Below are 107,610 nucleotides of genomic sequence, written 5' to 3'. Positions count from 1 at the left end.
GTGGAAGCGCGCTGCCCGCAGCGGCTCGACGTACTTGCCCCACTGCCACCCGAAGTACTGGCACACGCTGTAGCCCACCGACAGCCCGGTCTCACAGGCCGCACCGAACGTCGCGGCGAAGAACCCGAGCAGTGCGACCGCGACGCCCAGCTTGCCGAGCCCGACCGCCACGGGGAGTACGGTCTGCGCGAGCGAGTCGGCCTGGACCGACATCGGCAGCAGCACCACCGTCGAGGTCGCCATGATCGACGCCGACAGCGCGGCGCCCAGCGGGAAGCCAAGCAGCACGTTGGCGCGCATCGTGCCGAGGTCCTTGGTCGACCACTTCTCCTCCACGCCGCCGGAGGAGAAGAAGAACACCTCGTACGGCGTCATCGTCGCGCCGAAGATCGCGACGGCGTAGAAGAGGTAGGTGGCCGCGCCCTCGGCGCGAGGCATCGTCGGCCCGCTCGCCTGCTGCCACAGCGAGCCCCAGTCGGGCGACAGCTGCCACAGGGCGACCGCGAAGACGATGAGCGCGAGGCCGTCGAGCCCGAACGCGTTCTCCAGGACGGCGAACTTGACCCGCCAGAACACCAGCCACAGCGCCGCCGCGACGACCGGGATCCACAGGTAGGGGTTGACGCTGGTCGCGAGCTGGAGGGCGAGCGCGACACCGCCGATCTCCGGCGCAGAACGTCAGCAGCGTCACGCCCGTCGACGCGATCAGGTTGACCAGTCCGACGCGCGGTCCGAACCGCTCACGCACCAGGTCGAACGTCGCGCGCCCGCTCACGGCGGCGACCCGGCCGCTCATCTCGGCGAAGACGCAGATCGAGACGGTGCCGAGCACGATCACCCACAGCAACGACATGCCGAACCGCGAGCCGACGACCGCCGAGGTGACGATGTCGCCGATGTCGACGAAGCCGCCGATCGCGGTCATCACCCCGAGAGCGAGGCCGAGGAACCGCTTCATCCGAGGTCGTCCTGGGTCTTGTGCAGCGCCGCCAGCGCCGCGGTCAGGTCCTTCAGGGCCTGGCGCAGAGCAGGCTCGTCGTCGCGGCGCGTGGCGATCCGCGCATCGGCGATCGCGTCCTCCGCGTCGCCGAGCTGACCGCCCACGAGGTCGCGCAGTGCGTCGTCGGAGGCGTGCGGCGGCTGCACCTTGCCGAAGCTGTCCTCGATGGGCCCCATCGCGTCCTCGGCGTCACTCAGCGCGGTGTCACTCACCGGGCCGGTCAGACGGCCGTGCAACGTCTGGCGTACGACGAGGACCGCGGTGCTCGTCTCGGAGATGCCCGACTCGACGGCTCCGCGGGCGTTCTGCCGGAAGGCACCGGAGTCCGGTGCGGGCGTCACGCACCCGCCCGTGAGCAGCACCGCCGTGAGGACGACGAGCCCGGCACGGCGACTCATCGCCGTCTCCGCAGCACGACGAACGCGAGCAGGCCGACGAGCGCGACCAGCTCCAGCCAGCCGATGGCCAGTGGCCACCCTTCGATCACGCGCACCTCCGGAGCCGACGGCGTACCTCTCGTGGCTGTCCGGTACCCGTGCGTTCCGCGGCCAAACCGCTTCAACGTGGCGCGCGCGGGTAGCCCCGTGGCGAGGAGGACACATGAGGAGTCACACCGACAGCCCGGGAGCGCAGCAGTGGGTGCCCGACCGTCCGACCCACGCTGGGCTTCGCCGGGCTGCGCAGCAGTGCCGGGGCTGTGACCTGTACGAGGACGCGACGCAGGCCGTGATGGGCGACGGTCCCGTACCCGCACCGGTCATGCTGATCGGCGAGCAGCCCGGCGACCAGGAGGACCGGCAGGGCCACCCCTTCGTGGGCCCCGCCGGCCGCCTGCTGGACGAGGCTCTCGAGCGCGCCGACATCGAGCCCGGGTCGGTCTACCGCACCAACGTGGTGAAGCACTTCCGGTTCACGATGCCGACGCCCGGCACACGTCGGCTGCACCGGTCGCCGGCCGGGTGGCAGGTGTCGGCGTGCCTGCCGTGGCTGCAGACCGAGATCGACCTGGTGCGCCCCGAGGCCGTCGTCGTGCTCGGTGCGACGGCGGGCAAGGCGGTCTACGGCAGCCGCTTCACCGTGGCGGCGGCGCGCGGCCGGACACTGGAGTGGCCCGACGAGCCGAGGGTCGCGTACCCGCCGGCCCGGGTGCACGTCACGGTCCATCCGTCGGCCGTCCTGCGCTCGCGCGACCGCGACGCGGACCTGCGCGCGTTCGTGGCCGACCTGGTCCGCGTCCGCGAGGGCCTGGGCCACGGTTGAGGGAGCGGCGCATGAACGCGCAGGCAGGGGGTAGCGCCTCCACGACATCCCCCAGGAGAGGAGACCCACGATGCCCGCCGAGAAGGAGATGCCCGCCACGATCCGTCGTTCGCCCGAGAAGGCGCAGCGGACCTGGTCGGAGGCACACGACTCAGCCGTCGAGGAGTACGGCGAGGGTGAGCGCGCGCACCGGACGGCGTTCGCAGCGCTCAAGCACGGCTTCGAGAAGGTCGGCGACCACTGGGAGGCCAAGAGCAGCAAGGGGCCGAGTGACCGTCAGGCGGCGAAGTCGGGTCGCGCGGCCCGCCAGGACGGTGAGACCGCCGAGGGCGTCGACGCCAACGCGTCCAGGGAGCACCTGTACGACGTCGCCAAGCGCCTCAAGGTCTCGGGCCGTTCGAGCATGACCAAGGACGAGCTGGTCGAGGCCATCCAGCGCGCGAACGACCAGGCGTCGCGCAAGGCACGCTCCTAACCGCCCGCGAGCAGCGCGATGAGCTCGCGCTCGACCCGGCGTCGTACGGCGGACGACATCGCGCCGGAGCGGTCGCAGGTCGGGCGGACGGTGCGGCCCTGGCGGTACGCCTCCAGCACCCGCGGGTCGACGTAGCTGTCGCGCGCGACCGCCTCGGTGTCGCCCAGGGAGTCCGCGGCGGCCCGGACCGCATCGCGGATCGCCGCGTCGGCCGCGTCGCTCTCGTCCGTCCTGACGCCGCTCCGGGCGAGGGACTGGGCGGCGGTCACGGTGGCCGCCCAGGTGCGCAGGTCCTTGACGGTGAACTCCGGCCCGACCAGGTGCTCGAACCGGGTCGACACCAGGTCCGCAGTCACGTCGTGCACGCCGTCGACCTCCCGGAACCGCATCAGGTGCTCGCCCGACCCGCCGGAACTTCTCGGCGTCGCGCTGCGCCCGCCAGCGTGGGTGGTAGATGTACTGCGTCCGGCCCGCGTCGTCGACGCCGGTCGCGAGCAGGTGGGCGTCCGGGTCGGCGCAGATCCACACGTCGCGCCATGCGGGCGGGATCGCGAGCTGCTCCAGACGTTGCCGAGCGGCCGCGTCGACCGGCGTACCCGACGGGTCGACGTAGGAGAACCCGCGTCCTCGTCGTCGTCGCGTCAGGCCGGGTTCGTCCGGACTGCTGTGCCGCATGCCGGTCATTCGTTGCGCCCCGCGAACGTCCGCAGCGCGCGACGCAGGTTGAGGGCGATGGCGAGGACGTGCTGTCGCTGCTCGCGCCCGTCGTCGCGGTCGGACTCGGCCCGGTCGACGAGGCGGGCGATGTCGGCCTCGATCGCCTCGGTCCGGCGCGAGCGCGGCCCGATGTAGTCGGGTTCGGCGAGCGCGCCGGCGGCCGCGCGTGCGGCCGCTGCGGCCAGGTCGGTGGTGGGGCTGCGCCGCAGGGCCGGGGTCTCGGCCCGGTCGAACTCCATGACCTCGATGCTCAGGTCCTCGACCAGCCAGGCCACGCGCTCCAGCGCCTCAGCGGCCGGGATCGTGCTGTCCTCGACGGGCTGCCAGCGCCTGCTCCGGGCGCGGGGGTTGCCCCGACGGGCTCGACGTGCCCGTTCGACGGTGTAGCGCAGACGCTCGCGCGGCGACGACAGGTCGCGCAGGATGTCGCGCCACTCGGCGAGGGTCGGGCTCTCGTGGCGCTCGAGGGCATCGGCGACGGCGACGAGCTGGCGTACGAGCGTGACCCGCAGGTCCTCCATCGCCCGGTCGACGTCGTACAACGCCAGAGGAGGGAAGACGACGTAGGTCACGACGAGGCCGATCGCGGCGCCGAGCGCGATCTGGCAGACGTACGACAGCACGAACCCGTCCGTGTCGCCGCCGCTGGCCGTGAGCACGAACAGCGCTGCGAGGGGCACCCACGAGCTCTGGTCGCCCAGCCGTGGGACGGCGCGCAGCAGGGTGCCCAGGCCGATCACCAGCGCGACCGTGACGGCGTTGGGCGTCGCCAGCAGCAGCGCGGGTACGGCGACGGCCGAGCCGAGGACGACCGCGGCGAGGGTACGCAGCGCCTCCTTGGTCGAGTCGCTGACCGTGAGGTACATGACGGTGAAGGCGCCCAGCGGCGCGTAGTACGCGTACTGACCGACGGGCGACGGCAGGTGGGAGCCGATCGCCCAGGCGATGCCCGACGCGAGAGCCGACTTCACGGCCAGGGCGAGCAGCGGGCGACGTACCGCTCGGCGCGCGGCCGACGGCAGCGCGGCGTACTGCGTCGTCAGGGCGTGGGTACCGGTCACTGCGCGCTCGTTACCCGAGAGCGGGCCCGCGCAAACGGACCAGGATCAGGAGTGGCTGCCGTCACCCGGCAGAGCGCGCGTCTCGACGAGCTGCTCGGCCACCTCGCGCAGCTTGATGTTGTGGTCCTGGGAGTAGCGGCGCAGGACGTCGAAGGCCTGGTCGCCGGTGAGCCCGTGCCGCTCCATCAGGATGCCCTGCGCCTGGCCGATCAGCTTGCGTGCGTCGAGCGCGGTCCGCAGCCCTTCCTGGGTCTGCGCCGACTCGATGGCGATCGCGGCGTGGCGGGTGAAGATGCTCGCGTAGGCGATGTCGTCGGACGTGATCGCGTGGGGTTCGCGCCAGAACAGGTTGAGCGAGCCGACCCGGCGTCCGTCCACGCCGGCGAGAGAGCTCGCGAGCGCGCCGTGGATGCCGAGCTCGACCGCGCGCGGTGCCCAGCGGGGCCACCGCGTCTCGCGGGACATGTCCGGCGTCACGAACGCGTCCTGGAACTCGGCGCTGTCATGGCAGGGGCCTTCGTCGAGCTCGACCTGCAGCGCGTCGGCACGCGCGACGATCGGGTCGCTCGGCGCCACCGTCTCCAGCCGACCGCCCTTGCGTACGAGCGTGACCCCGCCGTAGTCGGCGCCGAGCTCACGGCAGGCGAACGCCACGACCTGCTCGGCGGTGGTGACCGATGTCGGCGCCGCGTGCAGGTCTTCGGCGAGGTCCGCCACATCGTTGGCCTGGGCGTTGTCGGACATGACGGCCTCCTGTGCGGGTAGGGACGACTCACGACCGCGCCACGGAGGACGCGGCACCAGAGTGCCACGGAAGCGCTGACGCGGCTACGCCCGCTCGACGTCGTTGTGAACACTGCCCGCACCGGGTGGATCACGGCTGAGAAGTGTTGTGCGCCAACGGGATTCGTCTGACAGGGGCGAGCCGGTCCACCCTCTTCGACGTTCCACCCCTTGTGCCGGTGTCGGCTCTGTGCTCTCCTGATGAGAGCAACGCCAGCTCGAGCAGCGTGGTTGGCATGAGCCTGATCTCCGGATTGCGAGATGCCCATGCCTGCTCTCATGCGCACAGCCCTCGAACCCGACACTGATGCCGAGCGACTCCTCGCCGAGGCGGTCGCGGACGACGACCCGATCCGTGCCGCCCAGCTGCGCGAGCAGGTCGTCACCAGCCACCGCCGCGTCGCGATCAGCCTGGCCCGTCGTTTCGCCCATCGCGGCATCGAGCCGGAGGACCTGGAACAGGTTGCGCTCCTCGGGCTCGTCCTCGCCGCCCGGCGTTACCGTCCCGACCGGGGGCCGGGCTTCCTCGCGTACGCCGTGCCCACGATCACCGGTGAGATCAAACGTCACTTCCGCGACCACGGATGGGCCGTACGCCCACCGCGCGCCCTGCAGGAGACGCACCGTGACGTCCGGGTCGCCTGTGCCGAGCTGGAGCAGACACTGGGTCGCGAGCCCACGGTGGCCGAGATCTCCGAGGCGGTGGGCGAGGACCGCGCCGTGGTCCGCGACGCCCAGCGGGTCGACGGCCAGTACCGCTCGGTGTCGCTGGACCGCCCGCCGGGCCCGGCGACGACCGTGCCGCTCGGTGAGACCTTGGCCTCCGACCGCACCGAGCACGACCTCGCCGACGTCGAGGCCGTCGTGTCGCTGCGTCCCGCCCTGCGGAGCCTCAGCGACCGGGAGCGGACGCTGCTGCGGCTGCGCTTCGTGGACAACCTGACCCAGCGCGAGATCGGTCGACGGATCGGGGTGAGCCAGATGCAGGTCTCGCGGCTGCTCGGCGCGGTCCTGCGTCGGCTCCGACGCGAGATGGGCGACGACGGTGCTGCTGCGGTCGCTGGGTGAGCGGAGGTCGCCACCACGACGTCAGGCAGCGACCGGTCAGGACGCATTGCCGTGCGGTCGGTGCGCCTGGTGCGGGCCGGTGTCGTCGAGCGTGACGAAACCGCGGTCCATCCGGCGCACGTCTCCTCGGCCCGGCCGGAGGCTGAGCGCGATCATGCCGGCACCGAGCCCGAGGTGCAGCCAGCTGTCGGCGTCGTTGACCGGGACGATGTTGGCCGCGCTGTCGTGGTCGATGACCATCCCGTAGGCCCACAGCGCCAGGTAGATCGCACCGCCGCCCAGCAGGTAGGTACGTGCACCGGCAGCGCTGCGAGGCGCAGCGGCGTCATCGTCGTACGGTCCCTCGCATCTCGGGTAGCTCTGACCATGTCACTCATCTCCAGGTGTCGTGGTCGGCTGCGACCGGGTCGTCGCTGCCTCAGGTTGGCTGGGGTACCCGCGCCAGGAGCGGGCAAACCGCACGCGGCAGGCGCTGTCGGCGCCGCCGTGGTCGACGCCACCCGACCGTCCGCTCGTGTCGTTTCGGCTCTCGGGACGACGGGTAGGTGCGGTGCCTCATCCACAAGGAGGTGGCGTCATGTCAGACGCACTGGACGATGCCTGGAGCTCGGTGGCGGAGTTCGTCCCGAAGCTGGTGGCGTTCCTGGTCATCCTGATCATCGGGCTGATCATCGCGAAGATGATCGGAAAGGCCCTCGACAAGGTCCTCGAGCGTGTCGGGTTCGACCGGGCGGTCGAGCGCGGCGGCGTGAAGAAGGCACTGGAGAAGTCGCAGTACGACGCCAGTGACGTCGTCAGCAAGCTCGTCTACTACGCCCTCGCACTGTTCGTGCTGCAGATGGCGTTCGGGGTGTTCGGCCCCAATCCGATCAGTGAGCTGCTGACGAGCGTGATCGCGTTCATCCCCAAGCTGATCGTCGCGATCGTGATCGTGATCGTGGCCTCGGCGATCGCCGTCGCGGTCAAGGGGCTGATCCAGAACACCCTCGGCGGCCTGTCCTACGGGAGGGTGCTGGCCACCATCGCCAGCATCTTCATCCTCGGGCTCGGCGTCATCGCCGCCCTGGAGCAGATCGACGTCGCCACCGCGGTCACCACGCCGGTGCTGGTCGCGGTCCTGGCCACGCTGGCCGGTGTGCTCGTCGTCGGCGTCGGCGGTGGTCTCATCAAGCCGATGCAGAGCCGGTGGGAGTCCTACCTGTCGAGAGCTGAGCAGGAGGCGCCGCTGATCCGGCAGCAGGTCCAGGCCGCGCCGGGAGTGCGGCAGCAGGCCCAGCAGGCCATGTCGACCATGCGGCAGCAGGACGGTCCCGATCACGCCGCCCACGGGCCTGCGCGGCCCGACCAGCCGTACGACCAGGGCGCCCATCAGGTCCCCCAGCCCGGCCCCGGCCACTGGGAGCAGCCCGCCCCCGGGTCGCGGCGCACCGACGGAGGAGGTGGCACCCCATGAGCGTCACCCGGCGGGACGTCGAGCGCAGGCCTCGTAGCGCTCGCCGAGCCCGACCGTCCTGAGTCCGCGCGGGCCCTCGCCCGCGCCCGCGAACCCTCCGTCGTCGGCCCGTCTAGCGGCGGCGGAGGCTCGGGGCCCTGGCCGTGAATCTCTTCGGTGCTCAGCGCATCTCACGGCCAGGGCCCTCGACGGCTGAGCACAGCAGGGCCGCATCGTGTGCGTCCGCGGAACGCTCGCCACGGTCGATGCCAGGACCCGGCCACGGCGGCCTCTCAGCCGAGGGCGACGACCAGGTCGCGGACGACGGCCGGGTCGGCCAGCCGGTCGCCGTACGCCTCGCGGATCTGACCCATCCGGTAGCGGACGGTCTGCGGGTGCACGTGCAGGTCGGCGGCCACCGCGTCGCGGCGGCCCTGGTGCAGCAGCCACGACCGCAACGTCTCGGCCAGCCGCTCGGCGGTGGCCGGGGTGTGCTCGGCCAGCGGCGCCAGCGCCTGCGCGCGCAGGTCGGCGCGTGCGGCCGGGTCGCTGCGCACGATCAGGTCGGCCAGGTGCCGGTCGGTGTCGACCGGCGCGTCTGTGGCCAGCCCGGACTCCGAGGCGCGCAACGCCCTCGCGTACGACTCCGCCGCCTGAGTCCACGGCCGCGCCGGGCCGACGAGCGCGGGCCGGTCCTCCAGAGCCCGCAGCAGGTGGCGTCGCCCCGGGCCGCCGGCGTCGGGCACCAGGAGCACGGAGGAGCCGTCGACCGTCTCGTCGGCAGCGCGCAGGACGGCGCTGCCGATGCGACTGATCAGTGCGCTGAGCCGGTCCGACGGCAGCAGGACCGCGGTCAGGGTGCCGGCCGGGGTCCACTCGGCGCGCTCGGCCAGCGTCGTGAGCGTCTCCTCGTCGCGTCCGGCGAGCAGCGCGGTGACGAGCCGTTCGCGGCGGCGTTCGCGCAGTCGTCCCTCCGCGGCGAGCTCGTCGGCGTGCCCGGCGACGCTGGCGGCCGACAACCCGTCGATGTAGGCGAAGACAAGCTCGGCGAACCGCGCCAGGCTCGACGCGTCGAGGCCGCGTTCGACGGCGACGGCGGACAGGTCGCGCCAGGCCTCGCGCGCCCCGACCCGGTACGCCGCGAGGAGCGCGTCCATCGTCCGCCCGCTGCGCGCCTCGCCCTGGCCCAGGTCGTACGCACCGTCGAGGGCGGGTCGCACCGGCGTCGCCGGATCGCCCTTCCGGCCCCGCGGCGGCCAGGCGCAGGAACCCGCCGAGCGCGACGCGGACCGCCTGCTCGATCGTCTCGCCCATCTCGCCGGCCAGCGCCCCCGCATAGCTCGGGACGCCGTCGATGACGGCCGCCACGACGCGCTCACCGACCGCCGGCAGCTGCGCGCCCAGCGCATCGACGACAGCGGCGGGCAGGTCGAGACCCTGGGGTGTCGCCGCACTCGGAGTCGTCATGTTGTTCGCTCCGCACAAAGATGAGGGATGAGTTCACGTCGTCCGGGCAAGATCTTAGCCGTCTAGGCCATCAGGTTGGAGTCATGACCTCAGCCCCAGCCCGTACGACGGCCGCTGCGCCGCCCGCCGCGCCGGCCCCGTGGCGGCGTCGTGCGTTCGCCGTCGTCAAGGCGGCCACGACGCCGTTGCTGCCCGAGGACTACGTCGACCTGATCGACCCGCTGCGCTCGCGCACCCAGCTGCGTGGCCGCGTCGTCGCCGTCACGCCCGAGACCGCCGATGCCGTGACCGTCACGATCCGGCCCGGCCGCGGCTGGCGTGGTCACGTGCCCGGCCAGTACCTCCGGGTCGGGGTCGACGTCGACGGCGTACGCCTGTGGCGGGCGTACTCGATCACGTCGGGTCCGCGCACCGACGGCTGTGTCGAGATCACGGTCAAGGCGATCAGCGGCGGCGCCGTGAGCACCCACCTCGTGCGCTCGCTCCGCGTCGGCCAGGTCGTCCAGATGGAGCAGGCCGACGGCGAGTTCGTACTGCCTCCAACGCTTCCCGGCAAGATGCTGCTCGTCACGGGCGGCTCCGGGATCACGCCGGTCATGGGTATCCTGCGCCACACGGTCGACCGCCTCGATGACGTCGTCCTGCTGCACTCGGCGCCGCGACCCGAGGACGTGATCTTCGCCGACGAGCTGCGCGCGCTCGCCGCCGACGGCCGGATCTCGTTGCAGGAGAGGCACACCGACGTGCACGGCATGCTCGACACCGCCGAGCTCGACGCTCTCGTGCCCGACTGGCGCGAGCGTGAGACGTTCGCCTGCGGCCCGGCCGCCATGCTCGACGCACTCGAATCCCATTGGGCCGCAAGCGAACTCGCCGACCGACTCACCATCGAGCAGTTCCGCCCTGCGCTGGCCGCGACGGGTGAGGGCGGCACGGTGCACTTCACCGGACTCGACCGTGACGTCGACTGCTCCGGGTCGAGCCCCATCCTCGACGCTGGCGAGGAGGCCGGCGTCCTCATGCCGTCCGGCTGCCGCATGGGCATCTGCTTCGGCTGCGTGCTGCCCCTGCGCGAAGGATCCGTCCGCGACCTGCGTACCGGCGAGGTGACCACGGCCTCACCCGGTGACGGCGTCCTCGTCCAGACCTGCATCTCGGCGGCCGCCGGCCGCTGCGACATCGACCTCTAGCAATCCGCTGGTTGAGCCGGGTCGAGGCGCTAGCCGAGACCCGTGTCGAAACCAGGTGACACAAGGGAGAGTCTCCCCGGATCTCACCTGGTTTCGACTCGGTCCTCCGCTAGCGCTCCGGACCGGCTCAACCAGCGGGAACGACGAAAGGACGCACCATGACTGCTCTGCAGAAGAAGGACCACAACCCGATCGCGCACCTGACGCGCGAGGACATCGAGAGCCTCGGCCGCGAGCTCGACGCGGTCCGCGCCAGCGTGATCGAGACCCGCGGGGCCCGAGACACGGCGTACATCCGTCGTGTCATCAAGGTCCAGCGCGGCCTCGAGATCGCTTCTCGGGCAACGCTTCTCGCGTCGCGGTGGAAGCCGGCGTTCGTCGTCGGCACCGTCGGCCTGACCGTCTCGAAGGTGCTCGAGAACATGGAGATCGGCCACAACGTCATGCACGGCCAGTGGGACTGGATGCGTGACCCGAAGATCCACTCGACCACCTGGGAGTGGGACAACGCCTCGCCGGCCGACCTGTGGAAGCACAGCCACAACGAGCTGCACCACACCTACACCAACGTGCTCGGCCGCGACAACGACCTCGGCTACGGCATCATGCGCGTCGACGAGGACCAGAAGTGGGTGCCGTTCTACCTCGGCCAGCCTGCCTGGAACTTCATCAACGCCTGCTTCTTCGAGTACGGCATCGCGGCGTACGACCTCGAGCTCGGCAAGTACTTCGCCGGTCGCAAGGACAAGGCGGTCTTCAAGCGTGACGCGACCAAGGTGCTCAACAAGATCCGAGCCCAGGTCACGAAGGACTACGTCGTCCACCCGGGTCTGGCGCTGCTGACCGGCTCTGCCCGCCGCACCCTCGCGGCCAACTTCACGGCCAACCTCGCGCGCAACCTGTGGACGCACTCGGTCATCATGTGCGGCCACTTCCCCGAGGGCGTCGAGACGTTCACCAAGACGTCGATCGACGGTGAGACCCGCGGCGACTGGTACCTGCGCCAGATGATCGGCTCGGCCAACATCAGCGGCTCGAAGGCGATGCACATCGCGACGGGCAACCTGTCGTACCAGATCGAGCACCACTTGTTCCCCGACCTGCCGAGCAACCGCTACCAGGAGATCGCGCCCCAGGTACGCGACATCTGCGAGCGCTACGGCCTGCAGTACACCTCGGGCTCGCTGCCCCGGCAGGTCGCGTCGGCGTGGGGCAAGGTCATCCGCCTGTCGCTGCCCAACCACCTCGCCGCGAGGCTGCACCGGCCGCGCCGTCGTACGCCGGTCGCGCCCACCGCGCTGCCGTCACGGATCGTTGCGGTGGCCGACGGGCGCGCCGCCTGAGGCATGCCCGGCGGGTCGCGGGTGCGGCCGGTCACGTTCGGCGATCTCACGGGCAAGGTCACGATCCCGGACGACTTCGACGACTGGACCGAGCAGGACGAGCGGGACTGGTTCGGGTCGTGAGGCTCCTTCTCGACACCCACGTGCTGCTGTGGGTGCGTGTCGACTCACCGCACCTGCCGCGTCAGTTCCGAGACGCGATCGCAGCGCCCGACAACATCAAGCTCGTGTCAGCGATCTCGCTCGCGGAGCGCACGCCTAGCGTTGCGTGAGGTCAGGCGGCACGCAGAGAGACCAGGGCATTCTGCAAACCCGTCAGGGCGTCTGCGCTCGACGCGGCTCGCCAGTCGCGCTCCTTGCAGATGTCGAACAGCGAGACCGCCTCGACCGCCGGCAGCTGCGCGACGGTGGCCGCCATGTCGGTCCACCAGCGCCCCTTCGACTGACCGGCGGGGGCGGTGACCGCGTTGCAGGTGCTCGCCGGGTCGGCGCAACCGATCTCGCAGATCCACAGCGGCTTGTCCGGTGCGAGCGCCGTGAGCCGTGCGTACTGCGCGCTGTAGATGTCGGCGAAGCTGCGCCAGGTGAAGATGCCGCCGGTGCCCCAGTTGTACCCGTCCAGGCCGAGCACGTCGACGTACGCCGACCCCGGCCAGATGCGTTTGACCGGCGTCGTCCCGGCGTACGTGTCGGTCGTCGGGTTGAGCACCCAGCGCACGTTGGTGACGCCCTCGGCGCGGAAGACCCCGACGACGTGACGCCATGCGGCGACGAACGCGGCGTACCCGGTGGGGTAGCCGTCGGTGGGCGCGCTCGTGGGCTGGAACGGCTGCCAGTCCCCGTTCATCTCGGCCCAGGGGCGGAGCGCGACCGGGCTGCCGAAGGCGCGGACCGCGCGCGCGACCGACCGCAGGTAGCGGTCGCCCTTGCCTCGGGCCCAGTACCCGTACGAGCGCCAGTCGAGGTACCACGCGACGAGCAGCGTGCGGCCGGCCGCGAGCTGCTTCTCGAGAGGCCCGGGCCACACGTCGCCCTGCCCGCGGTAGATCGAGGCGATCCCCAGCGGCTGGTGCAGCCGGGTCGCGAGGGCGTCGAGCCGAGCGGGTGAGGCGTCCATGCCGTCGGTGTACGCGCCGAAGGTCACCGTCCGCGTGAACGCCGGCTCGACGGGCTCGGCAGGCGCGACGCGCGGTCGGTGCGGGCCGTGGCCGCCACGGTCCGCGGCGGCCGATCCCTGGGTGGCGAGCAGACCGAAGGCGCTGCCCATTCCGGCGGTGAGGACCGTACGACGGCGAGGGCGTCCGCTCATGTACTCAGAGTCGGGCGCAACCACCTCGCGTGTCCATGGTGGGGAGCCGTTACGGGTGAAGTCTTGACCGTGACTCTGCCGCGCTCCGCTGGTCGAAGCGAGCCCCGACGCCGCTGGCCGAGTAGGGGACCGCGGGTCGAGTAGGCGACCCGAACCGCTGGTCGAGTGGGCGACCCGAACCGCTGGTCGAGTAGGCGACCCGAACCGCTGGTCGAGTAGGCGAGCCCCCCGGGCGAGCCGTATCGAGACCTCCGTCGCCGCGGGGGTGGAGTCTCCCCGTGTGGCGCCGGGTCTCGATACGCCCTCCGCTGGCGCTCCGGGCTACTCGACCAGCGGGTAGGGCTACTCGACCGGCGGTGTCGGCGTGCCGCAGGGCGAGGCGGCACACCCTTCGTGAGGAACGTCAACACCGTTGCGCTCGACCGTCAACGACGTTGACGTTGTTCACACACCCCTCCTCGACCTGCGACACGAACCGCTGGTCGAGTAGGCCGCTGGTCGAGTAGGCGGCCGAACCGCTGGTCGAGTAGGCGAGCCCCCCCGGGCGAGCCGTATCGAGACCTCCGTAGCCGCGGGGGTGGAGTCTCCCGGCGTGGCACCGGGTCTCGATACGCCCTCCGCTAGCGCGACGCAGCTCGGCCAGCAAGACATGGCACGTCAACGCCGGGGACCTCACCAACCCGTTGATCGAGGCGTTTGTCGCCGAGTTCGTGACGCCGATCGAGCAGCGCACGCTCAGCCGCATCACGATGAGCCTGAGCCCGCAGGAGATCGACGAGTTCCGCGACCGGATGGGCGACCTGGTCGACGAGTTCCGGCAGCGGCCGCGTCACCCGGACGCCCGGCCGTGGGGTGTCTTCATCGCGATCCATCCCGGCCGTCGTACGCCGACCAGCGCCGATGGCGCGGCCGACGCCGACCGCTAGTCAGTACCTGCCCCGGACGGCGGGTTTCACGGGCACGCCGGTCGCGAAGGTGCCGTGAAACCGACCTGAAAGTGGTGCGCCCTAATTTCCTTCGCAGATCAATGCATCCCCGTCTGCCCGAAGGAGGCAACCATGACGGACACCCTCACCGCGACGACACCGTCGCCCACCCGAACCTACGGGTCGCTGCGCGCGGCCTGGATCCCACTGGCCGCGCTGTGCCTGGCGTTCTTCGTCGAGATGGTCGACAACACGCTGCTGTCGATCGCCCTGCCCACCATCGGTCGCGACCTCGGCAGCGGTACGACGTCGCTGCAGTGGGTGACCGGTGCGTACTCGTTGACGTTCGGCGGGCTGCTGCTGACCGCCGGCTCGGTCGCCGACCGGTTCGGACGACGGCGGGTGCTGCTGGTCGGACTCGCGATGCTGCGCAACGGCACCGTGCGCGGTGCCCTGATCGCGCAGGTCGCGACGTCGATCGCGATGGCTGCGGTGATGTTCGGGCTGATCCTGCACTTCCAGTACGCCTACGGCTGGAGCCCCGTCCGCGCCGGCCTCGCCAACTGCCGATGATCGCCACGATGCTGCTGGCGACGCCGCTGTCGGAGTGGCTGGGCAAGCAGTTCGGCCACCGCGTCGCGTGCCTCGTCGGCGCGGTCTGCCTCGCCGCCTCGCTGGTCGGGATGTCGTGGGGTGTGTCGCACGGCTACCTGGCGATCGCGGTCTCGATGGTCCTGATGACGATCGGTCTGCGTACGGTCATGACGATCTGCGCAGTGGCACTCGTCGACGCGATGCCCGCCAATCGCACCTCGATGGGCGCCGCGCTCAACGACACCGCCCAGGAGGTCGGGACGAGCGTCGGCACCGCCGTCGTCGGCACCTTGATCGCCGTCTTGGTGACCACGTCGCTCCCCGCCGGAGCGTGGAGCGATGCCCTCGTGTCGTCGTTCTTCCACGGTGAGCGCGTGACGTACGCCGTCCTCGCCGGGGTCGTCGGCGCGCTCGGCCTGCTCGGAGCCCGCTCGCTCACCGATTCGCACGACGTCGAGGAGGCCCACTGAGGGCGTGCCGCACCCCGCGCGGGGCCGCACCCCGCGCGGGGCCTCACCCCGCGTACAAGAACCAGGTTCTTGTGGTCAGCTCTCGAGGTCGGACTTGAGGCGGGCGAGCGTACGACGGATGTTGCCCGCCTGGAACTCGTGGAACCGTCGGCCGCCGGTCACCACCTTGTCGAAGCGGGCGGCGCGGGCGTCGGGCCACGAGGCGCGGTCGTCCTGCCACGTCTCGGTGACCTTCGTCCGACCGGGGCCGACCTCTTCGAAGGTGTACTCCCAGGTCGCGATGGGTGCCTTCAGCAGCGGGCGGACGACACCGATCTTGTGGACGCGGAACGCGAAACGCTCGCCCGGGTCGGCGGCGGTGACCGTGCACGAGGTCGACCACCGGGCCGGGCCGCGGCGGTTGCGTCCGACGAACTCGTCGCCGACCGACAGGGGGCCGCGTGCGTCGTCGCGGGTGCCGAGGTTCTCCGGGCTCCACCGACGCATGTTGCTGGGGTCGGCGATCTCGCGGTAGATCGCGGCCGGCTCGGCGGCGATCTCGATGCTGTCGGACACGCGCATGGGACGAGGCATCGTGCGAGCGTCGCACATCGTCGGAGTCCGTGCCGGGTCATCTCAGCGCGACGTCGCTGCGCGCGAGGGCGTGGTGGCTGGGATGGGTGTCAGGGCGGGCGTCGGGCTCTGGGGGTCGGACACCACTTCGGCGGGCAGTGTGCGCTGGTTCGCGTGGTGAGCCACGAACGCAGCTGGCCCACCACACGAACCACTGCACACTGCCCGAACACCCATCCATCGCTCGCGATCCGCCGCCGCGTTGTCCACAGCCCCGGCCGGAAACAGCCCGCGTCCACAGGCGAACTTCGCGAGATCGATTGTGCTGCAACGGCATTCGAGACTTGATCCATGACGCAGAACCCTCTGAGCACGATGCGCGGCTTCTCCCAGGCCGTCGATGCGGCGTACGCGCGTGCGGGCCTCGCGGACGACATCGCTCTCGCGGTCCGCGGCCACCGGCGTGAGCTCGGGCTGAGTCAACGGGCCCATGCAGAGCACCGAGGGTGCAGCCGTTCGCTCGTCGCGCGCGCCGAGGCAGGACGCTCCGAGGAGATGACCAAGAAGGAGGTGCCGGCCTGGACCTACCGGCGACCTCCTGAGCCTCGGGAGCCACACCCGCCCGGTCCGGATGCCACGCCACCTGGCGAATCTGCCGCACCTTCGGCTCCTGGCCAGGTCTGGCCAGATCGGCGTACCGTGCAGGAGTGAGGACCGTGAACATCTTTGACGCCAAGGCGTCGTTCAGCAGGCTCGTCGCCGCAGCCGAGGCCGGGGAGACGGTGCTCATCGCCCGCAACGGCAAGCCGGTCGCCCGGCTCGGGCCGATCGACCCGGTGTCGAGGCCGGTGACGTTCGGCGACCTGGGTGCGACGGTCACGATCTCGGACGACTTCGACACGTGGGACGAGCAGGACGAACGCGACTGGTACGGCCGGTGAGGCTGCTGCTCGACACTCACGTCCTGCTGTGGGTGCGCATCGACTCGCCCCAGCTGCCGGTCGCCTTCCGTGAAGCGATCGCCGACCCGGACAACATCAAGCTCGTCTCGTCGATCACGCTCGCAGAGGTTGCCGTCAAGCGCGCGGTCGGCAAGCTCCGAGCCCCGGACGACTTCGCCGCCGGGCTGGAGAGCATCGGCTTGGACCACCTCGCGTTCGACCACCGGCACGCGCGCACCCTCGACCGGCTGCCGCTGCTGCACCGCGACCCGTTCGACCGGATGCTGGTGGCTCAGGCGATCAGCGAGGACGTGCCCTTCCTGACCGTCGACCAGCACTGCCTCGCGTACGACGTCCGCACCCTGTGACATCGAGCCTCGACGTGGCAGGTCGCGGCCGGGAGCCGGCCTGAGTTTATGAACGGACCTGCGAGTCGGCTGCGATGTCGATGCGTACGACCTGGCCGCCCGACCGGGCACGGACCGGGCCGTCGAGCAGGGCGCAGTCGAACGCCGCGAGCCGCACGCCGTCGCCGAGCTCGACGGGGCCGAGCGCGCACACGAGGTCGGCGTCGAGCGTGTCGCCGGCTGCGAGGTGGACGACCTGCGCCGAGCCCGTCGTACGCCCCCGGCGGTTCATCAGGTTGAGCGCGAGGACGCGCCCGCCCACCGGCGTCCCCTCGACCGCCGCCTCGCCGTCGAAGCGCGCAGCGTCCCCGACGCGCAGCCGGTGCTCGGCGCCGGCGACGTCCAGCCGCAGCTCGTCGCCGTCGATCATCGTGAGCGTCCGGTCGACGCCCTCGAACGCCGAGAACCCAGCAGCCGCAACGATCTCGGCGATACTGACGCGCCAGTGGAACTCGCCCTCGCCGGGTGACGACGCGACCTCACGGGTCGTGCCGAGGCCGTTGCGCCAGGGAGCAGCCAGGAGTTCGTCGTACCGCAGCACCGTCGTCACGTCCACGATCGTGGCACGCCGTAGCGTGGGCGCCACCGAACCCGCGAGAGGGAGTGCGATGACCGAGTTCCGCCCGCCGTTGCCGCCGTTCACCGCCGAGACCGCTGCACAGAAGGTGCAGGCCGCCGAGGACGCCTGGAACACCTGCGATCCCGGCCGGGTGTCGCTGGCGTACACACGTGACTCGGTGTGGCGTAACCGCGACCAGTTCGTCACGGGCCGCGAGCAGATCGTCGACTTCCTCACGGCCAAGTGGGAGCGCGAGCTCGACTACGCGTTGCGCAAGAACCTGTGGTCGTACGGCGAGCACCGCATCGCGGTCCGGTTCCAGTACGAGTGCCGCGACGCGTCGGGGCAGTGGTGGCGCTCGTACGGCAACGAGCTCTGGGACTTCGCCGACAACGGGTTGATGAGCCGGCGCGAGGCCAGCATCAACGACGTCGCGATCGAGGAGTCCGAACGCCGCATCTTCGGTCCGCGCGGCGACGACGAGCGCGGCGTCGACCTGCCTCTGCGCTGACCGCTGCGCACGGTTGTGGTGCCCGCCGCGCGGTGCGACGCTGGGCGCACCGGCCCGATCAACCCAACCCCGAGCACCGCTGACGATCACATGCTGATCACGAACTCCGTTGCAGGGCAACCGTTTTCGCAGGTGAGCGCATGCTCAGCGTCGTGCCGGTACGAGCACGGCGGCGACCGCGGCCGAGGCGAGTGCCGCGAGAGCCGCCCACGCGTACGCCGGTGTGAAGTCCGAGGCGACCGGGTGTGCTGCGGTCAGAGCGACGGCCGCGACCGTCGACAGCGCCGCGACCCCGAACGCACCACCGAGCTCGTGCGCCGTACCCACGACGGCCGAGCGCAACCCACCGTCCGTGGGCCCGGCTGACGACAGGGCCGACCGGAACGCCGTCACGAACACAGCGCCGATGCCGACGGCGGCCACGGCGAGACCGACCACCAGGGCCAGGCGCGACCCGTCGACGACCGCGGCGAGCCCCTCGCCGGCGCCCGCCAGGAGCAGACCAGGTACGGCGACGACCCGTGGCGAGACACGGTCGAGCAGCCGCCCCGCCAGCTGAGCGCCGAGCCCGACGCCGACGGCCGGCGCGAGGAACTCCAGGCCGACCCGCAGGGGCCCGTCGCCGTACGCGCGCTGCAGGGTGAACGAGCCGACGAAGAAGTTGCCGACCATCAGCCCTGTCGCGACGATCATCAGGAAAGCGCCCGCGGCGACCGGCGGGTCGCGCAGGAGCGACAGGCGCAGCATGGGTTCGGGCGTGACCCGCTCGACCGCGGCGTACGCGAGCCAGAGCGCGATGCCGCCGACGACCGGGCCGAGCGCCCCGACCGATGTCCATCCGTCGTCGCCGGCCCGGACCACACCCAGCACCAGCAGGGCGGTGCCGAGGGTGAGCAGGGCCGTGCCGGGCAGGTCGGGTCGGGCGGCCGTGCCGGGCACGGCGCGCGTGAGGACGGGGAGCAGGGCGAGCACGGCCAGGCCGATCGGCACGTTGATCGCGAAGATCCACTCCCAGCCGAGGGCCGCGGTGACGATGCCGCCCGCCGAGACGCCGAGCGCGGTGCCGACCGCGCTGAGCGTGCCCCACACGGCGAGCGCCCGGCCGCGGGCACCAGAGGGCACCGACCCGAGGAGCACGGCGAGGGCTGCGGGTGAGACGAGTGCAGCAGCTGCGCCCTGGAGCGCCCGGCCGGTGAGCAGCACGGCCGGGCCGGCGGCGAGGGCGCACAGCAGCGAGGCGGCGACGAACAGAGCGAGACCCGCGGCGAGCACCCGGCGGGCGCCGAGCCGGTCGGCTGCCTTGCCGCCGGCGAGGGCGAGCCCGCCGAACAGCGTCGTGTAGAGGGTCATCACCCAGGTGACGGCTGACCGGTCGAGCCCGAGCTCGCTGCCGATGTCCGGGAGTGCGACGTTCACGACGGTCACGTCGAGCACGAGCATCAGCTGCGCGTTGGCGAGAGTGGCGACGACGTACGCCGGTCGCACTCGCCGGATCGGTGGTGCGTCGGTGGCGGTGTGGTCCACGGCTGGCCCCTTAGCTCGTACAGTGGTGTTCGGGTTAAGGGGAACGGTAGCATCGAACTCGTACATCACTGTTCGAGTTATCGGGGGGCGCGGATGACTGACACCCAGCAGACGCGGGCGCCGCGGGCGGATGCGCAGCGCAGCATCGCTGCGATCCTGAGCGCCGCCGAGATCTGCCTGACCCGCAACGCCGAGGCGTCCGTGGCCGAGATCGCCCGAGAGGCCGGCGTCGGTCGGGTCACGGTCTACGGCCACTTTCCGTCGCGCGCCGACCTGGTCGGCGCCGTGTTCGCGCAGGTCCTCGCCGACGCCGACGAGGCGCTCGCGACCGTCGACCTCGACGGCGAGCCGCTCGATGCGCTCCGCCGCCTGATCGGGGCGAGCTGGCAGGTGGTCCATCGGTTCCAGGCAGTGCTCGCGGCGGCCGAGCGCGAGCTGTCCGGCGAGCAGGTGCGCGAGCACCACGAGCGGCACCTCGCCCGGCTCACCGAGGTGCTCGACCGCGGGCGCAGCGCAGGCGTGGTCCGTGACGACCTGCCGACGACGTGGCTGGTCACGGTCGGCATGACGCTGATGCACGCAGCCGCCGCCGAGGTCGCGGCAGGCCGGCTGAGCGCGGACGACGCCGAGCGCGCTGTCGTCGCCACCGTGCTCAGCGCCCTCGGGTCGACTGCGGCGTAGCCGCTGCACGACCCGGCTGTGCAGCCGTGCGTCGTGCGACACTGCCGACATGAATGCCGACGAGGTGGGCGCGCGAATCGCCGGCGCGATCACCGCGCTGCGTGATGCCGGTGCGATGTTCGCCTACCTGCACGGCAGCCGCGCGACGCGCACCGCTCGGCCCGACTCCGACATCGACGTCGCGGCGTACTTCGGCTCCGGCGACCCGCCGCAGGCCTATGACCTGCTGCTGCCGTCGGGCATTGACCTCCTCGTGCTCGATCGCGCACCTCTTGAGCTCCGCGGTCGCATCGCCGCGCAGGGACGTCTGCTCTTCGACGACGCCGCTGACGAGCGTGTCCACTGGGAGGCGACCACTCGCAAGATCTACTTCGATGAGCTGCCGCGCATCACACGGGCACATCGCGAGTTCGTCGAAGCGGTGAGTCATGGTTGACCAGGTTCGGGTCCAGCGTCTGCTCCGGGGGCTGAGTGACGACATCGCCTTCCTTCGACGAGAGTCCGACGCGTCGCCATCACGCCGTGCGGACGAGGTCTGGTTGCGCGGCGTGAAGTACTCCTTCATCACGGCGATCGAAGCCGCCGTGGACGTGGCCCAGCACATCAGTGCGACGCGTGGCTGGGGCCCGCCGTCGGACAATGGCGACGCCATGCGCGTCCTGGGCCGGAACGGTGTGCTCGACATCGATCATGCCGACCACATGAGGCGCGCCGTCGGCTTCCGCAACGTCCTGGTGCACGACTACGTCGATGTCGACGACACCGTCGTGATCAGTCGCCTCGGCGACCTGTCCGACCTGTCCGAGTTCGTCTCAGCGATCGCGTCATATCTGACCACCTCTCGCGACGAGGTCTGACACCCTGGTCCGAGCCTCGTCGCTCCTGCGTCGAGCCGGCGCTAGGTCAGCCGCGGGCGGCGATCAGGTCGGCGACCGCCTGGGGCAGCGTTGGTGGCGCCCGGGCTGAACCAGCCGGGTTCGGGCCCGCTGGGCGGTGTGGGTCCGGCGGTCCGTGTGCAGTGGTCTGGTCTGCGTGACGGCCGCACCTACTGGCACGCAGACCACACCGCCGCACACTGCTCGTCGAACCCCTCCCGGCCACCGCTGGTCGAGCCGAGGCCGGCGGCGGATGGCTGGATCGCTGGGGTGCCGGTCAGTGCGACGCGGCGCGCGACCGGCGTACGGCTGCGACAGTGGGACGACCCCGACGTGAGGACGCGCGATGCAGACACTGATGGTCGACTTCATCATCTCGCTCGACGGCTACGGCGCGGCCACGGACTGGCCCGGGCTGTGGGGGCTGGGCGGCCCTGAGTACTTCGCCTTCCTCGGCGAGCAGGAGGAGCACACTGTGCTGCTCGGCGCGACGACCTACCGGCTGATGTCCGGGTTCGCCGCCGACGGGGCGGGCATGGCCGAGCTCGACGCGATGCGCAAGGTGGTGTTCTCCTCGACGCTGCAGGAGCCGTTGACCTGGGACAACACCGACCTCGTCGCGACCGACGCGGTCGAGCACGTCCGCGAGATGAAGCGCACCAGCGACCTGCCGGTGCGCACGCTCGGCAGCATCTCGCTGTGCCGCTCGCTGCTGACGGCCGGCCTCGTCGACCGGTTCAGGGTCGTGATCTTCCCGGTCATCACGGGCGCCAACGGATACGACCGGATCTTCGACGAGTACCCCGGCGTGCGCCTGGAGCTGCTCGACCACCGGGTGATGGACGGGCGGCTGCAGCTGCTCGAGTACGCCCCGACCGTCATGGACGCGCCGCCCGGCTCGGACGCACCGATGTCGTCCTGAGCGGACTACGCCGGGGCGACGCTCACGCCGAGCAGCGGCTCGTCGGGCTCGGGCGCCATCATCACGGCGGTGATCGGCACGGCCAGGGCGAGCATGCCGATGACGAACACGGGGAACAGGAACCCGAACGCCTCGGCGCCCATGGGCAGCGCGTGCGCGGGGTCGACGGCGGCGCTCACGCCCGCCATCGCGGTGTAGTGCATCGCGACGCAGCGGCCCCGATCACGAGCGCGGCCACGAACCGCGAGGCGACATGACGCAGCACAAGCCCGCACCACAGCACCGCGACCGAGACCACCACGGCGACGCCACCGGCGACAGCGGACAGCATCGGGTCGTGCTCGAGCATCCCCTGGATGTGCATGGCGTGCATGCCGACCAGGTGCATGGCCGCGATGCCGCCGCCCATCACCAGCGCGGCGAGCAGCAGCCGCCAGACCCGCAGCCGGTGCCCTGCGACGAGCAACGCCACGAACGTCGTGACGATCGCGATCGCGGCGGACGCGACGGTGAGGCCGACGTCGTACCGCATCGCGCTGCCCGGGACCGCCATGCCGAGCATGGCGACGAAGTGCATCATCCACACCGCGACCCCGCCGAGGGACACAGCGGCGAACGCCTGCCAGCGCCGGCGACGACCCGCCGACTCGGCCGAGGCGGCCTGGCGGGTGCAGGCGAGGCCGACGAGGGCACCGGCCACCGCGATCAGGAACGCCAGGACGGGGATGGTCGGCCCGAGCTGGAAGTGCTCGACGGAGCCGTCGCCGAGGTCGTACGCGGGGACGCCGGTCGTGACGAGAGTGAGGGGCGTGCTCATGCGGGGGTGGTCTCCACGGTGAAGGGGACGGACGGGTCCTGCAGCTGGTCGAGGGCGTGCTCGGCGACCCGGACCAGCGCGGTGGTCGCGGAGGCGCGGTCGCGGGCGTCGACCGTGATCACGGGGACGTGGTCGGCGATGCTGAGCGCAGCGGCGACGTCGGCGGCGGGGTAGCGCTGCCCGCCGTCGAACTCGTTGACCGCGACGACGAACGGCAGGCCCTTGGCCTCGAAGTAGTCGATCGCCGAGAACGCGTCGTCCAGGCGCGCGGTGTCGACGAGCACCAGCGCACCGATGGCGCCGCGCACCACGTCGTCCCACATGAACCAGAAGCGACGCTGACCGGGCGTCCCGAACAGGTACAGGACCAGGTCGTCGGCGAGCGTGATGCGCCCGAAGTCCATCGCGACCGTCGTCGTCCTCTTGGCCGAGCCCGCCGACAGCTCGTCGACGCCGGCGGACGCATTCGTCACCAGCGCCTCGGTGCGCAGCGGCACGATCTCGGAGACTGTCGCGACCAGCGTCGTCTTGCCGACGCCGAAGCCACCGGCGACGACGATCTTGGTCGACGCCGCGCTCGTCCGGCTAGATGATGGCTCGAAGCCCACTGAGGGTCCTTTCGATGAGTTCATGACGCTCGCCGATCGACGATCCGTCGCGCAGTGTCGCCTCGACGCGCACGTGACCGTCGCGGACGAGATCGCCGAGCAGCACGCGGACCACACCGAGCGGTGAGCCCACGACGGCCGCGACCTCCGCCACGGACGCGCCCTGCGCGCAGACCTCGACGATCCGGGTGACGAGCTGTTCGGGTGGCCAGCTGTGGTGGCGCGCTGAGGGCTCCAGCGTGAGCCGGGCCTCCAGCGGCAGGTCGATGACCGATCGGGTACGACCGGACGTCAGGGCGTAGGGGCGTACCTCGTCGACGACCGGGTCGTCCTCGTAGCCCTCCTCGCTCATGGTCAGTCCTGCTAGCTCTCGACGCGGGCGCCCGGCTGGACGACGGCCCCGACGCGGGTCGCGAGCGCGCCCATCTCGTAGCCGATCTGCCCGATGTCGGACTCGACCGCGGCCAGCACGGCCAGGTGAGAGCCGTTGCCGACGCTCATCAGCAGCAGGAACCCGATCTCCATCTCGACGACGGAGTGCAGCACGTTGCCGTAGTCGAACAGCTCGGCGGCGCCGGTCGCGAGGCTCACCAGCCCGGACGACACCGCGGCCATCTGCTCGGCGCGCGCCGGGGGCAGGCGCTCGCTGCTCGCGATGAGCAGGCCGTCGGCGGAGACGAGCACCGCGTGGGCGGCGCCGGGCACCTCCTGCACGAACGCGGTGACGAGCCAGTCGAGCTCGCCGTCCGCGGTGGTCTCGGTGCTCATCGGTCGTCCTTCCGTGCGGTGGTGTCCTCGGAGCGCACCTGCGCCCGGGCGTCGTCGATGCCCTGCTGCAGGCGGCTGATCCGGTCGCGTCGCGTGCCGGCCGTCCGTCGGGCCGCGCGCTCGCCCGTACGCCGCTCGGCGGGCTCTGCCGTACGCCGCTCGGCGGGCTCGGTGGTCGCCGTGTCGAACCGTCCCGGCCGCAGTGCGGCGCCGGGTCGGCGCCGCGGGAGGCCGGCGGCGGTGCGCTCGGGCTCGTCCGGGCGCGTCGGCGTCTCGGCCGCGACCTGCGTGGTGTCGGGCGCAGCGTCGGGTGTGCCGGCCGCGGGCGCTGAGGGCGCATCGGCGTCGGTCAGCCACGACGACTGGATGCTGCCGAAGATCGGCGTCTCAGCGGCCGGCGCATCGGGTGAAGCCGCGTCAGGGCGTGAGCGGCGTTGGGGCACATCGGGTTTCGTGCTGGGCGAGCCCGGACGCTGACGGGCAGCGCCGAAGAACGCCTGCGTGTTGACGGGGCGACGGATCGGGCCGGAGACGTTCACATCGCTGGGCACGTCGGGCGGAGTCGGAGCCTGCTTCCTGTCGACGGGTGCCTGCTCGCCATCGGTCGCGCCCACGGAAGCAGCATCCTCAGCCGGAGCCGGAGCCGGAGCCGGAGCCGGAGCCGGAGCCGGAGCGGCGGCTGCGTCGTCTGCAGGAGCGGCGTCCTCGCGCAGCATCGGTCGCAGGATCCGACGGGCCGGGCGCTGCGGGGCGTGGGCCTCCGGGCGCTGCACGGGCAGGTCGGTCTCCGTCGCGTCGGGGTCATCCGGCACGGCGGCGACTGCCGGCTCAGGTGCCGACCGCGGCTCGACGCCAGGGCGGGTGGCGCCCGGCCGGCGTACGGGCAGACCGCCGGTGTCGGCGACGCGCAGCTGCGGGGCCGCGGTCACCGCCTCGGTCTCGACCTCGGCCGGTGCCTCCTGCTGGTGTCGGCTCGTGAGCGCACCGGCGGGGAGGTGCACCGACGCCGTGATGCCGGGGTGGCCGTCGTGCGCACGCAGGCGCACCAGGAACCCATGCCGCTGCGCGAGCCGGCCGACCACGAACAGGCCCATCTGCTTGGCGGTCTCGGGCGAGACCTCGCCGCCGGCCTCCAGCGCCTTGTTGGCGTGGTCGAGGTCGGCCTCGACCATGCCGAGACCTGCGTCGACGACCTCGAGCACGACACCGCCGTCGACGGCGTGCCCGCCCTCGACGGTGACGGTGCGGCTCGGCGGGGAGTAGGCCAGGCCGTTGTCGATCAGCTCTCCGAGCAGGTGGATGAGGTCGGGTACGACGGCCGCGGGCACGGCGCGGTCGGGCACCTCACCGAGGGTCACCCGGCTGTAGTCGCGCACACCCGACTGGGCGGCACGGACGGTGTCGAGCAGGCTCAGGTCGCGCGAACCCGGCCGCCGCGACGTCGCACCGGCGAGCACGAGGAGGCTGTCGCCGTTGCGGCGCATCCGGGTGGCGAGGTGGTCGAGGCGGAACAGGCTCTCGAGGCGGTCGGAGTCCTCCTCGTCGCGCTCGAGCGACTGGATCAGTGACAGCTGCTGGTTGACCAGCGAGGTGCTGCGCCGCGACAGCGTCTGGAACATGTCGCCGACCTGCGTGCGCAGCCGGGCCTGCTCGGCGGCCAGACCGAGGGCGCGCTCGTGCATGTCGTCGACCGCGCGGGCGAGCTGGCCGGTCTCCTCGCTGGTGTGCACCGGCACCTGCTGCGGTGTCGGGGTCGGACGACCCTCGCGGATGCTCTCGACAGCCGCAGGCAGTCCCTCGTGCGCGATCTGGAGCACGCTCGTACGCACCCGGTGCATCGGCAGGATCACCCGGCGGGCGACCGCGAGCGTGAGGGCGAGCGAGATGAGCAGGGCGCCGACGATGATCGCCGAGTCGCGCAGCGCCGAGGTACGGGCCTCCTCGCTGCCCTCCTGGACGAACTTGCGGCTCTGCACATCGAGCATGTCCCCGGCCGCGACGTAGCCGCGCCGTGAGGTGTCGATGCTCGCCTGCCAGGTCTTCAGCGGTGTCGAGGTCGGCAGCTGGCGACGCTGCTGGTTGAGCGCACGCAGCGGCGCCGAGGCGTCGCCGAGCGAGGCGAGACCGGCGTCCTCGCGTCCGGCCTGGCCGGCCATGGCGCGGACGTTGTCGGCCGACGGCTGCGGCGCCTCGCCGAGCGCGATGTCCTGACCGGCGAGAGCGGCCTCGGCGCTCATCAGCCCGGCCATCCCTCGGCGCAGCGTGTTGTGCGGGTCGGGGACGTCGAGGCTGGCGACGAGTCGGATCAGGTCGTCGCTGATGCTGTCGACACGCTCCTGACGCTGGCCCGCGGACAGGTCGGCGCGGTCGGTGCGCAGGGCGGAGCCGGTGGCGATGACGTTCTCGAGCAGGCCCGACTGGGCCGTGGACAGCTCGGCCGTCGACATGGTCCGGCGCAGGTCGCGCTCGGCCTGGTCGAGGCCGGCGTCCGCGGAACGGGACCCGGCCGGTGACGAGGCGACCTCACCAGCGGCCGCGAGGTAACCGAGCATGGGACGCAGCAGCCCGACCTGCGTGGTCAGCCGGGTGTACTGGGCAGCGTCCTGCAGCAGCGAGGCGACACGGATGCCACCGAACACCGTCGCCAGCAGCACCGGCACCGCCAGGATGACGGCCATCTTGCGCAGGAGCGGCCACTCGTCGAGTCGGGTCCAGGAGTGACGTCGCGCCCGCCCGTCCTTGCGGGAGCCACGGCGCCCGGCGGGCTCGGGCGTCTCGGCTGCCGTCTCGGGTACGACGGCCTCGCCGGTGGCATCAGCCTGCGGCTCGGTGATCAGGTCGGTCATGCGACGTCCGCCGCGGTGCTGCGTGCCCCGGCCGGGCGGCCGTGAGCGCTGTGACGTCGTGCGTGCATGCGTGATCCCGTTCAGTCATCGGTGTCGCGCCGCGGGGTGCGCCGCCTCTGGGGACGATCGCACCAGATCCGAGCGGCGTGGTGTGGCAAAGAACCTGGACAGTATGAAGGCCGGGCGACCCAGCCGGTCGGGGGACGCTGTGTGACGCCCACCATTCGGGCGGTCCTGTGCTCGTCCGGCTCGTCACCCAACCGGGTCAGCACACCGGTCAGGAATCGAGAAGAAGCCGATCCCAGGACTGGCTAGCGTGCTCCGTACGCCGACCGACGACGTACCACGAACCTCACCAGGAGCCCCCAATGGCCAGCGAGAAGTCCACTGCCGCAACCGGATTCACCGACGCCGAGCGCGCCGCGATGAAGGAGCGCGCCGCCGAGCTCAAGGCCGCGAAGGGCGGCAACAAGAAGGCCGCCGAGGCGCAGGCGTGCCTGGACAAGATCGCCGAGATGCCCGATGCCGACCGTGTGATCGCCGAGCGCATCCACGCGATCGTCGCCGACAAGGCGCCCGACCTGCTCGCGAAGACCTGGTACGGCATGCCCGCGTACGCCCGCGACGGCAAGGTCGTCTGCTTCTTCCAGGCGGCGCAGAAGTTCGACGCCCGCTACGCGACGTTCGGGTTCAACGACGCCGCGCAGATCGACGACGGCGCGATGTGGCCGACGGCGTACGCGATCACCGAGCTCACCGACGGCGTCGTGGCCCGCATCGAAGCCCTCGTCGCGCGCGCCTGACCCGGCCGCTCCGCTGGTCGAGCGCAGCGATCCGCTGGTCGAGTAGGCGAGCGCCCCAGCGCGAGCCGTATCGGGACCGGGTGAGCCGCAGGGAGACTCTCGACCGCGGCCGAGGCGCTCGCCATCGTTCGCCCGGTGTTCGCCTGGACGACGACCGGGTGCACGCTGAGATCCCTAGGTTTCCTTTGTTTCGCAGAAGCAACGGAGGCCACCACCGATGGAGACGATCGCCGCGCGAGCACGCGGCATCACCACGTCGTTCGGCGACGTCATCGCCCTCGACGGCGTCGATCTCGACATCCCCGCAGGGCAGGTGCACGGTCTGGTCGGCCCCAACGGCGCCGGCAAGACGACGCTGCTCGGTCTGCTGCTCGGGCTGTCCGTGCCCGACGGCGGCACGCTCGAGGTCCTCGGTACGCCGGTCGAGCGGGTCCTCGGCGTCCCGGACGGTGCCAGCGGTTTCGTCGACGGCCCCAGGTTCTACCCGACGGCCCGTCCCGTGAAGGGGCAGGCCGTCGTACCCCGCAGGCTGCAGTCTCCCTCGCACGCACCGGGTCTCGATACAGACTCCGCTAGCGCTCCGTCATACTCGACCGGCGTATTCCCCGCTGGTCGAGTAGGCGAGCCGGATTCCCGCAGGTCGAGTAGGTGAGCCCCAGGGCGAGCCGTATCGAGACCAGGTGAGCTGCAGGGAGACTCTCCCTCGCGGGCACCGGGTCTGGAAACCACTGTGCACAGTCCGGTCACACACCCTCTGCTGCGGGAGCTCCGCCGACCCCGCTGGTCGCGTAGCCCCGACCCCGCTGGTCGCGCAGTCCCGAACCTGCTGGTCGAGTAGCCCGAGGCGCTGGCCGAGGGCGCGATCGAGACCAAGGCGGCGGTGACAGCTCACACGACCACCGGCTCCGGGTCTGAGATCCCTTCAGCAGCAAGGGTTTCGGGCGGGGCGAGCCATCGCCTCAGCAGCCCGAAACGAACCACCGTCGCGACGGCGTTGCCGCCCAGGAACGTCGCGGTCGCCAGCCACGGCCCGGCGTCGGGAGCGAGCCGTGCGAGCGCCCACAGCGAGCCCGCCGTCATCGACCAGCTCACGGCGAGCAGGACGAGCGACTGCAGGTGCAGGCGCATCGCACCGCTGCGGCCCTGCACCCCGAAGGTGAAGCGCCGGTTGACCGCAGTGTTGACGATCGTCGACAGCACGAGCGCCAGTGCGTTGGCCCACTGGTGACTGGTCCAGTGCGCGAACGTCACGAACAGTGCAGCACTCAGCAGCGTGCTCCCCACTCCGACGAGCGCGAAGCGGATGACGTGAGCGGACAGGCCGGACCGAGCCACGGTGTCAGCGGTGGTCACGGGCCACCCCCGCCGGAGGTCGGAGCAACCAGGCGCTGCTCGTGCCGTCGGGTGCGGTGAACCGGCGGTCGGCGTACGGCGAGAGCCACCGGTGCGGGAACGCGTTGTCGACGTACAGCCAGCGAACTCCCTTGTCCCACAACGCATCTCGACCGCCAGCGGTCGGCGTCCGGTAGAACCCGTCGTTGAGTCGTTGGAGCGCCGGGTCCCAGAACGGGTGCGTGAGCGACGTCCGCCCTTCAGGGGCGAGGCGGCTGATCGTCGGGGTGTACGCCCAGCCCTCCAGCAGGACCTGGCGCTCGGTGTAGGCGGCCACGAGGAAGCGACGGCTCTCGCAGGTGGGACGTCCTGGCGCTGCGCAGTGGCGGTTGGAGGCGACGACGTCGTGGCGTCCGGAGTGGTTGCGGATGTACCAGGCGGTCTCGACCTCGCCTGAGGTGACCGCACCGATGCTGCGAGCGGTCGCAGGCCCGCGTACCTCGAGCGGCTGAGTCAGCGACGAGGCCATCGCGGTGGTGCCGGAGAGGATCGCTGCGGCGGCGAGCACCCCTGCCGCGACCGTTCGTCGTACGCCGGTGCGGGCCAACGCGGCTCCCACCAGCGATCCAGCGATGAGAACCGTTGCGGCACAGGCGATCACGCGCAGTGCGTTGGGCATTCCGTTGCTACGCACGGGCTCGAGGACCGACGTCGGCAGGAAGTGCGCCGTGACTCCGGTCGCGACCGCGACGGCAGCCGCGATGACGCTCGTACGCCGACCGAGTCGCGTGACCAGCAGCACGACAGCGATGCCCGAGGCGACCGCTGCCAGGGGATAGGCGGAGATCATGAAGTAGTACTGGCTCTGACCGGGCTGGACGAAGACTGCCGGTGCGCAGCACCCGGCGACGACGGCGCCGAGCAGCAGCCAGACGACCGGGTCGCGTCGTCCCGCCTGCTCGCCGCGACGGGCGAGCAGGCCGAAGCCGAGCGCGGCGCGGGTCAGGCCGCCCAGGATCATCAGGCCGACCGACAGCGCCCGGCCCGGACCCGAGGTGATGCCGTCGAGCTGCTGCGACAGGAACGTGTGCGCGGCGGCGTCCTCGGGGTTGAGCGTGAGCGCTCCGGCGGAGCCGTTGAAGACGACCTTCAGGGTGAGCACCAGGGCTGCGGTCATGAGCGCGAGGTCGACCAGCAGCAGACGCGCCACCGGGCGCCGCTGCCACAGCATGACGACGGCCGCGAGCGCGGTGCCGGCGATGAGCAGGGGCACGGTGGAGCCCTTGGTCCCGGCCGACAGGACCGTGAGCACGGGCACCGAGACCGTCGTACCCACCGTGACGTGACCGCGCCAACGCACGGCGAGCACGGCAGCGGTCGCCATCAGCAGAGTTGCACTCAGGCCGAGGGTGAACGACTCCGGGTTGATCGGCAGAGCGGGCGACGGGATGTTCCACACGTTGAGCTGACCGCCGGCCATCGTGATCGCGGCTGCGGCCACGGCCGCCGCGGGTCGCTGCGACAGCCGCAGGGCGAGAGCAGCCGCTGCCATCGGGACGAGGAGCGGCATCACCACTGCGGTCACGCGCAGCGCGACCTGGTCGACCGGGACGCCGCTGACCGCGCAGATCTGCGCGATCCAGGCGTGCCCGAACCAGTGGTAGCCGAGGTCCTCACCGGCGACCATCGGCCAGCCGGACGGCCCGCGGCGCAGCAGCTCGCCGGCGAGGGCCATGTGGAAGTGCTGGTCGGGCTGGGGTGCGCCGACGGCAGCCCAGCGCAGCTGGTTACGGGTGACGAAGTTGATCAGCTGGGGCAGGGCCACGAGCGAGGTCGCAGCGGTGCCGGCGCCGAGCCACCAGGGCACGGGCGACCACCGCGCCTGCCGGACGCGCGCTCGCGTCGACGGCACGACCAGGACGAGCGCAGCCACTGCGAGCGGGAGAACGACCGCGGGCCAACGGTGTCCGATGTGCCCGCCGAACGCCTGCGCGGGCACGGCCAGGCCGACACCGAGCGCGAAGCCGAACACGACGTCCTCGAGGAGCCAGCCGTCGCGTGGTCGGACGAGCCGCCACAGGAGCGCGCCGGGCAGGACCTGCGTGACGGCGATCGCGAGGAGCGCCCGTGCGATCTGGCCGAGCGTGGTGCCCTCGGCCGAGGCGCAGGCGGCGCAGGCGACGAGCGCGGCCACGAGTGAGGCCGGGCCGATCAGCCGGGCACGACGTACGCCGGGAACGCGCGCGGCGGGCGCCGGCGTCGGGGCAGGAAGGACGACAGCAGTCATGGGACAGGTCCTGAAGGGTGCGGCGCTACGAAGGCAGCGGCGGTGGTGAGGGTCGTGCGAGCGGCGGGCGAAACCCGCTCACGTCAGGCCGGGACCGTGGAGCTCTCGAGCCGGGCGGCCTCGGGTGCGGGCTCGGGCTCGGGCTCGTGGCGTGGCGTGCTCGGCGCGGCCAGCAGCGAGTCGTACGCGACGTAGTACGTCGGGCGGGCCTGCTGCGTGGTGTAGATGCGGCCGACGTACTCGCCGAGGATGCCCAGGCACAGCAGCTGGATCGCGGCGAACCCGGCGACGATGACGACGGTCGAGGTCCAGCCGGAGATCGGGTTGCCGGCGAGCTTGCTGACGAGGGCGTACGCCGCGAGGACGGCCGCGACGAGGAAGCCGCCGATGCCGAACCACGTCGCCAGCCGCAGCGGTGCCTGGCTGAACCCGGTGACCGAGTCGAGGGTGAGCTTGAGCATCTTGGACAGCGGGTACTTGGAGTCGCCGGCCGCCCTGGCCTCACGCTTGTAGCCGACCTCGGCCTCGGGGAAGCCGAGCGTGGGGATGACCAGGCGCAGCACCCGGTGATGCTCGGGCAGCGCGTTGACGGCGTCGACCGTCGCGCGCGACATCAGCCGGAAGTCGCCGGCGTCCATGCGCAGGTCGTCACCGCCGATCATCCGCATGAGGCGGTAGAACCCGCGGGCCGTGGTGCGCTTGAACGCCGAGTCGGTGGACCGGTCGGTCCGGACGCCGTAGACCACGTCGACCAGCTCGCGGCGGCCGGTGGCGAGCATCTCGCCGACGACCTCGGGCGGGTCCTGCAGGTCGGCGTCGATGGTGACGACCCACTGGCCGCGCGCTGCGGTGAGGCCTGCGGAGATCGCGGCCTGGTGCCCCGAGTTGGCGCGCAGCCGCACGACCCGCAGCTGCGGCCAGTCGCGCAGGAACTTCTGCAGCAGGACCGGTGTGGCGTCGGCAGAGCCGTCGTCGACGGCGACGACCTCGTACGGGACGTCGAGGTCGTCCAGGACCGGCCGCAACCGGTCGACGAACAGCGGGAGGACCTCGTCCTCGTTGAACATGGGTACGACGACCGAAAGGTCAGGTGTGATCACGGTGGAACCCCCTGTGCACGACCGGTCTGAGGCCCCTGCCCTTCGCATCACAGTCGCGGCGCGATCATACGATGCGTCCGCGCGGTGCGCAGAACAACCAAGAATCCGCCGTACGACCCCGCCCCCGCCGGTCGAGTAGGCGAGCCAGACCCGCCGGTCGAGTAGGCGAGCCCCCAGGGCGAGCCGTATCGAGACCGCCGTACGCCGAGGGAGACTCAGACGGTCGTCGTACCGCCCGCCTCGTCGTGCCGGCGCCTGGCCTCCTCGATCTGGCTCATCAGCTCGGGGTCCTCCTCGGCGAGCGCCTTGTACTTCGGGCCGAGCGACCGGATCTGCTGGCCCTCGGCCATCAGCAGGCCGAAGATGCGCTCGCGCTCGCCGAGGTCGGTGGTGTAGCCGAGGTCGAGGTAGTCGCGAGCGTGCCGGCGGGCGTTGCTGATCGCGGTCTCGGCGCGGCCGCGCTTGCTGAACAGCGACGCGATGACCGTGATGGCGAGGACGCCGATGATGACCGCGAGCGAGAGGCCGGTGCTGATCTCGACGACCTTGACGTGCTCGCCGTCGTTGATGAACGGCAGGTTGTTCTCGTGCAGGGCGTGCAGGATCAGCTTGATGCCGATGAACCCGAGGATCGCGGCGAGACCGTACGACAGGTAGATGAGGCGCTCGAGCAGGCCCTCGATGACGAAGAACAGCTGACGCAGGCCGAGCAGCGAGAACGCCGTCGCCGTGAACACGATGAACGTGCTCTGCGTGAGGCCGAAGATCGCCGGGATCGAGTCGAGCGCGAACAGGATGTCGGTGCCGCCGATGGCGACCATCACCAGCAGCATCGGGGTGAGGACCCGCTTGCCGTCGATGTGGGTGAACATCTTGTCGCCGTCGTACTCCGGCGAGGTGTGGATGAACCGGCGCGCGAGACGCACCATGATGTTCTGCTTCTCATCGTCCTCATCGTGGTCGTCGCGCAGCATGTTGCCCGCGGTGAGCAGCAGGATGAGGCCGAAAAGGTAGAAGACCCAGGCGAACTGGTTGATCAGTGCGGCGCCGATGAAGATGAAGACCGTGCGTGCGACGAGCGCGAACGCGATCCCGAACAGCAGCACCTTCTGCTGGTCCTCGCGCGGCACCCGGAAGCTGCTCATGATGATCAGGAACACGAACAGGTTGTCGACCGAGAGGGCCTTCTCGGTGATGTACCCGGCGAAGTACTCACCGCCGTACGTCCCGCCCCCGAACACCAGCACGCCGATCCCGAACAGCACGGCGACGCCGACGTACGCCGCCGACCACAGCGACGCCTCCTTCAGCGTGGGTACGTGTGCCTTGCGGGTGTGGAAGAGGAAGTCGTACGCGAGCATCGCGAGGATGCCCAGGATCGTGAGGATCCACACGTAGAGGGGGACGTCCATGTTGGTCTCGCTTCATCGCAGGGGCAGGGCGTTGTGTGACATCGTCTCAGGTATGGCTTCAGACACCTTCACCCTGGCCGGGCACCCCGTTCGTCGCGTCGGCTACGGCGCCATGCAGCTGCCCGGCCCGGGAGTGTTCGGGCCGCCGCGCGACCACGACGAGGCGATCCGCGTCCTGCGCCGTGTCGTCGAGCTCGGCATCAACCACATCGACACCTCCCAGTTCTACGGCCCCGACGTCGCCAACCAGCTGATCCGCGAGGCCCTCCACCCGTACGCCGACGACCTGGTCATCGTGTCCAAGGTCGGTGGCCGTCGGGGCGAGGACGCCAGCTGGTTGCCCGCGCAGCACCCGCACGAGCTCAAGGCCGGCGTCCACGACAACCTGCGCACGCTCGGCATCGACCGTCTCCCCGTGGTCAACCTGCGCGTCATGGGTCCCGAGGGTGCCGAGTCCGACCACTCCGACCACGTCGACCCGGCGGCGTACGCCGACTTCGACGACCAGCTCGCCGCGATGCAGGAGCTCGTCGACGAGGGCTCGCTCGAGGCGTTCGGTGTCAGCAACACCACCACCGAGCAGTCGGCCAAGGCCATCGAGGCGGGTGCGGTGTGCGTGCAGAACGCGTACAACCTGCTGCACCGTGATGACGACGTGACGCTGGGGCTGTGCCAGGACAAGGGCGTCGCGTACGTGCCGTTCTTCCCGCTCGGCTCCGCGTTCCCCGGGATGCCCAAGGTCACCGAGAACGCCACCGTGCAGGCGGTCGCCGAGCGTCGTGGTGCCACGGCGTCGCAGATCGGCCTGGCCTGGCTGCTCGCGCGCGCCGACAACATCCTGCTGATCCCCGGTACGTCGTCGGTCGCCCACCTCGACGAGAACACCGGCGCCCGCGACGTCACCCTCGACGCCGACGACCTCGCCGAGCTCGACAACGCCTGACCCACCCGCTGGTCGAGTAGGCGAGCCCCACAGGGCGAGCCGTATCGAGACCACGGGGTCGACTGCACCTGGTCTCGATACGGGCTCGGCTAGCGCCTCGCCCTACTCGACCAGCGGACGGGGCGAGGGCCGTTTCGAAACCCGGTGCGGCACAGGGAGGCTCGGCCCTCGTCGTACCCGTCACGCCTCGTCGTCGTGATGCGGTACGACGAGCACGGACAGCCGGCTGTGATGGACGAGCGTGTCGGTCGCCGAGCCGCCCCACGAGCCGCGCAGCAACCGCCCGACCGCGGTCGCGACGGTGTGCGCGTGGGTGTGCTGACCGATCACGATCAACCACGCGTCGAGGTCGTGGGCCTCGCGGGTCAGCGCCTTCCACACCTCGCCGGTGGCGGAGGCGTACGACCACGCCCGGTCCGGGAGCCGGACCAGCTCGTGCACGTCGCGGGCCAGCTGCTCGGCGTGCCGTTGCCGCTCGGCGTCCCACTGAGAGGAGTCGGGGTCGACCGGCACGTCCTCGGCGTCGAGCACGTGCACCACGCGCAGGTGCACCTGCAGCCGCTCCGCGAGGTCGACCGCCTGCAGCAGCGCCCGCCGGCTGGTGACGTGGTCGTCGAACCCGACCACGATCGGACCGGTGAAAGGGAGAGGTTGTTCGCTCATGACGACCTGCCTTCGGCGTACCCCTCCAGCATCGCACCGAATCCCGTGGACAGCGCCGTCCTCCCTGTGAGGAAGCGTGAGATCGCCCTCTCGCTTCCTCACGGAGAACGCGCCGGCTCAACCCGCCTCGTCGACCGCCGCGCCGATCACCCGCGCCGCATCGGCGAACGACGCGGGGTCGGGGCCGGAGTAGTTGAGGCGCAGGTACGAGCCCGCCGGCTCTGCGGGGAACCACTCGTGACCGCCCGCGACCAGGACGCCACCGCGCTCGCACCGCTGCACCACCGCGTCCAGGTCGGTGCCGTCGGGCAGGCGGGCCCACAGGTTGAGGCCGCCCGGCGGCAGGTGCTCGACGTGCAGCCGGGGCGCGTGCTCGGCGAGACAGCGGTGCAGCAGGTCGCGACAATCACGCAGCTGGGTCCGCAGACCGCGCAGGTGCGTACGCCACGCGGGCTGGCTCACGACGTCGAGCGCAGCCGCCTGCAGCAGGCCGCTGACGTACATCGACGTGCTCACCTGGTCGCCGAGCAGTCGCTCACGAGCCGGGCCGCGCGCGATCACGGCGGCCACGCGGATGGCCGGCGACACGCTCTTGGTGAGCGACCGCAGGTGCACGACGTGACCGGCGTCGTCGTACGCCGCGAGGGGCCGGGCCGTCGTCGTGATGCCGAACTCGTGGGCCCAGTCGTCCTCGATCAGGAACGCGCCTGCATCACGGACGACCTGGAGGACCTCGTCGGCCCGATCGGGTGTCCACTGCGCGCCCGTCGGGTTGGCGTAGGTCGGCTGGGCGTAGAACACACGAGCACCCGTCTCGGCGAAAGCCCTTGCCAGCTGGTCGGATTCGGGCCCTGCTGGCCCGGACGGCACGGGTACGACGTCGAGCCCGGCGCGGCGCGCGGCGAGGATCGCGCCCCAGTAGGTCGGCGACTCCATCAGCACCGGTCGGTCCGTGCCGGCCAGCGCGCCGAAGATCGACCCGAGCGCGCTCTGGCTGCCGGGAACCACGACGACATCGCTCGGGTGCGGCGGGTTCACGCCCGCGGGCGCTGCCGAGCCGAGCTCGCGGGCGAACCACGACTGCAGCTCGGGCAGACCGGCGACCGGCGGACGCGTGAGCGCCGCGTCACTGCGGGCCGCTCGGGTGAGGGCGGCGCGGACGAGCCGCTCGGGCAGCAGCTCGCGGTCGGGGTACCCCGAGTGCAGCGGGATCGTGTCGTGCGACGCGCTGCGCATCGCCGACGCCACGGCGCCGGGGTGACGCGGTGTGCCGAGCGCAGCGGACTGCCAGCCGTAGTCGGCCGGGCGAGCGGTGCGTACGGCCCGCACGAACGTGCCCACGCCGGGGCGGCTCTCGACCAGCCCCAGCGCGGTGAGCTCACGGATCGCCTTCTGCACCGTCACCGGACTCGCGCCGTGATGGGACACGAGCGCACGGGTCGAGGGCAGCTGGCTGCCGGGTGCGGCGTCCGCGATCCAGTCACGCAGCGCGGACACGATGCGGCTGCTGCTACCGTCATTCATGAAAGACAACAGTAGCGCTACTGCCTCGATCGTCACTCCGGTATCGCCCGGATCCGGCCTCGCCTGGGGCGCTCTCGGCGTCGCCGCCTTCTCGTTGACCGTGCCGCTCACGCGCATCGCGGTCGGTGGGCTATCGCCCCTGTTCATCGGGTCGGCCCGCGCCGTCGTGGCGGCCGTGCTCGCAGCGCTGGCGCTCGCGATCACCAGACAGCACAGGCCGACTCGTCGGCAGTGGGTTCGGCTCGCGCTCGTCGGTGGCGGTGTCGTGATCGGATTCCCGATGCTCACCTCGTACGCGCTCACCTCGGCCCCCGCAGCGCACGGTGCCGTCGTGATCGGCCTGCTGCCTGCGGCAACCGCCGTCACGGCTGTGCTGCGCGGGCGCGAGCTTCCGCCGGTGGCGTTCTGGGTAGCAGCGGGTGCGGGAGCGGTCGTCGCGGTCGGGTTCGCCGGGGCGCAGGGCGGCGGGTTCGGCAGCCTCGGCTGGGCGGACCTGCTGCTGTTCGGCGCCGTCGTCGCGGCGGCGATCGGGTACGCCGAGGGTGGTCTGCTCGCGCGCGAGCTCGGCGCCTGGCAGACCGTCTCGTGGGCGCTGGTCCTCTGCGCGCCGGTGATGCTCGGGCTCGCGGCCGGCTCCGCGCTGTCTCACCCGCCGTCGGCGACCGCGACGCAGTGGGCGGCGTTCGCGTACCTCGCCGTCGTGAGCATGTACCTCGGGTTCTTCGCGTGGTACCGCGGGCTCGCGATCGGGCCGATCGCACAGGTCAGTCAGGTGCAGCTCGTGCAACCGGTGCTGTCCATCGGGTGGGCCGTGCTCCTGGTCGGCGAAAACCTCACTGCTGCAACGGTTCTCGGCGGTCTGGCCGTGATCGTGTGTGCTGCGGCGGCCGTGCGGGTGCGACTCGGGCGGCCGTCGTCACCCGAGGACGAGAGGGAGCCGGTCGGTGAGCGCGCCCAGCGTGGAGGCCTCGTCGGCAGTGGGCGTACGACGACCGGTGCCGAGCAGCAGGACGTCGGCGTCGGGCAGTGAGGCGGGGAACGGCTCGCCGACGATGCGTTCGAGCAGGGCTCGCGTCGCGGCCAGCCCCTCGTCGGACGGCCCGGCCTGGCCCGGCAGATGAGCGATGAGGTCGAGGTGGTGCAGCGTCCACTCCAGCACGTACGCCGACAGGTAGTCGCCCGTGGTCAGCACGAAGCCTTGGGTGCGTACGCGCGTGGCGGGATCGGCGAGCGTCGCGGCGCGGCCCGCGGCCGAGCCGACGTCGTCGAGGTGGAACGTCAGCAGCGACGGGTCCTCGTACGCCGCCGCGAGCCTCACGGTCAGCGCGGCCAGCGGGTCGTCGGCATCGACCGTGTCGGACACCGCCCAGTACGACGCGGCGTCGCGCGTGGGCGCCTCATCGGTCGGGGTGGCGAGCGTGATGAGCACGTCCTGCGCGTCGATCACCAGGTGGCAGACGAGGTCTCGGACGAGCCAGCCCGCGCATCCCGACGGCTGGGTGAATGCGTCGGCGGGCAGCGCGGCTACGGCCCTCCGGAGGTCGTCCCAGGTCTGCGTGAACAGGTCCATGGCTGCCAGGCTAGGCGTGGGCGGCGTGGGCCCGGGTGCGCACGATGTGAGGAGTCGTGAGGTGGTGCTCTCGCTTCGTCACAGGGTGCGGCAGGGGTGGGCTCCCACCCTGTGAGGAGTCGTGAGCTGGTGCTCTCGCTTCGTCACAGGGTGCGGCAGGGGTGGGAGCGACGTCAGCGGCGGCGGGCGACGGCGTACCCCTGCGGCTGGGGCCACTCCTCGCTCTGCGGGACCCGGCCGGCGAACTCGACCTCGAAGCCGGCCGCGTCGAGCCGGCCCGCGACCTCGTCGGCCGAGTGCCACCAGATGTCGAACTCGACGCCGAGGTTGACCGTTCTGCCCCCACGACGCTGCGAGTCGTCGCCCATCTTGTACGCCATCGCGAGGTGACCGCCCGGCTTGACCACCCGCGCGAGCTCACCGAACGCCACGGCTCGGTCGTCGGGCGTGAGATACATCAGCGAGTACCAGCCGAGCGCGCCCCCGAGGGAGGCGTCGGCGTACGGCAGCGCCCGCACGTCTCCCTGCTCGAACGTGAACCCGGGTTGGTCGCGCCGGGCGACCGTGATCATCTCGGGCGACAGATCGAGCCCGCGCGGCGAGAGGCCGTGCGCGGTGAGGAACGGCGCGAGTCTGCCTGTGCCGCAACCGATGTCGGCCACCTCGACTCCGAGCCCGGACTCGCGGACGAGCCGAGCGAACAGCCCGAGCACCGCCTGCTCGACCGGCATCTGCTCGAGCGCGCCGGCGAGCCGCTCGGCGTAGAACTCGGCCAGCACGTCGTGGGCGTCACTCAGCTCTTGGGTCCGCGCGTCCATGGCCGGTGACGCTAGAGCCACCCACCGACAGCGCGACCCGAACCCGCTGGTCGAGCAGGTCGAGTACGCGAGCCCCGACATCGCCGGTCGAGTAGGCGAGCCCCGACCTCGCCGGTCGAGTAGGCGAGCCCCCCAGGGCGAGCCGTATCGAGACCAGGTGACCGCGGCCCGTTGGTCTCGATACGGGCCTCCGCTAGCGCTCCGGCCCTACTCGACCAGCGGTTGTTCGGCGCTCCGGCCCTACTCGACCAGCGGTTGTGCGGGCTCCGCCTAGTCGACCAGCGGGCGTTGTCCGGAGCGCCGTGCGCCGACCTGGTTCGGTGCGGTGTGTGCACTGGTTCGCCTCATGCGCCGGCGCGACGACGTGGTTCACCACACGAACCAGTGCACAGCGTGCTCCGACCCCCCCCCTTGCCGCGCCGGACCTGACCCCGCCGCTGGTCGAGCCCAACCGCGCTGGTCGAGTAGGCGAGCCCCCCAGGGCGAGCCGTATCGAGACCAGGTGACCGCGGCCCGGTGGTCTCGATACGGGCCTCCGCTAGCGCTCCGGCCCTACTCGACCAGCGGTTGTACGGGCTCCGCCTACTCGACCAGCGGTTGTGCGGCTACGCCTGGTCGACCAACGCGGCGGCGGTGCGGGCGGCCTGCTCGACCTTGTCGCGGTACGCCGCCCACGTGGCCTCGTCGTACTCGGGCACGTTGGTGCTGTCCTCCTCCATGCCGGTACGCCCGTCGATGCCTTCGCGGAGCACGTCGACCTGGCCGGCGTGGCGGGCGACCTCGGCGACCATGTGGACGAGCACCTGCTGGAGCGTCACGTCGCCGCCGGAGCCCCACCACGGCACGTGCCCCGGCGCATCGAGCGGGAGTGCCTCGATCGTGGCGTCGGCGTGGGCGGTGACCCGCTCGTACAGGTCGAGGATGTCGGCGCGCGACTCCTCGGGCGTGGCCCACCAGTCGGCCTGTGGGTCATCGTCGTCGTCCCACCACGTCGGCTTGTCGGCGAACGGCCGCTCGAACGTGTCGCCGAAGTATCCCGCCTCACACATCGTCAGGTGCTTGACCATGCCGAGCAGGTTGGTTCCGGTCGGGGTGAGCGGTCGGCGTACGTCGTACTCGGACAGGCCGTCGACCTTCCAGCGGACGGCGTCGCGCGACTCGCGCAGGTACTGGTGCAGGGCGGCCTTGGGCTCGATCCGGGTCATGGCTCGACGCTCTCACCGCCGCGCGGCCACCACCACCGGATTACGGGCGATGCGATAGGACGGTGTCATGACGACGTTCACCGTGGCCGCGGTCTGCTTCCTCGACGCCGACCAGCGACTGCTCACCGTCCGTAAGCAGGGGACGCACATGTTCATGCTGCCCGGCGGCAAGCTCGAACCCGGTGAGTCAGCGGCCGCGGCCGCCGTGCGTGAGATCGGTGAGGAGGTCGGCATCGTGCTCACGGAGGCCGATCTCGAACCCGTCGGGGTGTGGGTCGCGGACGCGGCCAACGAGCCCGGCGCGACGATCCACTCGACGGTGTTCCGCGCGCCACTGACCGGTACGCCGGCCGCAGCCGGTGAGATCGCCGAGCTGCGGTGGGTGCAGCTGCCGGTCACCGACACGACCGGTCTGGCGCCGTTGCTGAGCGCGCACGTCCTGCCCGCCCTGACTCCCGCCTGACCCGGCCCGCACGAAAGGACACCCGATGCTCCTCGACGCCGAACCGTTCTCCGCCTCGGGCGGTCAGCACGGCGCGCTCGTGATCCACGGCTTCACCGGCTCGCCCCAGTCGATGAAGCCGCTGGCCACGGCGTTCGCCGACGCCGGCTTCACGGTCGAGCTGCCGCTGCTGCCCGGCCACGGCACGACCCCGCAGGACATGGCCGCCACTCGCTGGGCCGACTGGTCGGCGACGGTCGAGGCGGCGTACGCCGACCTGGACAAGCGCTGCGAGCGGGTCGTCGTCGCGGGTCTGTCGATGGGAGGGAGCCTCACGGCGTGGCTCGGCCAGCGGCATCCGGACATCGCGGCACTGATCGCGGTGAACCCGCTCATCGACCCGCACGCCCCGATCTGGCAGGCCCTCATCGACGCCGGGAAGGCCGCAGACGGCGACTTCCTCGAGGCCGTCGGCTCCGACATCGCGCTCGAAGGGGTGACCGAGTCGGCGTACGACGCGGTGCCGGTCGCGCCGCTGCTCGACCTCACGCGGCCGCTGGAGGAGATCGCCGACGCGCTGCCGCGGATCACCTCGCCGAGCCTGCTGTTCGTCAGTGCCCAGGACCACGTCGTCGACCCGTCGTCGGCACAGGCGTGGGCGGAGCGTACGAGCGGTGAGGTGGAGGTCGTCGAGCTGGCCGAGTCGTTCCACGTCGCGACGCTCGACCACGACCGTGAGCGCATCAACGCCGGCGCTGTCGAGTTCGCCCGCGCCCACCTCACGGAGGCGGGTCAGGCGGGGCGGCGCCATTCGTAGGGCGTCGTCTCGGACACTTTGACCAGGCCGGACTTCTCCAGGATGGGCCGCGAGAACTCGGTCGAGTCGCTGTTGATCAGCGTCTTGCCCATCGCGATCGCCGAGCGGGCGCGCGCGGCAGTCAGCACCCGGTAGATGCCCTTGCCGCGCCACTCGACGAGCGTGGCGCCGCCCCAGATGCCGGCGAACGTCGTACCGGGCACGGGTTCGAGACGGCCACAGCTCACGACCGCACCGTCGACCTCGGCGACCCACAGCTCCATGCCGTCGCGGCGGGCGAGGCGAGTCAGCAGGGCGGCCGCCATCTCCTCGGCGCGGTCGTCCTCGAACGCGATGTCGGCCATCCGGGACATGGCCAGCACGTCGGCCTCGGAGGTGACGGTGCGCAGTGAGACACCGTCGGGCAGCGGCAGGTCCTGGTCGAGCGCGGCGGCCTCGCCGATCATGATCGACTCCGGCTCGTCGGCGACGAACCCGTGCGCGGTGAGCGCGTCGACGAGACCGGGCGCATCGTCGTGGGCGCGGGTCTTCCACTCGACCCGAGTGATCTCGGGGTCGGCGCGGTAGTGGTCGAGCGCCTCGCCGACCCAGCGCGCGATCGTCGGCGCGTCGGCGCCCCCGAGGTCGGCGTACGTCACGAAGCCACGACCGCCGGCGAACCGCACCAGCCGCAACGGTCCGAGCCTGGTCACGTCGACCGCACTGGGCGTCTCGGCGTCGGTGCGGAGCTCGGCGTCGTACGCCGCGAGCAGGTCAGCAGGAGTCATCACCTGCGTCATCCAACCCGTACGCCGGCGCGGCGGCCAACGAATTCAGCTCGGCAGGTGGCCCATCACGCGGGTCACGCGGACGGCGATGACCACGCGCTCGGGGTTGACGCGCGGCTGGCGGAACCGCTCGGCGTACCTCGCCTCGGCGACCCGCACGGACTCGGCGTCGTCGAGGACGGTGGCGACGCCCTCGATCGTCGACCACCAGCGACCTTCGTACTGGCACAACGCGACGCGTACGCCGGCCGCACCGCCCGCGGCGACGTTGCGGACCTTGCGCGAGGTGCGGGAGGAGATGACGCGGACGAGGGGTTCGTCGGGGTCGAGGGTCGCCGCGACGGGGACGACGTGCGGGGTGCCGTCCGGTCGGGGCGTCGTGAGCGTCTGCAGGTGGCGCTCGGTCCAGAACGCCGTGACGGCCGGGTCGCGCAGGTCGAGGCGCTTGGAACTCATGGCCCCATGGTGGCCGACGAGGATCGTCCCGACTCCGCCGGTTGAGCCGGGCCGGAGCGCTAGCGGAGGCCTGTGTCGAAACCACGGTGACCGCGAGGGAGAGCCTCCTCCCTGTGCGTCACTCGGTTGGTTTCGATACGTCCCCTCGCAAGCTCGGTGACTACTCAACCCAAGTCGACACGGTCTCGCCCCAGGGGCTCGACCGGCTCAACCAAGCGACGCTCGTACCTTGACGGGTACGTACCCATATGGTTACGTAAGAACCATGGACGCCGTCTTCCACGCGCTCGCCGACGAGAGCCGCCGCACGATCCTGGACGCTCTCGCGACCGGCCCGCGTTCGGCGGGCCAGCTCGCCGACGCCCTGCCCATCGCCCGCCCTGGCGTCTCGCGCCACCTGCGCGTGCTGCGTGAGGCGGGCCTGGTCGAGGTCGAGCAGCAGGCCCAACGACGCATCTACTCGTTGCGGCCCGACGCGTTCGCCGACGCCGACGCGTGGCTCGCACGTCACCGCGAGCTGTGGAGCCAGCGCCTCGACGCGCTGCACACCGAGGTGGCGCGCGGCCGGCGTACGGCCCGAAAGACGAGCAGTACCAACACCACTGGGAGGACCACATGACCGACACCACGAAGACGCTCGGCACGATGCACACCTGGTCCGGCGTCGCCGGCGTCCGCCTCGAAGACACCTACGCCACCGACATCGACGACCTATGGGACGCCGTCACCGACCCCGAGCGGCTCGCCCGGTGGCTCGCGCACGTCGAGGGCGATCTGCAGCTGGGCGGCCGCTTCGACATCCGGTTCACCAGCGGCGCCGAGGGGCCGGGCCGGGTCGTCGTCTGTGAGCCGCCAAACCGGCTGGTGCTCGACATGGCGCCCGACGACGACAACGACCCCTCGGTGCTGGAGGCCACCCTGACCGCGGTCGACGGCGGCACCCGCCTGGTCGTCGAGGACCGTGGGCTGCCCGCCGACAAGCTGCCCAACTACGGCGGTGGCTGGCAGGTGCACCTCGAAGACCTGCGGCTCTACCTCGACGGTCGCCCGACCCACCCCGACTGGGGTGTCCGCGCGGACGAGCTGAAGCCGGCGTACCAGGCGATGCAGGTGCAGCAGTCATGACCGCGACGGTGGAGCCGGTGACGGCCGAGCGCGCCGCGCTGGAGCACTTCCTCGACGCCCAGCGCGCCGCCGTTGTCGACATCGTGGAGGGCCTCGACGAAGCGGGCCTGGCGCGTACGACGGTGCCGAGCGGGTGGACACCCGACAGTCTGCTGCGCCACCTGTCGGGTGCGGAGTACTACTGGTTCGGCGTCGTCATGGGCGTCGCGAGCAACGAGAAGGACGACGCGTTCACGGCGGCCGATCAGTACCGCGCGCAGGTGGCGGCATCGGTGCGCGCGATCCGCGACATGCCGCTCGACACCCCGACGAGCGGGCCGGTCGTCGACGGACTCGTCGACGAGGTGACCACGCTGCGCGGCGTCATCCTGCACATGATCGAGGAGACCGCCCGCCACGCCGGCCACCTCGACATCGCCCGTGAGCTGATCGACGGGCAGACCGGGCGCGGCCCGCGCTGACGGTGCGGTCAGACCGGTCGGGCGGCCAGGGTGAGCTCGACCATCGGCAGCCCCTCGACCGGGTGCTGCACCGCCTGCTCGATCACGCTCCGTAGCCGCGCCCACGCCCTCGGGTGCTCCTGCTGGTGGGCCGCCAACGCCTGCGCACTCTCCGCCTCGCCCATGAGTCTGGCCGTCGCGGGTCGGCGCCGCTGGCGGCCGATGCTGACGTGACACCGCGGGGTTGCACGAAGGTTGCGATACCACTGCGCGCGCTCGCCGAACCCGCTCACGATCACGACCACGTCGGGCGACGGTCGGCGTACGACCTCCAGGCACACGTAGCGCGGCTCGCCGGTCGTTCGGCCGACGTGCTCCAGCATGAGCATCCGCGACCCGAGCAACCAGCCGAAACCATTGCGGTACAACGTGATCGGCGCTCTGACCAGCGAGCGTGTCGTCAGTACCTTCGCCATGACCGACCCCACCACGTCCATGCGTTCGACAGTACGCCGTCTCGCAGTCCTTACGCGGGTCGTCGCGGTCCCAACCTGGGTGCCCTACGAGCGCACCGGCGGGAGACGAGCCCGCACCCGCTGGTCGAGTAGGCGAGCCCCACGGGGCGAGCCGTATCGAGACCCGGTGACCGCGGACGTGTCGTCGCCCGGGCACACCGTCACGCAGGTGACCACCACCGATCCGGCCGACGCCGCCACCGCCATGACCAGGATGGCTGCGGTCATCGACGCCCACGACTGGTACGGCCTGGCCGACCTGCTGCACGAGGACTTCACCGTCCGCTTCGTGCACACCGGCGAGACGTTCGACCGCGACGCCTGGGTGCAGCTCAACGCCGACTACCCCGGGTTCGAGCGGCTGACGCTGGAGGACTGCGTCGGCTCCGGTGACCGGGCCGTCGGGCGCTGCCACGTCACGGGCCGCGTGGACGGGGAGGCGCAGGAGTTCGAGGTCGCCTCCTTCGTCACGGTGAAGGACGGGCTCATCGTCGAGCTGACCGAGGTGTGGGCCGATGTCGACGCCACCCCACCGCCCGGCACCCGCCCGACAGCATGAACGTCGACCAGCAGCGCCAGGACTACGTCGCCGCCCTCGACTGGGTGAGCGGGCTGATCGCGGCGACGCGGCCCGATCAGCTCGGGCTGCCGACGCCGTGCGTCGAGTTCGATGTTCGTGCCCTCATCGGGCACCTGATCGGGACGGCCCTGCGCGGTCGAGGCACGGTGACCCGCGCCTACCTCCGAGGCACGCCCCACGTCGTCACGGACGTCGCCGACGCCGAGCTCGCCCCGACCTTCTCTGGTCTCGCTGCCGAGATCGCCCGGGCCGCAACGGATCTCAGGTCGGACGAGCTGGTGACGGCGGCGTGGGGAGAGTGCTCCGCGTACGACGCGTTGCGTGGTTTCACCGTCGAGACCGTCACCCACGGCTGGGACCTCGCCGTGGCCACCGGTCAGGACCCGACGGTCCTCGACGCCGTCGCGGCCAGGCTGCTGGCGTCGTCGACGGAGCTCGTCCCGACCCGGCTCCGCGGGGTGATGTACGACGACGCCGCGCCCACCGCGTCGTCGTCGGCGACCGAGCGGCTGGCGTACGCCCTCGGGCACCAGCGGGTCCGTGGGGAATGAGGAGACCGCGCCGCCCCGCCGCGGCCCCACGCGCCAGGCGATTCAGGCGAGCTCGGCGGCGACCCGATCACGGGAGCGGACCGCCCACGAGCTGGTCGTGATCAGCGCGAGGGCCAGGATGCCGAGGCCGCAGGCCAGCATGAGCGCCCACGCGCCGTGGCTCGACGCCGCGAGGCCGGTGCTCGTCGGGCCGTCGAGCCGTCCGAGCGTGACCGCCCCGAACACCGCGACCCCGAGCGAGGTCCCGACCTGACGGCTCGTCGACGCGACGGCCGACGCCACGCCGGCCTGAGCGCGCGGCATACCCGACACGGCGGTGTTGGTGATCGGGGCGTTGAGGGCACCGAAGCCGACACCGAACGCCACGTACGCGACGGCCAGCACGGCGTACGACGTGTCCGACCTCAGCGTCAGCAGGATCAGCGCCGAGACGGTCATGCCGGTGCCCGCGACGAGCACGGGCAGGCGCGGTCCGCGGGCGCCCACGACCCGCCCCGAGAGTGGCGAGCAGACGGCGGTCATGCCGGCCATCGGCAGCGTCATCAGCCCCGCCTCCAACGGCGAGAGGCCCCGGACGTCCTGCAGGTACAACGTGTTGAGGAACAGGAAACCGCCCATCGCGGCGAACCCGAGCACGGCCGTGACGACCGCACCGGAGAACGGCACACTGCGGAAGAACCGCGGGTCGAGCAGCGGCTCGGGCCGGCGCCGCTCGTACGCCACCAGCACCGCGAGCGCGAGGGCGGCGAGCACGAAGCAGCCGACGACGGCGGCCGACGTCCAGCCGAGGCCACGGCCCTCGATGATCGCGTACGTCAATGAGGCGAGCAGCACGATCACGGCGAGCTGGCCGACCGGGTCGAAGCGGCGGGCGCTCGCGGCCCGTGACTCGGGGACGAACCGCGCGGTGAGCAGCAGTGCCGTGAGCACGACGGGGATGTTGAGCCAGAAGATCGCCTGCCAGCTGATCGCGTCGACGAGCGCGCCACCGACGACGGGGCCGAGGGCGAGGGACAGGCCGACCGTGCCGCCCCACATGCCGATGGCCTTCGCGCGCTCGCGGGGGTCGTGGATCGTGTTGGTGATGATCGACATCGCGACCGGGTTGAGCATCGAGCCGCCCACGGCCTGCAGCATCCGCGCGCCGATCAGGAAGCCGATCGAGGGGGCGAGCGAGCAGAGCAGCGAGCCGAGCCCGAACAGCGTGAGCCCGATCCGGAACACGCGCCTGCGCCCGAACCGGTCGGCCATCGACCCGGCCAGCATGAGCAGGCTGGCGAGCACGAGCGTGTAGGCGTCGATGACCCACTGCAGCTGTGAGTACGACGCCGACAGGTCGGCCTGGATCGACGGCAGTGCCAGGTTGAGGCCGCTGGTGTCGATGCCGACGATGAACAGGCTCATGCAGCAGATCGCGACGACGGTCCAGCGTCCGCGTGAGTCGAGCTCGTGCGCGGCGACCGTGGGTGCCGAACGGGTGGTGATCACGACAGCCCACCCGCCTGACCGGCCTGCAGCTTGTCGAGCAGCCGTGCGAGCTCGCGGCGTTCGTCACGGGTGAGCACGTCCATGAGCGGCGGGGCGCCGTCCTCGAGCGAGCGCACGTCGTCCAGCCAGGCGAGGCCGGCAGCGGTCGCGGTGACGAGCTTGACCCGGCCGTCGTCGGGATGGGGCTCGCGGGTGGCGAGGCCGTGCTTGACCAGGTCGTTGACGATCACGGTCATCGCGGGCGCGTCGACGCCCATCGCCGCGGCGAGCTCGCGCTGGCTGCGCGGCTGCTGCTCGACGCGACGGAGCGCGCGGTAGCGGCTGTACGGGACGGGCAGCTTCTGCTCGAACCGCTCGGCGAAGTACCACTTGTGGTCCATGACGATGCCCATCATCGACAGCCACAGACCGACCGGAGTGGGTTTGGTTGTGTGCATGCAACTATTGTGATCACACAACTATATGAATGTCGAGCGCCTCCCTGATCTGGCCGAGTGCGCATGTCGCGCTAGTTGAGCGAGCTCCGAACTAGCGCGACATGCGCACTCGGCCCGGCAGGGGAGCGCGACATGCGCACTCGGCCCGGCGACTCAGCCGATGAAGATGCAGAACGGGTGGTCGGCCGGGTCGGCGAACACGTAGAGCGGCTCGTCCTCGTCGTCCGACCGGTCGTACAGCAGTCGTGCGCCGAGCTCGAGCGCCCGGTCGCGCTGCCGCGTCAGCGACGGGAGGTCCGGCGCCGTCATGTCGAGGTGGAGCATCTGACGCTGGCGGGTCCCGCCGTCGAAGCCGGGCTCCGGCGACCACACGGGCGGGTCGTAGTCGTCGACCTTCTGCAGCGCCATCCCACGCCCGCTCGACCCGTCCTCGTCACCGGCGGGGCGGATGACCAGCCAGTCCTCGTCGGGCGTCGGCTCGACGTCGCCGGCGCGGTAGGTGTAGCCGAGCAGTGCGCAGTAGAAGTCGCCGAGCACTCTCGGGTCGGGGCAGTCGAGCACGACCTGCCGGACGAACGGGTGGTCGCTCATACCTCGACCGTACGCCGGTCCGCGCGCCTCGTGCGGACGCGCGGACCGGCGTACGGGTGACTCACTCAGTCGAGCACCGCGAGGTCGAGGTCGCGCAGCCGGTCGGCGTCCCCGATCACGTCGATGCGCGCGATCAGATCGCCGTCGAACGCGAACGCCAGCGCCACGAACAGCCGACCCTGCGGTGCCATCACCAGCCCGACGGCCCCGGCGACGAGCGCCGGCCCGGTGAATCGCGCCCGCCCGGACGACGCCATCGCCCCGCGCGCGACGGGTTCGGCGCCGCGGATCACCACGGCGCGGCCGGTCGGGAGGGCGGCAGCGTCGGCGTACAGCTCGACGTCGGGATGCAGCAGCCGTACGAGTGCCTCGAAGTCACCGTCCCGCGTCGCCGCGAGGTAGGCGTCGACGACCCGTCGTTGGCGGGCGACGTCGGGCTCGCGTACCGCACTCGCACCGCCGCGGACGCGACGCCGGGCGCGCGACGCCAGCTGGCGGGCTGCGGTCGGCGTCCGCCCGACCAGCGGTGCGATCTCGTCGAACGGCACCCCGAACGTGTCGTGCAGCACGAACGCGAGCCGCTCCGGGGGCGTGAGCGTGTCGAGCACGACGAGCAGGGCCAGTCCGACCGAGTCGGCCATGACGGCCTCCTGCTCGGGCGTCTGCTCGGCGACGGGCTCGGGTGCGCGCTCGTACGACGTCTCGCGCCGTCGGTCGCGTGAGCGCAGCATGTTGAGGCTCACCCGCGCCACGATCGTGGTCAGCCAGCCGGCCACGTTGTCGACGTCGTCGGCGTCGGCCCGGCTGACCCGCAGCCACGCGTCCTGCACAGCGTCGTCCGCCTCGGCCATCGAACCGAGCATCCGATAGGCCACGGCCCGCAGCCGTGGTCGGTGCTGCTCGAACTGCGTGGCGAGCCAGTCGGTCTCGTTCATCGCGGTCACATCCCCGTGTCGGTCGGTGTCACCCGGATGACCCCGCGGCGCCCGGCGATGTGACCGGGCCGCACACCCTGACCGAAGGAGACCGTCATGACCGCACCGATCCTGCTCACCGGAGGCACCGGCACGCTCGGGAGCCTCGTCCTGCCGCGACTGCGTGCCCACGGGTACGACGTCCGCGTCCTCTCGCGACGGCCGCGCGATCCGCAGGACGGCGTCGAGTACGTCACGGGCGACCTCTCCACGGGCGAGGGTGTCGAGGCCGCGGTCGACGGCCTCGAGACCATCGTGCACCTCGCGGGGACCGCCAAGGGTGATGACGTGAAGGCGCGCAACCTCGTACGTGCCGCCTTGCGCGTCGGGCGACCGCACCTGGCGTACATCTCGGTCGTCGGTGCCGACCGGGTGCCGGTCGAGAGCTTCATAGACCGTGGGGCGTTCGGCTACTTCAAGGCCAAGCGCGATGCCGAGCTCATCATCGCTGAGTCGGGCCTGCCGTGGTCGACCCTGCGCGCGACGCAGTTCCACCAGTCGATGATCGCGATGTTCGACGCCATGACGAAAATGCCTGTGGTTCCGACGTTCTCGGGCGTCCAGTTCCAGCCGGTCGATGCATCGGAGGTGGCCGACCGACTGGTCGAGGTCGCCCTCGGCGAGCCGGCCGGACTCGTACCCGAGGTGGCCGGCCCGCAGGCGTACCCCATGAAGCAGCTACTTCGCGCGTACCTGAGCGCGAAGGGCAAGCACCGCCTCACGATGCCGATCCGCCTGCCCGGCAAGGCCTTTCGAGCCCACCGGGCAGGCGCCAACCTCAACCTGGAGCGCGCTGTCGGCGTACGCACCTGGGAGCGGGCGTTGGCCGACCCCCGGTGAAGGGAGCGAACATCGTCGCGTGGGGCGGGTGTCGCAGCGGCGTACGGCCGTTCGTGGAGGTGGCGTGAGACCGACAACGGGTCGGTCGCCTGACATCGGAGACCACGATGAGCTCGTTCACCGCAACCCAGACCGCCGCGACGCCCGTGACCGGCGTCCGTACCTCCTACCGCGCCCTCGTCGGCGCCGGCCTCGCCGCCACCGTGACGGCAGCGCTTGCCACCACGCTCGTCGCCGCTGCGGGGAGCGCAGCGGGCATCAGCCTGGACGTCGCCGGCGAGCCGATCCCGGTGCCCGGTTTCGGCGTGATGACCGCGATCTTCTCGGTCGTCGGGATCCTGATCGCGGTGGCGTTCGCGCGCTTCGCGTTCCGGTCACGGACGGCGTTCGTGCGGACGACGGTCGCGCTCACCGCCCTGTCGTTCGGCCCCGACCTCGCTGCTGACGCCGGGTCGGCCACGAAGGCGCTGCTGATGACGACGCACGTCGTCGCGGCCGCGATCGTGATCCCGGCCATCGCCCGCCGCCTCACCGACTGATCTCCGTCACCTCCAGACCAGTTGACGGTGTGTCACACCGCGACGTGCAGCGCGCGGTGTGACACACCGCTGCGCTGGTGAGAACGACGGCCGACGCGACCCCGTCCGTTGACGGGGCCCCCGACATCCGGTGGGGTCACCGTCAATGCGCAGGGTGCGGTACGCCGCCCGCCCGCGTACGCCGATCCGCCCGCCTCAGAGGTCGACCTGGCCGCGGCCCTTCTTGATCTCGCCGCGTCGCTTCTTGGCCGAGATCCGACGCTCCTTCGACCCACGCGTCGGCCGGGTCGGCCGTCGCTTCGGCGCCGGCGGTGCGGTCGCCTCGCGCAGCAGCTGGGCCAGGCGCTCGCGGGCGGCCCGCCTGTTGGCGAGCTGGCTGCGGTACTCGCTCGCCGCGATCGTCAGCTCACCGTCGACGAGTCGGTGGGCGAGCCGGCCGAGCACCCGCTCACGCAACGCGTCGGGGAGAGCCGACGACCGGCGTACGTCGAAGGTCAGCTCCACCCGCGAGTCGGCTGTGTTGACGCCCTGGCCTCCCGGGCCCGAGCTGCGCGAGAAACGTTCGCGCAGCTCACCGGCCGGGATCACCAGCCGGTCGTTCACCACGAGGTCGTCCGCCACGCTCGCAGTATGGCGCCGTGCCGGCCGGGCCGCGACGGACTTCCCGGCCGGCACGATGTGAGGAACCGGGAGCCGGAGCGCACGGTTCCTCACATCGAGCGCGAGCGGCTGCCGAGCTCACGCGGTCCACGCCACCGCGCCGCGTGCGGTGTACGCCGACCGCAGCAGTCGGGTGAGCACGTCACTCGCGACGGCGCCGTGGAAGCCGCTCGCCACCTCGGTGACCTGCACCTGACCGGCCGCGACCTCCGCCTCGCCGAGCACCGCCATCACGGCATCCCGTCGCTGCCGGCTCGCGCGGATGCGAGCGCCCAGCGAGCCGTCGTGCTCGACCCGGACGCGCAGGCCCGCGGCACGCAGGTCGTCAGCCACCCGGCGCGCCGCGTCGTCCTGGTCCGGTCCGACGGGCATCACGCACACCTGGGTCGGCGCGAGCCACAGCGGCAACCGGCCGTCGTACCGCTCGAGCAACGAGGCGACGACGCGTTCCATCGAGCCGACGGTGCCGCGGTGGATCATGACGACACGCTGCTGCGAGCCGTCGGCCGCCGCGTAGGTCAGGTCGAACGCCTCGGGCTGGTTGAAGTCGAGCTGGACGGTGGCGATGGTCTCGTCGTGGCCGCGTCCGTCGCGCACCTGCAGGTCGAGCTTGGGTCCGTAGAACGCGGCTTCCCCTTGTGCCTCAACGACTTCCGGTACGCCGACCGCGGCGACCGCCTCGCGCAGCGCCTGCTCGGCGGCGGCCCACTGCGCCGGTTCGCCGAGGTAGGCGGGGCTGTCGTCGCGACGGGACAGCCGCACGTAGTCGATGCGCATCCCGAGCACCTCCTGGGCGTGCAGCGCCGACTGCAGCGCTCGTCGCGCCTCGTCCGCGACCTGGTCAGGGCGGCAGAACACGTGGGTGTCGTCGAGGTTGATCTGGCGCACACGACTGAGCCCGGACAGCACGCCCGACCGCTCGGCGCGGAACATCGGTGCCAGCTCGTGATACCTGATCGGCAGCTCTCTGTACGAGTGCTGCTGGGCGGCGTAGGTCAGCGCGTGGTGTGGGCAGTTGGCCGGCCGCAGCACGAGCTCCTCGTCATCCGATCCGCCGCCACTGAGCGGCATGGTCGGGAACATGTCGTCGGCGAACTTCGCCCAGTGGCCGGAGCGCTCGTACAGCGCACGTTTGGCCAGGACGGGCGAGTAGACCTCCTGGCAGCCGTCGGCGCGGGCGATGTCGGCGGCGAGGCGTTCGAGCTCGGACCGGATCACGGCGCCGTCGGGCAGCCAGAGCGGCAGACCGCTGCCGACGAGCGGGTCGGTCGCGAATACGTGCAGGTCCTGGTTGAGCTCACGATGGTCGCGGCCGGGCGGCGCGTCGTACGAAAGTGCTTGCGGTTGCTGGTGATTCATCGGTTCTCCTGTGCGATCGTGCCGTGGAGCGATGCGCGGGAGCAACAGCAAAGCCCCGGAGCGTCGCTCCGAGGCTGGTGTGCGGGTGAGTGCAGCAGGTCAGCGCCGGAGTGGATCCGGCGTCGTCGTCAGCTGCTGCAGGTGCATGTCGTTGAGCGTACGCCGCTGCGCGCCTCGACGCGACCTCATGCGTCGTCCGAGAGCGGAGACGCAGCCGGTGAGGGCGAGGTGCGCGTGCCCGGCGAGCCCACGTACGAGGACGCCGCCCGCACCTTCACGGCCGGCACGCGTCCGAGCCGGATCGTGTGTGTCGAGGCCAGCAGCGGCACTCCCACGGCGACGACCAGGCCGATCGCCGTCCACACCATCACGTGGGCTCCGGCGAGCGACGAGTCCAGCGGTGCCGTCATGCCGAGCACGACGCAGCCGGCGACGAGCGCCTGGGTGCGTCGGCGCACGAGCCACAGCGACGCCGCGAAGGGCACGAACCACAAGGCGTACCAGGGGTGCACGACCGGGCTCAGGACGAAGGCGGCCAGCGTGACGAGCCCGGTGGTGCGTACCGCGGAGCCGCCGTGACCGGTCGGTGCGGTGAGAGCGAGCCAACCGGCGGCTCCGAGCGCGAGCAGTGACCCGAGTGCGCGGGTCGCGGGGAGTACGACCGCGCCGGCGTCGTGGGCCCCGAGCCCGACCAGCAGCGAGCCGAGGCCGCTGCCGAGCATCGTCGGCGCCGACAGCGGTGTGTGCACGACACCCGGCACCGAGAGGGCGTGCAGCCAGCCGATACCCAGTCCGGGCAGCACACCCGTCGCGAGCAGAGTGCCGACGCTGACGGCACCCACCGCCGCGAGTCGGCCGAGACGTTGAGCGAGCGTGGCGCCGGCGCGCAGCGACACGAGCGCGATGCCGATGCAGACGAGTCCGCCGGGCAGCTTCACCGAGGCGGCGAGGCCGGCCAGGCCGGCAGCGACCAGCCACGACTCGGGGCGTTCGCGGTCGAGAGCGACCGCGAGCGCTGCGACCGCCAACCCCACCATCAGCAGGTCGTTGTGCAGGCCGCCGACGCCGTGCGCGAGCACCAGCGGGCTCGAGATGGCGAGCGCCGAGGCGAGTGCCGGGTCGTGGCCCGCCGCGCGCGCCAGGCGTGGCACGGCCCACGCGAGCAGCAGCAGCCCGGCGACCGCGCACAGGCGGTGCAGCACCACGAGCAGCCACGGGTCGCGGGTCACGCTCGCGAACCACGACCCGAGCACGAGCGGCAACGGACCGTACGGCGACGGCGTGTCCATCCACATCGGGTCGACGCGCTCGACCAGGGCGCCGCCGAGCACCCGGGGTCCGTGGTCGTACGGCGACACGTCGCGTCGCACCATCTCGCCGAGCGCTGCGTACGACCACCCGTCGCGGCTGAACAGGGGCGGTGCGATGAGCAGGGGACAGGCCCACCAGGTGGTGGCCCGGCGCACCTCGTCCAGCCGGGTGTGCAGGTCACGGCCGGTCGACCCTGTTCGACGCAGCAGGTCCAGCCAGGCCCAGGTGAGCAGGCCGAGCCCGACGACGGTCACGCAGAGGCCGAGCATGCGGCCCGGCATCGACTCGCCGACCTCGACCCACGGCGCGAACACCGTGCGTGCGATCGACGTGGGCAGAGCGGTCGTGATGAGACCACCGACGACGACGAGGGTGGCGCCGACGACTCCGCGTGCGATCACGCGGCTGAACGTACGGCGCCTCGCCTGCGCGACACCGGATCCGCCGTGAACCGCGTGTGAACATCGCTGGATCGGTGTGGGGCATCGCCGGCTGACCGCTTGACCTCACTGCGCCGCGACCGTCGAATCCGGCGGTCGGCAGGGGGTTCGGAGATGAGTGTGCACTGGTTCGTGTGGTGAGCCACCGCGCCCGTGGCTCACCTGGCGAACCAGTGCACACTGCCCGCCGAACCTCATCTCACCTCGATGCTCGCCTCGGCCCGGCGCATACTCCTGTCATGTCAGGGGAGGCTTCGGAGCCGAAGACGTTCCGCAACCGCGGCTACGCCTGGATCTGCACAGCGTTCGCCGGGCTCATCGTCGGTGCGTGTCTGATCGGACTCATGACGCCTGGGCCAGAAGGCACCGGCGACGACGCGTATCTGGGCTGGCTCACGGTGGCTGCCGGAGTGGCCTTCATCGTCCGTTCCTGGCAGGTCCGCGTGGTGATCGACGGCGAGCGGGTAGTTCGCCACGGCTGGTTCATCCGTCGGTCATACCCCCGCCGGCGCGTTGACCGTGTGGAGTCGGTTCGGTACGCCGGCTTCTGGACACGCGGCGGCGCTGAGGTCGGCTGGGCCGACATGCTGTGTCTGACCATCGATGGTCGACCCACGGCAGCTCGCGAGGTCGTGGGTCGCGGCGTGACGGTCGAGCGGATCGCCGGCGAGATGTCCGTTGCGCTCGGACTCGTACCCGCCCACCTCGACCCGGTGACCGGCCAGGCACGCAAGCCACGTCACCGTGCCGCCGACGGCGGCTGAGTTTGCGCCTAGGGTCGGCGTATGGCTGACACAGCGCGGGTTGCGGTGTACATCGACTTCGACAACATGGTGATCTCGCGGTACGACGACGTGCACGGCTCCGGCCGCTGGCGGCGCGACGACGCACGCAAGCACACTCCGTCGGTCGGCTCGGGCGACGAGGTCGCGCGCAAGCTCGCCGAGGCCGAGGTCGACCTCGGCGCGATCATCGACTACGCGTCGTCGTTCGGGACGGTGGCGCTGACGCGGGCGTACGCCGACTGGTCGGTGCCCGCCAACGCCGCGTACAGGCGTCAGCTCACCGACCGTGCCGTCGACCTCGTCCAGCTGTTCGCGACCTCGGGCACCAAGAACGGCGGAGACATCCGGCTGTCGATCGACGCCATCGACGACCTGTTCCAGCACGCCGACATCACCCACGTGGTCGTGGTCGGCGGCGACTCCGACTACATCGCGCTCGCGCAGAGGTGCAAGCGGATGGGCCGCTACGTCATCGGCATCGGCGTCGCGGGCTCCACCAGTCGGGCGCTCGTCGCCGCGTGTGACGACTTCAGCATCTACAGCGACCTGCTGCCAGGAGTCGAGTACGACACCGACGCCGACCCGGTCGCCGACACGCCGCGCGAGCCCGACACCGACGACAAGGACGACGCGAGGGCTACCACGAAGGCGGCGTCCAAGAAGACCGCTCAGAGCCGAAAACCCAACAAGGGCAAGGCTGCTCAGGCCTCCACGTTGCTGCGACGAGCCATCCAGGTCGGCCTCGAGAAGGGCGACGACGGCTGGCAGCACTCCTCGAGCATCAAGAGTCAGATGCAGCGGCTCGACTCGACGTTCAAGGAGAAGTCGCTCGGCTTCAGCTCGTTCCGGGCGTTCGTCGAGGACCACGGCGACATGGTCGAGACGCGTCTGCTCGACAACGGCCAGATGGAGGTCCGCCTGCGCTGACCCTCGCTCAGGCGGGAGGCGCGTACGGCGCGAGCCTCAGCACCTTGTCGTTGGTGCCGTTGGACGTGGTTGCGTAGAGCGCGCCGCCAGGGCCTGACTGCACGGTGCGGATGCGCCCGAAAGTGTTGTCCAGCAACGGGATCTGCTCCTGCCGCGTCACCTGACCGGCGGCGTTCAGAGTCAGGACGCGGACGCCCTGCCCCTTGAGCTCGGCGACGGCGAGGGCGCCGTTCCAGCGACCCCACGCGGAGCCCTGCAAGAACGTGATGCCGCTCGTCGCGACCGTCGTCGGGCCGGACGACCAGCGTGCCGGCACCGCCTGCGGGAACGTGACCAGATCGGTCATCGGCACCTGCTCGTTGTAGCCGGGCACCGGGTCGTAGCCGTAGTTGCCGGCAGGCGTGACGAGGTTGGTCTCGTCGTCGCGATAGGTGCCCTGCTCCTGGCTCCACACCTGTGTCGTCCCGGGCCGCACGGCGAGCCCTTGCACGTTGCGGTGACCGTAGCTGTAGACCGTCCGACTCGGGCCGACCCAGCCGGCGTACGGGTTGTCGGACGGGATGCCGCCGAGCGGGTCGATGCGTAATGTCTTGCCGCCCAACGATGCTCGGCTCTGCGGGTTGGTGCCGACGGCGGCGTCGCCCGTGCCGAGCGTGATGCGCCAGCCCGGCGTGAAACGCACGCGGCAACCGGCGTGCCGGCCGGACGTGATCGGCAGCCCGGTGAGTACGGTGCGGTCGCGGACCGCGGACCTGTTGTCGGCGGCGAGGCGCCACCGGTACACCCGGACGTCGACGGCCTGGCCGGCGGACTGCTTGGACTGACACGTGTAGAAGTAGGTGTGCACGGTCGTGGGGTCGATGTCGATGCCCATCGCTCCGGCTTCGCTGGCGTTGAACACGTCGTACTGCTCGGGAGCGTTGAGCACGGATCGCGTGCCGGCTGCCGTGCGCAGGCTCATCGTGCCGCGCCGCTCGGTCATCAGCATGTCGCCGTTCTTGAAGAACGCGACGTCCCACGGGTACGACAGCCCGCTGACCACGGTCTGGACGACGGGCGCCGCCGCAGGAGCGGCCGCGGGCGCCGCCGCAGGAGCGGCCGCGGGCGCTGCGTGAGCCGGGCTCTGCGTCGTACCGGCCAGCGCCGTCGCCATCAGGGCTGCGGCTGCGGAGGCCAGCAGCGTACGAGCTCGGGGACGGCGCACGTCGCTCACCCGTCTCACGGTAGCCGCGACCTGTCGCCGCGGCTACCGCCGAGAACCGGTCAGAACGGGCAGCTGGAGCGGTACTCCTGCACCGTCGAGCTCGGTGCCGGGCCCGGGCACAGGTAGGAGCTGTACGCCGTGTCGCCGTTGACGAAGCGCTTCAGCCACGCGACTGACTGGACCGACGTCGCGGGGTTGTCGCTGTTGGTGGCGCTGTGGTCGACGTTGTTGAGCTCGAGGTAGGCGTGGGCCGAGCTCGCCGGGAGGCTCGCGTAGAACGGCTCGGCGTGGTCAGCGACCGGCGCGATCGTGTCGTTCTCGGCGCCGACGATCAGCGTGGGCGTCGTGACCTCGGGCCAGGTCTTGTCGGTGTGCCACGGCGTGAGCGGGATGGCGGCCTTCAGCGACGGCCGGGCCTTGGCGGCGGCCAGCGATCCGCCGCCACCCATCGAGTGGCCCATGACGGCCAGGCGTGACGCGTCGACCTTGCCCTTCACGGCGCTGCTGCCGGTGAGGTAGTCCAGCGAGGCGAGCAGCTGGGTGCCGCGCGAGTCGGGGTCGTCCATCGTGGAGTTGGTGTCGATCACGATGACCACGAACCCGTACGACGCCAGGCGCGGTCCGAACCACTTCACCGCCGACTGGGTCTCGAGGAAACCGGGTGAGATCGCGACGCCGCCGTAGGTGCCCGCGGCGGTCGGGTAGTAGATCGTCGCGGCACCGAAGCCGGGTGTGGAGGCGTCGGCGACCGTCGTACTCGTGTAGACGAACGGGCCGTTGCGGGTGAGGTCCTCGCCGGCGGTCGCGCGGGGCTTGGCGGCGGCCGCCGGTGCACCGGTCGCACGATCGGCCGGGGCATGGGCGGAGGCGGCGGGTGCGGTCAGGCCGACGGCGGCGGCGAGGGCGAGGGCGGCGACGACGCCACGCGGCGCCCGCATGAGTGAGCTCTGCACTGAGACTCCTTGGGGGATGCCCGGTCGGGGGTTCCGGGGTGGACAGGACCTTACCGATCCGTAACCCCGAATGAGACCTGGATCACACCAAGATCTCGTCCGGTACGCCGACGCGCCCGTCGGCGTACCGGCTGCTCGCGAGCACGGACGGGCGTACGTTCGAGGGCATGCGCATTGGTGTACCCACCGAGGTCAAGAACAACGAGTTCCGCGTCGGCATCACCGCAGTCGGCGTCCACGAGCTCGTCGCACACGGTCACGAGGTCCTCGTCCAGAAGGGCGCGGGCCTCGGCTCGTCCATCACGGACGACGAGTACGTCGCCCAGGGCGCCCGCATCGTCGACGCGGCCGACGACGTGTGGGGCGAGGCCGACATGGTCATGAAGGTCAAGGAGCCCGTGGCCGAGGAGTACCACCGGCTGCGCGAGGGCCTGACGCTGTTCACCTATCTGCACCTCGCCGCCGACCGCCCGCTCGCCGACCGGCTCCTGGAGTCGGGCGTGACGGCAGCCGCGTACGAGACCGTGCAGCAGCCGTCCGGTCTGCTGCCCCTGCTCTACCCGATGTCGGAGGTCGCGGGCTGCCTCGCGCCGCAGGTCGGGGCGTACTCGTTGATGAAGGCGCAGGGTGGCCGGGGCGTGCTCATGGGCGGTGTCGGCGGGGTCGCCAACGCCAAGGTCGTCGTCCTCGGAGGCGGCGTCGCCGGCCAGAACGCCGCCAACATCGCGCTCGGCATGGGCGCCGACGTGACCATCCTCGACACCGACCTCGACAAGCTCCGAATGAGCTTCTGGCGCTACAACAACCGCGTCCACGGCCTCGCGTCGTCGCGGCTGACGGTCGACCAGCAGGTCACCGAGGCCGACCTCGTGATCGGCGCCGTCCTCATCCCCGGAGCCAAGGCACCCAAGCTCGTGACCCACGAGATGGTGTCGCGGATGAAGCCCGGCTCGGTGCTCGTCGACATCGCCGTCGACCAGGGCGGCTGCTTCGAGGACACGCACCCGACCACGCACGCCGACCCGACGTTCCAGGTGCACGGCTCGACGTTCTACTGCGTCGCGAACATGCCCGGAGCCGTACCGAACACGTCGACCTACGCCCTCACCAACGCCACGCTGCCGTACGCCGTCCGCCTCGCCTCGCAGGGGTGGCGCGACGCGATGAAGGCCGATCCCGCACTGGCGCTCGGCCTCAACACGTACGCCGGCCGGCTCACCTGCCCGCCAGTGGGTGAGGCGTTCGGGATCGACGCGATCACCCCCGACGAAGCCCTCGCCTGATCCCTCCCGCTGGTCGAGTAGGCGAGCCCCCAGGGCGAGCCGTATCGAGACCGAGGGGTGGCGTGCACCTGGTCTCGACACGGGCCTCCGCCAGCGCTCCGGCCCTACTCGACCGGCGAGAGGGTGTCGCGGGTGATCTCGCTGATCGACCGTACGCCGGCGAGGCCCATCGTCAGGTCGAGCTCGGCGAGGATGTGCTCCAGCACGGCCTGCGCACCGTCCGCACCCGCGAGTGCGAGCCCGTACACCCACGGCCGACCGACGAGCACGGAGTCCGCGCCGAGGGCCAGTGCCTTGAAAACGTCTGCGCCCGAACGGATCCCGCTGTCGAACAGCACCGGGACGCGCCCGTCCACGACGTCGACGATCGGCGGCAGGGCGTCGAGTGACGCGATCGCACCGTCGATCTGGCGACCGCCGTGGTTGGACACCACGATGCCGTCGACGCCGTGCTCGATCGCGAGGCGCGCGTCGTCGGGGTGCTGCAGCCCCTTGAGCACGATCGGCAGCGACGTGCGAGATCGCAGCCACTCCAGGTCTTTCCACGTCAGCGTCGACCGCGAGAACGTGTCGAGGAACGTCTCGACCGCTGCCCGCGGCAACCCGGAGCGCAAGTTGGTGCGCACGTCGCCCGGGTATCGGCGTACCTGAGACAGCACCGACCGCACCGCAGCGGGTGTCGGACGCGGATCGCGTTCAGTGCGAGGGGTGTTCGCGCGCTCACGGGTCATCGCAGCGAACCGCGAGTCGCTGGTGTACTGCGCGATGCCCTGGCCCTGCGCGAACGGGAGGTGGGCGAGGTCGAGGTCGCGCGTACGCCAGCCGAGCAGATGCGTGTCGAGCGTGACGACCAGAGCCTGCGCACCGCACTCCTCGGCGCGGGCGACGAGCGAGGCGGCCAGCTCGTCGTCGCGAGACCAGTACAGCTGGTACCAATGCGGATTCGGACCCAGAGCCGCCGCCACCTGCTCCATCGGGACGGACGCCTGGGTCGAGTGGATCATCGCCAGCCCGAGCGCTCGCGCAGCGCGGGCGACCGCGTGCTCGGCCTCGCGGTGCGCCATCTCGAGCACCCCGATCGGTGCGAGCAGCACGGGCGCCGGCAGCGTCGTACCGAAGAGGTCGACCGACAGGTCGCGCTCCTCGACGTCGACCAGCATGCGCGGCACGATGCGGTGGTCGTAGAACGCCTCGGTGTTGGCCCGGTCGGTGCGCTGCTGCCCGGCCGACCCGTTGACGTACGACCACGCGCGCGGGCTCATCGCCTTGCGGGCGGCGGCCTCCAGCGCGGCCGGCTCGACCGGCACCGTGGGCCGGTGCCCGAACACGCCGGCCCGGTAGATCGCCGACTGGATCGCTCGACCGATGCTCTCCACCGGGCCTCCTCACGCTCGTGCGACAGTGCGCTCCGACGCTAGTCGAGGACGACCCACTGACGCCCGTCGATCAGCTCACGAGCCGCATCGAGCTGGCCGGCGTGCACGGCGGTCTCGGTGATCACGTGCATCACGACGGACCGGACGTCGGGGTAGGCCATGCCCCAGCTCTGCCACTGCGGGTCGGTGTACGCCGGTGCCGCGTCGAGCGTGGTCGCCGCCAGGACGGCGTCGGACCGCTCGCACGACGAGCGGTAGAACCGGACGAGGTCGTCGAGGCCTTGGTCGTCGGACACCTGCCAGTCGCCGCGGTCCTCGAACAGGCTCGCGTCGACCGGTTCGCCGCCGACGGCGCAGGTGAACCAGTAGTACTCGTCCGAGACGGCCAGGTGCTTGAGCAGGCCGAGGCAGTGCCAGCCGGACGGCAGCACCGCCCGTCGTGCCTGCTCCTCGGTCAGGCCGCCGACCATCTGCAGGACGTGGGCGCGCTGGGACTGCAGGGCCGCGAGCATCAGCGCGGTCTCACGGTCGGCGGCGGCGCTCTCGGAGGTGGGGTGGTCGGAGGTGGGGCGGTCGGCGTTCATGGCGGACTCCTTCATCGGGTGACTGTGCCTGCTACCCGGGTGTCGGAGCTCTGCGTCAGGATTCGACATCGTGACCACCGAACGCGCCATCCCGCCCCTCGACGCCGACGAGCTGACTACCCTCGAGGGCTGGCTCGACTTCCAGCGCGCCACCCTCGAGAGCAAGTGTGCCGGCCTCACCGACGAGCAGGCCGCCACCGCGTCGGTGCCGCCGTCGCCGCTCACGCTGACCGGCCTCGTGCAGCACCTGGCCGAGGTCGAGCGCGCGTGGTTCCAGGGCACGGTCGCGGGTCGGTCGTTCGAGCCGATCTTCGGCCCGAAGTCCGACCCGAGCGGCCACGAGGGCGGGTTCGAGCTCGCGCCGGATGCCACCCTCAGCGGCGCCCTCGACACCTGGCGGGCCGAGGTCGTGAGCTCGCGTGAGGCGTACGCCGGGCGCGCCGCCGCTGACACCTCACCGTTCATGGGTGGCGAGGTCACGCTGCGCTGGGTGCTGATCCACCTCGTCGAGGAGTACGCCCGTCACAACGGTCACGCCGACCTGATCCGCGAGCGCATCGACGGCGCGACCGGCGCCTGATCCGAGCCGTCCGCGATCAGGCGGCGAGCGCGCGTACCGGAGTGCGCAGCGCGGCGAGCGTGCCGGCGTACATCCCTGCCTTGATGACGCCGAGGTTGTCGCCGGCGAGTCCCTGATGGGTCGCGGCGACGCGCATCGCGGTCGGCAGGACGTCGTCCTCGGCCACCGCGTGGTCGACGATGCCGTACGCCGCGGCCTCGGTGCCGCCGTAACGCCGCCCCGTGACCATCGCCTCGTGGGCGACCTGCGGTGCGAGCCGTGACTGGATGAGCGCCGCCATCCCGGGCGTGAACGGCATGCCGAGCTGCACCTCGGGCAGCGACCAGAACCCGCGGTCGGCGCGCATCACGCGGGTGTCGTGCGCGAGCGACAGCATCGCTCCGGCCGCGAACGTGTGCCCCTGGCACGCCGCGACCGTGTGGACGGGCAGACGCAGGAAGTGCGACAGCAGTCGGTGCACCCGCGCGATGTACGCGTCGTACTCGTCGAGGTGCTGGCCGAGCCAGTCGAGATCGAGCCCGTTGGAGAAGAACTTGCCGGTCGCACGGGTGACGAGGGCGCGTGCCCCGTCGGCGACCTCGACGGTGTGCAGGTGCTCCTCGACACGGTCGAGCCAGTCCGGCGCGAAGCGGTTCTCGTCGTCGCCGAGGTCGAGGACGAAGACCTCGCCGTCGCGGGTCAGTGTCGCGGTCATGGTGCGGCTCCTTCAGGTGGTCGTGATCGGTCGTGGCCCCCGTGGCCAATAATGGAGAACGTACTCCAATACGTGGTCCGGGCGGTACCGTTTGCCCGTGGCCAGGCCGACGAAGCACGATCCCCAGCAGCTGGTCGACGCAGCGATCGCGCTCTATGCCGAGAAGGGCGCGTCGGCAGTCACGATGACCGCTGTCGCCGCCCGGGCGGGTGCGCCGAACGGCTCGATGTACCACCGCTTCCCGGGGCGCGGGTCGCTGCTCGCAGCGATGTGGTTGCGGGCGGTCCGCTCGATGCACGAGACCGTTCATGACGCCGTCGGAGACGTGGCCGGCATCAGTGACGACCCGGTGGCCGCAGCCGGCGAGGCCGCGGCGGCCCTCGGGTGCTGGTGTGTCGAGCGTCCCGCGATGGCGTCGGTGCTCTTCGCAGGACGTGCGGCGTACGACCCCGAGACCTGGCCGGCCGCCGACCGCGAGCTGGCGCTCGCCGAGCAGCGCGAGTTCGACGCGCACGCCAGCGACCTCGTCCGCGCACTGCTGGCCACGGGGATCCCGCGCGCGGTCGTCGACCTCGCGCTGCTCGACCTGCCATACGCCGGTGTCCGCCGCTACCTCGCCGAGCGGGTGCCCGTGCCGGACGCCGTGCCCGAGATCATCCGCGGGTCGGTCGTGGCGATCCTGCGCGACCACCAGCCGCGGTAGACATTCTACCTCATGCGGTATACGTTCTACCCGTGGGGCTGAACATCAAGAACGAGCACGTGCACGCGCTGGCGCGTGAGGCAGCGCGGCGCACGGGCCAGAGCCAGACGGGGGCCATTGAGGCCGCGCTCGAGCGCTATCTCAGCGAGCTCGGTGAGGTCGACCCCGAGCGGGCAGCCGCCCGCATCGACACCGTCCTGGCGTCGGCTCAGGCGCGCATCGCCGCCGTCGGTCCGCTGACGACGGAGGCGCTGGACGACGACGCCGGCCTGCCGCGGTGATCGTCGACACGTCCGCCGTCGTCGCTGTGCTCAACGGCGAGGACGGCTGGCAGGTGCTTGATCGTGCGTTGCGCGACGCCACGTCGCCCACGATGTCCGCGGCGAGCTACGTCGAGCTCGGTGCCGTGGTCGACTCCCGCCTGGATCCGCTGCTGTCCCGTGAGGTCGATCAGCTGCTGGACGCCTGGGGCGTCGAGATCGTCGCCGTCACACCGGGCGACGCCGAGGTCGCGCGTGCTGCTTACCGCGACTTCGGGCGGGGCAGCGGCCATCCCGCTCGGCTCAGCTTCGGCGACTGCTTCTCCTACGCCTTGGCTCGCACCGCGGGCGAGCCTTTGCTGTTCGTCGGCGACGACTTCGGGCACACCGACGTCGAGCCCGCCGTCCGCTCTTGACCTCACGTCGACTTCAGGTTGCAGGATGGACACCATGGCAGGGGATGAGATGGACGAAAACCGTTGGCACATCGATGATCTCGACCTCGACGCGTACCTCCGCCGCGTCGGCGTCGAGGCGCAGTCGCCGTCGCAGGCCGCGCTGGGCGAGCTGCACACCGCGCACGTGCGCACGTTCCCGTTCGAGAACGTCGACGTCATCCTGCGGCAGCACCCGGGCGTCGAGCTGTCCGCTGTCACAACGAAGTTCATCGATCACCAGCGCGGCGGCTACTGCTTCGAGCACAGCACGCTGTTCGCCGCAGCGCTCGAACGCCTCGGGTACGACGTCGAGCGCCACCTCGGCCGCGTCGGCGAGCTCGGGGTCAACGGGCGCACGCACATGGTCGTCGTCGTGGCCCTCGACGGGCGCCGCTACCTGTGCGACCCCGGGTTCGGGATGAGCCTGCTGCGGCCGATCCCGCTCGAGGACGGGGCCGAGGACGACCAGGACGGCTGGCGTTATCGCGTACGCCGGTCCGACACGTCCGCAGCGGGTGCGACCTGGCAGCTGCAGCGGCACCGCGACGACGAGTGGCAGCTGATGCACACCACCGACGAGCTGCCCGTCCACCCGGTCGACCTGGTGATGGGCCACCACTTCACCAGCGCCCATCCGCGCTCGCACTTCACCCGCGAGCTGACCGTGGCACGGCATGGGCTGGGTCGGCACACGACGTTCTCGCCGGCGGGCCTCACGGTGCGGGTTCCGGGTCAGGCGACCGAGCGGCACCCGGTCGAGGCGGCCGACGTGCCCGGCCTGCTGCGCGACCACGGCATCGAGCTGCCCGACGACCAGGTGCAGCGGCTGGTCGAGATGTGGCCCGCGATGGTCGCCGCCGCCGAGCCTGACTGACCGGTCAGGCGCTACCGCGAGACCTGACCGCCGGCGACGATGCCGTCCCAGGTCTGGGCGGCTGCACAGACCGACTCGGATGCCAGGACGTAGGCCCACGTCTCGTGCACCTCGTCGCTGGCGTTGACGGTGCCGACCCACTCGGCTGCGGCAGCACTCTTGGCCTGCACCACGGGCGAGGTCATCTCGGAGTCTCGTTTGCCTTCGACGACCCAGTGCACGCCCGCGTGGTCGATCACGATGAGGTCTGGCTCGTAGGACTTCGTGACAGCCCCGAGCTGATAGCTGATGCGCAGCGGCACGGTCTCATCGACCCGGAGCCAGGCACGCACCGACGAGGACTTCTCGCAGAGCCCGGCGATCACAAACTCGGTTGAGTACGCATCGAAAGCGTTGACCTCGTAGACCGACTTCTCCCACCCCGAGTACGGATAGAGGCGGGTGAACTCGCTCTGCTTGGTGATGACGTGGCGGTCGGCCGGCGGGCGCGACTCGTGCCGCTCGGGCGGCTCCGGCCACTTGACGGGGGCGACGGTGCGCACCACCCGGGTGGGCGTGGACGTCTGCTTGGTGCTGATCCACTCGGTGAGGCGCGTAGTCGCAAGTCGCCCGTGCTCCGCCCTCCAAGGCGTGTCTGCGCTCACTTCGGCGCCGGTCATGAACGCCCGGGCGATCCCGGTCGCCGCGTTGATCTCGGAGGTGGCGGCCGCGACGGCGTTCTGGCGCATCAGACGTGTGACCAGGTCCTGCTCGATACTTTTGAACGGGATCAGTGTCTGGGCCGCGACGACCTGCTCGTGCTGGTCGCGGATCACCACGTGTGCCGACCCGTCTTTGCCGCGTTCGGCGTCGAGTGCCTTGCGTGTCAGCGTCGGCGCGTTGTCGTCGGCGAACTGGCGACCGAGCGCCTCGACGCTCGCGAGGTTGATCTGCGTGAGTGAGAACGGGTCGCGCTCATGGCGGGTCACCACGGATGGCAGGAAGAGCGGCACTTTGATGCCACCGGGCGAGCGGGGTTCGAGGCGGCGGGTCAGCACTGCGCTGGACGCCTGCGCGGCCGCGACGCGAGCGTCCATGGTCGCGAGCGACACACCGACATGCGTGCGCGAGCCGTCGGAGCCCTGTGGCGCCTCCTCGTCGTCGAACAGCTCGAGCTGGTCGGGATCGGTCGCGGCTGGGCCGGGTATAACGATGTCGGCGGACTCCGTCTTGGACTGGAAGTCGAGGTCGAGGTCGCCCTGCTCACTGAGCGGCGTGCCCGAAGATCGTTTGCCGGCAACGGGATTCGCGACGACAGCGGCATCTTCGACGCGATCACCGAGCGTCTCTTCGAGCAGCGACTTCGCATCCTTGAGCAGAGCCGCGAAGGAATGGTGCGACAGCACCTCGACGGTATCGAGCATCGGGTTCCCGGTGCGCTGGCCGAAGGGCAGCCGCAGGCCACGGCCGAGGATCTGCTCGGTCAGCAGGTCGGACTCCATCGACCGGACCGAGGCGATGACGTAGATGTTCTTGACGTCCCAGCCCTCCTTGAGCATCGAGACGGAGACGACTGCGCGGACCTGCGATGTGGGGTTTTCGAGGTGGTCGAGTTGCGCGAGGGTGGAGTCAGGTTCCTCGGACGTCACGAGCAGCAGCTGGTCGGGATCGCCCAGCATGTCAGCCCCGGCGAGCAGATCGCGGTACTCGTTGGCCTGCTCGATCGTCGAGGTCACAACGAACATCACCGGCTCGACGAACGTCCGCCCCTTGACCTGGTCGCAGTAGGCCCGCATCGCCGCGCGTTTGGCGTCGAGCAGGGTCAGACCGTCGGAGAGCTGGGTACGCAGATCAGCGATCCCGTCGTCACGCGTCACCAGGACGGGAATCTTGACGTAGCCGTCGGCGATCGCGGCGGACAACGGGTACTGGAAGACCCGCATCGACAGCGTCGACTCGTGCGGAGTGGCGGTGAGGCCGATTGTGGCGAGCGGTGCGAGCTCAGTGATGGCCGCCCTGAACTTCTTCGCCGATTCGGAGTAGTAGACGTGGTGCTCGTCGGCGATGATGACGAGGTCGTCGGCCTGTTCGAGGTATTCGCGGACGGCGGTGCCGAGCGTCTCGTGCGGTTTGTCGGCGCGGCGACGGTCGTCCTTACGTGGCCGCAGCAGCGACTGCACCGTGAACACGAAGACCTTGAACGCGTCCGGGTCCTGCAGCGCTGCTCCGACCTCGCCGCGTTCGACGGCGTCGAGCGTGATCACAGTCGGCCGAGACTGCATGCCTCGCAGGTACTTGCGGTGGCCCGGGGTGAGGTTGTCGATGGTCTTGCGCTGGATCGTCGTGCCGGGCGTGACGATCACGACGTTGCGCACGCCGGACTCGTAGAGGTAGTCGAGCAGCCCGCCCGCGACGTAGGTCTTGCCGACGCCGGTGGCGAGGTCGGCGACCATCTCGGTGCCGGGGGTCGCGTCGTCGAGCCGGCGGGCCACTGCGCGCAGCGCCTGTTGGTTGGGCTCTCGCAGGTCGAGGTTGTACGACACCTGCTCGACGAGATGTCCGTCGTACGCGATGCTCACCGCACCGCTCCTTCCTCGCGCTGGTCGTGGTTCGGATCAGCGCTGTGCTCACGGTCGAGCACCTCGCGCAGCTTGCGCCGGGACCGCTCGGCGCCTCGGGTCAGCAGGTCACGCGGCGCCTTGCGGATGCGGGATCCCTTGGACAATGACTTCAGCGAGTCTTCCGCGCCCGGGAGGATGACCTTGGCCACGACGACGACGCGCTCGCGCTCGGACAGCGCGCCGACGATGAGACCGATCTCCTCGGCGCCGACGGCGCCGTCGATGACGGCGAGGCGCATCCGGCCGCGTACGCCGCACAGCGGCTCGGCGTCCGCCTGGTAGGTGAACCCGAGCTGGGCCGCTACCGCTCGGCTGAACTCCTCACCCTTGGCCCAGTCGGCGAGGACGACGCCGTAGGGCGTGTCTTCGTAGAGCGATCGTCCGACCTCGACCGTCCGGAAGCCCGAACCGCCCTGCCACTCAACGGTTTTCGTGATGCCGCCCGGGTCTTCGCCCCGGACGACCTTCTCCAGTCGTGGACGGATGAACTGGGCCACCGTGGCGGGGAGGATCTCGGCGGTGACCCAGCGGCGTCCCATCTTGTGTGCGACGGCGGCGGTCGTGCCCGAGCCCGCGAAGCAGTCGAGCACGATGTCGCCCGGGTTGGATCCGATGTGGATCACGCGTTCGAGCAAGCGCTCCGGCTTCGGCGTATCGAAAGTCGGACCAGGTCCAAACAACGCCCGAAGCTCCTTCATCGCCTTTGGGTTGTCGCCCAGCTCACTCGCCGGCCAGTAGTTGAACGGGACAAGCCCAGTTGACTCGTCTGGGTAGCGCTTCAGGCGCGGTTTACCCGCGCCCGCCTTGGGCCAGTAGACGCGGCCCGAATCGACCAGTTCCAGGAATCGAGTTCGCGTGTACGTCCACGCTCGCCCGGGCGGAGGCTCATGATCGACGCCGGTTGGCGTCGTGATTGTGTAGAACTGTTCGGCTGTCGCATGGCCCGACTGTGCCGACATTGGCACGCTGCGCCATGGACCCCGAGGATCGTTGTCCGGGTTCGAGTACTCGCCGAGGTCCGCCAAGCGGTTTCGATGGTCCCGCCAGCCGGGCTGTCGCGCATAGACAGTGATGTGGTCTACAGGACTACTGAATGCCGCACGGTTATCGCGGGACGTCTTCTTCTGCCAGACGATGTTGGTGACGAAGTTGGCTGGGCCGAAGATCTCGTCGAGCAGGCAGCGCATCCGGTGCTGCTCGGCGTCGTCGAGGTGAACCCACACCGAGCCGTCGGGCGACAGAAGCTCACGGATCAATAGCAACCGCTCGCGCATGAACGACAGCCACGTCGAGTGCTCCATCCAGTCGTCGTAGTGGTCGAACGCCTCGCCGGTGTTGAACGGTGGGTCGATGTATACGAGCTTGACTTTGCCGCGGTAGAGGTCGCGGTAGTCGGGCGACTCGGTGAGGATGCGCAGTACGTCGAGGCTGTCTCCGGTGAAGAGCAGGTTATTGGCGCGCGGACGGTCTTCGTCGACGTCTCCCACGCTGCCAGTCAGGTCGGCGAGCCGCACCTCGGACGCCGCCGGATGGTCGCGCTCGACCCACACCGGCTTGCCGTCGTTGTCCTTGGGCACGAGCAGGAACTTGTCCTTGCCCGGCCACATCAGCTCCAGCCGTGTCCCCGCCACCTCGTGCAGCTTCCCTCGCCCGGAGGCGCAACGCTACGGGCCACCACCCACGGGGACGGACGCCACTCACGGACTCGCGCGACCGCACCGCGATCGTGGTCGTCGTGGGCATCTGTCCAAATTATGTGGCTGGTAGATCGCGGCGCGCCACGCAACCATAGTTATGGTTAACTTTGGTCGTGGACGACAGCGATGTGATCGCCGCGCTCGCCGATGGTGAGTCTTTGACGGTCGAGTTCAAGCGGCATCGGTCCAAGCGAGACCTCTCCGAGAGCGAGCTCGTCGAGGCGGTCGTGTGCCTTGCCAACGGACGCGGCGGCATGCTGCTTCTCGGCGTTGAGGACGATGGGTCCGTCAGCGGATTCGGGCCGTCCCCCGCAGACCCCCAGGCGATTGCCGCACTCGTGCTGAACCGCACCCAACCTAACGTCTCGGTCGAGGCGACAGCCCATGACATCGGTGGGCACGTCGTGGTCTCCCTCGTGGTTCCAGACATGCCGCGCGTTGTCGGGACGAGGGGAGGGGTCTACAAGCGGCGCGCGCTCGGTGTCGACGGGCGCCCACAGTGCCTTCCCTATCTCCCCGAGGAGATGCTGTCCGACGGCTTGTTCGCCGCGGGCCAGGACTATGCGGCGCTTCCCGCGAGGGGCGCGACCATGAGCGATCTTGCGCCGGGCGAGCTCGACCGGTTTCGCGCCATGTGTGGTCGCGACAGCGGCGACGACGTGCTCACCGGCCTGAGCGACGAAGAGATCTGTCGTGCCCTTCGGGTGCTCGACACATCAGTGACGCCACCACGTCCGACTATCGGGGCGGTGCTCCTGTTCGGGAAGGAGGAGGCGCTGGCGCGGCACGTCCCGAGCGTCGAGTCGGTCTTCCAGGTCCGGGACGACGCAGAGCGTCTGCGGCGCAATGACGTGCTCCGCGCACCACTCCTTCGCACTCTTGACTGGATGGCCGAACGCATCGAGCCGTTCAACGAGGAGCAGGAGGTCATGGTCGGACTGCTTCGCGTCGCCGTTCCGCGGGTTGCCCCCGAGGTCGTGCGCGAAGCAGTGGCCAACGCGTTGGTGCATCGGGACTACACGGAGATCGGTCCCATCCGCGTACTCCTGTCGCCGGAGTCGATGACGGTGAGCAGTCCTGGCGGCTTTCCGCGCGGAGTGAATCTGGACAACCTCCTTGACACCTCGGCGCCGCGGAGCCCGATCCTTGCCGACGCGTTCAAGCGCGCTGGTCTGGTGGACCGCGCAGGTCGAGGCATCAGTCGGATGTTCCGAGCCCAGCTTCTCGCAGGCAGGGACGAGCCCGACTACGCCACGAGCACCGACTCATCGGTGCGTGTCGAGATACCCACCGCGGACGCGGACCTCGGCATGGTCCGGTTCGTGCGGTCCTACGCCGACGGTCGTGCACGTGACCTCCCGCTTGATCAAGTCCGCATACTCCATGAGCTGCGACATTCTGGCCGGGTTCGAGCGGGTGAGCTGGAGACTGCGTTGAGGCTCAGCACGGCCAAGGTGCGCACTGCGTCGACCAGGCTCGTGGAGCAAGGTCTTGTCGAGCAGATCGGGAGCGGTCGCACGCGCCAGTACTCGTTGGGTCCCGCCTACTACGAGGCTGCAAGTGATCGGGACGCCTATGTTCGAGTCAGGTCGACCGATCCCCTGCAGCAACGCCAGATGGTGCTCCAGTACGTCGATGCGTACGGGAGCATCACCCGCAGCCAAGTGATGAGTCTGTGTTCCGTTGGCACATCCCAGGCGCGAGCGCTGCTGCGTGATCTCGTCGGCGACGGGCATCTGGTGATGCAGGGCGAACGTCGCGGGGCGCATTACGTCATGCCGACGATGGGGCGACAGTAGCGGCGAGTGTCGGCGTCGGAGGTCAGGATGAGGGCATGACGCGACGACGATGCCGGCCCGGGGGAGCCTGCGACCTCGGCCGGAGGAGGAGTCTCGTCAGGAGGCTCAGGTGACGCGCTGGGTGCTGCACGTCGACATGGACCAGTTCCTCGCGGCCGTCGAGCTGCTGCGCCGTCCTGAGCTCGTCGGCCTCCCGGTCGTGGTCGGTGGCAGGGGAGACCCGAGCGAGCGGGCGGTCGTCTCCACGGCGTCGTACGAAGCCCGCGAGTTCGGCATCCGCTCCGGCATGCCGCTCAAGACGGCCGTGCGCAAGTGCCCTGATGCGGTGTTCCTGCCCGTCGACTTCCCGGTCTACGAAGCGGCGTCGGCCCAGGTCATGCAGACCCTGCGTGACTTCCCGGGTGCGACCGTGCAGCTGCTCGGCTGGGACGAGGCGTTCGTCGGCATCGAGACCGACGACGTCGACGCGACTGCCCAGGCCATCCGTGACGCGGTGCTCGCCGCCACCGACCTGCACTGCTCGATCGGCATCGGCGACACCACGGTGCGCGCCAAGAACGCCACCGACTTCGGCAAGCCTCGCGGCACCTTCAGGCTCACCGCTGACAACTGGCTCGACCACATGGGTCATCGCCCGACCAAGGCGCTGTGGGGAGTCGGCCCGCGCATCGCAGAACGGTTGGCATCATTAGGTATTCGCACGGTCGCCGAGCTCGCGGCATCGCCCGACGAACCGCTGATGGCCGAGTTCGGGCCCAACACCGGCCCGCACATCGGGCGCCTCGGCCGGGGCGAGGGCGCCACCACGGTCGACGACACGCCCTGGGTCGCGCGGGCGCACGGTCACGAGACCACCTACCAGCGCAACCTCGAGACCGCCGACGAGATCGCCGCAGCGCTCCGCACGCTCGCCGACCAGGTCGTCGAGTCGATCAAGGCCGAGGGTCGCGCGTGCATGCGGGTCCACCTCAAGGTGCGGTTCGCGCCGTTCTTCACCAAGACGCGCGTCCGCAAGCTGGCCGAGCCGACGTACGACCCCGCCGTCATCGCGCAGACCGCGCTCGACCTGCTGCTGGGGCTCGACGACGACCGCCCGATCCGGCTGCTCGGCGTCCGCGGCGAGATGGTCGCGCCCGAGGGCGGCTACGACCCGCCGCGCACTCACGGTCGCCCGGGCGCGCCGTAGCGCCGTGCGGCGCGTGTTTCGACACCCGTTCCGCCAGGAGTCGTCGTACGACGGTCACCCGCGGTTGGTCTGCACGCCCTAGCGTCGACAAGACCCGCACTCTCGACGAGGAGCCCACCGTGCGTCGTACTCTCACCGCCCTGGCCGCCACCGCCCTGCTCGCCACCACCGGTCTCGTCGGCGCCCGGCCCGCGTCCGCCGGTCAGGTGCCCGGCCCGCCCCACTTCGACCTGCAGGCCCACCGCGGTGGCATCGGCATGACGACCGAGGAGACGCCGGAGGGCTTCGCCAAGGCGCTGCGCCTGGGCGTGACAACGCTCGAGCTCGACACCCAGGTCACGAAGGACCGCAAGGTCGTCGTCACGCACGACCGGCAGGTCAGCGGCACGAAGTGCCAGGACACGGCACCCGTGACCCCGGGCGACCCGCAGTTCCCCTACGTCGGGAAGTACATCAAGGACCTCACCCTCGCCCAGGTCAAGACGCTCAACTGCGGCTACCAGCAGCTGCCCGGCTTCCCCGACCAGGAGGTCGTGCCCGGCGCCCGGATGGCCGAGCTCAAGGACGTCTTCGACGTGGTGAAGCGCTACCGCGCGTACGACGTCACGCTCAACATCGAGACCAAGGTCGAGGCCGGTGCGCCCGAGCAGACCGCGCCGCGGGACATCTTCGTGACGCGGGTCCACGACGAGATCGCCGCCTCGGGTCTGTCGCGTCAGGTGACCGTGCAGTCGTTCGACTGGGGATCGCTCATGCTGATGCACCGCCTCGCACCGCGAATCCCGTTGGTAGCACTCACGAACTACGACTTCCTGCAGGTCGGCAAGCCAGGGGCCTCGCCGTGGTTGGGCGGGATCGACGCGGACGACTTCGGTGGTGACTTCGTCGCGGCGGCCGACTCGATCGAGGGCGTGACCACGCTGTCGCCCAACTACGGCTTCCCGCAGAACGGCAAGATCGGCGACCCCGGCTTCCGGTTCTATGCGGACAAGTCGATGATCGACCGCGCGCACGCCCGTGGCCTGAAGGTCGTGCCGTGGACGTGCGACGACATGCCGACCGTGGCGCAGCTCATGGACTGGGGTGTCGACGGCATCATCACCGACTACCCCGACAAGGTCCGCAACCTGATGGACCAGCGCGGGATGAAGCTGCCGCGTCAGCACCGCGACCACGCCTGACGTCGTACGCCGTCGTACGAGCACGGTCGTCGCGCTTGCGGCAACCCGTCGCCGTGGCGGTGCGTCCCAGGCCACGTGAAGAGATGGCTGCCCTCCCTGCTGGTCCTGGTGCTCACCCTCGTCGTGTCAGCGGTGGCGATGCCGCGTGCCCACGCCTGCTCCTGCATGTACGCGAGCACGCCCGCCGCAGCGAAGGCCCGGGCCGACGTGGTCCTCGGCGGCGAGGTCACCGCGGTGCGTGACGCAGGTGAGGACCAGGCCATCACGATGCGGGTCGACCGGGTCTACAAGGGTGCGGCGCACCGGACGGCGTACGTGCGCACCGCCGCCCAGACCACCGCCTGCGGCGCCCCGATGCGGGAGGGGCAGAAGGCGCTGGTGTTCGGCCGGGGTGAGGGAGTCGTGATCGAGACCAGCTGGTGCGACGGCACCCGACGTCTGCGCGCCGATCGTCCGCAGACCTGGCAGGCGGAGCTCGGGCCGGGTGCCGCGCCACGGGCCGGGTCTCCGGGCGACCCGCCGCCGGAGTGGAAGGGCGGTCTGGCGGGCACGCTCGCCTGGTTCGACCGCACCGGGGCGTGGCCGGTGGCGGTGGCCGCGCTGTTCACGGTCGCTCTCGCGGTGGTGCTGACCCTCCGGCGGCGCCGGGACGACCACAACGCCCACTGACCAGCCGAAATGTGACTTCACGAGTGCGCAGAGCAGCCCGGGGAGGTGGGGGTTGGTGCTCAGGCAGCTCCGGCCGGCACCCGGTCGAGGAACCCGAGCACCGTCTCGATCCGGCCCTGGTCGTCGGTCACGACCACGTCGAACCCGATCACCAGCGGCTCGGCGCCCTCCGGGCCGAGGCCCCACTGGAACCGCGTCTGCCGGTGGTGGTGGTCGGGCTCGCCGACGAGCGTGAAGACCATCCCCGGGAACTGCTCGTGCACCGCCGCGATCGTGGCGCTGATCGCGTCGCGGCCGGCGGCGTCGGCGAGCGGGTCGGTGTACGACGCGTTGTCGGCCCAGCTCTCGGCGAGCAGCTTCGTCCGCGCGTCGGTGTCCTGCTCGTTCCAGGTGGCGAGGTAGGCGGTGGTGACGTCTTTCATGGCGGAATCCCTTCCAGGAGAGTCGTTCTCGGCTGATGGACACAACTCTCGCCGGGATGGGTCAGGGCGTCGATGACCTCACAGGTCATGCTCCGCCGCACGAGGCGCGTCATCCGTACGGTCGTGGCCTGCGTGCACGTCGAACACCGCATAGCGCGACGACAACCAGTCGACCGCCGGCCCGATGAGGAGGATGACCAGCACCGTGCCGACGCCGACGTCACCACCCATCAGCCAGCCGAGCACGGCGCCGAGCACCTGCACCGTGCTGTAGCTCCACCGGAACGGCACGGGCGGGTCCCACGCGAGCGCCGCCGCCTCGGTCGGGCCGGCGCCGGTGCCGCTGCCGAGATAGCCGGCCACTCCGACGATCAGGACCGGAAAAGCGAGCAGCAGCAACAGGACTCGCGCTGCCAACGATGTCGGCTCGTCCACCAGACGCAGCCCCACGTCGACGACGAACCCCACGACCACCGGTTGTACGACGGTGCCCAGCCCCGGTCGTACGCGCCGTGCCCAGGCGATCGCCACACACACGAGGCCGACGAGCACGTTGGCCGCCATGAACGGCATGCCGGTCCACAGGGCCAGGCCGTTGATGAGGGTGGAGTAGCCGTCGGAGCCGAGCGCCGCCCGCAGCAGCAGCGTCACACCTGCCGCAAGGACCACACACGACACGACGAGCTGCACGATCCGACGGGGCACGGCCCGATGCTATGCACCCGTTCGTCACCGAAAGAACCCTGTCGCCTGTCGGTGCGGGTCACTAGCGTCGGCAGGACCAGCCCGTCACCCACCTGGAGGTTCGATCATGGCCAGCCGCCTCAACCCGTTCATCTCCTTCGACGGCACGGCCAAGAAGGCGATGGAGTTCTACCAGGCCGTCCTCGGCGGTGAGCTCACCAGCAACACGTACGGGGAGCTCAGCGCCGATCACGGCGACGACGCCGACAAGATCATGTACTCCATGCTCGAGACCCCGGACGGCTTCACCCTGATGGCCTCCGACACCCCGGCCGGGGTGGACTACAAGCCCGGCACCAACATCACCATCAGCCTCAGTGGCGACGACGACGACAACCTGCGCGGCTGGTTCGAAAAGCTCGCCGACGGCGGTCAGATCACCGTGCCGCTGGAGAAGCAGCTGTGGGGCGACGAGTTCGGCATGCTCGTCGACAAGTTCGGCATCGGCTGGCTCGTCAACATCGCCGGCGAGGACAACAAGGGCTGACCGCGGCCCGTACGCCGACCGGCGCGGCCGGCGTACGTCGACTCAGCGGCGGCGCCGGGCGATCGCGCGCTGCAGCCGGTCCATCTTGGGCTGGTACGACGTCGGGAACGCCCGCGCCAGCAGGTCCGGTACGACGGCGCTCGCCGCGATGAGGACCCGCCCCTTGCGCTGCTCGACACCCGCTGAGGATCTGCGCGGCCGCCTTGTCGGCCGGATAGGTCAGCACCTTCGCGAACGACGCCTTGCCCTGGGCCGCCCCGCTGGCGGGTCGGCTCGCCCGGTGATGTGGGTGGTGAGTGGACTGTGCACTGGTTCGTGTGGTGAGCCAGGCTCGGCGCGTGGCGCCCCACGCGAACCAGTGCACAGCGCTCGCCGACCCCGGTCGCCGGAGCGGGTGGCATCGGCCCCCCTCGTACGGTGGGCCGCCCCGCTGGTCGAGTAGGCGAGCCCCACGCCGCTGGTCGAGTAGGCGAGCCCCACAGGGCGAGCCGTATCGAGACCTGGTGACGCAAAGGGAGAGCCTCCCTCGCGGTGGCGGTGGTTTCGACACGGGCTCGCCCTGTGGGGGCTCGCCCGGCTCAACCAGCGGGTCGGCTCAACCCGCGGGCGTGCGCGCCCGGACCGGGTCACGGCGTACAGCCGTCGGTGTCGCGTCCCACCAGCGTCGGCAGCAGCGCGTCAGCGCCGACTGCTCCGACAGGCCGAGCAGGCCTGCGACCTGGGTGAGCGGCATGTCGGTGGTGGTGAGGTAACGCGCGGCGGCTTCGCGGCGGACGTCGTCGAGGATGGCGGCGTACGACGTGCCCTCGTCCGCGAGGCGGCGCTGCAGTGTGCGCGGGTGGACGGCGAGAAGCCTTGCGACAGAGGCGATCTCGGGCGGCGAGGTGCCGAGCGACTCGTGCACGGCCCGGTGCACGCGCGCGACGGTCGACGTCTGTGACTCGGGTGCGTGCTCGGCGAGGAACGCCAGTGCGAGGCGGCGCACGTTGTCGTCGACGCCGGTGAGCGGCCGGTCCTCCAGAGTGCGCGGCACGCGCAGCAGCGCGCGGGGTCGGCCCACACGGACGGGCACGCCGAAGTACTCCTCGTAGACCTCGATCGGTGCGGGCGGGTCGTACGGCAGCTCGACGGTGCGCAGACCGTACGGGCCGTCGACGAGGAAGCCGATGGCCCGGTGCAGGAAGCCCAGGCCGAGGTCGGTGGCCTGGACGAGCGTGGGCAGGCCGGGCGCGAGCCCGTAGTGGACGGCGACGATGCCGCGCGCGTCGTACGGGTCGTCCACGACGGTGAGGCTGAGCGACTCGGCGTGCACGAACAGGTAGCGCGACGTGCACTCCAGGGCGTCGCCGACCGTCGGGGAGTTCTGGATCGCGACCGCGAGCGGGCCGAGCATGCCCAGGTCCTGGCGGGCTGCGACGCGCAGGCCGAGGTCAGGTACGCCGAGGTCGCGGGCGGCCAGCTCGAGCACGACGGCGATCGGCTCGCCCGGGACGAGCAGGTCGTCGGAGTCGAGCGCCGCCACCGGGAGACCGGCGCGAGCGGCGTACGCCTCGGGGTCACCGCCGAGCCCGGTGACCGTGTCGCGGAAGCCGCGCAGCCCCGCGGACCGGATCATCGCCATGTCGTCCAGGGTCAAACGCTCGTCGCGCAGAGTCAAGCGGTTCGCCGGAACGATCGTTCAGACTGGGCGGTATGACTGCTTCTCCCAGCGTGATCGGCACGGACGACGAGCTCGGCGACGGTGCCCACCTCGACGTCGTGATCGTCGGTGCCGGCCTGTCCGGCATCGGTGCGGCGTACCGCCTGCAGACCGAGTGCCCTGGCCGCAGCTACACGATCCTCGAAGCCCGCGACGCGATGGGCGGCACGTGGGACCTCTTCCGCTATCCCGGCGTGCGCTCCGACTCGGACATGTTCACGCTCGGCTACCCGTTCAAGCCGTGGCGTGATGCGAAGTCCATCGCCGACGGCCCGTCGATCCTGCGCTACATCCGCGAGACCGCAGCGGAGTTCGGCATCGACCGGCACATCCGCTACGGCACGCGCGTGGTGGATGCGGACTGGTCGACGGCTGACGCGCGCTGGACGCTGACGGTGGAGCAGGACGGTGTACGCCGGACGCTCACGTGCTCGTTCCTCTACTCCTGCGCGGGCTACTACGACTACGAGAAGCCTTACGCCCCAACGTTTCCCGGCATCGACGACTTCGCTGGTGAGGTCGTCCACCCGCAGCTCTGGCCTGAGGACCTCGACTACGCCGACAAGCGCGTCGTCATCATCGGCTCGGGTGCGACGGCCGTGACCCTCGTGCCCTCGATGGCGCAGACCGCGGCGCACGTGACGATGCTGCAGCGCAGCCCCACCTGGATCAGCGCCGTGCCGGCTCGCGACAGGATCGCCGACAAGATCCGGGAGTCGTTGCCTCCCAACGCTGCTCACCAGATCGTGCGCACCAAGAACATCCTGTTCGGGATCGGGTTCTACCAGTTCTGCCAGCGCCGTCCCGAGCGTGCCCGCAAGCTGCTGACCGGGCTGAGCACGCGCATCCTCAAGGACGAGCAGATGGTCAAGGACCACTTCACGCCGACCTACAACCCGTGGGACCAGCGGCTGTGCGCTGTCCCGGACGCCGACCTGTTCAAGGCGATCAAGAAGGGCAGCGCGAGCGTCGTCACCGATCACATCGACATGTTCGTGCCCGAGGGAATCCGCCTGCAGTCCGGTGAGGTGCTCGAGGCCGACGTCGTGGTCACGGCAACAGGCCTGCAGCTGCTGGCTTTCGGCGGCATCCAGCCCCACGTCGACGGACGTCCGGTCGCCCTGTCCGAGGAGTTCGTGTGGCGCGGGGCGATGGTCTCGGGCGTGCCCAACTTCGCCGTCTGCATCGGCTACACCAACGCGTCGTGGACCCTGCGCGCCGACCTCACGTCGCGCCTGGTCTGCAAGGTGCTCAACCACATGGACAAGAACGGGTTGGCCGCCGTCGAGCCGCGGCCCGACACCGACCTGCAGGAGCGCCCGCTGCTCGACCTGGCCTCCGGCTACGTCCAGCGCTCGATCGACGCGTTCCCGAAGCAGGGCGATCGCACCCCGTGGAAGGTCCGGCAGAACTACGTGCTCGACGCGGCAACCACGTTGCGTACCAACCTTTCTCGCACCCTGCACGGCACGCCGAGGTCAGCGGTACGACGGTCCCGCCCGGTCGGCGTACCCGCACCGGCTCCGGCGCACGCCGACGAGACGATGGAGGTGGCGAGCTGATGTCGACCACCGAGCCCGCCCGCGCCGCGTACGCGACTGCGACCGACACGACGACCGTCGAGGTGAGCGGTCACCCGATCCGCGTGCGCGTGACCGGTGCCGCCGACGCGCCACCCGTACTGCTCATCCACGGCATCGCGCGCAGCCTGGAGGACTTCACGGCCACCCAGGACCTGCTGTCCGACGAGTACCGCGTCATCAACATGGACCTGCCCGGCTTCGGGCTGACGCGCAAGCAGCCCGGTCGACCGACGCTCGAGTCGTTCGCCCGCGCGGCGATCGGCGTCCTCGACGCGCTGGGTGTCCAGGAGCCGACCCATGTCATGGGCAACTCGCTGGGCGGTGCGGTCGCCATGACCGTCGCTGCGCACCACCCGGAGCGGGTAGCGAGCCTGGTGCTGGCCAACGCCGCCGGGTTCGGCCGGCAGGTCAACATCTCGCCGCTGCCGATGGTCTGGGCCGGCCTGTCGAGCCTGCCTCGCGTCGGGGCGCGCTTCGTCGACCGCGCCCGCGAGGCCGGGGCGCAGGTCAATCGTGACCTGTTCGTCGACGGGTCGTTCGCGACGCCCGAGATGATCAAGCACGCGGGCAAGGTCGGGCGACAGCGCGACTTCCGAGCGACGTTCTTCGGGACGGCGTTCGGCATGGGTGTGCCCGGCCTCGGCACGTTCCCGGGATGGCGGCGTGAGCTGCTCGCTGCGGTGCGTGCGTCCGGCGTGCCGGTGCTGGTCGTCTGGGGTGACACCGACAACGTGCTGCCCGTCGCGCACCTCGACGGTGCTCGCACCGGCCTGCCCGGTGCGCGATACCACCTGTTCGAGCGGACCGGTCACATGCCGCAGATCGAGCGGGCGCCCGAGTTCGCCTCTCTCGTCAAGGAATTCATCGCCTCCGCGCGCTGAGCCGAACCGCTGGTCGAGCCGGTCCGAGGCGCAAGCCGAGGACCGTGTCGAGACCAGGTGCCCGTACGGGGAGGCTCTCCCCGCGCGTACCGGTGGTTTCGACGCGGGCTCGCGCTGGGGCGCTCGCCCGGCTCAACCAGCGGTGTGGTCAGGGGACGATGACGAGCTTGCCTCGCTGGTGACCTTCCTGGCTGGCCGCGAACGCCTCAGCCACCTGGTCGAGCCCGTACGTCCCGCCGACCTCGACGGTCAGCTCGCCGGCGTCGGCCAGCTCGACGAGGCGAGCGGTCTCGCGGCCATCGGGGCGTACCCAGATCGCGCGCCCGCCGTGCTCGACGACGGCGCCGTCGGCGATCGACGCGTGCTGCCCGCCCGGTCGCAGCACGGCGAGCGTCGTGTCGAGCTGGCCGCCCACGAAGTCGACCACGGCGTCAACACCCTCTGGCGCCAGCTCCCGTACGCGTGAGGCGAGCCCGTCGCCGTACGCCACCGGCTCGGCGCCGAGCGAGCGCAGGTAGTCGTGGTTGCGCTCGGACGCCGTGCCGATGACGCGAGCGCCCCGAGCGACCGCGATCTGTACGCCGAAGCTGCCGACGCCGCCGGCGGCCGCGTGGATGAGCACGGTCGTCCCGTCGTCGACACCGACGGCGTCGAGCGAACGCAGTGCGGTGCCACCGGCGAGCGGCAGCCCGGCGGCCTGCTCCCAGGTCAGGGAGGCCGGCTTGCGGGCCACCGATGCGGCGCTGACCGCGACCTGCTCGGCGAAGGTGCCGGCACCGAGCACGTCCTTGCGCGCGTACGCGATCACCTCGTCGCCCACCGCGAACTCGGGGGTGTCTGTGCCGACCGCCGTCACGACGCCGGCGACGTCCCAGCCCGGGATCACGGGGAAGATCGCGTCGATGAGGGGGTCCAGCCCGCCGGTCATCGCCTTCCAGTCGACCGGGTTGACTCCGGCGGCCCGGACCTCGATGAGCACCGATCCGGGGAACAGCTTCGGGTCGGGCACGTCGCTGACCTGCAGGGTCGCGAGGTCGGTGCTGTACGCCGGGTAGGTGGCTGCGCGCATGGAGGTTCCTCTCGAGGTCGGAGGCGGCCGTCGGTACGGGCCGTCGTCTGGTGCAGCGGTGCCGCCGGGGTCGTTATTCCGGCCGACGTGCCGGATGACTGCCAGATCACAGGTTCGCCACGGTCGCGGTGAACGCTCGCAAAGTCATTCGGGCTCGAACTAGTTTGGCTGCTCCGCACCGGACACCCCGAGGAGCAGCCATGGAACGAGCCAGCCGCCCACGCCGCACCGCCCCGCTGATCGGCGCGCTCAGCGCCCTCGCGCTCGTCGTCGGGGCGGCCCCGGCCGACGCCCGCGAGCTGCCCGACACCTACACCGTCGCCACCACGGCGGGCGTGCTCCCGGAGGGCATCACGGTCCACCGCGACGGCACGATCTACGTCACCTCCGACGGCACGGGCACCATCTACCGCGGGGACGTGGGTCACGACCGGCTCGAGCCGCTGGCTGCCGACGGCGCGACCGCCCGGGGCACCTCGCTCGGCATCCACACCGACGAGCGTGGCCGGGTCTGGTCCGTCGGCGGCGACACACTCACCGTGCACACCCGCAACGGGCGGCTCCTCGACACCCGCACCGTCGCCGGCGGTCCGCTCGGGCCGGTCGACCTCAACGACCTCGTGATCACCCGAGACGCGGTCTACGTCACCGACTGGGCCAACCCGGTCGTCCACCGCGCACCGATCACGCACGGCCGCGTCGGCGTACTCCGGCCGTGGCTCGACATGACCGACGTGATCCCCGGATTCCCTTCGCAGTACTGGCTTCTCAACGGCATCGTCGCCGACGCGACGGGCAGCACGCTGCTCGTCGCGTCCAACGGCACCGAGGCGGTCTGGCGGGTCGACGTCGCCTCACGCGGGGTCGAGGCGCTCCACGTCGACGAGCCGAGCTTCGGGCCTGACGGCATGGTCCTGCGTGGCCGCACGCTCTACGCCGTCCTCAACTACGGCGCCCGCGCCGGGGTCTACGTCGCGACGCTCGACCGCGACCTGCGCAGCGCGCACGTCACCGACCGGGTGTACGACGACGCGGCCGGTCGACCGTTCGACGTCCCGACCGCGGTCGCGCCCTACGGCTGTCGGCTCTACGTCACCAACAGCCAGATCGACCACGCGCCGGGCACGCCGCCGTACACCGTGAGTGCGGTGACTGACCCGACCTGTTCGTGAATGGCAGCCGACCCTTCTGCGTGCGTTCGACTCTGCACGTGCAGGGTCGTCTGCGCCTGCACGAGTCGGACCTGGCCCGCACGCGGGTGGCACAGTGAGGGCGTGCGCGTCCTCACGCTCAACGTCGCCAACCCGCCCGCCGACCGGGCCAAGGGGCTGCTGGAGTGGCTGTGGCACCAGCCCGACGAGCTGCTCGTGCTCACCGAGGTCGGTCGGGGCAAGGGCTCACAGCTGATCGGTCAGGTCTGCCGGGCGGCCGGGTACGACGTGCACGCGTCCGATCCGGGCGACCTCGGCGTCCTCATCGTGTCGCGGGACGGCGCGCTCACCGACGTGCGCGGGCCCGAGCCTGCCGTGCTGCCCGGGCGGGTGAAAACCGTTGCGACACAAGGGATCACGGTGCTCGGTGTCTACGGCGCCGCGAGCGATCCCGTGCGCTACAGCAGCAAGACGCAACGGCAGCGCAAGCGCGACTGGCTGACGGCGTACGACGACGCGCTCGCGGCCTGGCTGCCGACCGCGGGCCCGACCCTCATGATCGGCGACCTCAACCTCGTCGACCCGGTGCACGACGTGCCGCTGAAGTACGTGCTGTCCGAGGAGACCGCGGTGTACGAAGGGCTCAGTGCCCGGCACGACCTCACCGATGCGTACCGCCTGTCGCACCCGGACGAGGTCGACGTGAGCTGGGTCGACCACTCAGGGGTGGGCTGCCGCTACGACCATGCGTTCGTGACGGCCGACCTGCGTGATCGGGTCGCCGCCTGCGACCTCGACCACGGACCGCGTGAGAGCGGGCTCACCGACCACTCGGCACTGCGCATCGACCTGCTCGACGCACGGCCCTGATCAGTCGAGTGCGCCCTCGATGCCGGTCTCGACGTCGATGTCGGCCGGGGTGCGTGACCACACGACGTCGCGCATCGTCTGGGTGATGAGCGACCCGGCGTGCTCGGCGACCCGCTCCGGCAGGTAGGGGCGCGGCGGCAGCGGCGAGTGCGGGAGGTACATCGTGAACACCACGACGCCCTCGTTGACCGGCCGCGGCCAGCCCAGGTCGTACAACGCCTCGACCTGGTCGTCGGACCACGGGTAGTCGCCGCCCATCGACGCCGGCCCGGTGAGGTCGAGCAGCAGACTGTTGTCGTCGCGCATCGCCTGGATGACGGGCGCGGGCATCATCTCGCGGTGGCGGGTGCGCAGGCGCTGGCTGAACGTCGGCCGCCGCGGCGGCGGAGGCGGCGGGAACGTGCCCTCACGCGGGATGAGGACGAGGTTCTGGTCGGGCTCGTGGGCGAGGATCTCCTTGACGAGCGCGGCCTGCCAGGAGTCCCACGACGAGGTGTCGAGGTCGCGGGGCTGGTACACGCCCTGCATGGTGTCATGCTCGCCCGGTAGACATGGGGTGTGGCCAACATCTTCGTCCTCGATGTCACCTATCCCGCCGGCCCCGAGGCCGTGGACCCTCACCTGGAGGCGCACCGCGCGTGGCTGCGCGAGCAGTACGCCGCGGGCACGCTGCTCGCGTCGGGCCGCAAGGAGCCGCGTACGGGCGGCATCATCCTCGCGCGCGCCGCCGACCGTGCATCCGTCGAGCGGCTGATCGAGGGCGATCCGTTCACCCGGGCCGGCGTCGCCGCGTACGCCATCACCGAGTTCGCGCCGACGATGACGGCGCCCGAGCTGGAGCACCTGCGCGTCGAGGCCTGACCCGGCTGTTACCTGACCGTCGCGCGCGGTCACACGGCTGAAACATCCGCTGCCTAGCGTGCTGAGCACGTCCGAGGCAGGGGGTGCTCCCGTTGTACGACCACGTCGACCCGTTCATCGGCACCGGCGCCACCGACCTGCCCGCGCCCGAAGGGCTCGCGGCCACCTGGTGGTGGCCCAAGCCGCAGGTCGGCAACACCCACCCCGGCGCGACCTACCCGTTCGGGATGGTGTCGGCGTGCGCGTACTCCGGGGCGTACCCCACCGGCTACGGCACCTACGACTTCAACACCGAGGGCGTCCCGCCGACGATGTACGACGGCCCGGTCGCCTCGGGGTTCACCCACTTCCAGCAGTCGGGCACGGGCGCGATCCGCAAGTACTACAACTACTTCCGGGTCACGCCGATGCTCGGACCGCTCGACGACCTCGGCACCGCGTGGGACCTGCTCGACGAGGAGGCCACGCCCGGCTACTACGCGGCGACGCTCGGCAACGGCATCCGGTGCGAGCTCACGGTCGGCCCGAAGTCGGCGGTGCACCGCTACACGTTCCCGGCACACGAGCAGGCCCGCATCGTCGTGGACGCCTCGACCGGTGGGCTCGCCATCGACCACGGCCGTACGGTCCCGCTCAAGGCGCATCTCGCGACGCTCGCACCTGGTGTCGCGCAGGGCGAGATCCACGTAGAGGGCGTTCCGCTGGCGGTGCACCTCGAGGTCGACGCACCCGGCTGGCGCCAGCTGCTCTGGTACGACCGCCGACTGATGCCCGGCGGCACCCGCCTGGACTTCGACTACATCCGGCCGACGACGCTGCGGCCGTTCGGGCTGATGTTCATGGGTCCCTCACGCGCTGAGCAGACGGTCGAGGTGCGGCTCGGGTTCTCGCTGCGCGGCCCCGAGCGCGCTCACGCCAACCTGCTCGCCGACGTCGGCGGCCACGGGTTCACCAGCCGACACCGCGAGACGACCCAGGCGTGGCGTGACCACCTCGGCCGCATCGAGGTGCAGACCGACTCCGCCGATCAGCGGACGGTCTTCTCGACCGCGCTCTACCACTCGCTGGTCAAGCCGTGCTTCGCCGCCGACGAGAGCCCGTCGTGGACGACCGACGGCCCGTACGCGTTCGACATCTGCACGCTGTGGGACGTCTACCGCACCCAGCTGCCGCTGATGACGACGCTGTTCCCGCACCGGTCGGCCGCTCTCGCGACGTCGATGCTGTCGGTGTGCGAGCAGGAGGGCAACCTCCCGATCGGCTACCGGATGGCCAAGGGTGCCGACCGGTTCTCCCGGCAGGGCAGCGCGCTCGCGCACACCTTCCTCGCCGACCTGTGCGACCTCGACGTGCCCGGCATCGACTGGGAGTGGGCGATGGTCCACCTGGAGGCCGACCTGCGTCGTACGTACGGCGAGGACTACCTCGTGCACGGCGTCGCTCACCCGATCAGCCACACGCTCGACCTCGCCTACGCCTACCACTGCACAGCCCGCATCGCCCGCCGCGTGCGTGACCGCGCGCTCGCCGAACAGCTGAGCGCGCACGCCGAGGGCTGGCGCGCGGCGTACGACACACGCACCGGCCTGCTCGTCGACTCCACGTTCTACGAGGGTGGGCGGTGGAACTACAGCTTCCGGCTGCTGCACGACATGCGCGCCCGGATCGCGCTCGCCGGTGGTGACGAGGCGTTCGTCGCGCTGCTCGACCGCTTCTTCGGGTACGACGCCGCACCGGTCACGCAGCCGGGTGCCCGTCCCGGGGTGGCTGAGATGGAGGCCGGCTACGCGCTCGGGAGGTTTGAGGGTCTCAACAACGAGCCCGACTACGAGGCGCCGTGGGCGTACTACTACGCCGGGCGGCCGGACCGGACGGCCGAGGTGGTGCAGGCCGTCGTCACGAACCAGTTCGGTACCGGGCGTGGCGGGCTGCCCGGCAACGACGACTCGGGTGGGCTCTCCGCCTGGTACGTCTGGGCCACCCTCGGCCTGTTCCCCGTGGCCGGCCAGAACCTGTTCCTGCTCGGCGCGCCCGCCGTCGGCGAGTCGACCGTCAAGCTGCCGGACCACGAGATCGCACTCACCACAACGGGATTCGCGCCCGTCGAGCCCGGCGGCAAGGTGTCGTACGTCCAGTCCGTGCAGGCCGACGGGCGCACCCTCGAACGCCCCTGGGTCACCGGTCGAGAGCTGCGGCGTACCCGACATCTGCACGTCGAGCTCGGCCCCGAGCCGTCCGCCTGGGGCACCCGCACCCGACCACCGTCCACGTCAGACCCGTCGTACGCCACCGGAGGTGAGGCATGAACATCGCCCTGCACGCACCCGCACCCACTCGACGACTCGTGCTCGTCGTCCGCGCCGATCCGGTGATCTGCGGCCACTCCGGTGAGGCGCGCTGCCTCGCCGAGGTGGCGCTGACCCGCGGGTTCGACGACGTGCGCATCGTCACCTGGCCCGTCGACCGGCTCGAGGAGACCGGTCTGCCGCTCAAACCGCTCGACCACGTCCTGCCCTACAGCCCGGGCATCACCGTCGAGCGGCCCGAGCCGGTCGGCGACTACCGGGTGCCCGACGGGCGGCACCTCGCCGGGCTCACCGGACGGCTCATCGAGCTGTTCAGCGACGGCGTCCCCACGGTCGCGATGTCGCTCTACCTCAGCCCGCACGCGCTCGCGGTGCACGACGCGGTGCAGGTCGCGCGGCGGATCGGTCCGGCCCGGGTCGTGACGGTCGCCGAGGCGGTCGGCTCCGACATCACCAACGTGGTGCGTGACTGCGTCGAGACGGGGCGCTTCGGCGCGGCGGCGCAGATCCTGTCCGTGTACCTCGGCGCCGACCACTGCGTCGCCGTCTCGGACTACACCAAGCAGCTCATCGTCGCGGCCGCCGAGCAGCTCGACGCCCTGCACGGCACGTCGTTCGCGGCGCGGTGCCGGGAGCGGATCAGCATCTCGTACCCTGCGGTCGACGCCTCGGCGTACCTGCACCTCCCGGAGGCGGACATCGCGAGTGTCCTTGGCAGACGCGGGCTTTCGCGCGACGGCTACGTCCTCTACCTCTCGCGGATCGCCTCGGCCAAGGGCATCGACGACCTGCTCGACGCGTACGCCGGGTCGCGGGCTGCCGAGCGCGTACGACTCGTGCTGGCCGGTCGTGGACCGCAGGAGGACGAGGTGCGCGCCCGGATCGCGGCAGCCGGTCTGGGCGATCGGGTGCAGCTGCTGACCGACGTCGACGACGCCGAGAAGCCTTCTCTCATGGCCGGATCCGCCGCCTTCGTGCTGCCGACCCGGGCACAGCCGGAGTTCGTCGAGACGTTCGGGATCGCGCTCGTCGAGTCGATGCTCGCCGGAGGCGGCCCGGTGATCACCTGCCCGACCGGGGGAGTGCCCGAGGCGGTGGGAGACGCGGCCCTGCTCGTACCCCCGCACGAGCCCGACACGCTGCGCGCCGTGCTCGACGAGGTCGTGTGCGACTGGACGCCGGAGCGGCTGGCCTACCAGCGCGACCGGGCCCGCGAGCACGCACGGCAGTTCGACCGCGGTGCGGTGTTCGACCGGTTGTTCGCGCTCGCCGAGCCCCAGGTGGCCTCCGTCGCCTGACCCTGCTCGCCGAGAGGCCCACTAGTCATCGAGAGGACCATTCACGGAGGCCGAACACGTGGTCCTCTCGGCGCGTTGTGGGCCTCTCGGCGAGGACAAATATCCCAGAACGGTCACGCGCACAAACTGGCCGATTTGGACTCACGCCGCTTGGAAGCCCGCGATGGCAGTGCTGGAGCAACGGAACGGCAACACTCCCGTGGCAAGCTCACCGCACGGGAGCGGCTCGCACTGCTCTTCGACGATGGCATTTTCCACGAGATCGGCTCGCTACGCCGTCACCAAGCCAGAGGGTTCGGACTAGAAGAGAACCGTCCCTACACCGACGGTGTCGTCACTGGCTGGGGAACCGTCCACGGTGAGGTGGTGTACTGCTTCGCCCACGACTTCCGCATCTTTGGAGGATCGCTCGGCAAGTCGCACGCAGAGAAGATCCACGCAGTCATGGACTTGGCCCTGCAAGCCGGCCGTCCTCTGGTGTCGCTGAACGACGGTGCCGGTGCACGCATTCAAGAAGGCGTCACCGCACTCGCCGGGTACGGAGGGATCTTCGCGCGCCACGTACGTGCGTCCGGACGGATCCCGCAGATCTCGGTGATGCTCGGCCCCTGCGCCGGCGGGGCCGCGTACTCGCCCGCCCTGACCGACTTCATCTTCGTGGTGGATGGCGTCTCGCAGATGTACATCACCGGCCCCGACGTCGTCCGCTCAGTCACGGGTGAGTCGGTGACTCATGACGGGCTCGGAGGAGCAACCGTCCATGCAGGCCAATCCGGGGTGGCGCACTTCCGCTATACCGATGAGGAAGAGTGCCTGCAGGAAGGTCGGGACTGCTGCACGAACAGGTGACATCTGATCTGGCTTGCCCGTGAGGGTGGCCTGGAAGGATGTTGCTGTGCCCAAGCCCTACCCCCGAGAGTTTCGTGATGATGTCGTGCGCGTCGCCCGAGGTCGTGAGCCGGGTGTGACGCTGGAGCAGGTCGCTAAGGACTTCGGTGTCCACCCGATGACGTTGAACAAGTGGTTGCGCCAGGCCGCGATCGATGATGGCGACAAGCCCGGCACGACCACGGCTGAGTCTGCTGACCTGCGGGAGGCCAACCGGCGGATACGGCTGCTTGAGCAGGAGAACGAGGTGCTGCGCCGGGCGGCGGCTTACCTGTCTCAGGCGCATCTGCCGGGAAAAGGCTCTACCCGCTCGTGAGTGAGCTGGCCGCTGACGGGATTCCCGTGACGGTCACGTGCCGGGTCCTGAAGCTCCACCGTCAGAAGTATTACGCCTGGCTGGCCAGTCCGGTCACCGGTCGTGAGCTGCAGGCGGCCTACCGGGCCAACGCGTTGTTCGATGCCCACCGTGATGATCCGGAGTTCGGGTACCGGTACTTGCTTGTGGAGGCCGCCGGCGCGGGTGAGGTGATGACGCCGCGCACGGCGTGGCGGATCTGTTCGGCGAACGCGTGGTGGTCGGTCTTCGGCAAGAAGCGCGGCAGCCACGGCAAGAAGCCCGGGCCACCGGTGCACGATGACCTGCTCGCTGTTGAGGACGAGCACGGTGTGATCCGGCACTCCTTCACCGCCGCCGCGCCGAACCAGGTGTGGCTGACCGACATCACCGAGCACCGCACTGGTGAGGGGAAGCTGTATCTGTGCGCGATCAAGGACGCCTGCTCCGGGCGGATCGTGGGCTACTCCATCAGCGACCGGATGAGGTCAGCCCTCGCGGTCGCAGCCCTGGACTCGGCCGTCGCGCGGCGACGCGCGCAGGGGCAGGACGTCACCGGGTGCATCGTGCACTCCGACCGCGGCAGCCAGTTCCGCTCACGCAAGTTCGTGCACGCCTTGAACCAGCACGCGCTGACCGGGTCGATGGGCCGGGTCGGCGCTGCCGGTGACAACGCCGCGATGGAGTCCTTCTACGCGCTGCTGCAGAAGAACGTCCTGAACCGCCGCACCTGGGACACCCGCGAAGACCTGCGGATCGCGATCATCACCTGGACCGAACGCACCTACCACCGACGTCGACGCCAAGACCGCCTCGGCCAGTTGACCCCCATCGAGTACGAGACGATCATGACCACGCCAGCCGATCAGGCGGCATGACTACCAACTGTCACCTGTTCGTGCAGCAGTCCCGAATGGATGGAGATCAGGCAGATGTCCGAGCGTGCGAAGTCAGCCCTGACCAACTGGAACCGGCTCTGGAACGGCGACCCGTCGGTTGCCGAAGAGCTGCTGTCGAAAGACTTCACCTGCTACTTCGGAGCGGACGCCCAGGCGGAGGAGACTGACGCGATCGTCGGTCCCGAAGCGTTCGTGGGTTTCGTAGCGTCGTTCCGCGAAGCCAGGCCCGGACTGACGTTCACGGACGCAGGGCACCTGTACGCGGACGATCACGCTGTGTCGTTGTGGAACGCCGTGGCCGGCGAGTCTGGTCCGATCGGCGGCGTTGACGTCCTTCAGCTTGACGCCACAGGCAAGGTCCACCGTGTCTACTCGGTGACCGGCAGTCGCAAGCTGTCGACGTCGTGAGCAGGCCCAACGTGCTCCAGGCGCGCCAGGCGCTCGAGCTGTGGGGCGGATGGCTAGACATGTGGAACAAGGACCCAGCCGTAGCCCTCGACATCATCGACGACGACTACGCGCTCCACATCCCTGACATGACGTCGACCATCGATCCTGGGACCGTGCGCCGGCCCGCCGACATGAAGAACTGGGTGACTGGCTTCACCGACAAGTTTGAGGGCCTGACGTACTCCACGCTGATGGGCCCGATCATGGAACCCGAGCAGGCACTGTTCGGGTTTCGGTGGGAAGGGCGCGGCACCTGGACTGGGGCCACCGGATGGCCGCTGGACCGTCCGGGCGAGCCGGTGTTGTTCGTCGGTGTAGACATCTTCCGGGTCAGAGGTGACCGCATAGCCGAGGCCTGGAGCCAGGGTGCTGTGACTCGCACCCTCTGATCCCCTGCTGTTCGTTGTGGCAGGCGGCCCTGGCCCAGCGGGCTTCCCGCCGCCGCAGTCGACGGTCGGCTACACACGCAAGCGCGCCCATCGCGAGGTAGGCCCGCTTGCGTGTGGGGCCGCCGCCCGTGGCTCGCGGCGGGTCTGCAGGCGAGGTTCCTGTCCGCCTGAACTCGCCGCTCAGGTCGGGGAGGTCGTTGTGCGGTGGATCGCCAGACCCGTGCGATCGGGGGAGTGCTCGTCGCGCAGGCGTGACTGCTCGTCGTACTCACCGCTCGCGAGCGTGCGGAACGGGATCGGTGACTCACCGTCGAGCCCGTCGAGGCGAGCGACGAGGCGCGCCCGTTCGGCGTCGTACGACGTGCCGTCGACCCGGTCCGAGCTCGCGATGAGGTGCGGGCGCAGCGGTTCCATGCCGGTGTAGTGGACGGTGCCGTGCAGCACCGGCCAGAGGACGTCCTCGACGTGACCGCTGATGCCACGCGCGCCGAGCGCCGTCTCACGATCACCGGCCGCGACGACCGTCAGCACGCGTCGCCCGACCAGGCCACCGTCGCCGTACTTGCGCACCCGTCCGGTTGCGGGGTCGCGCAGCCAGAACGCGAACCCGCTCGTCAGCACCCGGTCGAACCAGCCCTTCATGATCGCGGGCACGCCGTACCACCACAGCGGGAACTGCAGCATGACCGTGTCGGCGGCGCGCAGCTTGTCCTGCTCGATGCGGATGTCCTCGCTGAGGGTGCCGCCGAGCGTCGCCGCCTTCTGCCGGGCGACGAGCGGTCCGGGCTCGACCGGCCCGAGGTCGGCGTCACTGAGCACCGGGTCCCAGCCCATGGCGTACAGGTCGGACTCGACGACCTCGTGGCCGCCGTCGGCGAGGTGCTTGACGGCGTCGCGACGCAGGCTCGCGGTGAGCGACTGCGGGTCGGGGTGGGCGCTGATCCAGAGGAAGCGGTGCATGTCTCCTACGGTGGAAGAGCCGTACGGATCGCACAAGTACGGTCATTCTCGTCCCCTAGTGACCGATCGGATACTGATGCGCCAGTCCGTGGAGAACGCCGTCGCCGTCTGCCCGGTCGAGGTGGCCGTGGCCGTGCTCGGCGGCTCGTGGAAGCTCACCGTGGTCAAGCACCTGACCGGCGGCACGATGCGGTTCGGCGAGCTGCGTCGTGCGGTCGGCCCGGTCACGCCGCGTGTCCTCACCCGTCAGCTGCGCGACCTGGAGGCCGACGGGATCGTGTCGCGCACGGTGTTCGCCGAGGTGCCACCGCGTGTCGAGTACGCCCTCACCGAGCTCGGCGAGACGCTGCGGCCCGCGGTGGTATGGCTCGACGAGTGGGGTGCGGCGTACGCCGACCGCGAGGTCTCCCAGGGGCGTCCCTGAGCGAACCCCGAGCGCACCGGAATGCCCTGGATCGGGGCGGGGCGATCGGTCATCCTGGTGGGGATGACTGCGATCGACGCCTACGTGCGCGACCTCCACCACGCGATGGGTGGCTCGCGCAGGTCGCGGACCCCGGAGATCGTCACCGAGGCCCACGACCACCTGCTCGACGCGGCGGAGTCGTGGGAGCGGCGTGGCTACGCGCGCGAGGTCGCCGAGCGCCGCGCGATCGAGGAGTTCGGTGACATCGAGCAGCTCGCACCCGGCTACCGCAGCGTCGCCGCGATCGGCATCGTCCGGCGTACGGCGTGGGTCCTGGTCGTCACGATGATGATCCAGCCGTTCGTGTGGGACGCCCGCGACGACGGCACCGAGCACGGCAGCGGTCTCGCTACGACCCTGAAGCCCGTCATCGAGATGGTCGGCGGCAGCATGATCGCCGCTGGTGTCGTGGCCGCGCTGCTGTGCACCTACGGCGTGCGCTGGTGGGGCGTACGCACGTGGATGGTGCGGGGTGCAGCCGTGGCGATGGGCCTCGGTGCGCTCGTCGTCACCGCCCTGGCGGCGGTCATGGCCTGCACCGGCGACGCGAGCACCGGGGACGCGCTGCTGTTCCTCACCCTCGTCGCGCTCCCGCTGCTGATGGTGCTCGGCCACAGCGCGCGCAGCATCGTCCAGGTCCGGAGCGTCTCGGCCCACACGTCATGACGACCATCGACGCCTACGTCCGCGACCTCGCCCGCGCCTCGGGCGGTCGCCGGTCGGTCATCGTCACCGAGGCCCGCGACCACCTCCACGACTCCGCCGACGCGTGGCAGCAGCGCGGTCTCGACCGCGCCGCTGCCGAGCAGCGGGCCATCGACGAGTTCGGCCCCGTCAGCGACCTGGCCCCCGGCTACCGCAGCGTCATCGCCCTGTCGGCCATGCGGCGTACGACGCTGCTGGTGCTGCTGACCGTGGGGGTGCAACCCGTGGTGTGGGCGGCCCACGCGAGTGTCGCCACGGGCGGCAACGGCACGGCCGCGCTCGACCTGGCCAGCGTGCTGATCGGCTGGGGCGCGATCGCGGTGTCGGTCGCCGGCCTCGCGCTGTGCAGCGTCGGGGTGCGTCGACTCGGGGTGCGGGCCTGGATTGTGCCCGTCATCGCGGCGGCGTCCGGTGTGGTCGCGCTGGCAGCGATCGGCCTCGGCATCGCGTGGATGGTGGTCGCCCAGGGCACGGGCACGGGCGTCCTGCTCAGCCTGCTCGCGATCGACCTGCCGATGACCGTCGTGCTGGCATGCGCGATCCGGTCGTGGCGCCAGGTGACGTTGCTGCGCGCCTGAGCTCAGCGGCGTACGACGCCCGACACCGTGCCGAGCACGCGAACCATGATGTCTCCCAACGGTTTTGGGCCTCCCAGCACCAGCCTGAACGTGTCGCGGTGCCCGGCCGCGTGACGCGCGAAGCCGAGCAGGTCGGGGCGGTGCTCACCCTTGGCGCGGGCGTCCTGCGCGAGCCGGTCAGCACCTCGAACCGCTCCTGCTGGCGGGGGTGGTAGTGCGCGGGCGGCTTGGCGCCGCCGGGTTCGTACGACGCCTCGACCGTCAGGCAGTCGGCGCTGCTGTTGATGACCTCGAGGGTCTCGTGCTCGCTGAGTCGGATGCGCTCGCCCATCCCCCGAGCATGCCCCCCTCAGGCGATGCCGGGGCGTAGAACGGCCTGAACGACGTCGGCCAGCCGGTTCCAGTCGGCGCGCTGATCGGCGAGGGCGGTACGGCCCGAGCGGGTGAGCTCGTACGTGCGGCGCTTGCGGCCGCTCACGGTCGACCAGTCCGACGCGAGCCAGCCGGCCTTCTCGAGACGGTGCAGTGCGGGGTAGAGCGTGCCCGTGGCGATGTCGAGCGTGCCGCCGCTGCGCTCGGACAGGAACTCGGTGATCGCGTAGCCGTGGCGGGGGCCGTCCTCGACGCTCGCCAGGATCAGCGCGTCCAGGTGCCCTCGCAGTGCTTCCGACCTCATGGGCTCAGCATAGACACGCAATAAGTAGACAGACAACAGGTCCTGTGCTTATCTGTGACTTGTCTACTTATGTCTGTCTACATATCGAGGAGTCAGCATGCAGGCGCCAGCCCGCTGGGCCACCCGACGACCCTGGGCCGCGCTCGCGGTCTGGGTCGCCGTCCTGATCGCCGTCACGGGAACGGCCTTCGGCATCGGCTCGGCCTACCACGACGACAACTCCCTGCCGGGTTCGCAGAGCCAGAAGGTCGCCGACAAGCTCGTCGGCACCCAGGACGCGCTCGATGAGATCCAGGTCGTCTTCCACGACGACGCCGGTGGTGTCGCGTCCGACCCGCAGGTGGCGGCGACCCTGCGCGACGTCCGCGCGATGCCCGACGTCAAGGCCGTGCAGGCGCCGTCCGCGCAGACCGGATCGGTCTCCGAGGACGGGCGCACGGCGTACGCCACCGTCACCCTGACGACGATCGCCGCCGAGACCGACACGGCCAAGGTCGCCGACATCGTCGACGCCGCCGAGAAGCACAGCAGCTCCGGTCTCGAGGTGTCGCTGGCCGGCGACTCCGTGCGCGAGGCGTCACAGGAGGGCGGGTCAGCCGAGGGCATCGGCATGGGGGCCGCGCTCGTGATCCTGGTGATCTTGTTCGGGTCACTGCTCGCCGCTGCGCTGCCGATGCTCACCGCGGTCTTCGCCGTCGGGTCGGCCGTGGGCGCGGTCATGCTCGTGTCGCACCTGGCCGAGATGCCGTCGTACGCCCCGGCCATGATGACGATCGTCGGACTGGGCGTCGGCATCGACTACGCCCTGCTGATCCTCACGCGGTTCCGGGGCGAGCTGCGCGTCGGCGGCACCCGAGAGCACGCGACCGCGGTGGCGGTGCGTACGGCAGGTCGGTCGGTGCTGTTCGCCGGCACCACCGTGATCATCGCGCTGCTCGGCCTTGTCGTGCTGGGTCTGGGCTCCCTGCAGGGCGTGGCGGTCGCCGTGGCCGTCACCGTGCTGCTCACCGTGATCGCGTCGATGACGTTGCTGCCGGCGCTGCTCACGCTGTTCGGGCCGCGCCTGGAGAAGCAGGTCCGCAAGCGGATGGCCAAGCGCCCCAGCACGATTCACGGCAAGCGGTGGCGTCAGCTGTCCGACGGCGTTGAGCGCCGGCCGTGGCTCGCGCTCGTCGTCGCCGTGCCGCTGATGGTGGTGCTCGCAACTCCCGCGTTCGGGATGCGCCTCGGGTTCGCCGACGCGGGGACGGCTGCTGAGGGTACGACGGGGCGTACGGCGTACGACCGCCTCGCCGAGGGCTTCGGTCCGGGCGTCAACGGGCCGCTCTTCGTCCTCGCCGAGGGCACGCCGCAGGAGGCTGCTGCCGCGGGCGGTCGGCTGAGGTCGGTCGAGGGTGTCGCCGACGTGCTCGGCCCGATGCCGGCGTCGACCGGTGGCGCGTCGTCGCTCATGGTGATCCCGACGACCGGGCCGGCGTCCGACGAGACGGTCGACCTGGTGCACCGCCTGCGCGACACCGCGCTGCCGGCGATCTCCGCAGACGCGGGCGGCTCGTACGCCGTCGGCGGCGTGACCGCTGCGGGCATCGACTACGCCGACGCGGTCGGGGAGCGGCTGCTGTGGTTCATGCTGCTGGTCGTCGGGCTGTCTTCGGTGCTGCTGATGGCGGTGTTCAGGTCGGTGCTCATCCCGCTCAAGGCGGCGGTGCTCAACGCGCTGTCGGTCGGTGCGTCGTTCGGTGTCATGACCTGGGTCTACGGCGACGGACATCTCGGCGTGCCGAGCGGTCCGATCGAGGCGTTCCTGCCGGTGGTGGCGTTCGCGGTGGTCTTCGGCCTGTCGATGGACTACGAGGTGTTCCTGCTGTCGCGCATGCACGAGGAGTGGCGTCGAACAGGCAACGCGCACACCGCGATTCGCGAAGGTATGGCCTCGACCGGGGCCGTGATCACGGCGGCTGCGGCGATCATGGTCGTGGTGTTCGGGGCGTTCATGCTCAGCCCGGACCGGATGCTCGGCCAGATGGGCCTCTGCATGGCCTCGGCCGTCCTGCTCGATGCGGTCGTGATCCGCTGTCTCGTCGTGCCGGCCGTGATGCACCTGCTCGGCGACAAGGCGTGGTGGATGCCGCGCTGGCTGGACCGGCTGCTGCCGACAGTGCGCCTGGAGGCGCAGGAGACCGAGCGCGAGGAGCACCTGCGTCCGGTCGAGCCGGTGCCGACCGCCTGAGGCGCGAGGCGGGTACGCCGGGCGCGCGGCCGGCGTACCCAACTCGCCCTATCGGCACCTCGGCAGGGGGCGAACGTGCCGTGCGGGGTCAGCTCGCGGCCGCGGCCTCGACCTCCCAGCGGATGATCTTGACGTCGCGCGGGCTCGGCGCGCCCCGGCCGTCCTCGACCAGCTGCTTGAGGCTCACCAGGTAGGTGCCCCACTTGGTGCTGCAGTGGTGCATGAACTCGACCGGCTCGCGCCAGCCGGCGTGGGTGAAGTTGACCGTCGTCCAGCCGTCCTCGTCGCGCAGGGCCCAGTCGATCGTCGTACCGATCCACTCGTCGGGACCGTCGACGACCTCCCAGCGCACGTGCTCGCCCGGTGTCGAGTCGAACACCTTCATGTCGAAACCACCTGCGGGAAAACGAAACTCGACGATGCCACCGACGTCGGCGCTGCCGGTCGTGTCGTCGGTCCACCATCCCCGGAGGCCGTCGAGGGTGGTCAGGGCGTCGTACACCTGCTGTGCGGGCGCCTCGACGCCCACCTGGTGAAGGATGTCCACCATGTCAATCCCCTTCTCTCTGCTGTTGATCCGCTGACTTCTGGATGGTCTCGGCGATGCGCTTGATTCGCTGCAACCTGGCGTCCCACGTCGCGCCGACCGCCGAGAGCTGGGCCACCGCGCGGGCGAGCTGTGCGTCGTCGACGCGGTAGTGACGCTCGCGCCCGGACTGCTCGCTGTGCACGAGGCCTGCGCGGTCGAGGACGCCGAGGTGCTTGGCCACGGCTTGTCGTGTGACCGGCAGGTGAGTGCTGAGTGAGGTCGCCGTGCCGCCGCCGTCGGCGAGCAGCAGGTCGAGCATCTGGCGGCGGGTGGGGTCGCCCACTGCCGACCACAGGCTGTCGTCGATCGGCGTGCTCATCGGTCGGCTCCGACGGCGATCGCGCGGTCACGAAGCCGTGGCAGGAAGTGGTCCCAGCCCGTCTCGTGGTCGTGGTACTGCTCCTCGAGAACCGCTGTTTCCCAACCCTTCTCGCGGAAGCCGGTCTCGACGAGATGCAGCTGGGTGCCGCCGTTCGACGCCGTCAGCTCGAAGGTCACGAGCAGTGAGTTCGTGTCGGTCGCTGCAGCACCCTCGGGTGCCACCCACCGGAACGAGAAGCGCCGGGGCGGGTCGGCGTCGACCACCGTGAGGGTCTCGGTCGGTCCGTCGTGCCACGAGATCTCACCGACCGCGCCGGGTGTCGGGTCGAGCGACGCCTCGTCCGACCACCACTCGCGGATGTGCTCCGGGCGGCTCACGACCTCGTACACGACCTCCGGCGAGGCGTCGATGTGGATGTGTCGTTCGAGTGTGCCGAGCTCCATGACCAACCTCCGATGCGCAACTGTTCATTGCACATCAACGTACGCCGGTCGCGCCCTTTGTGCAACCATACGTTGCACAAAGCCTCGGGCGGTGTCACGGGGCGCTGCGCACGTCGTCGGCAGGCGGCTCGAGCGGCGTACGCCGAATGCGTGGGCGGCCACCTGACCGCACGCGGCCCCAGGGCTTGAAGACCGACAGGATGACCGCGACCGTCAGCATCGTCAGTGAGACGACCGGCGGGAAGATCATGTCTCCCGCGGCCGTGTCGAACGAGCGACCGGCGACGAGATCCCTTCCGCGAGAAGCGATCTCGTCCATGCCGGGCTGCAGGGCGACCACGATCAGCACGCTCATCAGCACAGTGAGGGCGAGCTTGGTGACGACCCACCAGCGCTGAAGGATCCCGTACGCCGTGCCCCAGCCGAGCAGCAGCCCGGTGGTCAGCGTCGAGAGCGCGGCAACCAGCATGGGCCACACGGCGTACGGCAGCACCTGGAAGCACACGCCGACAGTCGCCGGGTCGCCGCTGGTCAGGCTGGCGCCGACGAGGACGGCGGCCATGACGTCGACGCCGATTCAGGCGGCGACGGACAACAGGTGCGCCACCAGGACCGTGCGACGCCACGGGCGGGAGAACCGCTGCTGAGTGCTCATGACCAGCAGGCTCTCGGCGTACGCCGGTCGCGCGCGTCCGCGCACGGTGGAGATCGACCTACGTCGGGCGTTGAGGTGTCCGAAAGTCGCAGCGCGCACCTGCAGCTGATCCGCGACCGGGCGTGAGCCGAACCGTTCGGAGGAGTCCGGTCGCAGGACGACCGGGTCGCGGCTGCGGAGGTCTCGATACGGCTCGCGCTGGGGCGCTCGCCTACTCGACCAGCGACTCCCCGCTGGTCGAGTTGGGCCGGAGCGCTCGCGGAGGTCCGTATCGAGACCGGGGGCGTGCGGGCACGCTACTCGGCGGGCGGCCGACCACATGACGTTATTGATTCACCTCGTTGACGCTGTCGGCGTAAAGAAACTACCTTCACTCTGTGATCCAGGACACAGTGACTCAGGCCCGCTCGACCCGCCGCGGAGCGAAGGTGCTGGGGGCGGTCGCCGCCGGGGCACTGGTGCTGGCCGGCTGCGCTCCGAGCGACTCCGGCGACGACTCGACGGGTGGCGCGTCCGGCGCCGGCACGTCCGGTGGTGGCGGCAACGCCACGCTCACCGTCTGGTCGTGGCGCGTCGAGGACAAGGCGGCGTACGAGAAGATCTTCGCTGCGTACGAGAAGAAGCACCCCGGCGTGAAGATCGACTTCAAGGCCTTCAAGGCCACCGAGTACAACAAGATCCTCGCCACGGGGTTGGCCGGCGCCAACGGGCCCGACGTCCCGCAGGTCCGCTCGTACGGCCAGCTGCAGACCACGGTCGCGTCGGGCTCGCTGGTGCCGCTGGACGGCAAGGTCGACGTCAGCAGCTGGGACAAGAACGTCGTCGCCAGCGCGCGGGGCAAGAGCGACGGCAAGCTGTACGCCGTGCCGTTCGCCCGGCAGACCGTCCAGATGTTCTACAACAAGCAGCTGTTCGAGAAGAACAACCTGCAGCCGCCGAAGACCTGGGCCGACTTCATGAAGGCCAACGAGACGCTCTCGAAGGCGAAGGTCACGCCCATCGCCGTCGGCGCCAAGGACGACTGGACGCTGCCGATCGTGCACGAGGTGCTCGCCGCGCCGCGGTTCGGGGGCAAGGCGTTCGCGGGTGCGGTGACCAGCGGCAAGACGTCGTTCACCGACCCTGCATGGGTCGACTCGGTCAAGATCGTCGGCGACCTCAAGAAGTACATGCCCAAGAACGTCACCGGCGTCGCCGCCACCGACGCGCAGACGCTGTTCAGCTCGGGCCAGGCCGCGATGATCCCGGGCGGCTCGTACGACCTGTCCGTGCTGCAGAAGCCCGACCCGAGCCTGCAGATCGGCGCGTTCGAGGTGCCGCCGCCGCCCGGGTCGACCGGCGGCCCGACCACGCCCGGCTGGGCCGACGGCAACTTCGGCGTCTCGAAGAAGAGCACGCACCAGGCGCAGGCCACCGAGCTGGTGAAGTGGATGAGCACGCCCGAGTTCGGGCAGATGGTCGCCGACGAGATCAAGCAGATCTCGGCCGTGCCGGGCGTGACCTACTCCGACCCGCTGCTGAAGCAGATGAGCGACAGCTACAGCCAGCACGGCTCGCCGTACCTGCTGCTCACCGACTTCCGCTACGGCGCCCCGAGCGGCACCGACCTGCTCGGCAAGGGCCTCCAGCAGCTCCTGCTCGGTCAGAAGGACGCTGCCGCCGTCAGTCAGGACCTCGACAAGGGCGTGAAGACGTGGTTCAAGCCGAGCGGTTCGTGACGAGCTGACGTGCGCCGGCGTACCTCTCTGCTGTTCGTCACCCCGGCGCTGCTGCTGTTCGGGGTGTTCGTGCTCTACCCGATGGTGACGGCGTTCTCGTACGCGTTCTTCGACTGGAAGGGCACGACGCGCTCGGACTTCGCGGGGCTCGACAACTTCCGGACCCTTTTCACCAAGGCGCCGTTCACCACCGACCTGCCGCGCGCGATCGGCCACAACGCCCTGTTCTTCATCGGGACGATGCTGGTGCAGAACACCATCGGGCTCTCGATCGCGTACTTCCTCTACCGGCGCGACCGCACCCGCCGCATCCTGCAGACGCTCTACGCGATGCCCTATCTGCTGAGCCCGATCGTCATCGGCTACCTGTGGACCCTGCTGCTGTCGCCGACGTTCGGGCCGGTCAACACCCTGCTCACCAAGGTCGGTCTCGAGTCATGGGCGGTGCCGTGGCTGGGGCAGCCGAGCACCGCCCTGTGGGTCGTCGTCCTCGTGAGCGTCTGGCAGTGGATCGGCTTCCCCGTGCTGCTGTACGGCGCCGCACTCGGCGGCGTCCCGGACGACCTCACCGAGGCCGCCCGTGTCGACGGCGCCTCGCACCGGCAGTCGTTCTTCAAGATCGTGCTGCCGTTGCTGGTGCCGGCCATCGGGACCGTCTCGGTGCTGACGTTCATCTTTGCGATGGAGGCGTTCGCCCTGCCGTACGCCATCGGCGGCTCCACCGGAAACCCCGCTGGCGCAACGGATTTCGTCTCGCTGCTGTTCTACCGAACGGCGTTCGACTCGGGGGCTCCTGACGCCGTAGGCACGTCCTCGGCGCTCGCGACCCTGCTGTTCGTGCTGATCTTCGGAGGCGCGATGCTCGCGACCTGGGTGCTGCGCCGGCAGGAGCGGAGGATCACCGGATGACCGCTCTCGACACCGAGCGTCCGGCCGACGTCCAACGCTCCGCTCCTGTCCGCCGTGGCAAGGCCAAACCCGTTGGGGGAGTAGTCGGTTCGATCGCGTTGTGGGTCTACGCGATCGGTGCGCTGCTGCCGCTCGTGCTGATGGTCTCCAGCTCGCTGCGACCCAACGGTGACCTGGTCAAGGACCCGCTCGGCGCGCCCTGGCCGCCCACGCTCGACTCGTACAAGACGGCCTGGACCGACGGGTCGTTCGCGACCTACTTCGTCAACTCCCTGCTCGTCACGTGCGGTGCGGTGCTGCTGTCGACGGCAGTGGCGACGATGGCGGCGTACGGCCTGGCGCGTTCGCGCTCACGACTGCTCGGCGCGGTCGAGTCGTTGTTCATGTCCGGGCTGATGCTGCCGATCCACCTGGCGATCCTGCCGATCTTCTACCTGTTCGACGGTGTCGGCCTGATCGACTCACGGCTCGGTCTCGCGCTGATGTACGCCGCGTCGGGCGTGCCGTTCTCGGTGTTCGTGCTGACGACGTTCTTCCGCCAGCTGCCGGAAGAGCTCGAGGAGGCGGCCGCGCTCGACGGTGCCTCGCCGTGGCAGACGTTCGTGCGGATCATGGTGCCGATGGTCAAGCCGGCGGTCGCGACGGTCGCGATCTTCAGGTTCGTCCCGATCTGGAACGACTTCCTCTTCCCGCTGGTGCTGCTGCGCGACGACTCCAAGTACACCCTGCCGGTCGGGCTCACGACGTTCTTCGGTGAGAACGAGGCGAACTACTCGGCGATCTTCGCCGGCCTGGTCATCACGACCGTGCCGCTGATCGTGCTGTTCCTGCTGGCGACCAAGCAGATCGTCGCCGGCCTCACCGCAGGCATGTCCAAGTAGGCCGCCCCCGGTGGCCGAGCCGCACGTTCCGCTGGCCGAGCCGCACCTCCGCTGGTTGAGCCGGTCGAGCCGCTAGGCGAGACCGTGTCGAAACCGAGGTGCGGTGGGGGAGTCTCCCTCGCAGTCACGTGGTTTCGACACGGGCTCGCGCCAGGGCGCTCGCCCGGCTCAACCAGCGGTGTGGCTCCTCGCCGGGGAGGGGCCGATGGTTGCTCTGCACTGGTTCGTGAGGTGAGCCAAGAGTCCGCGTGGTCCACCACACGAACCAGTGCACACTGCCCGTCGCAGTACCTCCCACTGGGAGCTGTGCCAAACGGCGGGGCAGGGGTCAGTCGAGGGGGACGAAACCGGTCTCGTACGCGCGGATCACGGCCTGGACGCGGTCGCGGACGCCGAGCTTGCCGAGGATCGAGGTGACGTGCGTCTTGACCGTCTCGACCGTGACGAACAGCTCGCCGGCGATCTCGGCGTTGGACAGCCCGCGAGCGATCAGCCGCAGCACGTCGCCCTCGCGCTCGCTCAGCATCGGCAGGCCCGGCTTGGTCGGAGTGTCCGGCGCCGCGGAGGCGACGAGGCGGCGTACGGCATCGGGGTAGAGCAGCGAATCGCCTTGGTGCACAGTCAGAATCGCGCTGACGACCGCGTCGGGTGCGGCCCGCTTGAGCAGGAACCCCTGCGCCCCGGCCTGCAGCGCCTCGTGGACGTAGTCGTCGTTCTCGAACGTCGTGAGGACGAGCACCTTGCTGTCGGGGTGGCGTTCGGTGAGGACGCGGGTGGCCTGGATGCCGTCGACGTTGGGCATGCGGACGTCCATGCACACGACGTCGGGCGAGAGCGCCTTGGTCTTGGAGATCGCCTCGGCGCCGTCACCCGCTTCGCCGACGACGGTGATGCCCTGCTCGCCGTCGACGAGCGCACGCAGCCCGGCGCGGACGAGCTTTTCGTCGTCGACGAGCAGCACTCGTACGGAGGGGTTGTCGGTCACCGGGTCTCCTTGGTTGATGAAGCAGGTAGGGGGAGCTGGGCGTGCAGGACCCACATGCCGTGGTGGGCGCCCGCATCGGCGGTGCCGCCGAGGATGCGGCAGCGTTCGCGCATGCCCTCGAGGCCGCTGCCGCCGGCACCCTGGCGACGCCGCCATGACGAGCTGCCTTGGCCCGCAACGGGATTGGCGACCTCGATGTGCAGCCGTCCGCGGCGACGGTGGATGCGCACGGTGGCGGTGCAGCCCGGGGCGTGGCGCATCGCGTTGGTGAGGCCTTCCTGGACGATGCGGTAGGCCTCGCGCGACACGACCGGGGCGAGACCGGTGAGGTCGGACTCGCGGAGGTCGGTCTCGACATCGAGCCCGGTGCCGCGGACGGCGCCGATCAGGCTCGACAGGCTGGCGAGGTCGTGCAGCGGTCGTTTGGCGGTCGGGCGCTCCTCGTCACGAAGCAGACCCAGCACCTCGTCGAGCTCGGCGAGCGCGCTGTTGGCGACCTCCTCGACCGACGACAACGACGACTCGGCGGACGCCGGATCGGTCGCCAGCCGGCGCCGGGCCGCGGCTGCCTGCAGCACGACGACCGAGAGGGCATGGCCGACGCTGTCGTGCAGCTCGCGGGCCAGGCGGGTGCGCTCGACGAGGTGGGTCGTGCGCGTGTCGAGCTCGGCAATGCGCTCATCGACGGTCTGACCGAGCATCGGCCGCGCCAGCGAACGCAGCACGGCGATGATCAGCAGCAGTGCTCCGACAGCCACGAGGACGAGGACGAGTGCGCCGAGGGGGTACATCAGGTCGCGGGCGTCGCCGTAGACGACTGCCCACGACACGTCGGCGACGTGGTCGCCCTTGTCGAACACGAACGGCTGCACCGACACCGACACCGCGAACACCGTGCCGAGCACGACGAGCGCCCCTGCGCCCGCGCCGGCGATGAGGTGCATCCAGAACCACGTGACGGTGCGCCACCGCTGGTCCCAGGTGCGTGCAGGGCCGGGCAGCTGGTCGCCGAAGTCGATGCCGAGCAAGGTCGAGACGGCCGTCGCCTCGACCTGGCGGACGGCGGGGGTCAGCGCGATGAGCGTGGGTGGCAGGCAGCTGACGGCGGCCATGACGGGCCACAGGAGGGCGTTGGGCTGGTCCGCCGAGGTCATCACCGACCACAACGAGAGGTCGATCGACGCGAACGACAGGGCCAGCGCTGAGCCGATCAGCAGGAACACCAACGGCAGCAGCAGCCGTGGGACGCTGCGCGTCTCGCCCGCACGAGACGGTGCGGCGGCATCGCTCACCGGCTCGGACGTCATACCGGCATCCTTCCAAACCTCGCAGGCCCACTCACCCCGGCGAACCTGCCGGATCAGGGCGTACGCCGCATCACCGTGCCGAGGGGCGTCCTCCCTCGCCCGGGGGAGAGCCGTGGCACGATGCCCGGCATGTCTGAGGACTGGGCGGTCAGGACCGCGCGACCTGCGTCGCTGGAGGAGGTGCTGCGGGTCGTCACGCCCGCGGTCGGGCGTCTCGGGGTGCGTACGGAGGTCAGCGAGCAGTGGGTCGTCGTCACCGACGGCAACGACCGGCCCCGCGTGTGGATCGGCCGACCGCACCGCAGCGCGGACGGTCAGGGCGTCGACCTCGACCTGTGCGCGACCGGGCACGACGTCGTCGCCGAGTACGGCGCCCCCGAGAGCCTGGTCCGCGACGTGGCCGGTGCGCTCGCGTCCGCGCTCGGTGGCGTCGCCGAGCGCCGGTCGCTCGCGATCGTCCCGGACGAGCCCGACCTGTCCGCGCCCTATCAGGCGCTGCCCGACGACTGCCCCGCCGATGCGCTCACCGACACCCAAGCCCTCGTCATCCAGAGTCAGCAGCGCATCGCGCTCACGCCGTGGCTGGTCCACCAGCAGCAGTGGGTCGCCCGGCACGGGCTCGGGCTCACCGTCGTCACGCCCGCCACCTCCTCGCTCACGCCGGCCGCGAGCGCGATGCTGCGCGTCACGGGCAGCCGCTGGGTCGTCGACACCGGCGACACGTTGTACGACGGCCACCTGGGTCTGCGGCTGAGCTGGGACGGCCGTGAGTTCTCGGCGTCCGACGACCTCGACCCGGCGTTCGCGCCGCTCGCCTCCGACACCTGGGCGCCGCTGGTGCACGCCGAGGTCGTCCACCCGTACGACGCCCCGATGCGCATCGGTGAGCTCACCGCCGACGTGTGCCGCTCGGCCGGCCTCACCCCGCCGAGCTGGGCGGGCATCATCGAGCCGCCCGAGTCGGCGTACGACCCGGAGCTGATCACCGACGTCGCCCAGCAGGTGTCGCCCGGGCCGAGCCGATTCGTGATCACCGGCTCGGGCTTCGACGGGATGCTCGACGTGATCCCCCAGCCGCCGGGCGTCGTCGAGCAGATGGAGGTCACCGCTGACCCTCGTCACGGGCGGCTGCCGTCGGAGGCGCTCGCGGAGTTCGCGGTGGGCGTGATCGACGCGGGCGCCGAGATCGCGGTGCTCGGCTACCGCCGCTCGACCGGCGGGCGGCTGGTCCCGAGCCGGATGACCGGACCCACGGTGCCGGCGGTGGCGGTGTTCGCGCGGCGGCGCTTTCCCGACCTCAGCGACGCGGGAGCGCTGCGACTCGCGGGGCGGTCGGCGCGGCTGGTCGAGACGCCGCTGCCTGCGGTCGTGGTCGAGTACGACGCCGAGCCCGGCACTCCGGAGGGCGATGAGGCCGCAGCGCGGCTGATCCGCCTGATCGAGGGGCTCGCCATGCACGACATCCACCTGCGCGACGCGGGCGCCTGACCGGCGTACGGGCGGGGCACTGCAGGGAACGGCCCCGGATCAGTAGGGGCCCGACCACTCTCCGCGGGCGACCAGCACCATGCGCGTGATGCCCCAGGCGGCGAGAGCCACACCGGCGAGCACGCCGACCACCACGGCGAGGCGGCCGCTCACGGTCGGCCACGGGCGGCGGAGCAGCACCATCAGCACGGCCGCCACCGCCAGGGCGAAGGTGATCGGGCCGAACGGGTTGAGCTCGAACGCCGACCCCAGGTGGCCGTGCGCGGTGTCGACCCACGAGCGGGTCAGGCCACAGCCGGGGCACGGCAGCCCGGTGAGCCGGCGGAACGGGCACAGCACCGGACCGCTGCCGGCAGCAGCAGGCGGGAGGACCGCCGCGGCCGTGACGGCCGCGATGAGTCCTCCCGCCCACCACGCCGTCAGCGGGCGTGGTGCGAGCTGTGGGTGAGCCTGCTCAGGCGAGCGGGCGACCCTGTGCATCCGGGACCTTGCGCATGGCGATCATGATCAGGTCGACGAGCGCCCAGACGCCGCAGCCACCGAACGTGAGCAGCTTGGCGATGCCGAGCCCGGTGTAGCCGAGGTAGAAGCGGTCGATGCCGAAGACGCCGACCAGCCACGAGATGATCAGCGTGGTGACGTAGTCCTTGTCGGAGAAGACACCCTGGATCTGCTTGGCCGGGAAGTACGCGCCGTCGCCGTGACGAACGGCGGTGTCGCTCTTGATCTGCTGGGTCGCAGCCATGTTGCGCAGGTCGTTGATGTGGTACGGACCCTGTTCCTGGCCCATGAGGTTCACGAAGTACGGACCCTCGGGCGAGAGGCCACCCTGCGGACCGGGGCCCTGCGGGCCGGGACCCATCGGGGGACCGGCGGGCGGCGGCGGGGGCGGGGCGCTGCTGGACATGTGGCATTCCCTTTCGGACGTGCTCGGTCGGTGGGTCGTGCGGGCCTGCACCGGCCGGGTGAGGCACCGGGACCGTAACGCAGACCGACCTACGACGTCCCGCGAGTCCGCTCACGTTCCATCGGATCGTGACCGCACCGAGTCCGGGCGGCGGGCCGCCGGTCCGGAAACGGGGGATGTCCGGCGGCAGAATGCGCAAAAACGGAGTGGCTACCTGTCGGTCGGTAGGTTTACTCTGATACGCGCGGGGGCAGGCCACACGCTCTCGCCGTCGGCTCTGACGGGCCGATCACGAGACAAACGTCCGTCTCCCTCTCATCCGTATGCGGCGGTCGGTATGACGATCCTGACCCACGCGGCCGGCCCGGAGCGGATGGGTCGTCTGATGGCGATCCTCGGCGTGCCGATGCTGCTCGGCCCGATCCTCGGCCCGATCATCGGCGGCGTCCTGATCGACCACGCCAGCTGGCACTGGATCTTCCTGATCAACCTGCCGCTCGGCATCGCCGCCATCGCGTACGCCGCCTGGGCGCTGCCGGGTGACGAGACGCACCCGTCGGAGTCGTTCGACTT

At 70.7% G+C, this 107,610-nt stretch carries 122 protein-coding genes and 3 pseudogenes (2 of these 125 only partly in view); 64 read left to right on the top strand and 61 right to left on the bottom strand.

What is annotated here, in order from left to right:
- The 3 genes and pseudogenes from VV01_RS18490 to VV01_RS18485 all read right to left on the bottom strand — a co-directional run.
- Window positions 1-612: the 5' portion of an NRAMP family divalent metal transporter gene (locus VV01_RS18490; RefSeq protein WP_331456477.1), read on the bottom strand. 273 nt of this gene lie to the left of the window's left edge; only the first 612 of its 885 coding nucleotides appear in the window; the start codon lies at window positions 610-612; the stop codon falls past the left edge of the window.
- A gap of 133 nt (window positions 613-745) precedes the next feature.
- Window positions 746-853 (bottom strand): annotated as a pseudogene (locus VV01_RS24815) (hypothetical protein); the annotation flags it as partial.
- A 101-nt stretch (window positions 854-954) separates the two neighbouring features.
- Window positions 955-1,398, bottom strand: coding sequence for a hypothetical protein (locus VV01_RS18485; protein ID WP_050671180.1), 444 nt, complete (start codon window positions 1,396-1,398; stop codon window positions 955-957).
- A gap of 202 nt (window positions 1,399-1,600) precedes the next feature.
- Between VV01_RS18485 and VV01_RS18480 the strand changes: the two genes are divergently transcribed.
- Window positions 1,601-2,260 (top strand): UdgX family uracil-DNA binding protein, encoded by a 660-nt coding sequence (locus VV01_RS18480; protein ID WP_050671179.1) that lies wholly within the window; start codon window positions 1,601-1,603, stop codon window positions 2,258-2,260.
- A gap of 70 nt (window positions 2,261-2,330) precedes the next feature.
- Window positions 2,331-2,735: a ChaB family protein gene (locus VV01_RS18475; RefSeq protein ID WP_050671178.1), complete on the top strand. Its 405-nt coding sequence runs from the start codon at window positions 2,331-2,333 to the stop codon at window positions 2,733-2,735.
- Here the strand turns inward: VV01_RS18475 and VV01_RS24000 are convergent.
- The 4 genes and pseudogenes from VV01_RS24000 to VV01_RS24490 all read right to left on the bottom strand — a co-directional run bounded on the left by VV01_RS24000 (window position 2,732) and on the right by VV01_RS24490 (window position 5,257).
- The gene (locus VV01_RS24000; RefSeq protein ID WP_050671177.1) at window positions 2,732-3,124 is read right to left on the bottom strand and encodes a site-specific integrase; all 393 of its coding nucleotides are present in this window, start codon (window positions 3,122-3,124) and stop codon (window positions 2,732-2,734) included. The two genes, VV01_RS18475 and VV01_RS24000, sit on opposite strands and share 4 nt — an antisense overlap.
- A 148-nt stretch (window positions 3,125-3,272) precedes the next feature.
- Window positions 3,273-3,410 (bottom strand): annotated as a pseudogene (locus tag VV01_RS24810) (DNA topoisomerase IB); the annotation flags it as partial.
- Between the two features lie 5 nt (window positions 3,411-3,415).
- Window positions 3,416-4,513 carry an FUSC family protein gene (locus VV01_RS18465; protein ID WP_050671176.1) on the bottom strand — a complete coding sequence of 366 codons (1,098 nt, stop codon included), beginning with the start codon at window positions 4,511-4,513 and terminating at the stop codon, window positions 3,416-3,418.
- Window positions 4,514-4,558: 45 nt separating this feature from the next.
- The gene (locus VV01_RS24490; protein WP_050671175.1) at window positions 4,559-5,257 is read right to left on the bottom strand and encodes a GAF and ANTAR domain-containing protein; all 699 of its coding nucleotides are present in this window, start codon (window positions 5,255-5,257) and stop codon (window positions 4,559-4,561) included.
- 306 nt (window positions 5,258-5,563) lie between these two features.
- Between VV01_RS24490 and VV01_RS18455 the strand changes: the two genes are divergently transcribed.
- Entirely contained in the window at window positions 5,564-6,364 is an 801-nt protein-coding gene (locus VV01_RS18455) for a sigma-70 family RNA polymerase sigma factor (protein WP_231635276.1), read from the top strand.
- Window positions 6,365-6,400: 36 nt separating this feature from the next.
- On the opposite strand, the pseudogene VV01_RS22915 reads toward VV01_RS18455, so the two are convergent.
- Window positions 6,401-6,670, bottom strand: a pseudogene (locus tag VV01_RS22915) (DUF4383 domain-containing protein); the annotation flags it as partial.
- A gap of 271 nt (window positions 6,671-6,941) precedes the next feature.
- Between VV01_RS22915 and VV01_RS18445 the strand changes: the two are divergent.
- Window positions 6,942-7,817 carry a mechanosensitive ion channel family protein gene (locus tag VV01_RS18445; RefSeq protein ID WP_050671172.1) on the top strand — a complete coding sequence of 292 codons (876 nt, stop codon included), beginning with the start codon at window positions 6,942-6,944 and terminating at the stop codon, window positions 7,815-7,817.
- A 272-nt stretch (window positions 7,818-8,089) separates the two neighbouring features.
- Here the strand turns inward: VV01_RS18445 and VV01_RS18440 are convergent, their stop codons facing one another.
- Entirely contained in the window at window positions 8,090-9,016 is a 927-nt protein-coding gene (locus VV01_RS18440) for a PucR family transcriptional regulator (protein ID WP_231635275.1), read from the bottom strand.
- A 330-nt stretch (window positions 9,017-9,346) separates the two neighbouring features.
- On the opposite strand from VV01_RS18440, the gene VV01_RS18435 reads away from it, so the two are divergent.
- From VV01_RS18435 to VV01_RS23470, 3 genes are all read left to right on the top strand, one after another.
- Complete coding sequence (locus VV01_RS18435; protein ID WP_050671171.1) at window positions 9,347-10,453, top strand: ferredoxin reductase; 1,107 nt, start codon at window positions 9,347-9,349, stop codon at window positions 10,451-10,453.
- 158 nt (window positions 10,454-10,611) lie between these two features.
- A complete protein-coding gene (locus VV01_RS18430) occupies window positions 10,612-11,796 on the top strand; it encodes a fatty acid desaturase family protein (RefSeq protein WP_050671170.1) in 1,185 nt (394 codons plus the stop codon).
- Window positions 11,797-11,915: 119 nt separating this feature from the next.
- Window positions 11,916-12,068, top strand: a complete 153-nt coding sequence (locus tag VV01_RS23470; RefSeq protein WP_157508920.1) for a PIN domain-containing protein — start codon at window positions 11,916-11,918, stop codon at window positions 12,066-12,068.
- 2 nt (window positions 12,069-12,070) lie between these two features.
- Here the strand turns inward: VV01_RS23470 and VV01_RS18425 are convergent, their stop codons facing one another.
- Complete coding sequence (locus VV01_RS18425; protein ID WP_157508919.1) at window positions 12,071-13,105, bottom strand: glycoside hydrolase family 26 protein; 1,035 nt, start codon at window positions 13,103-13,105, stop codon at window positions 12,071-12,073.
- A 683-nt stretch (window positions 13,106-13,788) separates the two neighbouring features.
- On the opposite strand from VV01_RS18425, the gene VV01_RS18420 reads away from it, so the two are divergent.
- The 3 genes from VV01_RS18420 (at window position 13,789) to VV01_RS24960 (ending at window position 15,095) form a co-directional block, all read left to right on the top strand.
- Complete coding sequence (locus VV01_RS18420; protein ID WP_050671168.1) at window positions 13,789-14,031, top strand: hypothetical protein; 243 nt, start codon at window positions 13,789-13,791, stop codon at window positions 14,029-14,031.
- Window positions 14,032-14,163: 132 nt separating this feature from the next.
- Window positions 14,164-14,604 carry an MFS transporter gene (locus VV01_RS24965; protein ID WP_407942926.1) on the top strand — a complete coding sequence of 147 codons (441 nt, stop codon included), beginning with the start codon at window positions 14,164-14,166 and terminating at the stop codon, window positions 14,602-14,604.
- Entirely contained in the window at window positions 14,601-15,095 is a 495-nt protein-coding gene (locus VV01_RS24960) for an MFS transporter (protein ID WP_407942925.1), read from the top strand. Before VV01_RS24965 ends, VV01_RS24960 begins: the two co-directional genes overlap by 4 nt.
- 75 nt (window positions 15,096-15,170) lie before the next feature.
- Here the strand turns inward: VV01_RS24960 and VV01_RS18410 are convergent, their stop codons facing one another.
- Window positions 15,171-15,668 (bottom strand): SRPBCC family protein, encoded by a 498-nt coding sequence (locus VV01_RS18410; RefSeq protein WP_050672022.1) that lies wholly within the window; start codon window positions 15,666-15,668, stop codon window positions 15,171-15,173.
- A 330-nt stretch (window positions 15,669-15,998) separates the two neighbouring features.
- Here VV01_RS18410 and VV01_RS23465 point away from each other — a divergent pair, with 330 nt between their 5' ends.
- The 3 genes from VV01_RS23465 to VV01_RS18400 are packed head-to-tail and all read left to right on the top strand — an operon-like array spanning window position 15,999 to window position 16,956.
- A complete protein-coding gene (locus VV01_RS23465; RefSeq protein WP_157508918.1) occupies window positions 15,999-16,358 on the top strand; it encodes a helix-turn-helix domain-containing protein in 360 nt (119 codons plus the stop codon).
- A 5-nt stretch (window positions 16,359-16,363) separates the two neighbouring features.
- On the top strand, window positions 16,364-16,588 hold the full coding sequence (locus VV01_RS18405) for a type II toxin-antitoxin system Phd/YefM family antitoxin (RefSeq protein WP_197275103.1): 225 nt from the start codon (window positions 16,364-16,366) through the stop codon (window positions 16,586-16,588).
- Window positions 16,585-16,956, top strand: a complete 372-nt coding sequence (locus VV01_RS18400) for a type II toxin-antitoxin system VapC family toxin (protein WP_050671166.1) — start codon at window positions 16,585-16,587, stop codon at window positions 16,954-16,956. Before VV01_RS18405 ends, VV01_RS18400 begins: the two co-directional genes overlap by 4 nt.
- 46 nt (window positions 16,957-17,002) lie before the next feature.
- Here the strand turns inward: VV01_RS18400 and VV01_RS18395 are convergent, their stop codons facing one another.
- Window positions 17,003-17,545, bottom strand: coding sequence for a HutD/Ves family protein (locus VV01_RS18395; protein ID WP_050671165.1), 543 nt, complete (start codon window positions 17,543-17,545; stop codon window positions 17,003-17,005).
- A gap of 58 nt (window positions 17,546-17,603) precedes the next feature.
- Between VV01_RS18395 and VV01_RS18390 the strand changes: the two genes are divergently transcribed.
- Entirely contained in the window at window positions 17,604-18,065 is a 462-nt protein-coding gene (locus tag VV01_RS18390; protein ID WP_050671164.1) for a nuclear transport factor 2 family protein, read from the top strand.
- Between the two features lie 144 nt (window positions 18,066-18,209).
- On the opposite strand, the gene VV01_RS18385 is transcribed toward VV01_RS18390, so the two are convergent.
- Window positions 18,210-19,589 carry an MFS transporter gene (locus VV01_RS18385; protein ID WP_071606438.1) on the bottom strand — a complete coding sequence of 460 codons (1,380 nt, stop codon included), beginning with the start codon at window positions 19,587-19,589 and terminating at the stop codon, window positions 18,210-18,212.
- Between the two features lie 93 nt (window positions 19,590-19,682).
- Between VV01_RS18385 and VV01_RS18380 the strand changes: the two genes are divergently transcribed.
- From VV01_RS18380 to VV01_RS18365, 4 genes are all read left to right on the top strand, one after another.
- Window positions 19,683-20,270, top strand: coding sequence for a TetR/AcrR family transcriptional regulator (locus tag VV01_RS18380; RefSeq protein WP_050671163.1), 588 nt, complete (start codon window positions 19,683-19,685; stop codon window positions 20,268-20,270).
- Between the two features lie 49 nt (window positions 20,271-20,319).
- Entirely contained in the window at window positions 20,320-20,706 is a 387-nt protein-coding gene (locus VV01_RS18375; RefSeq protein WP_050671162.1) for a nucleotidyltransferase domain-containing protein, read from the top strand.
- Window positions 20,699-21,127, top strand: a complete 429-nt coding sequence (gene hepT, locus VV01_RS18370) for a type VII toxin-antitoxin system HepT family RNase toxin (RefSeq protein ID WP_050671161.1) — start codon at window positions 20,699-20,701, stop codon at window positions 21,125-21,127. Before VV01_RS18375 ends, hepT begins: the two co-directional genes overlap by 8 nt.
- 364 nt (window positions 21,128-21,491) lie before the next feature.
- Window positions 21,492-22,067 carry a dihydrofolate reductase family protein gene (locus tag VV01_RS18365; RefSeq protein ID WP_050671160.1) on the top strand — a complete coding sequence of 192 codons (576 nt, stop codon included), beginning with the start codon at window positions 21,492-21,494 and terminating at the stop codon, window positions 22,065-22,067.
- Window positions 22,068-22,072: 5 nt separating this feature from the next.
- Here the strand turns inward: VV01_RS18365 and VV01_RS22910 are convergent, their stop codons facing one another.
- Genes VV01_RS22910 through VV01_RS18335 form a run of 6 tightly spaced genes read right to left on the bottom strand, consistent with a single transcriptional unit; the run spans window position 22,073 to window position 27,106 of the window.
- Window positions 22,073-22,246, bottom strand: a complete 174-nt coding sequence (locus VV01_RS22910) for a hypothetical protein (RefSeq protein ID WP_157508916.1) — start codon at window positions 22,244-22,246, stop codon at window positions 22,073-22,075.
- A complete protein-coding gene (locus VV01_RS18355; RefSeq protein WP_050671158.1) occupies window positions 22,243-22,884 on the bottom strand; it encodes an MHYT domain-containing protein in 642 nt (213 codons plus the stop codon). The genes VV01_RS22910 and VV01_RS18355 overlap by 4 nt, the downstream gene beginning before the upstream one ends.
- Window positions 22,881-23,492: a GTP-binding protein gene (locus VV01_RS18350; protein ID WP_050671157.1), complete on the bottom strand. Its 612-nt coding sequence runs from the start codon at window positions 23,490-23,492 to the stop codon at window positions 22,881-22,883. The genes VV01_RS18355 and VV01_RS18350 overlap by 4 nt, the downstream gene beginning before the upstream one ends.
- Window positions 23,470-23,844 (bottom strand): DUF742 domain-containing protein, encoded by a 375-nt coding sequence (locus VV01_RS18345; protein ID WP_050671156.1) that lies wholly within the window; start codon window positions 23,842-23,844, stop codon window positions 23,470-23,472. Before VV01_RS18345 ends, VV01_RS18350 begins: the two co-directional genes overlap by 23 nt.
- 11 nt (window positions 23,845-23,855) lie before the next feature.
- Window positions 23,856-24,260, bottom strand: coding sequence for a roadblock/LC7 domain-containing protein (locus VV01_RS18340; protein ID WP_050671155.1), 405 nt, complete (start codon window positions 24,258-24,260; stop codon window positions 23,856-23,858).
- Entirely contained in the window at window positions 24,257-27,106 is a 2,850-nt protein-coding gene (locus VV01_RS18335; protein ID WP_050671154.1) for an ATP-binding protein, read from the bottom strand. Before VV01_RS18335 ends, VV01_RS18340 begins: the two co-directional genes overlap by 4 nt.
- 368 nt (window positions 27,107-27,474) lie before the next feature.
- Between VV01_RS18335 and VV01_RS18330 the strand changes: the two genes are divergently transcribed.
- Together VV01_RS18330 and VV01_RS22905 are read left to right on the top strand one after the other, a co-directional pair.
- On the top strand, window positions 27,475-27,909 hold the full coding sequence (locus VV01_RS18330; RefSeq protein WP_050671153.1) for an iron chaperone: 435 nt from the start codon (window positions 27,475-27,477) through the stop codon (window positions 27,907-27,909).
- Window positions 27,910-28,126: 217 nt separating this feature from the next.
- Window positions 28,127-28,561, top strand: coding sequence for an ATP-binding cassette domain-containing protein (locus tag VV01_RS22905; RefSeq protein WP_082221086.1), 435 nt, complete (start codon window positions 28,127-28,129; stop codon window positions 28,559-28,561).
- Between the two features lie 236 nt (window positions 28,562-28,797).
- On the opposite strand, the gene VV01_RS18320 is transcribed toward VV01_RS22905, so the two are convergent.
- From VV01_RS18320 to VV01_RS18305, 4 genes are all read right to left on the bottom strand, one after another.
- Window positions 28,798-29,262 (bottom strand): GtrA family protein, encoded by a 465-nt coding sequence (locus tag VV01_RS18320; RefSeq protein ID WP_050671152.1) that lies wholly within the window; start codon window positions 29,260-29,262, stop codon window positions 28,798-28,800.
- A complete protein-coding gene (locus VV01_RS23990) occupies window positions 29,249-31,528 on the bottom strand; it encodes a hypothetical protein (protein ID WP_050671151.1) in 2,280 nt (759 codons plus the stop codon). Before VV01_RS23990 ends, VV01_RS18320 begins: the two co-directional genes overlap by 14 nt.
- Window positions 31,529-31,611: 83 nt before the next feature.
- Window positions 31,612-32,628, bottom strand: a complete 1,017-nt coding sequence (locus tag VV01_RS18310; protein ID WP_269431138.1) for a glycosyltransferase family 2 protein — start codon at window positions 32,626-32,628, stop codon at window positions 31,612-31,614.
- A 215-nt stretch (window positions 32,629-32,843) separates the two neighbouring features.
- Window positions 32,844-34,040 carry a TerC family protein gene (locus VV01_RS18305; RefSeq protein WP_050671150.1) on the bottom strand — a complete coding sequence of 399 codons (1,197 nt, stop codon included), beginning with the start codon at window positions 34,038-34,040 and terminating at the stop codon, window positions 32,844-32,846.
- Window positions 34,041-34,092: 52 nt separating this feature from the next.
- Between VV01_RS18305 and VV01_RS18300 the strand changes: the two genes are divergently transcribed.
- Window positions 34,093-34,983 (top strand): oxidoreductase, encoded by an 891-nt coding sequence (locus VV01_RS18300; protein WP_050671149.1) that lies wholly within the window; start codon window positions 34,093-34,095, stop codon window positions 34,981-34,983.
- A gap of 180 nt (window positions 34,984-35,163) precedes the next feature.
- Here VV01_RS18300 and VV01_RS18295 read toward each other — a convergent pair whose 3' ends face one another.
- Both VV01_RS18295 and VV01_RS18290 read right to left on the bottom strand, forming a co-directional pair.
- Entirely contained in the window at window positions 35,164-35,646 is a 483-nt protein-coding gene (locus VV01_RS18295) for a universal stress protein (RefSeq protein ID WP_071606437.1), read from the bottom strand.
- Window positions 35,647-35,763: 117 nt separating this feature from the next.
- The gene (locus VV01_RS18290; protein ID WP_050671147.1) at window positions 35,764-37,170 is read right to left on the bottom strand and encodes an aminotransferase-like domain-containing protein; all 1,407 of its coding nucleotides are present in this window, start codon (window positions 37,168-37,170) and stop codon (window positions 35,764-35,766) included.
- On the opposite strand from VV01_RS18290, the gene VV01_RS18285 reads away from it, so the two are divergent.
- The gene (locus VV01_RS18285) at window positions 37,169-38,200 is read left to right on the top strand and encodes a DMT family transporter (protein WP_082221083.1); all 1,032 of its coding nucleotides are present in this window, start codon (window positions 37,169-37,171) and stop codon (window positions 38,198-38,200) included. The genes VV01_RS18290 and VV01_RS18285 overlap by 2 nt on opposite strands.
- On the opposite strand, the gene VV01_RS18280 is transcribed toward VV01_RS18285, so the two are convergent.
- From VV01_RS18280 to VV01_RS18270, 3 genes are all read right to left on the bottom strand, one after another.
- A complete protein-coding gene (locus VV01_RS18280) occupies window positions 38,087-38,740 on the bottom strand; it encodes a maleylpyruvate isomerase N-terminal domain-containing protein (RefSeq protein WP_050671146.1) in 654 nt (217 codons plus the stop codon). The genes VV01_RS18285 and VV01_RS18280 overlap by 114 nt on opposite strands.
- Before the next feature lie 173 nt (window positions 38,741-38,913).
- Complete coding sequence (locus VV01_RS18275) at window positions 38,914-39,558, bottom strand: class I SAM-dependent methyltransferase (protein WP_050671145.1); 645 nt, start codon at window positions 39,556-39,558, stop codon at window positions 38,914-38,916.
- 605 nt (window positions 39,559-40,163) lie between these two features.
- Window positions 40,164-40,763 carry a DinB family protein gene (locus VV01_RS18270; protein ID WP_050671144.1) on the bottom strand — a complete coding sequence of 200 codons (600 nt, stop codon included), beginning with the start codon at window positions 40,761-40,763 and terminating at the stop codon, window positions 40,164-40,166.
- Window positions 40,764-40,830: 67 nt separating this feature from the next.
- On the opposite strand from VV01_RS18270, the gene VV01_RS18265 reads away from it, so the two are divergent.
- Both VV01_RS18265 and VV01_RS18260 read left to right on the top strand, forming a co-directional pair.
- Complete coding sequence (locus VV01_RS18265; RefSeq protein WP_050671143.1) at window positions 40,831-41,226, top strand: NUDIX hydrolase; 396 nt, start codon at window positions 40,831-40,833, stop codon at window positions 41,224-41,226.
- A gap of 25 nt (window positions 41,227-41,251) precedes the next feature.
- Window positions 41,252-42,022: an alpha/beta hydrolase gene (locus VV01_RS18260; RefSeq protein ID WP_050671142.1), complete on the top strand. Its 771-nt coding sequence runs from the start codon at window positions 41,252-41,254 to the stop codon at window positions 42,020-42,022.
- Here VV01_RS18260 and VV01_RS18255 read toward each other — a convergent pair.
- Together VV01_RS18255 and VV01_RS18250 are read right to left on the bottom strand one after the other, a co-directional pair.
- Window positions 41,998-42,789: a GNAT family N-acetyltransferase gene (locus VV01_RS18255; RefSeq protein ID WP_197275204.1), complete on the bottom strand. Its 792-nt coding sequence runs from the start codon at window positions 42,787-42,789 to the stop codon at window positions 41,998-42,000. The genes VV01_RS18260 and VV01_RS18255 overlap by 25 nt on opposite strands.
- Before the next feature lie 45 nt (window positions 42,790-42,834).
- On the bottom strand, window positions 42,835-43,245 hold the full coding sequence (locus VV01_RS18250; protein WP_050671140.1) for a TIGR03618 family F420-dependent PPOX class oxidoreductase: 411 nt from the start codon (window positions 43,243-43,245) through the stop codon (window positions 42,835-42,837).
- A gap of 265 nt (window positions 43,246-43,510) precedes the next feature.
- Between VV01_RS18250 and VV01_RS18245 the strand changes: the two genes are divergently transcribed.
- The 3 genes from VV01_RS18245 to VV01_RS18235 are packed head-to-tail and all read left to right on the top strand — an operon-like array spanning window position 43,511 to window position 44,831.
- A complete protein-coding gene (locus VV01_RS18245) occupies window positions 43,511-43,864 on the top strand; it encodes an ArsR/SmtB family transcription factor (RefSeq protein ID WP_050671139.1) in 354 nt (117 codons plus the stop codon).
- Window positions 43,861-44,370 carry an SRPBCC family protein gene (locus VV01_RS18240; RefSeq protein ID WP_050671138.1) on the top strand — a complete coding sequence of 170 codons (510 nt, stop codon included), beginning with the start codon at window positions 43,861-43,863 and terminating at the stop codon, window positions 44,368-44,370. Before VV01_RS18245 ends, VV01_RS18240 begins: the two co-directional genes overlap by 4 nt.
- The gene (locus VV01_RS18235) at window positions 44,367-44,831 is read left to right on the top strand and encodes a DinB family protein (protein ID WP_050671137.1); all 465 of its coding nucleotides are present in this window, start codon (window positions 44,367-44,369) and stop codon (window positions 44,829-44,831) included. Before VV01_RS18240 ends, VV01_RS18235 begins: the two co-directional genes overlap by 4 nt.
- Before the next feature lie 8 nt (window positions 44,832-44,839).
- Here VV01_RS18235 and VV01_RS18230 read toward each other — a convergent pair whose 3' ends face one another.
- Complete coding sequence (locus VV01_RS18230; RefSeq protein WP_231635274.1) at window positions 44,840-45,286, bottom strand: nitroreductase family deazaflavin-dependent oxidoreductase; 447 nt, start codon at window positions 45,284-45,286, stop codon at window positions 44,840-44,842.
- A gap of 208 nt (window positions 45,287-45,494) precedes the next feature.
- Here VV01_RS18230 and VV01_RS18225 point away from each other — a divergent pair, with 208 nt between their 5' ends.
- Window positions 45,495-45,884: a nuclear transport factor 2 family protein gene (locus VV01_RS18225; RefSeq protein ID WP_197275102.1), complete on the top strand. Its 390-nt coding sequence runs from the start codon at window positions 45,495-45,497 to the stop codon at window positions 45,882-45,884.
- Entirely contained in the window at window positions 45,881-46,456 is a 576-nt protein-coding gene (locus VV01_RS18220; RefSeq protein WP_050671134.1) for a TIGR03086 family metal-binding protein, read from the top strand. Before VV01_RS18225 ends, VV01_RS18220 begins: the two co-directional genes overlap by 4 nt.
- A gap of 42 nt (window positions 46,457-46,498) precedes the next feature.
- Here VV01_RS18220 and VV01_RS18215 read toward each other — a convergent pair whose 3' ends face one another.
- The 4 genes from VV01_RS18215 to VV01_RS18200 all read right to left on the bottom strand — a co-directional run bounded on the left by VV01_RS18215 (window position 46,499) and on the right by VV01_RS18200 (window position 49,907).
- Complete coding sequence (locus VV01_RS18215; RefSeq protein ID WP_050671133.1) at window positions 46,499-47,944, bottom strand: MFS transporter; 1,446 nt, start codon at window positions 47,942-47,944, stop codon at window positions 46,499-46,501.
- On the bottom strand, window positions 47,941-48,381 hold the full coding sequence (locus VV01_RS18210; protein WP_071606436.1) for a MarR family winged helix-turn-helix transcriptional regulator: 441 nt from the start codon (window positions 48,379-48,381) through the stop codon (window positions 47,941-47,943). The genes VV01_RS18215 and VV01_RS18210 overlap by 4 nt, the downstream gene beginning before the upstream one ends.
- 153 nt (window positions 48,382-48,534) lie before the next feature.
- Window positions 48,535-48,972, bottom strand: a complete 438-nt coding sequence (locus VV01_RS18205) for a VOC family protein (RefSeq protein WP_050671132.1) — start codon at window positions 48,970-48,972, stop codon at window positions 48,535-48,537.
- 65 nt (window positions 48,973-49,037) lie between these two features.
- Window positions 49,038-49,907, bottom strand: coding sequence for a sigma-70 family RNA polymerase sigma factor (locus VV01_RS18200; protein ID WP_050671131.1), 870 nt, complete (start codon window positions 49,905-49,907; stop codon window positions 49,038-49,040).
- Window positions 49,908-50,003: 96 nt separating this feature from the next.
- Here VV01_RS18200 and VV01_RS18195 point away from each other — a divergent pair, with 96 nt between their 5' ends.
- The gene (locus VV01_RS18195; protein ID WP_050671130.1) at window positions 50,004-50,786 is read left to right on the top strand and encodes an SDR family oxidoreductase; all 783 of its coding nucleotides are present in this window, start codon (window positions 50,004-50,006) and stop codon (window positions 50,784-50,786) included.
- 107 nt (window positions 50,787-50,893) lie between these two features.
- Window positions 50,894-51,325 (top strand): DUF6069 family protein, encoded by a 432-nt coding sequence (locus VV01_RS18190; protein WP_050671129.1) that lies wholly within the window; start codon window positions 50,894-50,896, stop codon window positions 51,323-51,325.
- A 195-nt stretch (window positions 51,326-51,520) separates the two neighbouring features.
- Here the strand turns inward: VV01_RS18190 and arfB are convergent, their stop codons facing one another.
- The 3 genes from arfB to mptB all read right to left on the bottom strand — a co-directional run bounded on the left by arfB (window position 51,521) and on the right by mptB (window position 55,128).
- Window positions 51,521-51,946, bottom strand: a complete 426-nt coding sequence (arfB, locus tag VV01_RS18185) for an alternative ribosome rescue aminoacyl-tRNA hydrolase ArfB (RefSeq protein ID WP_050671128.1) — start codon at window positions 51,944-51,946, stop codon at window positions 51,521-51,523.
- Window positions 51,947-52,063: 117 nt separating this feature from the next.
- The gene (thrS, locus tag VV01_RS18180) at window positions 52,064-53,344 is read right to left on the bottom strand and encodes a threonine--tRNA ligase (RefSeq protein WP_050671127.1); all 1,281 of its coding nucleotides are present in this window, start codon (window positions 53,342-53,344) and stop codon (window positions 52,064-52,066) included.
- Window positions 53,345-53,529: 185 nt separating this feature from the next.
- Window positions 53,530-55,128, bottom strand: coding sequence for a polyprenol phosphomannose-dependent alpha 1,6 mannosyltransferase MptB (mptB, locus tag VV01_RS18175; protein WP_269431151.1), 1,599 nt, complete (start codon window positions 55,126-55,128; stop codon window positions 53,530-53,532).
- Window positions 55,129-55,334: 206 nt separating this feature from the next.
- Here mptB and VV01_RS18170 point away from each other — a divergent pair, with 206 nt between their 5' ends.
- Complete coding sequence (locus tag VV01_RS18170; protein ID WP_050671125.1) at window positions 55,335-55,859, top strand: hypothetical protein; 525 nt, start codon at window positions 55,335-55,337, stop codon at window positions 55,857-55,859.
- A gap of 21 nt (window positions 55,860-55,880) precedes the next feature.
- Window positions 55,881-56,807, top strand: a complete 927-nt coding sequence (locus VV01_RS18165; RefSeq protein ID WP_050671124.1) for an NYN domain-containing protein — start codon at window positions 55,881-55,883, stop codon at window positions 56,805-56,807.
- A gap of 7 nt (window positions 56,808-56,814) precedes the next feature.
- On the opposite strand, the gene VV01_RS18160 is transcribed toward VV01_RS18165, so the two are convergent.
- Window positions 56,815-58,020, bottom strand: coding sequence for a PQQ-dependent sugar dehydrogenase (locus VV01_RS18160; protein WP_050671123.1), 1,206 nt, complete (start codon window positions 58,018-58,020; stop codon window positions 56,815-56,817).
- A gap of 50 nt (window positions 58,021-58,070) precedes the next feature.
- Window positions 58,071-58,964 carry a poly(ethylene terephthalate) hydrolase family protein gene (locus tag VV01_RS18155; RefSeq protein WP_231635273.1) on the bottom strand — a complete coding sequence of 298 codons (894 nt, stop codon included), beginning with the start codon at window positions 58,962-58,964 and terminating at the stop codon, window positions 58,071-58,073.
- A 167-nt stretch (window positions 58,965-59,131) separates the two neighbouring features.
- Here VV01_RS18155 and ald point away from each other — a divergent pair, with 167 nt between their 5' ends.
- Entirely contained in the window at window positions 59,132-60,247 is a 1,116-nt protein-coding gene (gene ald / locus VV01_RS18150) for an alanine dehydrogenase (RefSeq protein WP_050671121.1), read from the top strand.
- 104 nt (window positions 60,248-60,351) lie between these two features.
- Here the strand turns inward: ald and VV01_RS18145 are convergent, their stop codons facing one another.
- The gene (locus VV01_RS18145; RefSeq protein ID WP_050671120.1) at window positions 60,352-61,623 is read right to left on the bottom strand and encodes an alpha-hydroxy-acid oxidizing protein; all 1,272 of its coding nucleotides are present in this window, start codon (window positions 61,621-61,623) and stop codon (window positions 60,352-60,354) included.
- A 38-nt stretch (window positions 61,624-61,661) separates the two neighbouring features.
- Entirely contained in the window at window positions 61,662-62,222 is a 561-nt protein-coding gene (locus VV01_RS18140; RefSeq protein ID WP_231635272.1) for a DinB family protein, read from the bottom strand.
- A 55-nt stretch (window positions 62,223-62,277) separates the two neighbouring features.
- Here VV01_RS18140 and VV01_RS18135 point away from each other — a divergent pair, with 55 nt between their 5' ends.
- Window positions 62,278-62,787, top strand: coding sequence for a DinB family protein (locus VV01_RS18135; RefSeq protein WP_231635271.1), 510 nt, complete (start codon window positions 62,278-62,280; stop codon window positions 62,785-62,787).
- A 16-nt stretch (window positions 62,788-62,803) separates the two neighbouring features.
- On the opposite strand, the gene VV01_RS18130 is transcribed toward VV01_RS18135, so the two are convergent.
- The gene (locus VV01_RS18130) at window positions 62,804-63,481 is read right to left on the bottom strand and encodes an enoyl-CoA hydratase/isomerase family protein (protein WP_050671117.1); all 678 of its coding nucleotides are present in this window, start codon (window positions 63,479-63,481) and stop codon (window positions 62,804-62,806) included.
- Between the two features lie 97 nt (window positions 63,482-63,578).
- Between VV01_RS18130 and VV01_RS18125 the strand changes: the two genes are divergently transcribed.
- Genes VV01_RS18125 through VV01_RS18110 form a run of 4 tightly spaced genes read left to right on the top strand, consistent with a single transcriptional unit; the run spans window position 63,579 to window position 65,755 of the window.
- Window positions 63,579-64,184 (top strand): TetR/AcrR family transcriptional regulator, encoded by a 606-nt coding sequence (locus tag VV01_RS18125; protein WP_050671116.1) that lies wholly within the window; start codon window positions 63,579-63,581, stop codon window positions 64,182-64,184.
- Window positions 64,185-64,216: 32 nt separating this feature from the next.
- Complete coding sequence (locus VV01_RS23985) at window positions 64,217-64,465, top strand: type II toxin-antitoxin system VapB family antitoxin (RefSeq protein WP_050671115.1); 249 nt, start codon at window positions 64,217-64,219, stop codon at window positions 64,463-64,465.
- On the top strand, window positions 64,462-64,860 hold the full coding sequence (locus VV01_RS18115) for a type II toxin-antitoxin system VapC family toxin (RefSeq protein ID WP_050671114.1): 399 nt from the start codon (window positions 64,462-64,464) through the stop codon (window positions 64,858-64,860). The genes VV01_RS23985 and VV01_RS18115 overlap by 4 nt, the downstream gene beginning before the upstream one ends.
- Window positions 64,861-64,894: 34 nt before the next feature.
- Window positions 64,895-65,755 (top strand): arylamine N-acetyltransferase family protein, encoded by an 861-nt coding sequence (locus VV01_RS18110; protein WP_197275101.1) that lies wholly within the window; start codon window positions 64,895-64,897, stop codon window positions 65,753-65,755.
- An 11-nt stretch (window positions 65,756-65,766) separates the two neighbouring features.
- On the opposite strand, the gene VV01_RS18105 is transcribed toward VV01_RS18110, so the two are convergent.
- Window positions 65,767-68,313, bottom strand: coding sequence for a DEAD/DEAH box helicase (locus tag VV01_RS18105; protein WP_050671113.1), 2,547 nt, complete (start codon window positions 68,311-68,313; stop codon window positions 65,767-65,769).
- Window positions 68,310-69,962, bottom strand: a complete 1,653-nt coding sequence (locus tag VV01_RS18100; RefSeq protein ID WP_050671112.1) for a site-specific DNA-methyltransferase — start codon at window positions 69,960-69,962, stop codon at window positions 68,310-68,312. The genes VV01_RS18105 and VV01_RS18100 overlap by 4 nt, the downstream gene beginning before the upstream one ends.
- Window positions 69,963-70,165: 203 nt before the next feature.
- Between VV01_RS18100 and VV01_RS18095 the strand changes: the two genes are divergently transcribed.
- From VV01_RS18095 to VV01_RS18080, 4 genes are all read left to right on the top strand, one after another.
- Window positions 70,166-71,851, top strand: a complete 1,686-nt coding sequence (locus tag VV01_RS18095; RefSeq protein ID WP_197275100.1) for an RNA-binding domain-containing protein — start codon at window positions 70,166-70,168, stop codon at window positions 71,849-71,851.
- A 109-nt stretch (window positions 71,852-71,960) separates the two neighbouring features.
- The gene (locus VV01_RS18090; RefSeq protein WP_231635270.1) at window positions 71,961-73,037 is read left to right on the top strand and encodes a DNA polymerase IV; all 1,077 of its coding nucleotides are present in this window, start codon (window positions 71,961-71,963) and stop codon (window positions 73,035-73,037) included.
- A gap of 119 nt (window positions 73,038-73,156) precedes the next feature.
- A complete protein-coding gene (locus VV01_RS18085; protein WP_071606434.1) occupies window positions 73,157-74,218 on the top strand; it encodes a glycerophosphodiester phosphodiesterase family protein in 1,062 nt (353 codons plus the stop codon).
- Between the two features lie 75 nt (window positions 74,219-74,293).
- A complete protein-coding gene (locus tag VV01_RS18080) occupies window positions 74,294-74,887 on the top strand; it encodes a hypothetical protein (RefSeq protein ID WP_050671110.1) in 594 nt (197 codons plus the stop codon).
- 59 nt (window positions 74,888-74,946) lie between these two features.
- Here the strand turns inward: VV01_RS18080 and VV01_RS18075 are convergent, their stop codons facing one another.
- Entirely contained in the window at window positions 74,947-75,309 is a 363-nt protein-coding gene (locus tag VV01_RS18075) for a nuclear transport factor 2 family protein (protein WP_050671109.1), read from the bottom strand.
- Window positions 75,310-75,387: 78 nt separating this feature from the next.
- The gene (locus VV01_RS18070; protein ID WP_050671108.1) at window positions 75,388-76,014 is read right to left on the bottom strand and encodes a YczE/YyaS/YitT family protein; all 627 of its coding nucleotides are present in this window, start codon (window positions 76,012-76,014) and stop codon (window positions 75,388-75,390) included.
- Window positions 76,015-76,120: 106 nt separating this feature from the next.
- Here VV01_RS18070 and VV01_RS18065 point away from each other — a divergent pair, with 106 nt between their 5' ends.
- The gene (locus VV01_RS18065) at window positions 76,121-76,540 is read left to right on the top strand and encodes a VOC family protein (RefSeq protein WP_050671107.1); all 420 of its coding nucleotides are present in this window, start codon (window positions 76,121-76,123) and stop codon (window positions 76,538-76,540) included.
- Between the two features lie 595 nt (window positions 76,541-77,135).
- Here the strand turns inward: VV01_RS18065 and VV01_RS18060 are convergent.
- Complete coding sequence (locus VV01_RS18060) at window positions 77,136-78,161, bottom strand: AraC family transcriptional regulator (protein ID WP_050671106.1); 1,026 nt, start codon at window positions 78,159-78,161, stop codon at window positions 77,136-77,138.
- A 71-nt stretch (window positions 78,162-78,232) separates the two neighbouring features.
- Here VV01_RS18060 and VV01_RS18055 point away from each other — a divergent pair, with 71 nt between their 5' ends.
- Window positions 78,233-79,801 (top strand): flavin-containing monooxygenase, encoded by a 1,569-nt coding sequence (locus VV01_RS18055; RefSeq protein ID WP_050671105.1) that lies wholly within the window; start codon window positions 78,233-78,235, stop codon window positions 79,799-79,801.
- Window positions 79,801-80,703: an alpha/beta fold hydrolase gene (locus VV01_RS18050; RefSeq protein ID WP_050671104.1), complete on the top strand. Its 903-nt coding sequence runs from the start codon at window positions 79,801-79,803 to the stop codon at window positions 80,701-80,703. Before VV01_RS18055 ends, VV01_RS18050 begins: the two co-directional genes overlap by 1 nt.
- 148 nt (window positions 80,704-80,851) lie before the next feature.
- On the opposite strand, the gene VV01_RS18045 is transcribed toward VV01_RS18050, so the two are convergent.
- Window positions 80,852-81,772 carry an NADP-dependent oxidoreductase gene (locus VV01_RS18045; protein ID WP_050671103.1) on the bottom strand — a complete coding sequence of 307 codons (921 nt, stop codon included), beginning with the start codon at window positions 81,770-81,772 and terminating at the stop codon, window positions 80,852-80,854.
- A gap of 200 nt (window positions 81,773-81,972) precedes the next feature.
- Between VV01_RS18045 and VV01_RS18040 the strand changes: the two genes are divergently transcribed.
- Window positions 81,973-82,944, top strand: coding sequence for an SMP-30/gluconolactonase/LRE family protein (locus VV01_RS18040; RefSeq protein WP_050671102.1), 972 nt, complete (start codon window positions 81,973-81,975; stop codon window positions 82,942-82,944).
- A gap of 102 nt (window positions 82,945-83,046) precedes the next feature.
- Window positions 83,047-83,793 carry an endonuclease/exonuclease/phosphatase family protein gene (locus tag VV01_RS18035; protein WP_050671101.1) on the top strand — a complete coding sequence of 249 codons (747 nt, stop codon included), beginning with the start codon at window positions 83,047-83,049 and terminating at the stop codon, window positions 83,791-83,793.
- Here VV01_RS18035 and VV01_RS18030 read toward each other — a convergent pair whose 3' ends face one another.
- Window positions 83,794-84,321 (bottom strand): TY-Chap domain-containing protein, encoded by a 528-nt coding sequence (locus VV01_RS18030; RefSeq protein WP_050671100.1) that lies wholly within the window; start codon window positions 84,319-84,321, stop codon window positions 83,794-83,796.
- 30 nt (window positions 84,322-84,351) lie between these two features.
- Here VV01_RS18030 and VV01_RS18025 point away from each other — a divergent pair, with 30 nt between their 5' ends.
- From VV01_RS18025 to VV01_RS17990, 7 genes are all read left to right on the top strand, one after another.
- Window positions 84,352-84,654 carry a YciI family protein gene (locus tag VV01_RS18025; RefSeq protein ID WP_197275098.1) on the top strand — a complete coding sequence of 101 codons (303 nt, stop codon included), beginning with the start codon at window positions 84,352-84,354 and terminating at the stop codon, window positions 84,652-84,654.
- A gap of 92 nt (window positions 84,655-84,746) precedes the next feature.
- Window positions 84,747-86,960 carry a glycoside hydrolase domain-containing protein gene (locus tag VV01_RS18020; RefSeq protein WP_050672015.1) on the top strand — a complete coding sequence of 738 codons (2,214 nt, stop codon included), beginning with the start codon at window positions 84,747-84,749 and terminating at the stop codon, window positions 86,958-86,960.
- Window positions 86,957-88,258 carry a glycosyltransferase gene (locus VV01_RS18015; RefSeq protein ID WP_050671099.1) on the top strand — a complete coding sequence of 434 codons (1,302 nt, stop codon included), beginning with the start codon at window positions 86,957-86,959 and terminating at the stop codon, window positions 88,256-88,258. Before VV01_RS18020 ends, VV01_RS18015 begins: the two co-directional genes overlap by 4 nt.
- 135 nt (window positions 88,259-88,393) lie before the next feature.
- Window positions 88,394-89,107 carry a carboxyl transferase domain-containing protein gene (locus VV01_RS18010; protein WP_231635269.1) on the top strand — a complete coding sequence of 238 codons (714 nt, stop codon included), beginning with the start codon at window positions 88,394-88,396 and terminating at the stop codon, window positions 89,105-89,107.
- 46 nt (window positions 89,108-89,153) lie between these two features.
- A protein-coding gene (locus VV01_RS18000; RefSeq protein ID WP_157508915.1) for an IS3 family transposase occupies window positions 89,154-90,358 on the top strand; the annotation gives its coding sequence in 2 pieces (ribosomal slippage) (window positions 89,154-89,438 and window positions 89,441-90,358; 1,203 coding nt in all).
- Window positions 90,359-90,412: 54 nt separating this feature from the next.
- On the top strand, window positions 90,413-90,787 hold the full coding sequence (locus tag VV01_RS17995; RefSeq protein WP_197275097.1) for a nuclear transport factor 2 family protein: 375 nt from the start codon (window positions 90,413-90,415) through the stop codon (window positions 90,785-90,787).
- Window positions 90,784-91,218 (top strand): nuclear transport factor 2 family protein, encoded by a 435-nt coding sequence (locus VV01_RS17990; RefSeq protein ID WP_050671096.1) that lies wholly within the window; start codon window positions 90,784-90,786, stop codon window positions 91,216-91,218. Before VV01_RS17995 ends, VV01_RS17990 begins: the two co-directional genes overlap by 4 nt.
- Before the next feature lie 180 nt (window positions 91,219-91,398).
- Here the strand turns inward: VV01_RS17990 and VV01_RS17985 are convergent, their stop codons facing one another.
- Complete coding sequence (locus VV01_RS17985) at window positions 91,399-92,178, bottom strand: NAD(P)H-dependent oxidoreductase (RefSeq protein WP_050671095.1); 780 nt, start codon at window positions 92,176-92,178, stop codon at window positions 91,399-91,401.
- Between the two features lie 76 nt (window positions 92,179-92,254).
- Here VV01_RS17985 and VV01_RS17980 point away from each other — a divergent pair, with 76 nt between their 5' ends.
- The 3 genes from VV01_RS17980 (at window position 92,255) to VV01_RS17970 (ending at window position 93,927) form a co-directional block, all read left to right on the top strand.
- Complete coding sequence (locus VV01_RS17980) at window positions 92,255-92,602, top strand: winged helix-turn-helix transcriptional regulator (protein ID WP_050671094.1); 348 nt, start codon at window positions 92,255-92,257, stop codon at window positions 92,600-92,602.
- Window positions 92,603-92,665: 63 nt separating this feature from the next.
- Window positions 92,666-93,310: a permease prefix domain 1-containing protein gene (locus tag VV01_RS17975; RefSeq protein ID WP_050671093.1), complete on the top strand. Its 645-nt coding sequence runs from the start codon at window positions 92,666-92,668 to the stop codon at window positions 93,308-93,310.
- Entirely contained in the window at window positions 93,307-93,927 is a 621-nt protein-coding gene (locus tag VV01_RS17970) for a permease prefix domain 1-containing protein (protein WP_050671092.1), read from the top strand. Before VV01_RS17975 ends, VV01_RS17970 begins: the two co-directional genes overlap by 4 nt.
- A 349-nt stretch (window positions 93,928-94,276) precedes the next feature.
- On the opposite strand, the gene VV01_RS17965 is transcribed toward VV01_RS17970, so the two are convergent.
- A complete protein-coding gene (locus VV01_RS17965) occupies window positions 94,277-94,603 on the bottom strand; it encodes a PadR family transcriptional regulator (protein ID WP_050671091.1) in 327 nt (108 codons plus the stop codon).
- 97 nt (window positions 94,604-94,700) lie between these two features.
- Between VV01_RS17965 and VV01_RS17960 the strand changes: the two genes are divergently transcribed.
- Entirely contained in the window at window positions 94,701-96,833 is a 2,133-nt protein-coding gene (locus VV01_RS17960) for an MMPL family transporter (RefSeq protein WP_050671090.1), read from the top strand.
- An 88-nt stretch (window positions 96,834-96,921) separates the two neighbouring features.
- Here VV01_RS17960 and VV01_RS17955 read toward each other — a convergent pair whose 3' ends face one another.
- The 5 genes from VV01_RS17955 to VV01_RS23460 all read right to left on the bottom strand — a co-directional run bounded on the left by VV01_RS17955 (window position 96,922) and on the right by VV01_RS23460 (window position 98,941).
- The gene (locus tag VV01_RS17955) at window positions 96,922-97,383 is read right to left on the bottom strand and encodes an SRPBCC family protein (protein ID WP_050671089.1); all 462 of its coding nucleotides are present in this window, start codon (window positions 97,381-97,383) and stop codon (window positions 96,922-96,924) included.
- Window position 97,384: 1 nt separating this feature from the next.
- The gene (locus tag VV01_RS17950; protein ID WP_050671088.1) at window positions 97,385-97,741 is read right to left on the bottom strand and encodes an ArsR/SmtB family transcription factor; all 357 of its coding nucleotides are present in this window, start codon (window positions 97,739-97,741) and stop codon (window positions 97,385-97,387) included.
- The gene (locus VV01_RS17945; RefSeq protein ID WP_050671087.1) at window positions 97,738-98,187 is read right to left on the bottom strand and encodes an SRPBCC domain-containing protein; all 450 of its coding nucleotides are present in this window, start codon (window positions 98,185-98,187) and stop codon (window positions 97,738-97,740) included. Before VV01_RS17945 ends, VV01_RS17950 begins: the two co-directional genes overlap by 4 nt.
- 94 nt (window positions 98,188-98,281) lie before the next feature.
- A complete protein-coding gene (locus VV01_RS17940; RefSeq protein WP_050671086.1) occupies window positions 98,282-98,749 on the bottom strand; it encodes a hypothetical protein in 468 nt (155 codons plus the stop codon).
- Between the two features lie 15 nt (window positions 98,750-98,764).
- On the bottom strand, window positions 98,765-98,941 hold the full coding sequence (locus VV01_RS23460) for a hypothetical protein (RefSeq protein ID WP_157508914.1): 177 nt from the start codon (window positions 98,939-98,941) through the stop codon (window positions 98,765-98,767).
- Between the two features lie 278 nt (window positions 98,942-99,219).
- Between VV01_RS23460 and VV01_RS17935 the strand changes: the two genes are divergently transcribed.
- The 3 genes from VV01_RS17935 to VV01_RS17925 are packed head-to-tail and all read left to right on the top strand — an operon-like array spanning window position 99,220 to window position 102,350.
- The gene (locus tag VV01_RS17935; protein ID WP_231635268.1) at window positions 99,220-100,560 is read left to right on the top strand and encodes an ABC transporter substrate-binding protein; all 1,341 of its coding nucleotides are present in this window, start codon (window positions 99,220-99,222) and stop codon (window positions 100,558-100,560) included.
- Between the two features lie 9 nt (window positions 100,561-100,569).
- The gene (locus tag VV01_RS17930) at window positions 100,570-101,469 is read left to right on the top strand and encodes a carbohydrate ABC transporter permease (protein WP_050671085.1); all 900 of its coding nucleotides are present in this window, start codon (window positions 100,570-100,572) and stop codon (window positions 101,467-101,469) included.
- Window positions 101,466-102,350 (top strand): carbohydrate ABC transporter permease, encoded by an 885-nt coding sequence (locus VV01_RS17925; RefSeq protein ID WP_050671084.1) that lies wholly within the window; start codon window positions 101,466-101,468, stop codon window positions 102,348-102,350. The genes VV01_RS17930 and VV01_RS17925 overlap by 4 nt, the downstream gene beginning before the upstream one ends.
- A gap of 328 nt (window positions 102,351-102,678) precedes the next feature.
- Here VV01_RS17925 and VV01_RS17920 read toward each other — a convergent pair whose 3' ends face one another.
- Window positions 102,679-103,335 (bottom strand): response regulator, encoded by a 657-nt coding sequence (locus tag VV01_RS17920; protein WP_050671083.1) that lies wholly within the window; start codon window positions 103,333-103,335, stop codon window positions 102,679-102,681.
- On the bottom strand, window positions 103,332-104,642 hold the full coding sequence (locus tag VV01_RS24485; RefSeq protein ID WP_050671082.1) for a sensor histidine kinase: 1,311 nt from the start codon (window positions 104,640-104,642) through the stop codon (window positions 103,332-103,334). Before VV01_RS24485 ends, VV01_RS17920 begins: the two co-directional genes overlap by 4 nt.
- A gap of 129 nt (window positions 104,643-104,771) precedes the next feature.
- Here VV01_RS24485 and VV01_RS17910 point away from each other — a divergent pair, with 129 nt between their 5' ends.
- The gene (locus VV01_RS17910; protein WP_050671081.1) at window positions 104,772-106,130 is read left to right on the top strand and encodes a DUF6177 family protein; all 1,359 of its coding nucleotides are present in this window, start codon (window positions 104,772-104,774) and stop codon (window positions 106,128-106,130) included.
- A gap of 39 nt (window positions 106,131-106,169) precedes the next feature.
- Here the strand turns inward: VV01_RS17910 and VV01_RS17905 are convergent, their stop codons facing one another.
- Together VV01_RS17905 and VV01_RS24480 are read right to left on the bottom strand one after the other, a co-directional pair.
- Window positions 106,170-106,610: a DUF2752 domain-containing protein gene (locus tag VV01_RS17905; protein ID WP_050671080.1), complete on the bottom strand. Its 441-nt coding sequence runs from the start codon at window positions 106,608-106,610 to the stop codon at window positions 106,170-106,172.
- Entirely contained in the window at window positions 106,585-107,037 is a 453-nt protein-coding gene (locus tag VV01_RS24480; protein WP_157508913.1) for an NINE protein, read from the bottom strand. The genes VV01_RS17905 and VV01_RS24480 overlap by 26 nt, the downstream gene beginning before the upstream one ends.
- 337 nt (window positions 107,038-107,374) lie before the next feature.
- Between VV01_RS24480 and VV01_RS17895 the strand changes: the two genes are divergently transcribed.
- Window positions 107,375-107,610 carry the 5' end (the start) of a DHA2 family efflux MFS transporter permease subunit gene (locus VV01_RS17895; RefSeq protein ID WP_050671078.1) on the top strand. It continues 982 nt past the right edge of the window, so the window shows 236 of its 1,218 coding nt (coding positions 1-236); it begins with the start codon at window positions 107,375-107,377; the stop codon falls past the right edge of the window.

Source organism: Luteipulveratus halotolerans (assembly GCF_001247745.1).
Classification (GTDB): Bacteria; Actinomycetota; Actinomycetes; order Actinomycetales; family Dermatophilaceae; genus Luteipulveratus; species Luteipulveratus halotolerans.
The sequence above is the reverse complement of the archived record's forward strand: the minus strand, read 5'-3'. Positions and strand labels throughout refer to the sequence as shown.

What these genes read in the sequence shown, in the direction of transcription:
- VV01_RS18485 (WP_050671180.1), bottom strand. Translation starts at nt 1,398, where the DNA reads ATGAGTCGCCGTGCCGGGCTCGTCGTCCTCACGGCGGTGCTGCTCACG.
- VV01_RS18480 (WP_050671179.1), top strand. Translation starts at nt 1,601, where the DNA reads ATGAGGAGTCACACCGACAGCCCGGGAGCGCAGCAGTGGGTGCCCGAC.
- VV01_RS18475 (WP_050671178.1), top strand. Translation starts at nt 2,331, where the DNA reads ATGCCCGCCGAGAAGGAGATGCCCGCCACGATCCGTCGTTCGCCCGAG.
- VV01_RS24000 (WP_050671177.1), bottom strand. Translation starts at nt 3,124, where the DNA reads ATGCGGTTCCGGGAGGTCGACGGCGTGCACGACGTGACTGCGGACCTG.
- VV01_RS24490 (WP_050671175.1), bottom strand. Translation starts at nt 5,257, where the DNA reads ATGTCCGACAACGCCCAGGCCAACGATGTGGCGGACCTCGCCGAAGAC.
- VV01_RS18455 (WP_231635276.1), top strand. Translation starts at nt 5,564, where the DNA reads ATGCCTGCTCTCATGCGCACAGCCCTCGAACCCGACACTGATGCCGAG.
- VV01_RS18445 (WP_050671172.1), top strand. Translation starts at nt 6,942, where the DNA reads ATGTCAGACGCACTGGACGATGCCTGGAGCTCGGTGGCGGAGTTCGTC.
- VV01_RS18435 (WP_050671171.1), top strand. Translation starts at nt 9,347, where the DNA reads ATGACCTCAGCCCCAGCCCGTACGACGGCCGCTGCGCCGCCCGCCGCG.
- VV01_RS18430 (WP_050671170.1), top strand. Translation starts at nt 10,612, where the DNA reads ATGACTGCTCTGCAGAAGAAGGACCACAACCCGATCGCGCACCTGACG.
- VV01_RS18425 (WP_157508919.1), bottom strand. Translation starts at nt 13,105, where the DNA reads ATGAGCGGACGCCCTCGCCGTCGTACGGTCCTCACCGCCGGAATGGGC.
- VV01_RS24965 (WP_407942926.1), top strand. Translation starts at nt 14,164, where the DNA reads ATGACGGACACCCTCACCGCGACGACACCGTCGCCCACCCGAACCTAC.
- VV01_RS24960 (WP_407942925.1), top strand. Translation starts at nt 14,601, where the DNA reads ATGATCGCCACGATGCTGCTGGCGACGCCGCTGTCGGAGTGGCTGGGC.
- VV01_RS18410 (WP_050672022.1), bottom strand. Translation starts at nt 15,668, where the DNA reads ATGCCTCGTCCCATGCGCGTGTCCGACAGCATCGAGATCGCCGCCGAG.
- VV01_RS23465 (WP_157508918.1), top strand. Translation starts at nt 15,999, where the DNA reads ATGACGCAGAACCCTCTGAGCACGATGCGCGGCTTCTCCCAGGCCGTC.
- VV01_RS18390 (WP_050671164.1), top strand. Translation starts at nt 17,604, where the DNA reads ATGACCGAGTTCCGCCCGCCGTTGCCGCCGTTCACCGCCGAGACCGCT.
- VV01_RS18380 (WP_050671163.1), top strand. Translation starts at nt 19,683, where the DNA reads ATGACTGACACCCAGCAGACGCGGGCGCCGCGGGCGGATGCGCAGCGC.
- VV01_RS18375 (WP_050671162.1), top strand. Translation starts at nt 20,320, where the DNA reads ATGAATGCCGACGAGGTGGGCGCGCGAATCGCCGGCGCGATCACCGCG.
- hepT (WP_050671161.1), top strand. Translation starts at nt 20,699, where the DNA reads ATGGTTGACCAGGTTCGGGTCCAGCGTCTGCTCCGGGGGCTGAGTGAC.
- VV01_RS18365 (WP_050671160.1), top strand. Translation starts at nt 21,492, where the DNA reads ATGCAGACACTGATGGTCGACTTCATCATCTCGCTCGACGGCTACGGC.
- VV01_RS18355 (WP_050671158.1), bottom strand. Translation starts at nt 22,884, where the DNA reads ATGAGCACGCCCCTCACTCTCGTCACGACCGGCGTCCCCGCGTACGAC.
- VV01_RS18345 (WP_050671156.1), bottom strand. Translation starts at nt 23,844, where the DNA reads ATGAGCGAGGAGGGCTACGAGGACGACCCGGTCGTCGACGAGGTACGC.
- VV01_RS18340 (WP_050671155.1), bottom strand. Translation starts at nt 24,260, where the DNA reads ATGAGCACCGAGACCACCGCGGACGGCGAGCTCGACTGGCTCGTCACC.
- VV01_RS18335 (WP_050671154.1), bottom strand. Translation starts at nt 27,106, where the DNA reads ATGACCGACCTGATCACCGAGCCGCAGGCTGATGCCACCGGCGAGGCC.
- VV01_RS18330 (WP_050671153.1), top strand. Translation starts at nt 27,475, where the DNA reads ATGGCCAGCGAGAAGTCCACTGCCGCAACCGGATTCACCGACGCCGAG.
- VV01_RS22905 (WP_082221086.1), top strand. Translation starts at nt 28,127, where the DNA reads ATGGAGACGATCGCCGCGCGAGCACGCGGCATCACCACGTCGTTCGGC.
- VV01_RS23990 (WP_050671151.1), bottom strand. Translation starts at nt 31,528, where the DNA reads ATGACTGCTGTCGTCCTTCCTGCCCCGACGCCGGCGCCCGCCGCGCGC.
- VV01_RS18305 (WP_050671150.1), bottom strand. Translation starts at nt 34,040, where the DNA reads ATGGACGTCCCCCTCTACGTGTGGATCCTCACGATCCTGGGCATCCTC.
- VV01_RS18300 (WP_050671149.1), top strand. Translation starts at nt 34,093, where the DNA reads ATGGCTTCAGACACCTTCACCCTGGCCGGGCACCCCGTTCGTCGCGTC.
- VV01_RS18295 (WP_071606437.1), bottom strand. Translation starts at nt 35,646, where the DNA reads ATGAGCGAACAACCTCTCCCTTTCACCGGTCCGATCGTGGTCGGGTTC.
- VV01_RS18285 (WP_082221083.1), top strand. Translation starts at nt 37,169, where the DNA reads ATGAAAGACAACAGTAGCGCTACTGCCTCGATCGTCACTCCGGTATCG.
- VV01_RS18290 (WP_050671147.1), bottom strand. Translation starts at nt 37,170, where the DNA reads ATGAATGACGGTAGCAGCAGCCGCATCGTGTCCGCGCTGCGTGACTGG.
- VV01_RS18280 (WP_050671146.1), bottom strand. Translation starts at nt 38,740, where the DNA reads ATGGACCTGTTCACGCAGACCTGGGACGACCTCCGGAGGGCCGTAGCC.
- VV01_RS18275 (WP_050671145.1), bottom strand. Translation starts at nt 39,558, where the DNA reads ATGGACGCGCGGACCCAAGAGCTGAGTGACGCCCACGACGTGCTGGCC.
- VV01_RS18270 (WP_050671144.1), bottom strand. Translation starts at nt 40,763, where the DNA reads ATGACCCGGATCGAGCCCAAGGCCGCCCTGCACCAGTACCTGCGCGAG.
- VV01_RS18265 (WP_050671143.1), top strand. Translation starts at nt 40,831, where the DNA reads ATGACGACGTTCACCGTGGCCGCGGTCTGCTTCCTCGACGCCGACCAG.
- VV01_RS18260 (WP_050671142.1), top strand. Translation starts at nt 41,252, where the DNA reads ATGCTCCTCGACGCCGAACCGTTCTCCGCCTCGGGCGGTCAGCACGGC.
- VV01_RS18255 (WP_197275204.1), bottom strand. Translation starts at nt 42,789, where the DNA reads ATGACTCCTGCTGACCTGCTCGCGGCGTACGACGCCGAGCTCCGCACC.
- VV01_RS18250 (WP_050671140.1), bottom strand. Translation starts at nt 43,245, where the DNA reads ATGAGTTCCAAGCGCCTCGACCTGCGCGACCCGGCCGTCACGGCGTTC.
- VV01_RS18245 (WP_050671139.1), top strand. Translation starts at nt 43,511, where the DNA reads ATGGACGCCGTCTTCCACGCGCTCGCCGACGAGAGCCGCCGCACGATC.
- VV01_RS18240 (WP_050671138.1), top strand. Translation starts at nt 43,861, where the DNA reads ATGACCGACACCACGAAGACGCTCGGCACGATGCACACCTGGTCCGGC.
- VV01_RS18235 (WP_050671137.1), top strand. Translation starts at nt 44,367, where the DNA reads ATGACCGCGACGGTGGAGCCGGTGACGGCCGAGCGCGCCGCGCTGGAG.
- VV01_RS18230 (WP_231635274.1), bottom strand. Translation starts at nt 45,286, where the DNA reads ATGGCGAAGGTACTGACGACACGCTCGCTGGTCAGAGCGCCGATCACG.
- VV01_RS18220 (WP_050671134.1), top strand. Translation starts at nt 45,881, where the DNA reads ATGAACGTCGACCAGCAGCGCCAGGACTACGTCGCCGCCCTCGACTGG.
- VV01_RS18210 (WP_071606436.1), bottom strand. Translation starts at nt 48,381, where the DNA reads ATGCACACAACCAAACCCACTCCGGTCGGTCTGTGGCTGTCGATGATG.
- VV01_RS18205 (WP_050671132.1), bottom strand. Translation starts at nt 48,972, where the DNA reads ATGAGCGACCACCCGTTCGTCCGGCAGGTCGTGCTCGACTGCCCCGAC.
- VV01_RS18200 (WP_050671131.1), bottom strand. Translation starts at nt 49,907, where the DNA reads ATGAACGAGACCGACTGGCTCGCCACGCAGTTCGAGCAGCACCGACCA.
- VV01_RS18195 (WP_050671130.1), top strand. Translation starts at nt 50,004, where the DNA reads ATGACCGCACCGATCCTGCTCACCGGAGGCACCGGCACGCTCGGGAGC.
- VV01_RS18190 (WP_050671129.1), top strand. Translation starts at nt 50,894, where the DNA reads ATGAGCTCGTTCACCGCAACCCAGACCGCCGCGACGCCCGTGACCGGC.
- thrS (WP_050671127.1), bottom strand. Translation starts at nt 53,344, where the DNA reads ATGAATCACCAGCAACCGCAAGCACTTTCGTACGACGCGCCGCCCGGC.
- VV01_RS18170 (WP_050671125.1), top strand. Translation starts at nt 55,335, where the DNA reads ATGTCAGGGGAGGCTTCGGAGCCGAAGACGTTCCGCAACCGCGGCTAC.
- VV01_RS18165 (WP_050671124.1), top strand. Translation starts at nt 55,881, where the DNA reads ATGGCTGACACAGCGCGGGTTGCGGTGTACATCGACTTCGACAACATG.
- ald (WP_050671121.1), top strand. Translation starts at nt 59,132, where the DNA reads ATGCGCATTGGTGTACCCACCGAGGTCAAGAACAACGAGTTCCGCGTC.
- VV01_RS18140 (WP_231635272.1), bottom strand. Translation starts at nt 62,222, where the DNA reads ATGAAGGAGTCCGCCATGAACGCCGACCGCCCCACCTCCGACCACCCC.
- VV01_RS18130 (WP_050671117.1), bottom strand. Translation starts at nt 63,481, where the DNA reads ATGACCGCGACACTGACCCGCGACGGCGAGGTCTTCGTCCTCGACCTC.
- VV01_RS18110 (WP_197275101.1), top strand. Translation starts at nt 64,895, where the DNA reads ATGGCAGGGGATGAGATGGACGAAAACCGTTGGCACATCGATGATCTC.
- VV01_RS18100 (WP_050671112.1), bottom strand. Translation starts at nt 69,962, where the DNA reads ATGTGGCCGGGCAAGGACAAGTTCCTGCTCGTGCCCAAGGACAACGAC.
- VV01_RS18075 (WP_050671109.1), bottom strand. Translation starts at nt 75,309, where the DNA reads ATGAAAGACGTCACCACCGCCTACCTCGCCACCTGGAACGAGCAGGAC.
- VV01_RS18065 (WP_050671107.1), top strand. Translation starts at nt 76,121, where the DNA reads ATGGCCAGCCGCCTCAACCCGTTCATCTCCTTCGACGGCACGGCCAAG.
- VV01_RS18060 (WP_050671106.1), bottom strand. Translation starts at nt 78,161, where the DNA reads ATGGCGATGATCCGGTCCGCGGGGCTGCGCGGCTTCCGCGACACGGTC.
- VV01_RS18055 (WP_050671105.1), top strand. Translation starts at nt 78,233, where the DNA reads ATGACTGCTTCTCCCAGCGTGATCGGCACGGACGACGAGCTCGGCGAC.
- VV01_RS18050 (WP_050671104.1), top strand. Translation starts at nt 79,801, where the DNA reads ATGTCGACCACCGAGCCCGCCCGCGCCGCGTACGCGACTGCGACCGAC.
- VV01_RS18045 (WP_050671103.1), bottom strand. Translation starts at nt 81,772, where the DNA reads ATGCGCGCAGCCACCTACCCGGCGTACAGCACCGACCTCGCGACCCTG.
- VV01_RS18040 (WP_050671102.1), top strand. Translation starts at nt 81,973, where the DNA reads ATGGAACGAGCCAGCCGCCCACGCCGCACCGCCCCGCTGATCGGCGCG.
- VV01_RS18030 (WP_050671100.1), bottom strand. Translation starts at nt 84,321, where the DNA reads ATGCAGGGCGTGTACCAGCCCCGCGACCTCGACACCTCGTCGTGGGAC.
- VV01_RS18015 (WP_050671099.1), top strand. Translation starts at nt 86,957, where the DNA reads ATGAACATCGCCCTGCACGCACCCGCACCCACTCGACGACTCGTGCTC.
- VV01_RS17995 (WP_197275097.1), top strand. Translation starts at nt 90,413, where the DNA reads ATGTCCGAGCGTGCGAAGTCAGCCCTGACCAACTGGAACCGGCTCTGG.
- VV01_RS17985 (WP_050671095.1), bottom strand. Translation starts at nt 92,178, where the DNA reads ATGCACCGCTTCCTCTGGATCAGCGCCCACCCCGACCCGCAGTCGCTC.
- VV01_RS17980 (WP_050671094.1), top strand. Translation starts at nt 92,255, where the DNA reads ATGCGCCAGTCCGTGGAGAACGCCGTCGCCGTCTGCCCGGTCGAGGTG.
- VV01_RS17975 (WP_050671093.1), top strand. Translation starts at nt 92,666, where the DNA reads ATGACTGCGATCGACGCCTACGTGCGCGACCTCCACCACGCGATGGGT.
- VV01_RS17970 (WP_050671092.1), top strand. Translation starts at nt 93,307, where the DNA reads ATGACGACCATCGACGCCTACGTCCGCGACCTCGCCCGCGCCTCGGGC.
- VV01_RS17965 (WP_050671091.1), bottom strand. Translation starts at nt 94,603, where the DNA reads ATGAGGTCGGAAGCACTGCGAGGGCACCTGGACGCGCTGATCCTGGCG.
- VV01_RS17960 (WP_050671090.1), top strand. Translation starts at nt 94,701, where the DNA reads ATGCAGGCGCCAGCCCGCTGGGCCACCCGACGACCCTGGGCCGCGCTC.
- VV01_RS17955 (WP_050671089.1), bottom strand. Translation starts at nt 97,383, where the DNA reads ATGGTGGACATCCTTCACCAGGTGGGCGTCGAGGCGCCCGCACAGCAG.
- VV01_RS17950 (WP_050671088.1), bottom strand. Translation starts at nt 97,741, where the DNA reads ATGAGCACGCCGATCGACGACAGCCTGTGGTCGGCAGTGGGCGACCCC.
- VV01_RS17945 (WP_050671087.1), bottom strand. Translation starts at nt 98,187, where the DNA reads ATGGAGCTCGGCACACTCGAACGACACATCCACATCGACGCCTCGCCG.
- VV01_RS17940 (WP_050671086.1), bottom strand. Translation starts at nt 98,749, where the DNA reads ATGGCCGCCGTCCTCGTCGGCGCCAGCCTGACCAGCGGCGACCCGGCG.
- VV01_RS17925 (WP_050671084.1), top strand. Translation starts at nt 101,466, where the DNA reads ATGACCGCTCTCGACACCGAGCGTCCGGCCGACGTCCAACGCTCCGCT.
- VV01_RS24485 (WP_050671082.1), bottom strand. Translation starts at nt 104,642, where the DNA reads ATGACGTCCGAGCCGGTGAGCGATGCCGCCGCACCGTCTCGTGCGGGC.
- VV01_RS17910 (WP_050671081.1), top strand. Translation starts at nt 104,772, where the DNA reads ATGTCTGAGGACTGGGCGGTCAGGACCGCGCGACCTGCGTCGCTGGAG.
- VV01_RS17905 (WP_050671080.1), bottom strand. Translation starts at nt 106,610, where the DNA reads ATGCACAGGGTCGCCCGCTCGCCTGAGCAGGCTCACCCACAGCTCGCA.
- VV01_RS24480 (WP_157508913.1), bottom strand. Translation starts at nt 107,037, where the DNA reads ATGTCCAGCAGCGCCCCGCCCCCGCCGCCGCCCGCCGGTCCCCCGATG.